Source organism: Acinetobacter sp. YH12064, from assembly GCF_013419735.1.
In the GTDB taxonomy this organism is placed as follows: Bacteria; Pseudomonadota; Gammaproteobacteria; order Pseudomonadales; family Moraxellaceae; genus Acinetobacter; species Acinetobacter amyesii.
In genome coordinates, this window is record NZ_VOZP01000003.1 from 170,734 (window position 1) to 286,076 (window position 115,343).

The 115,343-nt window shown below is 42.3% G+C and carries 106 protein-coding genes, 6 tRNA genes, 1 pseudogene and 1 riboswitch (2 of these 114 only partly in view); of the genes and pseudogenes, 53 read left to right on the top strand and 60 right to left on the bottom strand.

What is annotated here, in order from left to right:
* From FTU13_RS04140 to FTU13_RS04165, 6 genes are all read right to left on the bottom strand, one after another.
* Positions 1-279, bottom strand: partial view of a UDP-N-acetylmuramoyl-L-alanyl-D-glutamate--2,6-diaminopimelate ligase gene (locus FTU13_RS04140; protein WP_180126936.1) — the 5' portion only. It extends 1,218 nt beyond the left edge of the window; 279 of the gene's 1,497 nt are visible here — the first part of the coding sequence; it begins with the start codon at positions 277-279; its stop codon lies beyond the left edge, outside the window.
* Positions 280-289: 10 nt separating this feature from the next.
* Entirely contained in the window at positions 290-2,116 is a 1,827-nt protein-coding gene (ftsI, locus tag FTU13_RS04145; protein WP_180126938.1) for a penicillin-binding protein PBP3, read from the bottom strand.
* Positions 2,117-2,128: 12 nt separating this feature from the next.
* Entirely contained in the window at positions 2,129-2,461 is a 333-nt protein-coding gene (ftsL, locus tag FTU13_RS04150) for a cell division protein FtsL (protein WP_078189390.1), read from the bottom strand.
* Between the two features lie 10 nt (positions 2,462-2,471).
* The gene (gene rsmH, locus FTU13_RS04155; RefSeq protein WP_180126940.1) at positions 2,472-3,383 is read right to left on the bottom strand and encodes a 16S rRNA (cytosine(1402)-N(4))-methyltransferase RsmH; all 912 of its coding nucleotides are present in this window, start codon (positions 3,381-3,383) and stop codon (positions 2,472-2,474) included.
* A gap of 185 nt (positions 3,384-3,568) precedes the next feature.
* The gene (locus tag FTU13_RS04160; protein WP_078192855.1) at positions 3,569-4,585 is read right to left on the bottom strand and encodes a sulfate ABC transporter substrate-binding protein; all 1,017 of its coding nucleotides are present in this window, start codon (positions 4,583-4,585) and stop codon (positions 3,569-3,571) included.
* 248 nt (positions 4,586-4,833) lie between these two features.
* Positions 4,834-5,841: a sulfate ABC transporter substrate-binding protein gene (locus FTU13_RS04165; RefSeq protein ID WP_180126942.1), complete on the bottom strand. Its 1,008-nt coding sequence runs from the start codon at positions 5,839-5,841 to the stop codon at positions 4,834-4,836.
* Positions 5,842-6,222: 381 nt separating this feature from the next.
* On the opposite strand from FTU13_RS04165, the gene FTU13_RS04170 reads away from it, so the two are divergent.
* The 4 genes from FTU13_RS04170 (at position 6,223) to FTU13_RS04185 (ending at position 8,857) form a co-directional block, all read left to right on the top strand.
* The gene (locus FTU13_RS04170) at positions 6,223-6,516 is read left to right on the top strand and encodes a hypothetical protein (RefSeq protein WP_078192541.1); all 294 of its coding nucleotides are present in this window, start codon (positions 6,223-6,225) and stop codon (positions 6,514-6,516) included.
* 169 nt (positions 6,517-6,685) lie between these two features.
* On the top strand, positions 6,686-8,194 hold the full coding sequence (gene gltX, locus FTU13_RS04175) for a glutamate--tRNA ligase (protein ID WP_180126944.1): 1,509 nt from the start codon (positions 6,686-6,688) through the stop codon (positions 8,192-8,194).
* A gap of 91 nt (positions 8,195-8,285) precedes the next feature.
* Positions 8,286-8,361, top strand: a tRNA-Glu gene (locus tag FTU13_RS04180).
* Between the two features lie 154 nt (positions 8,362-8,515).
* On the top strand, positions 8,516-8,857 hold the full coding sequence (locus FTU13_RS04185) for a hypothetical protein (protein WP_078189395.1): 342 nt from the start codon (positions 8,516-8,518) through the stop codon (positions 8,855-8,857).
* A gap of 25 nt (positions 8,858-8,882) precedes the next feature.
* Here the strand turns inward: FTU13_RS04185 and FTU13_RS04190 are convergent, their stop codons facing one another.
* The gene (locus FTU13_RS04190; protein ID WP_078192543.1) at positions 8,883-9,854 is read right to left on the bottom strand and encodes a zinc transporter; all 972 of its coding nucleotides are present in this window, start codon (positions 9,852-9,854) and stop codon (positions 8,883-8,885) included.
* A gap of 354 nt (positions 9,855-10,208) precedes the next feature.
* Here FTU13_RS04190 and FTU13_RS04195 point away from each other — a divergent pair, with 354 nt between their 5' ends.
* Complete coding sequence (locus FTU13_RS04195; protein ID WP_180024277.1) at positions 10,209-10,619, top strand: SEL1-like repeat protein; 411 nt, start codon at positions 10,209-10,211, stop codon at positions 10,617-10,619.
* 63 nt (positions 10,620-10,682) lie between these two features.
* Here FTU13_RS04195 and ettA read toward each other — a convergent pair whose 3' ends face one another.
* Positions 10,683-12,344: an energy-dependent translational throttle protein EttA gene (gene ettA, locus FTU13_RS04200; RefSeq protein ID WP_078192544.1), complete on the bottom strand. Its 1,662-nt coding sequence runs from the start codon at positions 12,342-12,344 to the stop codon at positions 10,683-10,685.
* Between the two features lie 319 nt (positions 12,345-12,663).
* Here ettA and FTU13_RS04205 point away from each other — a divergent pair, with 319 nt between their 5' ends.
* From FTU13_RS04205 to FTU13_RS04260, 12 genes and pseudogenes are all read left to right on the top strand, one after another.
* Positions 12,664-13,941, top strand: a complete 1,278-nt coding sequence (locus FTU13_RS04205) for an O-acetylhomoserine aminocarboxypropyltransferase/cysteine synthase family protein (protein ID WP_111884128.1) — start codon at positions 12,664-12,666, stop codon at positions 13,939-13,941.
* Between the two features lie 402 nt (positions 13,942-14,343).
* Positions 14,344-15,231, top strand: coding sequence for an SDR family NAD(P)-dependent oxidoreductase (locus FTU13_RS04210; RefSeq protein ID WP_180024275.1), 888 nt, complete (start codon positions 14,344-14,346; stop codon positions 15,229-15,231).
* 102 nt (positions 15,232-15,333) lie between these two features.
* Positions 15,334-16,635 (top strand): annotated as a pseudogene (locus tag FTU13_RS04215) (FAD-dependent oxidoreductase).
* 96 nt (positions 16,636-16,731) lie between these two features.
* Entirely contained in the window at positions 16,732-17,514 is a 783-nt protein-coding gene (hisIE, locus tag FTU13_RS04220; RefSeq protein WP_078189402.1) for a bifunctional phosphoribosyl-AMP cyclohydrolase/phosphoribosyl-ATP diphosphatase HisIE, read from the top strand.
* Positions 17,515-17,523: 9 nt separating this feature from the next.
* Positions 17,524-19,026, top strand: a complete 1,503-nt coding sequence (locus FTU13_RS04225) for a UvrD-helicase domain-containing protein (RefSeq protein ID WP_111884125.1) — start codon at positions 17,524-17,526, stop codon at positions 19,024-19,026.
* 46 nt (positions 19,027-19,072) lie between these two features.
* Complete coding sequence (locus tag FTU13_RS04230) at positions 19,073-20,476, top strand: AAA family ATPase (RefSeq protein WP_180126947.1); 1,404 nt, start codon at positions 19,073-19,075, stop codon at positions 20,474-20,476.
* A gap of 343 nt (positions 20,477-20,819) precedes the next feature.
* On the top strand, positions 20,820-23,660 hold the full coding sequence (locus tag FTU13_RS04235) for a monovalent cation/H+ antiporter subunit A (protein ID WP_180127038.1): 2,841 nt from the start codon (positions 20,820-20,822) through the stop codon (positions 23,658-23,660).
* Position 23,661: 1 nt separating this feature from the next.
* Positions 23,662-24,027 carry a Na+/H+ antiporter subunit C gene (locus FTU13_RS04240; protein ID WP_078189407.1) on the top strand — a complete coding sequence of 122 codons (366 nt, stop codon included), beginning with the start codon at positions 23,662-23,664 and terminating at the stop codon, positions 24,025-24,027.
* Positions 24,027-25,835, top strand: a complete 1,809-nt coding sequence (locus FTU13_RS04245; RefSeq protein WP_180126949.1) for a monovalent cation/H+ antiporter subunit D — start codon at positions 24,027-24,029, stop codon at positions 25,833-25,835. The genes FTU13_RS04240 and FTU13_RS04245 overlap by 1 nt, the downstream gene beginning before the upstream one ends.
* Before the next feature lies 1 nt (position 25,836).
* Positions 25,837-26,358, top strand: a complete 522-nt coding sequence (locus FTU13_RS04250) for a Na+/H+ antiporter subunit E (RefSeq protein WP_078192552.1) — start codon at positions 25,837-25,839, stop codon at positions 26,356-26,358.
* Entirely contained in the window at positions 26,355-26,630 is a 276-nt protein-coding gene (locus tag FTU13_RS04255; protein WP_078192553.1) for a monovalent cation/H+ antiporter subunit F, read from the top strand. Before FTU13_RS04250 ends, FTU13_RS04255 begins: the two co-directional genes overlap by 4 nt.
* Positions 26,631-26,642: 12 nt before the next feature.
* Complete coding sequence (locus FTU13_RS04260) at positions 26,643-27,044, top strand: Na+/H+ antiporter subunit G (RefSeq protein ID WP_111884120.1); 402 nt, start codon at positions 26,643-26,645, stop codon at positions 27,042-27,044.
* A 2-nt stretch (positions 27,045-27,046) separates the two neighbouring features.
* Here the strand turns inward: FTU13_RS04260 and FTU13_RS04265 are convergent, their stop codons facing one another.
* From FTU13_RS04265 to tpiA, 14 genes are all read right to left on the bottom strand, one after another.
* Positions 27,047-27,445, bottom strand: a complete 399-nt coding sequence (locus FTU13_RS04265; protein ID WP_180126951.1) for a hypothetical protein — start codon at positions 27,443-27,445, stop codon at positions 27,047-27,049.
* Complete coding sequence (locus tag FTU13_RS04270; protein ID WP_180024267.1) at positions 27,439-27,660, bottom strand: hypothetical protein; 222 nt, start codon at positions 27,658-27,660, stop codon at positions 27,439-27,441. The genes FTU13_RS04265 and FTU13_RS04270 overlap by 7 nt, the downstream gene beginning before the upstream one ends.
* Positions 27,644-27,892: a hypothetical protein gene (locus FTU13_RS04275; protein ID WP_180024266.1), complete on the bottom strand. Its 249-nt coding sequence runs from the start codon at positions 27,890-27,892 to the stop codon at positions 27,644-27,646. The genes FTU13_RS04270 and FTU13_RS04275 overlap by 17 nt, the downstream gene beginning before the upstream one ends.
* A 170-nt stretch (positions 27,893-28,062) precedes the next feature.
* On the bottom strand, positions 28,063-28,470 hold the full coding sequence (locus FTU13_RS04280) for a ribosome-binding factor A (RefSeq protein WP_078189413.1): 408 nt from the start codon (positions 28,468-28,470) through the stop codon (positions 28,063-28,065).
* Positions 28,470-31,163 carry a translation initiation factor IF-2 gene (infB, locus tag FTU13_RS04285; protein ID WP_078192557.1) on the bottom strand — a complete coding sequence of 898 codons (2,694 nt, stop codon included), beginning with the start codon at positions 31,161-31,163 and terminating at the stop codon, positions 28,470-28,472. Before infB ends, FTU13_RS04280 begins: the two co-directional genes overlap by 1 nt.
* A 10-nt stretch (positions 31,164-31,173) precedes the next feature.
* On the bottom strand, positions 31,174-32,658 hold the full coding sequence (gene nusA, locus FTU13_RS04290; RefSeq protein ID WP_078192558.1) for a transcription termination factor NusA: 1,485 nt from the start codon (positions 32,656-32,658) through the stop codon (positions 31,174-31,176).
* Positions 32,659-32,693: 35 nt separating this feature from the next.
* On the bottom strand, positions 32,694-33,218 hold the full coding sequence (rimP, locus tag FTU13_RS04295; protein ID WP_180126953.1) for a ribosome maturation factor RimP: 525 nt from the start codon (positions 33,216-33,218) through the stop codon (positions 32,694-32,696).
* A 216-nt stretch (positions 33,219-33,434) separates the two neighbouring features.
* A tRNA-Met gene (locus FTU13_RS04300) sits at positions 33,435-33,511 on the bottom strand.
* A 90-nt stretch (positions 33,512-33,601) separates the two neighbouring features.
* Positions 33,602-33,678 (bottom strand) — tRNA-Met (locus FTU13_RS04305).
* A 58-nt stretch (positions 33,679-33,736) separates the two neighbouring features.
* A tRNA-Met gene (locus FTU13_RS04310) sits at positions 33,737-33,813 on the bottom strand.
* A gap of 73 nt (positions 33,814-33,886) precedes the next feature.
* Positions 33,887-33,963, bottom strand: a tRNA-Met gene (locus tag FTU13_RS04315).
* A gap of 48 nt (positions 33,964-34,011) precedes the next feature.
* Positions 34,012-34,096 (bottom strand) — tRNA-Leu (locus FTU13_RS04320).
* 52 nt (positions 34,097-34,148) lie between these two features.
* Positions 34,149-34,478 (bottom strand): preprotein translocase subunit SecG, encoded by a 330-nt coding sequence (gene secG / locus FTU13_RS04325; RefSeq protein WP_078192560.1) that lies wholly within the window; start codon positions 34,476-34,478, stop codon positions 34,149-34,151.
* 13 nt (positions 34,479-34,491) lie between these two features.
* Entirely contained in the window at positions 34,492-35,283 is a 792-nt protein-coding gene (tpiA, locus tag FTU13_RS04330) for a triose-phosphate isomerase (RefSeq protein ID WP_180084538.1), read from the bottom strand.
* A 275-nt stretch (positions 35,284-35,558) separates the two neighbouring features.
* Here tpiA and pilB point away from each other — a divergent pair, with 275 nt between their 5' ends.
* From pilB to coaE, 4 genes are read left to right on the top strand one after another with little or no spacing between them, the layout of a single operon-like run.
* Positions 35,559-37,268 (top strand): type IV-A pilus assembly ATPase PilB, encoded by a 1,710-nt coding sequence (gene pilB, locus FTU13_RS04335; protein ID WP_180102319.1) that lies wholly within the window; start codon positions 35,559-35,561, stop codon positions 37,266-37,268.
* Positions 37,269-37,300: 32 nt separating this feature from the next.
* The gene (locus FTU13_RS04340; RefSeq protein ID WP_078192563.1) at positions 37,301-38,527 is read left to right on the top strand and encodes a type II secretion system F family protein; all 1,227 of its coding nucleotides are present in this window, start codon (positions 37,301-37,303) and stop codon (positions 38,525-38,527) included.
* On the top strand, positions 38,527-39,387 hold the full coding sequence (locus tag FTU13_RS04345) for an A24 family peptidase (protein WP_180039972.1): 861 nt from the start codon (positions 38,527-38,529) through the stop codon (positions 39,385-39,387). Before FTU13_RS04340 ends, FTU13_RS04345 begins: the two co-directional genes overlap by 1 nt.
* 9 nt (positions 39,388-39,396) lie before the next feature.
* Positions 39,397-39,999, top strand: a complete 603-nt coding sequence (gene coaE, locus FTU13_RS04350; protein ID WP_180126955.1) for a dephospho-CoA kinase — start codon at positions 39,397-39,399, stop codon at positions 39,997-39,999.
* A gap of 14 nt (positions 40,000-40,013) precedes the next feature.
* Here coaE and FTU13_RS04355 read toward each other — a convergent pair whose 3' ends face one another.
* From FTU13_RS04355 to FTU13_RS04365, 3 genes are all read right to left on the bottom strand, one after another.
* Complete coding sequence (locus FTU13_RS04355) at positions 40,014-40,934, bottom strand: DMT family transporter (protein ID WP_372491165.1); 921 nt, start codon at positions 40,932-40,934, stop codon at positions 40,014-40,016.
* Between the two features lie 8 nt (positions 40,935-40,942).
* A complete protein-coding gene (gene rlmB / locus FTU13_RS04360) occupies positions 40,943-41,713 on the bottom strand; it encodes a 23S rRNA (guanosine(2251)-2'-O)-methyltransferase RlmB (protein ID WP_180126957.1) in 771 nt (256 codons plus the stop codon).
* 175 nt (positions 41,714-41,888) lie between these two features.
* Positions 41,889-42,212, bottom strand: a complete 324-nt coding sequence (locus FTU13_RS04365; protein ID WP_067763086.1) for a pyrimidine/purine nucleoside phosphorylase — start codon at positions 42,210-42,212, stop codon at positions 41,889-41,891.
* Between the two features lie 601 nt (positions 42,213-42,813).
* On the opposite strand from FTU13_RS04365, the gene recN reads away from it, so the two are divergent.
* The gene (gene recN, locus FTU13_RS04370) at positions 42,814-44,475 is read left to right on the top strand and encodes a DNA repair protein RecN (RefSeq protein ID WP_180093130.1); all 1,662 of its coding nucleotides are present in this window, start codon (positions 42,814-42,816) and stop codon (positions 44,473-44,475) included.
* 77 nt (positions 44,476-44,552) lie between these two features.
* Here the strand turns inward: recN and FTU13_RS04375 are convergent, their stop codons facing one another.
* Positions 44,553-45,278, bottom strand: a complete 726-nt coding sequence (locus FTU13_RS04375; RefSeq protein WP_180126959.1) for a hypothetical protein — start codon at positions 45,276-45,278, stop codon at positions 44,553-44,555.
* A gap of 307 nt (positions 45,279-45,585) precedes the next feature.
* On the opposite strand from FTU13_RS04375, the gene FTU13_RS04380 reads away from it, so the two are divergent.
* Together FTU13_RS04380 and ruvX are read left to right on the top strand one after the other, a co-directional pair.
* Positions 45,586-46,140 (top strand): YqgE/AlgH family protein, encoded by a 555-nt coding sequence (locus tag FTU13_RS04380; protein WP_078189425.1) that lies wholly within the window; start codon positions 45,586-45,588, stop codon positions 46,138-46,140.
* The gene (gene ruvX, locus FTU13_RS04385; protein WP_078192570.1) at positions 46,133-46,576 is read left to right on the top strand and encodes a Holliday junction resolvase RuvX; all 444 of its coding nucleotides are present in this window, start codon (positions 46,133-46,135) and stop codon (positions 46,574-46,576) included. Before FTU13_RS04380 ends, ruvX begins: the two co-directional genes overlap by 8 nt.
* A gap of 105 nt (positions 46,577-46,681) precedes the next feature.
* On the opposite strand, the gene FTU13_RS04390 is transcribed toward ruvX, so the two are convergent.
* The 3 genes from FTU13_RS04390 to FTU13_RS04400 are packed head-to-tail and all read right to left on the bottom strand — an operon-like array spanning position 46,682 to position 50,019.
* On the bottom strand, positions 46,682-47,686 hold the full coding sequence (locus FTU13_RS04390) for an HlyD family secretion protein (RefSeq protein WP_180126960.1): 1,005 nt from the start codon (positions 47,684-47,686) through the stop codon (positions 46,682-46,684).
* A gap of 34 nt (positions 47,687-47,720) precedes the next feature.
* Entirely contained in the window at positions 47,721-47,927 is a 207-nt protein-coding gene (locus FTU13_RS04395; protein ID WP_180024254.1) for a DUF1656 domain-containing protein, read from the bottom strand.
* Positions 47,920-50,019: an FUSC family protein gene (locus tag FTU13_RS04400; protein WP_180126962.1), complete on the bottom strand. Its 2,100-nt coding sequence runs from the start codon at positions 50,017-50,019 to the stop codon at positions 47,920-47,922. Before FTU13_RS04400 ends, FTU13_RS04395 begins: the two co-directional genes overlap by 8 nt.
* A gap of 463 nt (positions 50,020-50,482) precedes the next feature.
* Between FTU13_RS04400 and FTU13_RS04405 the strand changes: the two genes are divergently transcribed.
* Positions 50,483-51,259, top strand: coding sequence for an IclR family transcriptional regulator (locus FTU13_RS04405; protein WP_180126964.1), 777 nt, complete (start codon positions 50,483-50,485; stop codon positions 51,257-51,259).
* Between the two features lie 230 nt (positions 51,260-51,489).
* Here FTU13_RS04405 and FTU13_RS04410 read toward each other — a convergent pair whose 3' ends face one another.
* On the bottom strand, positions 51,490-52,116 hold the full coding sequence (locus FTU13_RS04410; protein WP_180110456.1) for an alpha-ketoglutarate-dependent dioxygenase AlkB: 627 nt from the start codon (positions 52,114-52,116) through the stop codon (positions 51,490-51,492).
* 172 nt (positions 52,117-52,288) lie between these two features.
* Between FTU13_RS04410 and FTU13_RS04415 the strand changes: the two genes are divergently transcribed.
* Positions 52,289-54,085 (top strand): ABC transporter ATP-binding protein, encoded by a 1,797-nt coding sequence (locus FTU13_RS04415; RefSeq protein WP_078189432.1) that lies wholly within the window; start codon positions 52,289-52,291, stop codon positions 54,083-54,085.
* 58 nt (positions 54,086-54,143) lie between these two features.
* Here the strand turns inward: FTU13_RS04415 and phoU are convergent, their stop codons facing one another.
* Positions 54,144-54,860, bottom strand: coding sequence for a phosphate signaling complex protein PhoU (phoU, locus tag FTU13_RS04420; RefSeq protein ID WP_078189433.1), 717 nt, complete (start codon positions 54,858-54,860; stop codon positions 54,144-54,146).
* Positions 54,861-54,943: 83 nt separating this feature from the next.
* Positions 54,944-56,299: a TolC family outer membrane protein gene (locus FTU13_RS04425; protein WP_180116046.1), complete on the bottom strand. Its 1,356-nt coding sequence runs from the start codon at positions 56,297-56,299 to the stop codon at positions 54,944-54,946.
* A 314-nt stretch (positions 56,300-56,613) separates the two neighbouring features.
* Between FTU13_RS04425 and FTU13_RS04430 the strand changes: the two genes are divergently transcribed.
* The 7 genes from FTU13_RS04430 (at position 56,614) to FTU13_RS04460 (ending at position 63,357) form a co-directional block, all read left to right on the top strand.
* A complete protein-coding gene (locus FTU13_RS04430) occupies positions 56,614-57,600 on the top strand; it encodes a hypothetical protein (protein WP_180127040.1) in 987 nt (328 codons plus the stop codon).
* A 102-nt stretch (positions 57,601-57,702) separates the two neighbouring features.
* Positions 57,703-57,829: riboswitch (TPP riboswitch) on the top strand.
* Positions 57,830-57,945: 116 nt separating this feature from the next.
* Positions 57,946-59,841 (top strand): phosphomethylpyrimidine synthase ThiC, encoded by a 1,896-nt coding sequence (gene thiC, locus FTU13_RS04435; protein WP_180126966.1) that lies wholly within the window; start codon positions 57,946-57,948, stop codon positions 59,839-59,841.
* Positions 59,842-59,917: 76 nt separating this feature from the next.
* Entirely contained in the window at positions 59,918-60,538 is a 621-nt protein-coding gene (locus FTU13_RS04440; RefSeq protein ID WP_180126968.1) for an NUDIX domain-containing protein, read from the top strand.
* Positions 60,539-60,548: 10 nt separating this feature from the next.
* The gene (gene cpdA / locus FTU13_RS04445; RefSeq protein WP_078192576.1) at positions 60,549-61,352 is read left to right on the top strand and encodes a 3',5'-cyclic-AMP phosphodiesterase; all 804 of its coding nucleotides are present in this window, start codon (positions 60,549-60,551) and stop codon (positions 61,350-61,352) included.
* Positions 61,353-61,561: 209 nt separating this feature from the next.
* Positions 61,562-62,089, top strand: coding sequence for an RNA polymerase-binding protein DksA (gene dksA, locus FTU13_RS04450; protein ID WP_078189438.1), 528 nt, complete (start codon positions 61,562-61,564; stop codon positions 62,087-62,089).
* 4 nt (positions 62,090-62,093) lie between these two features.
* A complete protein-coding gene (gene gluQRS, locus FTU13_RS04455) occupies positions 62,094-63,011 on the top strand; it encodes a tRNA glutamyl-Q(34) synthetase GluQRS (RefSeq protein ID WP_373423857.1) in 918 nt (305 codons plus the stop codon).
* 85 nt (positions 63,012-63,096) lie between these two features.
* Complete coding sequence (locus tag FTU13_RS04460) at positions 63,097-63,357, top strand: zinc-ribbon domain-containing protein (protein ID WP_078189439.1); 261 nt, start codon at positions 63,097-63,099, stop codon at positions 63,355-63,357.
* On the opposite strand, the gene ftsW is transcribed toward FTU13_RS04460, so the two are convergent.
* The 5 genes from ftsW to FTU13_RS04485 all read right to left on the bottom strand — a co-directional run bounded on the left by ftsW (position 63,346) and on the right by FTU13_RS04485 (position 68,483).
* Positions 63,346-64,542: a putative lipid II flippase FtsW gene (ftsW, locus tag FTU13_RS04465; RefSeq protein WP_180088855.1), complete on the bottom strand. Its 1,197-nt coding sequence runs from the start codon at positions 64,540-64,542 to the stop codon at positions 63,346-63,348. The two genes, FTU13_RS04460 and ftsW, sit on opposite strands and share 12 nt — an antisense overlap.
* 21 nt (positions 64,543-64,563) lie before the next feature.
* Positions 64,564-65,910, bottom strand: coding sequence for a UDP-N-acetylmuramoyl-L-alanine--D-glutamate ligase (gene murD / locus FTU13_RS04470; RefSeq protein WP_180126972.1), 1,347 nt, complete (start codon positions 65,908-65,910; stop codon positions 64,564-64,566).
* A gap of 159 nt (positions 65,911-66,069) precedes the next feature.
* Positions 66,070-66,321, bottom strand: a complete 252-nt coding sequence (locus FTU13_RS04475) for a DUF6587 family protein (protein WP_180126974.1) — start codon at positions 66,319-66,321, stop codon at positions 66,070-66,072.
* 39 nt (positions 66,322-66,360) lie between these two features.
* A complete protein-coding gene (feoB, locus tag FTU13_RS04480) occupies positions 66,361-68,223 on the bottom strand; it encodes a ferrous iron transport protein B (RefSeq protein ID WP_180093144.1) in 1,863 nt (620 codons plus the stop codon).
* Complete coding sequence (locus FTU13_RS04485) at positions 68,220-68,483, bottom strand: FeoA family protein (RefSeq protein WP_078189444.1); 264 nt, start codon at positions 68,481-68,483, stop codon at positions 68,220-68,222. Before FTU13_RS04485 ends, feoB begins: the two co-directional genes overlap by 4 nt.
* Before the next feature lie 172 nt (positions 68,484-68,655).
* On the opposite strand from FTU13_RS04485, the gene xerD reads away from it, so the two are divergent.
* The 4 genes from xerD (at position 68,656) to thrC (ending at position 73,119) form a co-directional block, all read left to right on the top strand.
* Positions 68,656-69,573, top strand: a complete 918-nt coding sequence (xerD, locus tag FTU13_RS04490) for a site-specific tyrosine recombinase XerD (protein WP_180084521.1) — start codon at positions 68,656-68,658, stop codon at positions 69,571-69,573.
* 96 nt (positions 69,574-69,669) lie between these two features.
* Positions 69,670-70,482, top strand: coding sequence for a DsbC family protein (locus FTU13_RS04495; protein ID WP_180126976.1), 813 nt, complete (start codon positions 69,670-69,672; stop codon positions 70,480-70,482).
* A 130-nt stretch (positions 70,483-70,612) separates the two neighbouring features.
* Positions 70,613-71,917 (top strand): homoserine dehydrogenase, encoded by a 1,305-nt coding sequence (locus FTU13_RS04500; RefSeq protein ID WP_078192857.1) that lies wholly within the window; start codon positions 70,613-70,615, stop codon positions 71,915-71,917.
* A gap of 62 nt (positions 71,918-71,979) precedes the next feature.
* Entirely contained in the window at positions 71,980-73,119 is a 1,140-nt protein-coding gene (gene thrC, locus FTU13_RS04505) for a threonine synthase (protein WP_078192584.1), read from the top strand.
* A 122-nt stretch (positions 73,120-73,241) separates the two neighbouring features.
* Here thrC and FTU13_RS04510 read toward each other — a convergent pair whose 3' ends face one another.
* A complete protein-coding gene (locus FTU13_RS04510) occupies positions 73,242-74,291 on the bottom strand; it encodes a serine hydrolase (protein ID WP_143221671.1) in 1,050 nt (349 codons plus the stop codon).
* A 212-nt stretch (positions 74,292-74,503) separates the two neighbouring features.
* Here FTU13_RS04510 and FTU13_RS04515 point away from each other — a divergent pair, with 212 nt between their 5' ends.
* From FTU13_RS04515 to FTU13_RS04525, 3 genes are read left to right on the top strand one after another with little or no spacing between them, the layout of a single operon-like run.
* On the top strand, positions 74,504-75,139 hold the full coding sequence (locus tag FTU13_RS04515; RefSeq protein WP_111884856.1) for a response regulator: 636 nt from the start codon (positions 74,504-74,506) through the stop codon (positions 75,137-75,139).
* A gap of 22 nt (positions 75,140-75,161) precedes the next feature.
* Positions 75,162-76,727, top strand: coding sequence for a PAS domain-containing sensor histidine kinase (locus tag FTU13_RS04520; protein ID WP_180126978.1), 1,566 nt, complete (start codon positions 75,162-75,164; stop codon positions 76,725-76,727).
* Positions 76,728-76,746: 19 nt separating this feature from the next.
* Entirely contained in the window at positions 76,747-78,174 is a 1,428-nt protein-coding gene (locus FTU13_RS04525) for a sigma-54 dependent transcriptional regulator (protein WP_180126980.1), read from the top strand.
* A 22-nt stretch (positions 78,175-78,196) separates the two neighbouring features.
* On the opposite strand, the gene FTU13_RS04530 is transcribed toward FTU13_RS04525, so the two are convergent.
* From FTU13_RS04530 to lptF, 4 genes are all read right to left on the bottom strand, one after another.
* The gene (locus tag FTU13_RS04530; RefSeq protein ID WP_180126981.1) at positions 78,197-79,372 is read right to left on the bottom strand and encodes a S41 family peptidase; all 1,176 of its coding nucleotides are present in this window, start codon (positions 79,370-79,372) and stop codon (positions 78,197-78,199) included.
* A 17-nt stretch (positions 79,373-79,389) separates the two neighbouring features.
* Entirely contained in the window at positions 79,390-80,937 is a 1,548-nt protein-coding gene (gpmI, locus tag FTU13_RS04535; RefSeq protein ID WP_180126983.1) for a 2,3-bisphosphoglycerate-independent phosphoglycerate mutase, read from the bottom strand.
* A gap of 122 nt (positions 80,938-81,059) precedes the next feature.
* Positions 81,060-82,130 (bottom strand): LPS export ABC transporter permease LptG, encoded by a 1,071-nt coding sequence (gene lptG, locus FTU13_RS04540; protein ID WP_180024238.1) that lies wholly within the window; start codon positions 82,128-82,130, stop codon positions 81,060-81,062.
* Between the two features lies 1 nt (position 82,131).
* Entirely contained in the window at positions 82,132-83,232 is a 1,101-nt protein-coding gene (gene lptF / locus FTU13_RS04545; protein WP_180126985.1) for an LPS export ABC transporter permease LptF, read from the bottom strand.
* A gap of 159 nt (positions 83,233-83,391) precedes the next feature.
* On the opposite strand from lptF, the gene FTU13_RS04550 reads away from it, so the two are divergent.
* The 4 genes from FTU13_RS04550 (at position 83,392) to FTU13_RS04565 (ending at position 86,279) form a co-directional block, all read left to right on the top strand.
* On the top strand, positions 83,392-84,840 hold the full coding sequence (locus FTU13_RS04550) for a leucyl aminopeptidase (RefSeq protein WP_180126987.1): 1,449 nt from the start codon (positions 83,392-83,394) through the stop codon (positions 84,838-84,840).
* Positions 84,833-85,240, top strand: coding sequence for a DNA polymerase III subunit chi (locus FTU13_RS04555; protein ID WP_078192594.1), 408 nt, complete (start codon positions 84,833-84,835; stop codon positions 85,238-85,240). The genes FTU13_RS04550 and FTU13_RS04555 overlap by 8 nt, the downstream gene beginning before the upstream one ends.
* Positions 85,241-85,279: 39 nt before the next feature.
* Entirely contained in the window at positions 85,280-85,918 is a 639-nt protein-coding gene (locus tag FTU13_RS04560) for a hypothetical protein (RefSeq protein ID WP_180126989.1), read from the top strand.
* 142 nt (positions 85,919-86,060) lie between these two features.
* On the top strand, positions 86,061-86,279 hold the full coding sequence (locus FTU13_RS04565) for a hypothetical protein (RefSeq protein ID WP_078192596.1): 219 nt from the start codon (positions 86,061-86,063) through the stop codon (positions 86,277-86,279).
* A 62-nt stretch (positions 86,280-86,341) separates the two neighbouring features.
* Here the strand turns inward: FTU13_RS04565 and FTU13_RS04570 are convergent, their stop codons facing one another.
* The 7 genes from FTU13_RS04570 to glnK form a co-directional block, all read right to left on the bottom strand.
* Positions 86,342-86,887: a VTT domain-containing protein gene (locus FTU13_RS04570; protein WP_078192597.1), complete on the bottom strand. Its 546-nt coding sequence runs from the start codon at positions 86,885-86,887 to the stop codon at positions 86,342-86,344.
* Positions 86,888-86,999: 112 nt separating this feature from the next.
* Positions 87,000-87,659 (bottom strand): riboflavin synthase, encoded by a 660-nt coding sequence (locus tag FTU13_RS04575; protein ID WP_078192598.1) that lies wholly within the window; start codon positions 87,657-87,659, stop codon positions 87,000-87,002.
* A gap of 33 nt (positions 87,660-87,692) precedes the next feature.
* Complete coding sequence (locus FTU13_RS04580) at positions 87,693-88,985, bottom strand: DNA adenine methylase (RefSeq protein WP_078189462.1); 1,293 nt, start codon at positions 88,983-88,985, stop codon at positions 87,693-87,695.
* Complete coding sequence (gene ribD / locus FTU13_RS04585) at positions 88,982-90,085, bottom strand: bifunctional diaminohydroxyphosphoribosylaminopyrimidine deaminase/5-amino-6-(5-phosphoribosylamino)uracil reductase RibD (RefSeq protein ID WP_180126991.1); 1,104 nt, start codon at positions 90,083-90,085, stop codon at positions 88,982-88,984. The genes FTU13_RS04580 and ribD overlap by 4 nt, the downstream gene beginning before the upstream one ends.
* A gap of 36 nt (positions 90,086-90,121) precedes the next feature.
* The gene (gene nrdR, locus FTU13_RS04590; protein ID WP_067763170.1) at positions 90,122-90,580 is read right to left on the bottom strand and encodes a transcriptional regulator NrdR; all 459 of its coding nucleotides are present in this window, start codon (positions 90,578-90,580) and stop codon (positions 90,122-90,124) included.
* 138 nt (positions 90,581-90,718) lie between these two features.
* On the bottom strand, positions 90,719-92,110 hold the full coding sequence (locus tag FTU13_RS04595; protein ID WP_078189464.1) for an ammonium transporter: 1,392 nt from the start codon (positions 92,108-92,110) through the stop codon (positions 90,719-90,721).
* 61 nt (positions 92,111-92,171) lie between these two features.
* Positions 92,172-92,510 carry a P-II family nitrogen regulator gene (glnK, locus tag FTU13_RS04600; RefSeq protein ID WP_067763174.1) on the bottom strand — a complete coding sequence of 113 codons (339 nt, stop codon included), beginning with the start codon at positions 92,508-92,510 and terminating at the stop codon, positions 92,172-92,174.
* Between the two features lie 278 nt (positions 92,511-92,788).
* Between glnK and FTU13_RS04605 the strand changes: the two genes are divergently transcribed.
* The gene (locus tag FTU13_RS04605) at positions 92,789-93,016 is read left to right on the top strand and encodes an accessory factor UbiK family protein (protein WP_078189551.1); all 228 of its coding nucleotides are present in this window, start codon (positions 92,789-92,791) and stop codon (positions 93,014-93,016) included.
* Between the two features lie 66 nt (positions 93,017-93,082).
* The gene (locus tag FTU13_RS04610; RefSeq protein WP_180161098.1) at positions 93,083-94,573 is read left to right on the top strand and encodes a YifB family Mg chelatase-like AAA ATPase; all 1,491 of its coding nucleotides are present in this window, start codon (positions 93,083-93,085) and stop codon (positions 94,571-94,573) included.
* Between the two features lie 43 nt (positions 94,574-94,616).
* On the opposite strand, the gene FTU13_RS04615 is transcribed toward FTU13_RS04610, so the two are convergent.
* Together FTU13_RS04615 and FTU13_RS04620 are read right to left on the bottom strand one after the other, a co-directional pair.
* Positions 94,617-95,348 (bottom strand): TorF family putative porin, encoded by a 732-nt coding sequence (locus FTU13_RS04615; RefSeq protein ID WP_180127000.1) that lies wholly within the window; start codon positions 95,346-95,348, stop codon positions 94,617-94,619.
* A gap of 396 nt (positions 95,349-95,744) precedes the next feature.
* Positions 95,745-96,521 (bottom strand): TorF family putative porin, encoded by a 777-nt coding sequence (locus FTU13_RS04620; RefSeq protein ID WP_180127002.1) that lies wholly within the window; start codon positions 96,519-96,521, stop codon positions 95,745-95,747.
* 715 nt (positions 96,522-97,236) lie between these two features.
* Between FTU13_RS04620 and FTU13_RS04625 the strand changes: the two genes are divergently transcribed.
* Positions 97,237-98,529, top strand: a complete 1,293-nt coding sequence (locus tag FTU13_RS04625) for an OprD family outer membrane porin (RefSeq protein WP_180102294.1) — start codon at positions 97,237-97,239, stop codon at positions 98,527-98,529.
* A gap of 103 nt (positions 98,530-98,632) precedes the next feature.
* Here FTU13_RS04625 and ppa read toward each other — a convergent pair whose 3' ends face one another.
* Both ppa and FTU13_RS04635 read right to left on the bottom strand, forming a co-directional pair.
* A complete protein-coding gene (ppa, locus tag FTU13_RS04630; protein WP_078189469.1) occupies positions 98,633-99,169 on the bottom strand; it encodes an inorganic diphosphatase in 537 nt (178 codons plus the stop codon).
* 115 nt (positions 99,170-99,284) lie between these two features.
* Positions 99,285-99,683: an MAPEG family protein gene (locus FTU13_RS04635; protein WP_078189470.1), complete on the bottom strand. Its 399-nt coding sequence runs from the start codon at positions 99,681-99,683 to the stop codon at positions 99,285-99,287.
* Positions 99,684-99,791: 108 nt separating this feature from the next.
* On the opposite strand from FTU13_RS04635, the gene FTU13_RS04640 reads away from it, so the two are divergent.
* Positions 99,792-100,181 (top strand): hypothetical protein, encoded by a 390-nt coding sequence (locus tag FTU13_RS04640; RefSeq protein WP_078189471.1) that lies wholly within the window; start codon positions 99,792-99,794, stop codon positions 100,179-100,181.
* A 58-nt stretch (positions 100,182-100,239) separates the two neighbouring features.
* Here the strand turns inward: FTU13_RS04640 and FTU13_RS04645 are convergent, their stop codons facing one another.
* From FTU13_RS04645 to FTU13_RS04670, 6 genes are all read right to left on the bottom strand, one after another.
* Complete coding sequence (locus FTU13_RS04645) at positions 100,240-101,919, bottom strand: long-chain-fatty-acid--CoA ligase (RefSeq protein ID WP_078189472.1); 1,680 nt, start codon at positions 101,917-101,919, stop codon at positions 100,240-100,242.
* Positions 101,920-102,068: 149 nt separating this feature from the next.
* On the bottom strand, positions 102,069-104,288 hold the full coding sequence (gene parC, locus FTU13_RS04650; RefSeq protein WP_180105627.1) for a DNA topoisomerase IV subunit A: 2,220 nt from the start codon (positions 104,286-104,288) through the stop codon (positions 102,069-102,071).
* Between the two features lie 163 nt (positions 104,289-104,451).
* A complete protein-coding gene (locus tag FTU13_RS04655) occupies positions 104,452-105,771 on the bottom strand; it encodes an MFS transporter (protein WP_168378243.1) in 1,320 nt (439 codons plus the stop codon).
* Between the two features lie 144 nt (positions 105,772-105,915).
* The gene (locus tag FTU13_RS04660; protein ID WP_078189475.1) at positions 105,916-106,560 is read right to left on the bottom strand and encodes a trimeric intracellular cation channel family protein; all 645 of its coding nucleotides are present in this window, start codon (positions 106,558-106,560) and stop codon (positions 105,916-105,918) included.
* Between the two features lie 59 nt (positions 106,561-106,619).
* Positions 106,620-107,087, bottom strand: coding sequence for a YchJ family protein (locus tag FTU13_RS04665; RefSeq protein WP_180127004.1), 468 nt, complete (start codon positions 107,085-107,087; stop codon positions 106,620-106,622).
* A 391-nt stretch (positions 107,088-107,478) separates the two neighbouring features.
* A complete protein-coding gene (locus tag FTU13_RS04670; RefSeq protein WP_180109415.1) occupies positions 107,479-109,050 on the bottom strand; it encodes a TerC family protein in 1,572 nt (523 codons plus the stop codon).
* Between the two features lie 320 nt (positions 109,051-109,370).
* On the opposite strand from FTU13_RS04670, the gene FTU13_RS04675 reads away from it, so the two are divergent.
* Complete coding sequence (locus FTU13_RS04675) at positions 109,371-109,991, top strand: TIGR00730 family Rossman fold protein (protein ID WP_078189478.1); 621 nt, start codon at positions 109,371-109,373, stop codon at positions 109,989-109,991.
* A gap of 84 nt (positions 109,992-110,075) precedes the next feature.
* On the opposite strand, the gene FTU13_RS04680 is transcribed toward FTU13_RS04675, so the two are convergent.
* Positions 110,076-111,041 carry a hypothetical protein gene (locus FTU13_RS04680; RefSeq protein ID WP_078189479.1) on the bottom strand — a complete coding sequence of 322 codons (966 nt, stop codon included), beginning with the start codon at positions 111,039-111,041 and terminating at the stop codon, positions 110,076-110,078.
* A 495-nt stretch (positions 111,042-111,536) separates the two neighbouring features.
* Between FTU13_RS04680 and mdtD the strand changes: the two genes are divergently transcribed.
* From mdtD to dinB, 4 genes are all read left to right on the top strand, one after another.
* Entirely contained in the window at positions 111,537-112,928 is a 1,392-nt protein-coding gene (mdtD, locus tag FTU13_RS04685) for a multidrug transporter subunit MdtD (protein ID WP_180127006.1), read from the top strand.
* 77 nt (positions 112,929-113,005) lie between these two features.
* Positions 113,006-113,791: a GH25 family lysozyme gene (locus tag FTU13_RS04690; protein ID WP_180127008.1), complete on the top strand. Its 786-nt coding sequence runs from the start codon at positions 113,006-113,008 to the stop codon at positions 113,789-113,791.
* Positions 113,792-113,923: 132 nt separating this feature from the next.
* Complete coding sequence (locus tag FTU13_RS04695) at positions 113,924-114,865, top strand: MBL fold metallo-hydrolase (RefSeq protein WP_257226713.1); 942 nt, start codon at positions 113,924-113,926, stop codon at positions 114,863-114,865.
* Between the two features lie 63 nt (positions 114,866-114,928).
* A protein-coding gene (dinB, locus tag FTU13_RS04700; protein WP_180127012.1) for a DNA polymerase IV crosses the window boundary here: on the top strand, positions 114,929-115,343 show its 5' portion. The gene runs 641 nt beyond the window's last position; 415 of the gene's 1,056 nt are visible here — the first part of the coding sequence; the start codon lies at positions 114,929-114,931; the stop codon falls past the right edge of the window.

Consider the following 115,343-nt stretch of genomic DNA (forward strand, 5'->3'; position numbering starts at 1 on the left):
ATATTGCTTTTGCCACTGCCCCATCAATTGACGCACATCCGCGATCACGACACTTTGATCCAAGCCCAAATCAGTTTCTGAAATGACAGCCAACGCGCCATTCTCTAACGCTGCACGTGCAAATTGTGCTGTTTTTTCAGGTTGCGAAAACGAAGTCAGGGCAATAAATATTTGCCCTGCTGTAACTTTGCGACTATCCAGATTGAAGCCCTGAAAGGATTGCGACATCCATTCAGCGGGCTGTTCAACGGTGTATAGATCTTGAAACGTAATTTTCATTCATCACCTATTACTGGATCTTAGGAGTGTCTAAAGGTTTATCTAATGGTACGTTCATTAAACGTAAAGATTCTTGCATTACACGAGCGAAAACTGGTGCAGCCACCAGACCACCGTAATACTGACCTGTCGGGTTTTCCACTACAACAATCATGGCCAAACGTGGATCACTCACTGGTGCAACACCGGCAAAGAGTGCTCGATATTCTGAAGTCGAATAGCCTTTACGGTCTGCACGTAATTTATGTGCTGTACCAGTTTTACCCGCCACGCGATAACCCGGAATATTGGCTTGACGTGCCGTACCACCCGGCAAGGTCACTGCTTCCATCATTAAAAGCACTTGATCAGCAATTTTAGGGTCAACCATCTGCTCACCTTTCGGCTTTTCCTCAAGCTTGTACAAGCTCAGTGGCATTTTGACGCCCTTATTGGCAATCATGGCATAAGCATCAGCCAGTTGAAGCACTGTAGCGTTCAAACCATAACCATAAGCCATGGTCGCTACTTCTGACACATTCCATTTACTCTTCGGCAAAATCAGACCAGCACTTTCGCCGGGGAATTTCACCGCTGAACGTTGACCAAAGCCAAGACGTTGATAGAACGTTGGTAATGTTTCATAAGGGAGAGATAAAGCGATTTTTGCCACACCGACGTTAGACGATTTTTGAATAATGCCGCCCAAAGTCAGAGGGCCATAGTTATGCGTATCTCGGATAGTATGATTCCCTACACGCATAGAACCGGGTGTGGTATTTACAACGGTATTTGCCGTGTATTTACCGCTTTCCAATGCCATTGCCACGGTCAATGGCTTCATGGTTGAACCTGGCTCAAAGGAGTCAATCGCACCACGGTTACGCATAGCATCTTTATTTAAGACACCTTTTTTATCATTCGGGTTGTACGACGGCCAAGACGTCATCGCTAAAATTTCACCTGTTTTGACATCCACGGCAATCGCGGTTGCAGAACGTGCGTTATTGGCTACGCCGGCTGCAGTCAACTCACGATACATAATGTATTGCAAACGTGAATCAATACTCAGCGTGATATTTTCACCCGACTCAACCTCTTTCACGATCTCAGGGTCTTTAACGCGGTTGCCTTTTTTATCTCGGACAATTTGCTGCGCACCATCTACGCCTGCAAGACGTTCATTCAATTGCATCTCTAAACCTTCGATGCCCATACCCTCACTATTGGTTAAACCAATAATTTGTGAGTTTGGCTGAGGCTGTGGATAGTAGCGCTTATAGTTTTTCTCGGTATATACCCCCTGAAAGTCACGTTTCATGATCAATTCAGCTTGTTGTGGTGGCACTTCTTTCTTTAAAACTAAATAACGTGAACGTGGACGCTCATTCATTTTGCGTCTCAATTCAGCACGATCCATCCCTACAGCATCAGCGAGTTCATCTAAATTCAGATTTTTATCTGGTAATTGACGTTTTAACTTACGATTGTTTGGATCTTTAGCCAATTCGGCCGTAATTTCTTCAAAGAGTTTTTTATTGTCAAAATAATCACGTGGATCGATCACGATTTTCATGATCGGAGTACTAATGGCTAAAGGAACACCGTGACGGTCATAGATTACACCGCGCATGGCTTTTAAGGTTTCAGTTCTTAAAATTTTGGCATTGGCTTTATTTTGTAAAAAGTCTTTGTTGATGATTTGTACATAAAAAGCCCGCCCGACCAATGCAATAAAGCACAGTAAAACCACTGCCCACATCAAGTGATAGCGCCACATCTCCACCGAAATGGCTGTACGACCAGTAACAGACTGCTGTTTTTTACGTGGAATTTGTTTGTTTCTCTTTTCAACCATGTGACCGGCAGCCTATTTTTTCTGTTCAGGAGTTTGTGGCAATGAAATAACAACGGTTTGTGCAATAGGAGGCGAATACATCCGTAATTGGGTAACTGCACGTGTCCCAATTTGGGCTGTTGCACCAAAAGTTTGTTGTTCGATCAGCAAACGTCCCCATTCTGCATTGAGGTCATCCCTTTCACGCATATAGGTACTCAATTGACGATAATCTTGGCGATATTCAAAGACTTGAAACACCACCATAATCGCACTCACAAAAACCAAGAGCAATAAAATGCCGTATGTAATGATTTTCTTCGACTGCGATTGATCAGAGTTTTTTTCGATTGCTTCGGTTTTCATTCTTTGCCTTTTAAGCTAAACGCTCTGCCACACGAAGCCAAGCACTACGAGATCGTGGATTGGCTTTAACTTCTTCTTCACTTGCTTTAATTCGTGACACTTTTTTTAAGCGGCGGGTATCTTCGCGTTTTTGTGGCAAACCCCAGCCTGTGTCTTCTGCAAGTGTAGATTCTTTTTGAATAAATTGTTTAATTAAACGATCCTCTAAAGAGTGGAAACTGATCACTGCCAGAGTGCCTTCAGGTTTCAGCATCTCCACCGCTTGAGGTAAGAAAATATCAATATCGTCGAGTTCTTTGTTAATAGCAATACGAATTGCTTGGAAAGTTCGTGTCGCTGCATGTTTATTTTTTTCCCATTTAGGGTGGGCAACTTTCACGATTTCGGCCAATTGAGCTGTGGTTTCAATATACCCTGCCGCTTTAATCGCTTTGGCAATACGGCGGCTATAACGCTCTTCACCATATTTAAAAATAATATTGGCCAAATCTTCTTCTTCAATATCAACCAACCACTCTGCGGCTGTTGGACCTTGTGAATTGTCCATACGCATATCGAGTGGACCATCTTTCATAAAGCTAAAGCCACGCTCTGCTTGATCTAGCTGCGGAGATGACACCCCTAAATCCGCCATAATACCGTCTACCAAGTCGACACCACGACTACGCAGTTCCTCTTTTAAATCGGCAAAACTAGCGTGAATGATTTTAAAACGCGCATCTTCTTGTTCTAATTCTGCTGCAACTGCCAACGCTTGCGGGTCTTTATCAAAGGCATAAACACGTGCGTTTTCATCTAATTTAGACAGTAATAAACGCGTATGACCACCACGCCCAAATGTGCCATCTACGAAAATTCCTGTATTGCGATCTGCCAGTAAAGCATCAACAGTTTCATGAAGTAATACAGAAATATGCGACATAAGGGTTCGTTCAACACAGCTAAAAATGTAACTGCACATTATTACCTTGTTTTAGCAAAGCTCCAAACGTCTTTTTGTACAGAAATATTACTTTCTATAGAGAAAACCGTTTTTATTTTTTGCCATCCATTAAAAAACCTCCCGAAGGAGGTCTTTGAACATCTCAAATCCTAGATTTCGATGTATTAGCGCTTGTTATTGTAGATCTGATCGAAGATCGCACCATTCACAAAATGTGTTTGTTGTGCTTTTGCCCAGCCACCAAAGACTTCATCAATAGTAAAAGTTTTTAAAGGTGGGAACTGAGTTTTATATTTTGCTAAAACTGCTGCATTACGTGGACGATAGAAATGACGAGCTGCCATCTCTTGACCTAATGGAGAATAAAGATAATTGATATAGCCTTGAGCTAACCATTTATTACCATTTTTATCGACAGTTTTGTCTACGATTGCCACTGAAGGCTCAGTCAAAATCGACATCGATGGATATACGATATCAAATTTGTTTTTACCCAAAGTTTTTTGCGTAACTAAAGCTTCGTTTTCCCAAGTCAATAACACATCACCGATGCCTCGTTCAGCAAAAGTAGTCATCGATGCACGTGCCGCAGAGTCCATCACTTTTACGTTATGGTACATCTTACCCACGAAATCTTTGGCTTTCGCTTCATTACCACCCGGCTGTTTCAAAGCATAACCCCAAGCTGACAAGTAAACCCAACGTGGGAGACCGCCAGTTTTCGGGTTCGGGGTAATAATTTGTACGCCCGGCTTGGTTAAATCAGACCAATCTTTAATATGTTTCGGGTTGCCCTTACGCACCATGAAGACAATCGTTGACGTATATGGCGCTGAGTTATGTGGAAACTCTTTTTGCCATCCCGGCTGAATCTGTCCAGACTTCACAATTTCTTCGATGTCATTGGCCAAGGCCAAAGTCACGACATCACCTTTTAAACCGTCAACCACAGAACGGGCTTGTTTACCTGAGCCACCGTGTGATTGTTTAAATGCGACCGTTTTACCCGTACGCTCTTTCCAATATGCACCAAATGACTTATTAAATTCGTCATAAAATTCACGCGTTGCATCATAAGAAACGTTTAAAAATTCACGATCAGCGGCCTGAGCAGACGCTGAGAAAGCAACACCAGTGGCAAGCAACGCAGCACTGAGCCACGCCTTAAATTGAGTTTTCATAACAGCCAGCATAAAGTTATATTCAATACTGCTAAATATATGAAATAAAGTCATAAATCGCAATTGCAGCAAGTTTAGACCCTTTACTAGATACAGCTAACGCAGCGAATTTAATTGTTTGTTTTTCATATTAAAATACACAAAAACAATCTACTTATTCCCTATATATAGATTTTTATGCATTACATATGCAAAAAACGGATAACCCCAATTATCCGTTTTTACACCAATCAACTTTATTTGCAGACTTACTCTTTATTCTTTTCACTATAGATTTGATCGAAAATCGCACCATTCACAAAATGTGTTTTTTGCGCTTTTGCCCAACCTCCAAACATTTTATCAATGGTAAAGGTTTGAACTTTCGGGAATTGAGCAGCGTACTTTGCAGTGGCTTTTGCATCGCGAGGGCGGAAGAAATATTTGCCTGCTAGCTCTTGGCCCTTAGGTGAATATAGATAGTTCAAATAACCCTTCGCTAAATTTCGATTACCATTTTTATCGACGGTTTTATCTACCACAGCCACCGAAGGTTCAGCTAAAATCGAAATAGAAGGATAAACAATGTCATATTTATCTTTGCCTAGGCCCTGAGTCGCTAATAGTGCCTCATTTTCCCAAGACAATAAGACATCTCCAATGCCGCGCTCAGCAAAGGTCGTGAGTGAACCACGTGCGCCTGAATCCAAAACTTTGACATTGCTATAGAGTTTTTTCACCAATTCTTTGGCTTTGGCATCATTGCCACCCGGTTGTTTTAAAGCATATCCCCAAGCTGATAAATAGATCCAACGCGGTGCCCCACCTGTTTTTGGATTTGGCGTAATAATTTCAACGCCCGGTTTGGTCAGGTCATTCCAATCTTTAATTTTTTTCGGGTTGCCCTTACGCACCAAAAATACGATGGTTGAGGTATACGGAGCAGAATTATGTGGAAATTGTTTTTGCCAATTTTTATTGATTTGTCCGGTCGCCACAATTTCATCAATATCGTTGGCCAATGCCAAAGTGACAACGTCTGCTTGCAAACCTGTTGCCACTGCACGAGCTTGTTTGCCAGAGCCACCGTGAGATTGTTTAAAATTAATCTCTTGTCCTGTACGCTTTTTCCAATATTGTCCAAATTCTTGGTTATATTCCTGATAAAACTCACGTGTTGGATCATATGAGACATTTAAGAAATCTTTTGCGGCATACACCTGTACCGCTACCCCACCCAACAATGCGAAAATGCCCGATGCTATTATTTTTTTCATCTGCTCAAACTCAAATTGATCTTGAGAGCACTATATAAATCAAAAATAACTTTAGCAATCAGCTATCTATAATATAAATTCAAATCTATTTCTGTTTTAAAGATATCTAAAAATAACGTATTTAAAGCTTTAATTCTGCTAATACAGCAACAATCAGAAGCGATCTCCATGCTATCTTCATAGTTGTTTGCTAAAACATCCGAAAATCTGGAGAAAACAGTCTATTTAGGTAATCCTAGTACAGACTTTTTTAGTTTTTTTGTAAAAATTGTGACGTAGTTCTACTTTTTAATTACGAAAGATGGTTAAATCGTAGTCTAAATATTAAAACTATTTTGCAAATAAAAAGTTCCATCACCAAAACTAGGGGGAGATTTGGACATGAAATTTTCATACGCATTATGCCTAGGCTTAAGTTTAAGTGTGACTGCACAGACTGGTTTTTGTGCTGCAACCAGCACCGCATCGAATAATAAACTTACGATGCCTGCTGAACGTACCTCATTGATCGAAAAAGCGATTAATCAGCAAAAATCTGAAGGTAAAGGCCGTACAGACGATAATTTAAAAGTACTTACGTCTATTAAAGCTGCACCGACTCAAAGTTTCTTTGCATCACAAAACCAAAGTTTTTCTCGTTTTGTTCAAGCCATTTTTTCTGGTAGCAACTCATAACGACATCAGCATACTGATGCTGTCCAAGCTATTGTTTTAGACGAGTTCCCCTACTGTCGTCTAAAAAATACTAAAAAACGCCTGATCATTCAATGTTGAATTAAGCATTAAGTGATCAGGCTTTTTCGTTATAATAGATCCCAATTTACATTCTGATTAAAAGCTGATTATGACTGTTCGTACTCGTATCGCACCTTCTCCTACTGGTTTCCCGCATGTTGGGACTGCTTATATTGCATTGTTTAACTTATGTTTTGCGAAGCAACATGGCGGTGAATTTATTCTTCGTATTGAAGATACAGACCAACTGCGCTCTACCCCAGAATCTGAGAAAATGATTTTAGATTCATTGCGTTGGTTAGGTTTGAACTGGTCAGAAGGTCCAGATGTGGGTGGCCCTCATGCGCCATACCGTCAATCTGAACGTATGGACATTTATAAACAATATGCTTTGGAACTGGTTGAAAAAGGCCATGCATTCTACTGCTTCGCAACAGCAGAAGAACTCGATCAAATGCGTGCGGAACAACAAGCGCGTGGTGAATCACCGCGTTATGACGGTCGTGGCTTAAAACACACTCCAGAAGAAGTGGCAGAGCGTTTGGCTGCTGGTGAACCGCATGTTATTCGAATGAAAGTGCCTGAAGAAGGGATTTGTAAATTTAACGACTTACTGCGTGGTGAAGTCGAAATTCCTTGGGCGCAAGTCGACATGCAAATTCTACTGAAAACCGATGGTTTACCGACGTATCACTTGGCAAACGTGGTTGATGACCATTTAATGGAAATCACTCACGTAATTCGTGGTGAAGAATGGATTCCATCTGCGCCTAAACACCAATTATTGTACAAATATTTTGGTTGGGACATGCCTGTACTTTGCCACATGCCGCTGTTACGTAACCCAGATAAATCAAAACTGTCTAAACGTAAAAACCCAACGTCAATTAACTACTACAAAGACATCGGCGTTTTACCTGAAGCATTATTGAACTATTTAGGCCGTATGGGCTGGTCAATGCCGGATGAAAGTGAAAAATTCACTTTGGCTGAAATGATTGAACACTTTGACATTCAACGTGTATCACTAGGCGGTCCAATCTTTGATGTTGAAAAGCTAAACTGGTTAAATGGTCAATGGATTAAAGGTTTAACACCAGGTCAATTGCTCGACACCCTGCTGGCTTGGAAATCAGATCGTAATACCTTGGAAGAAATTGCTGCTGCGATTCAACCGCGTATTAATTTATTATCTGAAGCAGTGAATTGGGCAGGTTTTTATTTCAACCAATTCCCAACACTCAGCAAAGAACAGTTTGAAAGCAAAAGATTGACTGAAGAACAAGTGCGTCAAAGCCTTCAATTTGCCATTTGGCGTCTAGAAAGCATATTCACTTGGAACAATGACACCGTCAGCCAAACGCTTATGGATTTGGCGAACCAAATGGACATTAAACTTCGTGACTTCATGCCAACCTTCTTTATTGCAATTGCTGGTTCGACATCTTCGACACCGGTTATGCAATCGATGGTAACCATTGGTCCTGATTTAACCTTTGCTCGCTTACGTCATGCACTTGAAATTGTGGGCGGCCCGAGTAAAAAAGAAACAAAAGCATGGGAAAAACTCAATGAAAGCCTAAAACTGCCGAAAAATGATGCAGTTGATGAAGCTTAATTGATTTTTTAGTTGACGGATGGGCGTTATCCCCCTAATATAGCGCCCATACCGAGAGATGGTGTCAACCAACTCTAAGTTGCCTCAAATTGTCCCTATCGTCTAGAGGCCTAGGACATCGCCCTTTCACGGCGGTAACCGGGGTTCGAATCCCCGTAGGGACGCCATATTCAAGGTGATGCAAATCATCTTATAAAAAGCCCAAGCATTATGACTTGGGTTTTTTATTGCCTAAATTTTATCTGATTTAAATTTACGGTATTTTTGCTTTCTGCGTCATTCTGATTAAAATAAACCATAGATTAAAATTATGGAGTTGCAATGCAATACCGTTGCCCAAAATGTCAAAGCCCTAAAATTATGCCCCTTGCGCAAGCAGGCCAGCCTGTTGCTCGTCCTGTCGTGCCTAAGAGCCTGATTATCCTCATCCCTGCGGTATTTATTCTTTTACTGTTGGTGATTATCAGCATCGCAATGTGGATTTTTGGTGACGGTGCAGGCACTACATTACAAACTGCGACTGTTGTTGTATTTATTGCTTGCTTGATTGCTGGCTTCATGTTCTATCGCGACCTGCCAGATTTCAAAATTTCAATGCAAGGTTTTATGCAATCACAGAAAAAATGGAAATGCCGCGAATGTAATCATGAGTGGGAAATCTAAGCCGGCCATTTAAATTACATCAGCGTTAGTGCTGATGTGATTCATCATGAGAATGCGCGTGATCATCTTGATGATGCCCATGTGCATGATCAGACTTTTGGGTATGTTGGTGTACCACACATTCATCTTCTTCGATTTGTAATGTCATCTCCGTGATTCCATGTTCATGTTGCAACATTTCAATCGCCTCAAAATATAAGGCATTACGATCGGCTTCAGGTGCAAAGAGATGAACTGTCAAATGCACATTCTTTGATGTTATTGCCCAGACCTTTAACTGGTGAATACTCTCTACCCCATTGAGTGCCAATAAATCATTGCGTAACTTTTCTATGTCAATTTCTTCAGGCACGCCTTCTAACAAAATATTGATACTTTGTTTGAGTAAAATCCAAGTCCTTGGTAAAACCCAAAAGCCAATGAGCACCGCAATTAGTGTATCGACCCACATCCAGCCCGTAAAATAAATAATCGCCGCACCAATAATTACACCAACCGAACCTAGGGCATCACTCAACACTTCTAGATACGCCCCCTTCACATTCAAGCTTTCTTGTGAACTGGAAAATAAAATACGCATCGAGATTAAGTTAATGATCAAACCAATAACGGCGACAATCATCATGCCCATACTTTGAATTTCCGGAGGCGTTGAAAAGCGCTGATAGGCCTCATACAAAATATATATTGCAACTACAAATAACATCAAGGCATTAAACAAGGCAGCCAAAATCTCAAAACGCTGATAGCCAAAGGTGCGTTTGTTGTCAGCAGGAAGCTTGCCAATTTTAATCGCGACCAATGCTATAGCAAGGGCTGCGGCATCGGTGAACATATGTGCCGCATCTGACAATAGCGCCAAACTTTGAGTCATAAATCCAGCAATGACTTCAATAATCAAAAACGTCGTGGTCAGTGCTAAGGCAAAACTTAATTTTTTGACATTCCCTTCCGTCACAACGGCATGGCTGTGGTCATGCCCATGATGCTCACTCATTATTTTCTGACCTTTATAAATTATATGTTCTTCAGTCTTGAGCTTAACAGGTGCAGTAAACGTAATAAAATTACATTATTCAACCAACAGCATGGCATTTTACTCTCAAACTTTAAAACTGCTTTTTTCAGCATCTACTTTCAATTTATTAAAAATAATTTTTCGCAATCTAGATGACTGAAATCACTTATAGATATTTTTCAAGAACTATTCACATATCATGACAAGCATACTAATTTTCATCTTAAGTGTGATCTGTTTAAAACAATTAAATCATTCATCGCAGCGCACGAATGACTGCAATTAATATTTTTATTAATCAAGTGGTTATATTTATCAACAGGGAGTTTAACAATGATGATACAAGCTCTGAAAAAAATCTATGCACTGTTGTCACAACAGATGAATCCAAAGTTGCAAGGAATGCACCTTTCGATTCCAGAAGCCGAGGGTGATTACGCCCAAGGGACTTATTTTGAAATTCTTGCGGCTCAACACCATCAAGACTTTCTCAGTCACCATACTATGGATTCAGCAGACCAATCCCCTACTGACTATCGCAATGCCATGTGGAATTTCTTAAGTGCCGCATTAAAAGGTCATAAAGATGCCCAATATCGTTTAGGTCTCGGTTATTTACGTGGAGAACTCGGCTTAGACCGCAATTATGAACTTGCAGAGCTTTGGCTCAGTAAAGCGGCTGCACAAGGCCATGAACAAGCAGACTACGTCTTACATCATGCCTATGAAGACATTGTTGTATAGTCATTGCTTCTCACGCAATAAAAAACCAGCCCGCAGGCTGGTTTTTTATTTTAAAACTGGAACTTAGTTACCAATTTTGCGGTATTTTTGACGCTTTGCAACAAGGTCATCACCATCACGTTTACGACGGTATTCTTCAAATTCATGGTAGTTACCCGTGAAGAATTCAGGGGTTTCACCTTCAAATGACAAGATGTGCGTTGCAATACGGTCGAGGAACCAACGGTCATGCGAGATCACCATGACTGTACCCGGGAATACCAGAATTGCATCTTCAAGCGCACGTAAAGTTTCGATATCCAAGTCGTTTGACGGTTCATCGAGTAAGATGACGTTTGCGCCCATTTGCAGGATTTTCGCAAGTTGTAAACGGTTACGTTCACCACCTGACAATTGACCTACGCGTTTTTGCTGATCTTGACCTTTGAAGTTAAAGCGACCGATATACGCACGAGATGCGATTTCGTATTCACCAATTTTCAAGATATCTAAACCGCCAGAAACTTCTTCCCAAACAGTTTTGTTGTCATCTAAGGTGTCACGAATCTGACCAACATAAGCCACTTTAACAGACTCACCCAGTGTAATTGTACCTGTATCTGGTTGTTGTTCGCCTGTCATCATACGGAATAATGTGGTTTTACCCGCACCGTTTTCGCCCACGATACCTACAATTGCAGCAGGTGGTACAACGAACGATAAATCTTTATAAAGTGTACGGTCACCAAAGGATTTACTAATACCTTCAACTTCTACAACTTTATTACCTAGACGTGGACCAGGTGGAATATAGATTTCAGACGTTTCGTTACGCTGTTGGAATTCGCGTGAGTTAAGCTCTTCAAAACGCTCCATACGCGCTTTGTTTTTCTTTTGCTGACCTTTAGCATTTGAACGAACCCATTCAAGTTCTTTTTTCAATGCTTTAGCAAAAGATTCTTCTTGCTTCTGTTCTTGCTCTAAACGGGCATTTTTCTGCTCTAACCAAGAAGAGTAGTTGCCTTGGTATGGAATACCCATGCCGCGGTCAAGCTCAAGAATCCACTCTGCCACGTTATCCAAGAAGTAACGGTCATGGGTAATCGCAACGATCGTACCTGGGAAGTCTTTCAAGAAACGTTCCAACCATGATACTGATGAAGCATCCAAATGGTTCGTTGGTTCATCTAGAAGCAACATGTCTGGTTTAGACAATAACAAACGGCAAAGTGCAACACGACGGCGCTCACCACCAGACAACTTAGATACGTCTGCATCCCAAGCTGGAAGGTTAAGCGCAGCTGCAGCTTGATCCATTTGGTTCACAATATTATGTGCATCCCATGAATGGATAATGGCTTCTAACTTCTCTTGTTCTTTTGCAAGTGCATCAAAGTCAGCATCTTCTGCTGCATATTCTGCAAACACTTCATCAAGACGCGCCAAAGCATCTAACGGCTCACGTAAACCGTCTTCAACGTTACCACGAACGTCTTTGCTTTCATCCAATGGCGGCTCTTGTTCAAGGTAACCAATTTTGATACCCGGTTGAGCACGTGCTTCACCTGAGAAATCTTTATCTACGCCCGCCATAATACGAAGCAAGGTAGATTTACCTGCACCGTTTAGACCAAGCACACCAATTTTTGCGCCTGGGAAAAATGATAAAGAGATGTCTTTCAGGATTTCGCGCTTAGGCGGAACCATCTTCGACACACGGTTCATCGTGTAAATATATTGGGCCACTTAGGACTCCTCAATAGTCAAAACATATACGGAACAACACAAAGTTGCCCCTGCTCAATTGAGCGAAAAAATAATCGGCTATTATACGCATAAAGTCGTGAAAAAATAAGGTTTCGCACACGCCTTCAATGCATTGTTACAAGTTTAATGGCGAACAAAATTTAAGCATGCGTTTTTAAGCATGATTTCGCTCATCTTTAGCTGAAAATTTTTCAACAATATGAATAATTATGATATTCATTTTATAAATAAAGCACTTTTATTCATATATATAAATGATAGACTATTTAAAAAATTAGCTCACTTAGATGATGTAATCATGACATATAAAGACGAAACTTTAGCAATTCACGCGGGGTATACCCCGGAAGCAACCACCAAAGCTGTTGCAGTTCCGATCTATCAAACAACATCATATTCGTTTGATAACACGCAGCATGGTGCTGATTTATTTGACTTAAAAGTTCAGGGTAATATTTATACCCGCATTATGAATCCAACCACGGCGGTACTTGAACAGCGTGTTGCAGCGCTCGAAGGCGGTATAGGCGCACTGGCGTTGGCATCAGGTATGGCTGCCATTACATATGCGATTCAAACCATTGCTGAAGCGGGCGACAATATCGCTTCTGTTTCGACCCTGTACGGCGGCACATATAACCTGTTTGCCCACACCCTGCCGAAACAAGGCATTGAAGTTCGCTTCTTTGATTATCAAAACCCTGAAGCGCTGCGTAGCCTCATCGATGACAAAACCAAGTTGGTCTTTGTCGAATCTATTGGTAACCCATTGGGCAATATTATTGACCTCGAAGCAATTTCGAAAATTGCGCATGAATTTGGCATACCTGTAGTCGTAGACAATACTGTGGCCACACCTGTTCTGCAAAAATCATTTGAATTTGGTGCCGACATCGTGGTGCACTCACTCACAAAATATATTGGCGGTCATGGTAATTCGATCGGTGGCATCATCGTCGATAGCGGCAAATTTCCTTGGGGCAAATACCCTGAACGCTTTAAATCACTCAACACCCCTGATCCAAGCTACCACGGGGTCAATTATGTCGAAGCCTTAGGTGACGCAGCCTATATTGCCCGTGCGCGCGTGGTCCCGCTGCGTAATACAGGCGCTGCGATCAGCCCGCATAATGTATTCTTAATCTTACAAGGTTTGGAAACCTTAAGCCTGCGCATGGAGCGTCATACTGAAAATGCGCAAAAAGTGGCGGAATATTTACAAGCGCATCCAAAAGTAAAATGGGTCAACTACGCTGGCCTAAAAGACCATCCTCAGCATGCTTTGGCGCAAAAATATGTCAAAGGCAAACCATCTGCGATTCTTTCCTTTGGGGTTCAAGACGGCCTTGCAGGTGGCACACGTTTCATCGATGCGTTGCAGTTATTTACTCGCCTTGTGAATATTGGTGATGCCAAAAGTTTAGCTTGCCATCCTGCGACCACGACACATCGTCAGCTCAATGAAGATGAACTCAAAGCAGCCGGAGTCAGCATTGATATGGTTCGTTTATCGATTGGGATCGAGCATGCAGATGACTTGATTGCCGACTTAGAGCAAGCCTTAGCTGCTGTTTAAACCACAAGTGCACAATCCACAGGTCTTATTTTTAAGGCCTGTTTTTATTTCCATTTCATTTAAATAACCACCCCCACATTATCCGCCTTTCAATTTTGCGCATCTATGGCCCTGCTTCTATATTTATTTACAATTTTATTTATCTTGAAAATCGACTTTTTTTAGGTTGCAACGATGTGGATAAAAGCACTTCTCTTTCACATATTTATGTGTTAAAAAATGAGTAAATAGGGATTTTAATTTAGAGTAAAAACTCTAAATATTATTTTATTATCAATTACTTATCATATGGCTTTTTTTAAATAAAACGCTATCATACCGCTGACTTAAAACAGCCCTGCACATAGCGTTGTCGGGCCGATAAATGAATACAATAAAACTGATTTAACAGGGAACCTCATCGTGAATTCAAGACTTGAGAAACGTTTCGTTGACCGTGTCAACGGCAAAACCATTTTAATCACGGGTGCATCAAGTGGTATCGGTTTAACCACAGCGCATCGCCTTGCCAACGCAGGCGCACATGTTCTATTGGTTGCACGTACCAAAGAAACTCTTGATGCCGTAAAAGCTGAAATTGAAGCCACTGGCGGTAAAGCTGATGTTTTCCCATGTGACCTCAATGATATGGAATCCATTGATGCTGTGGCACAACAAATCCTCGCTTCCGTCGATCATATTGATATCTTAATTAATAACGCTGGCCGTTCTATTCGTCGTGCCGTGCATGAATCAACCGATCGTTTCCATGATTTTGAGCGCACCATGCAGCTGAACTATTTTGGCGCGGTACGTTTGGTGATGAACCTGTTGCCTAAAATGATGATTCGTCGTGAAGGTCATATCATCAACATCAGTTCGATTGGTGTATTGGCCAATGCAACGCGCTTCTCTGCATATGTTGCGTCTAAAGCCGCATTAGATGCTTTCAGTCGTTGCCTAAGTGCTGAAGTTCACTCGCATAATATTGCCATCACGTCGGTATATATGCCATTGGTGCGCACACCAATGATCGCCCCAACCAAAATTTATAAATACGTACCAACCCTTTCTCCAGAACAAGCAACCGACCTGATTGCCTATGCCATCGTGAAACGTCCGAAGAAAGTGGCGACCAATTTGGGCCGTTTGGCTTCGATCACCTACTCCATTGCTCCTGACATTAACAATAAACTCATGTCGATTGGTTATAACCTGTTCCCAAGCTCTTCAGCGTCTATTGGTAAGCAAGAAAAACTCAATTGGGTACAAAAAGCATATGCTCGCCTATTCCCTGGTGAACATTGGTAAGACCTGATGCATCCCTAAAAAAGCCCTTATGAGGGCTTTTTTATTGGGTTTTATACGACAACTTTGCTACATTGGGGTGAGATAAAATCAACTTTTATAACAATGAAAACTCAAAATATTGCCATCATCGGTGCAGGTACAGCAGGATTAGCCGCTGCAGCAATGCTTGCTGCTCAAGGCCATCAGATCTGCTTATATGAAAAAGTCTCACAACTTGAACCTGTGGGTGCAGGATTATTATTACAACCTGCCGGACTAGCAGTTTTCGAACATTTAGGCATTTTGGAACATGCCTTAAGCCTAGGTGCTGTGGTAACAGGTCTGGAAGGTCAACTGGCTGGCGGCGACTTGCTGATAAACAGTCATTATCGACAAGCCGATGAACGTTCATATGGACTCGGCATTCACCGTGCCACGCTCTGTCATGTCCTCGCATCCAAAGTCCGTGAATATCCTCAACACGTTGAGTGGTGCATGGCGCATGAAGTGCATGAACTTCAAGAATCCAGTGAGGGTATAAACGTAATTGGGCAGTCCGTAGATCAATCCTTTCAACGTCAGTTTGATCTCGTGCTGATTGCCAATGGTGCACGCAGCCATTTACGTCCTAAAGCGTGGGAAAAGCTCAACCAAGCTTATCCTTGGGGGGCGAAGTGGATCATCGTGCCTGAATGCGAAGTACTCAATCCGCAGATCTTACATCAGTTCTATGACCGTTCCAATATCATGATGGGTGTGATGCCAACGGGAGCAATTCCAACGCAGCCTGAACAGCGCCTTTCGAGCATTTTCTGGAGTCTGCCTACAGAAGATTTAGAGGGATTCTTAAAAACCAAGAACGCACAGCAGCAATGGTTGCTTGAAGTTTCAAAACGCTGGCCGAGTGTTGCAGAATGGTTAGCGCATGTGATTCCACATCCAGATAATCCGCAGCAATGGCTATCTGCCAATTATCGTGATGTGGTGCTGAGCAAACTTGGTGAAGGTCGTATCGGCATATTAGGCGATGCTGCTCATGCCATGAGTCCACAGCTTGGACAAGGCGCCAATATGGCTTTGCTCGATGCATGGGCCATCAGTCAAGCTCTGCTTCAATATCAACAGGACTCCTCACTGCAAAACCTCTGGCAGGAGTATCATCAGCTACGGTTGTCCTCCGTGCGATTTTACCAATTTTTTAGTCGCTTGCTGACTCCTTTTTATCAATCACATCATCGCTGAACAGCACCGCTCCGTGATTTTTCATTTCGTGCTATGTATCAGCTGCCGTTTTTCCGCAAAGAAATGGCGATTACGATTTCCGGCTTAAAAACGGGTGCATTTGGGCAAATGAATTATGCTGACATTGCCCGAAAGCCTGCAGATGATTCTGCGGCTGAACTGCGCAATTTAAAATTTGATTAAGAATTAACTCCCCATCATTCTCTTGATGGCTTACACTATAGTGCTGCTCAAATGCTGCGGCATTTATTTTTTGATTTTTGAATTGGTGAAATCCTCATGAACAACCTGCAATGGCTCGATGAAGTAAAATTTAACGAACAAGGCTTAGTGCCTGCTATTGCACAGCATCATCAAAGCGGGCGCGTATTGATGGTGGCATGGATGAACCGTGAAGCGTTGGCGCAAACTGCAGAAAAAAATCAAGCGGTGTACTTTTCACGTTCACGCAATAAGCTATGGCATAAAGGTGAAGAATCTGGCCATTTCCAAACCGTACATGAAATCCGTTTGGACTGTGATGCTGACGTGATTGTGCTACAAATTGAACAGCATGGCGGCATTGCCTGCCATACCGGCCGTGAGTCATGCTTCTACCGCAAGCTTACTGCCAATGGCTGGGAAATTGTCGATGCGCAATTAAAAGATCCGGCTGCAATTTATGGTGCAAAATCAGCAAATCCGCATACCCTTGCGATGAATGCATCCAATGCGCAATCTGAGCAAGTCGAAGTACTCGACTACTTAGGTAAAATGATGGCTGAACGCAAACAAGCTGATCCTGAGTCCTCTTATGTGGCAAAGCTTTACCATAAAGGCCTGAATAAAATTTTAGAAAAAATCGGTGAAGAAAGTGTTGAAACCATCATTGCCGCTAAAGATTTCAAAATCGAAGCCAATGAAGACAACAAAAACGATTTGATTTACGAAGTAGCAGACCTTTGGTTCCATACCATTGTGATGTTGGGTTATTTCGATATTGATCCTCAATTGGTACTTAACGAACTCGCTCGTCGTCAAGGCCTTTCCGGTTTGGTTGAAAAAGCCAACCGTCAGCACTAAGACGCAACCGTGCCAGATCTTAAAAAACCGACCGCGACCTATGAGCAGGCCACTGCCATAGATAACGCACGTCTTGGTAAATCATTTAAAGTGATTGCCTATGCTGGCACAGGTAAAACAACCACACTGCAAATGATCAGTGATGCCATGCCTCAGCGGCGTGGCATGTACTTGGCCTTTAACAAAGCCATTGCCACCGAAGCACAGAATCGTTTTCATCAAAATGTCGACTGTCGAACCTTCCACTCATTGGCTTATCGTAGTGTTCCACGTGGAGTGACTGACAAACTGCGTCTACCACGTTTAAGTCCGAGCTTTATTGCTAAAGAATATCGACTAGAACCGATCACCTTACGTCGTATGATGGGCGGTCGTTATGAAAAATATGTACTCATGCCTTCGCGTTTGGCAAGTCTGGTGGCAAACGCTGTCAGTTATTTCTGTTCGACCAGTTCGCAATACCCTGCCCCACGACATCTACAAGCACCGAGTTGGCTGCATCCGGACGATATCGAAAGCTTACAAAAGCATTTGTATCCTGCCATTGAACGTCGTTGGTTAGAGTCGATTGATCCGAATCATGCAGCAGGGATTGGACACGATATTTATTTAAAACTTTGGGCTTTGTCTGAACCGAATATTCCTGCGGATTATGTGCTGTTCGATGAAGCTCAAGATGCTGACCCGCTAATGCTAGGGATTTTACTGAAACAGCGGAATACTCAAGTCATCTATGTTGGCGATGCGCATCAACAAATTTATGCATGGCGTGGCGCAGTCAATGCCATGCAGCAACTCCCTTTACCCGAATCCCGTTTAACCACGTCTTTCCGTTTTGGTGAAGAAATTGCCTTGAACGCCAATGCTCTACTGGGCGCATTGAACGAAACCGTGCCTTTATTGGGTAATCCGCAGCTCAACTCTAAAGTGGTCAATAAACCACATACCAAGATGCGCGATGCCATTTTATGTCGTACCAATGCACGTGCGATGGAACTGTTATTGGCGGGTTTGGTTAAGGGCGAAAAAGTTAGCCTGCAAGCAGATCATGCGCGACTCAATCGTTTTGTCGATGCTGCAGCCATGCTCAAGCAAGGCAAGCGCGTAGTCGATGTCCCAGAGCTTGCGTGGTTTAACTCATGGCATGATGTGCATGAATATTGTGAAACCAACGACGGCAGCGATATTAAACCGCTAGTGAAGTTGGTCGATGACCACGGTACTGACCCACTGAAAAAGGCGCTGGCGAAAATCACCCCGATTGATCAAGCCGATTACATCATCTCGACCGCCCATAAAGCCAAAGGTTTAGAATGGGATAGGGTACATATTGAAGATGATTACCAATTTAAGCTCAACGATAAAGATTATAAAATTAGTGACGAAGAGTTACGGTTACTTTACGTGGCTTGCACACGTGCTAAAGTAAGTTTAAATATCCATCATATTTATGACTTGATGCAACACTTAAAACGTCAAATGCCCAAATCTTTGGCACAAGCGGTCAGCTAGTATGATGAAAAAGGTGAATAAACAATAAATCAGTAAAAGGTGCACCATGAAATTACAATCGATCCAACTCAAGCACACCCTTCATTTTACTGATATCACCCTCAATTTTAATTACCACGATCTGCCGATCACCTTAATTTTGGGTGATCAAAGTTCTGGAAAAACCTCCCTACTACGCTTTAGTTATCAGGCCCTCACTTGGTTCGCTGCACGATATAAAGATTTACGCACCGCAGGCGTGGTAATGCTCGATCAAGACATCATGTTAAATCGCTTGCAATCGAAACTTGATATTCAAGTCAGTTTTCCCGAAGACATTGGCTCATTTCAGCTTTCAAGTGATCAACAAGACCAAGACCCACAATGTTGTTCATGGCAATTGTACAAAACCTTAAACAGTCAAGGCGTCGGCCTCAGTAAGGCCGAAACACAGCAATTAGAATCGATGGTTGCGCTGTATCAAAAAGCCCTCAAAGCCGATCCTTTACAAGGGTTGCCACTCATTGCCTATTACCCTGCTGAACGTTTCGTCAACGATGTGAATATTCTCAATAAAAATAATCCTGCTATTTTTCAGCCTTCGCATGCTTATGAAATATCGGCCATTCCCTTTACCACGTTTATTCGTTTTTTTGAGTGGTTTCGAGAAATATCCGACATTGAAAATGCACAAAGTGCCGAATTAATTCAAAATTTATTACATCCTAAAACCCAAGCCGATACATCCAACGCATCAGACACGCCAATTTTTGGGCAAAAACTAGCACAAGCTCAGGCCGATCTACACGCGCCGTCACTCAGATCATTAAAACAAGCTTTAGAGACCGTGTTGCCCGATGTGACCAATATTTATCTGCAATATCACCCTAAATTACAGTTAATGGTCTGCTATCAAGGCAAAGACATGTTATTTCAACAGCTGTCAAATAGTGTGCGCAACCTTGTGGCCTTAATTGGTGATATTGTGCGTCGCCTCTGTCTGCTCAATCCTCATAGCTTATATCCTTGCCAAGAAGGTGACGGTATTTTATTAATCGACGCCATAGACCACCAACTCGATCAAAACATGACTCAAGTGATTTTGACCCGTTTAAATCAAGCGTTTCCACGACTCCAAATCATTGCCAGCGGCAACCGTCCTGAACTGATGGAACAAGCTTCTCGCTTTCAGTGCTTACAATTACAGAATAAAAAGCTCAGTGAGATTCAGCCTGAAAAACTACAAGAAACCTATGATCAAATTTATCAGCAGTTGCAACTCGGATCTAAACCATCGCTTCCACCTAAAACTGAAGAGACTGAATTAAATGAGCCGCTGAACCATCCGGATACCATCCAGCACATGTTGCAATTAATTCAGACACAACTGACCGAGCAACAGCAACAAGAATTGGTTAGGGCTTTATCACAGCGAGGTGATCAGGACGTTACAATCCAACCCCTGAGTTAAAAATACTGAGGCTGATTGGCTGAGTATAATACACCGACTCGATGTTTAAATATTCAGCAACAAGGCCGCAATAGATGTCTAGACAGTTTCGTCAGGCGTATAATATGTAAGTGGTTCATAAAAAAGATTGATGTTGTTTTACGCATGTAATATGATCGGTTTTATTTGCAATTTTCATAGTAACATCGGAAATTGCTATCGCTTCACGAGTTGCGCAACACAGCTTGTTTTTAATTTTTTTTGACACACATGGCTTTCAAGATTGAATTTTTGGACTGCTCTTTGCTGTCCTGTAATCCTTGAAAGATGAAATACACCTAGGTTTCACCGCCTAATCATGACAATGGATACGAGTGTGCTACCGATTATTATATTGTTACCGTTAATACTAGGCACAACACTTGTCTCGTGGTTGAAGCAATTCTCTCGCGGGGTAACAGCTTTAGGGGCGATTGGCGTCAGCCTCAGCAGTTTAGTTTTATTATTGAGTCAGGCTCAAAATGTATTTAATGGCAAAACCGTCATTCAAACATGGCCATGGCTCACTCAAGTTGGCATTGATTTCAGTTTCCGCCTCGATGCACTGGGCTTATTGTTTTCCCTGCTCATTACCGGGATCGGCACCTTAATTTATATCTATGCCTACTATTATTTAAGTCCAAAGAATTCGCTCAGTAAACTATATGTTTTATTGATGCTGTTCATGGCTGCCATGCTCGGCATTTCATTGTCTAATAATTTAATTTTATTGCTTATTTTCTGGGAACTTACCAGCATTTCATCTTTCCTTTTGGTTGGTTATTGGAGTAATTACGACGCAGCTCAGCGTGGCTCTCGAATGGCTTTGACCATTACAGGTATGGGTGGTTTATGTATGCTGGGTGGTTTTGTTCTGTTGGCGCAAATCACGGGCACCTATCAGATTGATCAAATCCTAACCATGAGTAGTCAAATTCAGCAGCACTCGCTTTTTGTACCCACACTGCTATTAATATTAATGGGGGCTTTTACTAAAAGTGCGCAGTTCCCTTTCCATTTTTGGTTGCCAAATGCTATGGCGGCACCGACCCCCGTCTCGGCCTATTTACACTCTGCCACGATGGTGAAAGCCGGAATTTTCCTGCTTGCACGCTTATTACCGATTTTTGCAGGCGCTACGTTGTATCACAACTTGGTCACCTTTATTGGCTTATTTACCTTATGTATGGCAGCATTCTTTGCCATTTTCAAAGAAGATTTAAAAGGGCTTTTGGCCTATTCCACCATCAGCCATTTAGGTCTGATCGTTTGCTTACTGGGGATCGGTTCTCCCCTTGCAGTTGCGGCTGCCATTTTCCATATCATTAACCATGCGACCTTCAAAGCAGCCCTATTTATGATCGCGGGGATTATTGACCACGAATCAGGCACACGTGATTTACGAAAACTCTCTGGTTTATGGCAATTACTTCCGTTTACCGCAACGCTAACCATGATCACTGCGGCCTCTATGGCAGGTGTCCCATTAACCAATGGTTTCCTCTCTAAAGAGATGTTCTTTACTGAGCTTTTAGCCAATCTGACTGGGCCTGTGATGATCGTATCAGCCATCATTGCCACCTTTGCCGGTATCTTTGCTGTCGCGTATTCAGTACGTTTAGTTCACGGGGTGTTTTTTGATGGTCCACTGGGGAAAGAAATTCCCAATAAAGAAGCACATGAACCACCGTTTGGTATGCGCGCACCAGCAACATTACTGGCTGCTTTATGTATTTTAGTTGGATTATTCCCTGCCCTATTGGTTGAGCATATAGTCAACAGCACAGCACGTGCGAGTATTCAAAACCCTGCGTTTGAAGGTACACATTTAGCGATTTGGCATGGTTTAAATGCACCGCTTTTGATGAGTGTAATAGCACTATTGGGTGGTTTAATTTTCTACTTCGCATTGGCAAAGGGCGGCAAATTACGGCGGATCGACTTAGATCCATTTTTGGGTCGTTTGCAAGGTAAAGTGCTGTTCGACTTATTTTTAAAATATCTTTTACTCAGCTCAAGAAAATTTCGTCGCTTTACTGAAAATGGCAAATTACAAAGCTATTTATTGTGGATTTTAATCTTTAGTGTAGCCATCCTCATCGTTCCATTTTGGCTGCAAGGCATCGGCACAGGCAGTCGTGAACTGGTACATGCACCGGTCATCGCGATCGTTCTGTGGCTATTATTATTCTCTGCATGTTGGATGATGCTTTGGTTCCACCATGAACGGATTAAAGCCGTCCTCATCAGTGGTGCAGTCGGTCTAGTTGTGACCATGGTGTTTATCTGTTTCTCCGCTCCCGATTTGGCGTTAACGCAGATTACTGTTGACGTGGTGACCACCGTGCTCTTACTCATGAGCCTATCGTTATTACCACAGCTCACCCCTTATGAGTCGAGTGTGTCACGTCGTTGGCGAGATGCATTGATTGCGATTATTGCAGGTCTAGGGATTGCATGGATTTCATGGTTGATCATGACCCGTGATCACAATTCCATTTCATGGTTCTTCATGCAGCAGTCTATCCCACTTGGTGGTGGTACCAATGTGGTCAACGTGATCTTGGTGGACTTCCGTGGTTTCGATACCTTTGGTGAAATTACCGTACTGGGAATTGCTGCACTTGGTACGCTATGCATGATGGATGGTATGCGTGCTCATGGCACCACCATTACGCAAGGTCTGACCTATCGTTTTAATCCGTCGCCACTGATGTTCCGTATTACCTCATCTTGGATTTTGCCTTTGGCCTTGGTGGTCAGTCTGTATATTTTCCTACGGGGTCATAACTTACCTGGCGGTGGCTTTATTGCAGGTTTAATTACCTCTTTAGCCTTAGTGATTCAATATATCGCGCTCGGTCAAGACCGTGCTGAACAATTGATTGGTGCAAAATCAGGTCGACTATATGAAGTCTGGATTGGTATTGGTTTAACCATTGCAGGTCTGACAGGGATTGCTGCTTGGCTATGGGGCCGTCCATTCCTGACCAGTGCCCATATCTATGTCTCACCACCCATTTTAGGTGAAATGCACCTTGCCTCCGCTGCCCTCTTCGACACAGGTGTCTACATCACTGTTGTGGGTGCGACGATGTTAATGATTTCCGTCTTAGGCGACTCGCGTCACTCGAGTATGTCTGGTCCAGTTCCAAGAGGCGAATAAGATGATTAGTTTAGAATTTTTACTCGCTTCAGCCATTGGCTTACTGACCGCAACAGGGGTATACCTGATTTTGCGGGCACGTACCTTTCCTGTCGTGCTGGGTTTAGCCATGATTGGCTATGCTGTGAACTTATTTTTATTTGTCATGGGACGTATTCATGTCAACGCACCGGCTGTGTTAACGGAAACAACCAAAGCGACCGATCCTTTACCACAAGCCTTGGTCCTAACCGCCATTGTGATTGGCTTTGCGACCACTGCGTTTATCGTACAATTGGCTCTGCGTAGCCGCTATGAAACCGGAACAGATCATGTGGACTCCAAAGAAGAAATACCGCAAATTGACCCGCGGGAGGATGAGCCATAATGCATGATTTCATCCAATTTTGGACTACCCACAGCCCGATTTTCAGTATTTTAATTCCTGCAATTACTGCATTTATTTTAGTCCTGTTGGGCAACCCCGGCTCTGGCTCGTTGGCACATGACTGGCGACAACCTTGGCGTCGTGGAATCAGCTATGTTTCTGGTATCCTTGGGCTGATCACATCTATCAGTTATTTGATGATCGCCAGCTCTGGCCAAGTCTTGGTTTATAACCTGAGTGAATGGGCTGCACCGTTTGGTATTGTCTTAGTTCTAGATCGACTCTCAGCATTCATGTTGGTGCTGACTTATGGTCTTGCTGTGCCAGTGATGTGGTTTGCCAGCAAAGAATGGGATGAGCGTGGTCGTTATTTCCATGCCATGTGCCATTTCTTACTGATGGGTTTGTGTGGTGCGTTCCTAACAGGCGATTTATTTAACCTATTTGTCTTCTTTGAAATCCTGTTGATGGCATCGTACGTTTTGCTCTTACACGGCCAAGGCAAAGCACGTTTTCAATTGGGTATTCATTACGTCACCATTAACCTATTTGCCTCTGCCCTCTTCCTGATTGGACTCGGGATGATTTATGGCAGTGTAGGTAGCTTAAATATGGCAGATGTTGCACGACTTATGCCTTTGCTTGAAGCGGATCAACATCGTATTGCTGTAGCTGGTGCATTGTTACTGTTTACCGTCTTTGGCATCAAGGCAGCAATGCTGCCTGTAGGGTTCTGGTTACCAAAGACCTATGCTGTGGCAACCACTCCCGTTGCAGCCTTGTTCACCATTATGACCAAGGTCGGCATCTATGCCATTCTCCGTGTTAATGGCACTGTGTTTGACGATGGGATTAGCCGTGAAATCTTACAACAGTGGCTGTTACCGATTGGCTTAGTAACCTCGCTCTATGGTGCCTATGGTGCTATCGGAACGGATCGTTTACGTCGTTTTGTCGGTTTTATGATTTTGTCTTCTATCGGCACAATATTGGTTTCGATTTCACTCTTTAATACGGATGCATGGGCTGCAGGACTTTATTACCTGATTCACAGTACCATTATTGGTGCAGCTTTTTATATTCTATCGGGTTGGATTACCTCACAACGCGGCGAATTTAAAGATCATTTTAAAATTGCGCCCCGCATGAAACAGCATAATACCGTTGCTGTCTGCTATTTCATCATTGCGTTGATGATGGCTGGTCTACCACCCTTTAGCGGCTTTTTGGGTAAAGTATTTATCTTACAAGCCACGGCCAATTCACCTTACCAAATCATGATTATTTTAATTGTTTTGTTGGTGAGTTTACTCAGTATCATGGCATTTACCCGCGTTGGTTTTGTACTTTTCTGGCGTTCATCTCCTCCAGAAGATGATAGTGATACTGAAGAATATCAACGCTATCAGGCTTTGCCGAATAAGGCTCCGCTACGCAATGACAAGACCATTTATCTACTATTAACAGCGCTTGTGGGATATATGGTCTTTGCTGCACCAATCTATGACTATACCTACAAAACTGCGCAGCAAATTCAAGACAACCCATTATATGAATCGTTGCTATTGAAAAAGGATAAAGAAGGTCAAATTATCAGTGTTCAACCTTATGATCCTGAAAATTTACCTGAAACCAAATATGGTGGCGAATCAGCGGATCCAAATGCACACCTCATCCCTGCATTGATTGCGCCTGAAACCCTAAATGGCGAACATATTTCTGAATATAAGCAACGCCAAATTCAGGGACAGCAACAAGAAGAAAAATTGCCTGAAGAGACCCAGCTGAAACCAATGGAGGTGCCTTAACATGGCGACAATATCTTTATTTAATCGCTGGTTTCCGCATCCATTGGTATCAGTCATGGTTGGTCTGAGCTGGGTGATGTTAGCGCACAGTTTAGATGCGGCCACACTATGCATGGCCTTGGTTTTAGCCATTGTTATTCCGCGAATGGTTCGCCCTTTTATTGATCGAACACCGAATATCAACTGGCTGGCAGCATGTAAATTATTCTTTGTGGTGTTATGGGATATTATTGTCAGTAATATCCATGTTGCAAAACTCGTCCTTGGTCCGACACATAAATTGCATCCGAAATGGTTCCGTGTTCCTCTCGATACACAGCATGAAGAAGTCAATTCTCTGCTTGCGATGATCATCACCACGACACCCGGTACGGTGTCTGCCGGAATTGACCAAGACCGTGGTGATATTTTGGTTCATGCGCTGAGCACGGATGATCCTGAAGCAGAAATTCAAACCATTAAAGAGCGCTATGAGCGCCCTCTCATCCTTATTTTTGGCGCTGATACAGGAGAGTCTGCATGACAATTTTACCTTATGCGCTTGGCATTTGTTTAGTTGCAGTGACGATCTCAATGTTACTGTGCCTCATCCGCTTGGTGATGGGACCTTCAGTTGTGGACCGACTACTTGCTTTAGATACTTTGTTCTTAAATGCCACCTGCTTAATCGTCATTTTAGGTATTTATTGGGCAAGTACATCAATGTTTGAAGGGGCTTTATTGGTTGCCATGCTGGGGTTTGTATCTACAGCTGCTTTAGCACGCTATTTCACCACTGGACATGTCATCGACTAGGAGTCCTTTAATATGCAATTAGTCATGGAAATTTTGGTCTCGATTTTTTTGGTGATTGGTGCTTTCTTCATGTTGGTCGGGGGTATTGGTATGGTTCGCCTACCCGACTTATTTATGCGTCTACACGCACCGACTAAATCAAGCACCTTAGGTTTAGGAAGTTTTCTAATTGCTGCAATTATTTATGCAGCATTTCAAGGCCGTTTTGGATTTGCAGAAATCCTGATCACGCTTTTTGCTTTTATCACTGCACCGGTTTCTGCAAACCTCATGGCACAAGCGGCGTTACATTTACGACTGCGCTCGATGAGTGGTGATGCACCAGAAGCTCTGAATCGCCCTCTTCCTTGGCAGCGAACTCGGCGCCGTGCATTTCACTCTAAACGCCATTCAAAACCGGAGGATCTGGATTAAATCTAGATCCAGTTTTGATTATCCCTTATAGCCCAAAAGTCTTTAATTTTCATCCATAATTTCTCAATTACATTCCCTTGAGCCATATATTGCAAACGTTTTTGGTTATAAGGTGTTTTTTTTAAACCATACTGCCTAGCTAAATCAATCAGTAAGTTAGTCTCAAAACTACTTTGAAAATTGTTATACCAGCCAGGCTGATTCTGGCTCATCTCAAGATTCGCCAATTCATAAAACAGCTGTGCCATCACGGCATCCTGTCTTGAAACAAAATTCTTCCGCTCACTGATTTGTAAGCTGACCTGTTCTCGTATGGCATCGTATTCCGCTGTTGTGGGTTTCCGCTGATCCTTCCAATGTCCATCAGGAACATAGCCTGTTACATAATATACATTCAACAATAGATATTCATGAAAATATTTTGCTGTCGCACTTTTTCTTTGGCTGTTAAAATATTCAGATGAATCCATTCACTGCCAAGATGTATCGATGGATCACGCTTCATACCTTCTGCAATCCAATTTTTGGCCAGTTTAATATTGCCGATCAACTCATAAGCTGTGCCTAAATTCACTGCCGTCTTCGGTAAACTTGGATGCTCAATTTCCAATTGCACGTAAAACTTTAATGGCTAAATCGTAACGGCCTGCGTAGATCTGATGTACGGCATAATCATTTTCTGCCTGATAGTCTATTGGGCTAGGATGCCTTGATACAAAGTTATTCAATTTCTCGTCATGATGTTCTTCGCGTTGATTTTCTTTTTGTGAATCAGATGTATAAAAATCTTCTACATAGGTATTTAAACATGCCCAACTTGGCATAGTAATAAATAATGCGCTACTCAAAAGGATTATTTTTTTCAATTCATTATTTTACAGATTGGCGGATTAAATATCATGTTCGACCTGTCTTTCATTGGCATATTATAATTTTAAAGTGATTGAGTTTTTAAATTACCGTTATTCAAACATAAAAAAGCCACCCAAAGGTGGCTTTTTTCATTCAGCAAACTGAATTATTCATCATCTTTTTTTGCTTCGTCAGTAGGAGGTAAGTCCTTGACTGCTTCCGCAATTAGACCAAACATATAGTTGCCATAAGCATTTGTTTTGTCGTAATGGAAACGCAAACGTGGCGTAATACGTGTTTTGATACGACGGCTTAGTTCATGACGCAAGAAACCAGATGCTTTATTCAAGACATCTAAAGTCTCTTTATTTGCGGCTTCACTTTGCTCATCGCCTAGCTCACGACCCATTACAGTCACATAAACTTCGGCATATCCTAAGTCTGGGCTCACCTTCACGGCAGAGATGGTCACGAGACCACCTAAGCGTGGATCTTTCAGCTCCTGACGGATCAGTTCTGACAACTCACGTTGTACTGTATCCGCCATACGCTTCAGACGTTGACTACCCGCCATTAAAGACTCCGTTTAATTAATTGAACATCGTACACTTCAATCTTATCTTGTGCTTTGATGTCTTTATAGCCTTTCACCGCAAGACCACATTCCATACCGGCACGAACTTCTTCAACCACATCTTTGTAGCGACGAAGAGATTCAAGCTCGCCTTGGAATACCACCACGTCATCACGTAATACGCGAATCGGTTTATTACGGTGTAATGTACCTTCAAGTACCATACAACCTGCAGCAGCACCGAATTTACTTGAGTGGAACACTTCACGTACTTCAGCAACACCCAGAATTGTTTCACGGTGTTCAGGCGCCAATTTACCGCTCATCGCATCTTTCACATCATCAATTAATTGATAGATGATCGAGTAGTAACGAATGTCGATACCATCAGCATCAGCTTTTTGACGTGCAGTATTATCAGCACGTACGTTAAAGCCGAGAAGAACCGCTTCTGAAGATTCAGCAAGTGTTACGTCAGACTCAGTGATCGCACCAACACCTGAACCAATAATACGTACTTTTACTTCATCAGTTGCAAGTTCAGCAAGTGCAACGTGTAATGCTTCCAAAGTACCACGTACGTCTGTTTTCAATACCACGTTGACAATAGGCACATCTTTCTTGCCCATAGACGCCATGATATTTTCAAGACGCATCGCAGATTGACGCTCAAGACGTTTTTGACGTTCACGATCCATACGCGCATCAGCAACTTCACGTGCTTTTTTCTCGTCATTTACAACAAGAACTTCATCACCCGCCATTGGCGCTTCTGGTAGACCCAAGATTTCCACAGGAATCGAAGGACCAGCAGATTTAATACGTTGACCATTTTCATCTGTCATCGCACGTACACGACCGTATGACGAACCTGCAAGAACAAGGTCACCCACTTTCAATGTACCGTTTTGAACAAGAATCGATGTTACCGCACCACGCCCTTTGTCTACACGTGCTTCAATTACAACACCTTGTGCTGCACCCTCTTCAGATGCTTTAAGCTCAAGAAGTTCGGCTTGAATTGAGATCAAGTCAAGAAGTTCGTCGATACCTGCACCGGTGTGCGCAGAAACCATTGCCACTGGAACGTCACCGCCCCATTGCTCAGGTACAATTTCTTTCGTCGTCAACTCATTCAATACGCGATCTGGATCAGCAGACTCTTTATCCATTTTGTTGATAGCAACAATAATTGGCGTACCTGCTGCACGTGCATGGTCAATCGCTTCCGCAGTTTGTGGCATAACACCATCATCTGCTGCAACAACCAAAACTACGATATCTGTAGATTTCGCACCACGTGAACGCATTGCAGTAAATGCTGCGTGTCCCGGTGTATCTAAGAAAGTAATAATACCTTTTTCAGTTTTCACATGGTAAGCACCAATATGCTGTGTGATACCACCTGCTTCACCTGCAGCCACTTTAGAGCGACGAATACGGTCAAGAAGTGATGTTTTACCATGGTCAACGTGACCCATAATTGTCACAACTGGCGGACGAGTGGTTTGGACACCACGCGCTTCTTCAGCTGCTTCAAGTAAGTTGTCTTCTGCTTGTGTATCCGAAACAAGTACTGGATTGTGACCCATTTCTTCAACAACAAGTGCTGCAATTTCTTGATCAATCGCTTGGTTTTGAGTAACCAATTCGCCCATTTTCATGAGTGATTTGATAACTTCGCGAACTTTAACCGCCATTTTCGCAGCCAAGTCAGCAACAACAATTGTTTCACCAATTTCAACATCATAAACTTGTTTTTTAACTGGTTTTTCAAAGCCATGCTTGTTCGCTTGACTTGTTTTCAAACCACGTTTATGTGAGTTATCACGGAAAGATTGCTCTTCGCCACGACGACCACCTTTTTTAGGTGAACGTGAATTGTTGGTATTGGTACCACGTTTAATTTCACGGTCTTCTTTCGCAAATGAATCTTCATATGCCTGACCTACAAGGCCGGCAGCAAGCGGAGAATCATCTACAACACGAATGGTCGCAGTAGTGTCTTCGTTAGAATACTTAGACGCCATTTGACGCATTTGCTCAAGCGTACGTTGTTGCGCTTCTTCAGCAGCTTTACGACGCGCCGCTTCTTCTACAGCTTTCAATTGTGCTGCTTGAGCTTCACGTGCTTTTTTCTGTTCTAGAGTTTCAACAGGTTTTGTAATTGGCTTGTTGTTTGACTTACGTTTTACAACAACCGCAGCTTTCGGTGTTTCTTGCTTCGCATGTTCTTGCTTCGCAGCAGCGCGCATTGCTTCTAAAGCTTGTTTCGCTTTAGATACTGGTTGTTGCTTCGGTTCTTCAGCTTTCGCTTCAACCTTAGGTTCCTGTTTACGTGCTTGTTGGTCAGCTTGTGCTTTCGCTAATGCTTCAGCTTTAATTTGCTCAGGATCCGGTTTAACAAATGTATGTTTCTTACGAACTTCTACATTAATCGTTTTTGCCTTGCCCGATGTACTCGCCACTTTAGCAGTACTGGTAGTTTTACGTTTCAACGTGATTTGTCCTGCATTGCCCGCATCCTGACCATGAACTTTTTTCAAATGGTTAACGAGGGCATTTTGTTGTTCAGTGGAGATAATATCGTCAGGTTTAGTTTGTGGTAAACCCGCATCACGAACCTGTTCCAGTAGCTTCTCAACTGGACGACCCACGCTGAGAGCTAACTCCTTAATCGACTTGTCCGTCATATATTACCTCCTAGTTAAACCATGATTCGCGCGCTTTCATAATAAGTTGACCTGCTTTTTCAGCACCTAAACCTTCGATATCAGAGATATCGTCAGTGGCTTGATCTGCAAGATCATCTACAGTTACCACACCGCGAGCGGCAAGCGCATATGCGATTTCTTTAGTCACGCCTTCCATTGCAGCAAGCTCTTCGCTTGGCTCTTGGATGTTTTCTTGTTGCTTCAATGCATCAGCCAATGCGATTTCTTTTGCACGACCTTGTAGCATTTCAACAGTTTCAGCATCAAGTTCGATCTCATCGAATGTTTCCGCAGGAACATACGCGATTTCTTCTAATGATGTGAAACCCATTTCAACTAACGCCATCGCTAAGTCTTCATCAATATCTAGACGTGTAACAAACATATCTAAATATTGTTGCGCTTCGTTTTGTTGGCGTGCGTGATATTCTTCTTCAAGCATCATATTGAGCTTGTAACCAGTCAATTCAGATGCTAAGCGTACGTTTTGACCTTGAGAGCCAATTGCACGTGCTAACTGATCACTCGTTGCAAAAATAATATCTGCAGTACGTTCTTCTTCATCAATCACGATACCTGATACATCAGCAGGCTCTAGAGCACTTGCAATGTACTGTGCCGCGTCATCAGACCAAACGACTACATCAATACGCTCACCATTTAACTCTGATTGAACTGCTTGGATACGTGTACCACGCATACCAATACATGCACCTACAGGATCAATACGGTGATCGTTTGTTTTCACAGCGATTTTAGCACGAACGCCAGGTTGGCGTGCAGCAGCCTTAATCTCAATGATTTCTTCAGCAATTTCAGGAATTTCTTTCTTCATCAATGCAATAAGCATTTCTGGTTTAGAACGAGAAAGTAATAACTGAGCACCACGGCCTTCACGGTTTACGTTAAACAAAATCGCGTTTACACGTTGTTTAGGACGTAGAATTTCTTTAGCGATCATTTCTTCACGCGCAAGATATGCTTCTGCATTGTCACCTAAATCAATGATAAAGCCATCTTTGGTTTGTTTTTTCACTTCACCGTAGATGAGTTCACCAACTTTAGATTCGTAAGCATCTGCAATTAGCGCTCGCTCTGCTTCACGAATTTTTTGAACAATCACTTGTTTCGCAATTTGTGCCGCAATACGACCAAAATCAATCGATTCAACTTCAAGTTCACGGATATCCCCAATTGCCCATTTTGCAGGATCTACATCAGAGATCGCATCTTGGCATGCTGGCATTTCGTGATCTTCGTCGGCAACCACTTCCCATTGACGGAAAGTACGGTAATCACCAGTACGACGGTCGATTTCTACACGTAGACGAGCTTCTTCCGAGTGAGTTCCCTCGTAGAATTTCTTCTTAGTCGCTGCAACTAAAGCTTGTTCAAGCGCTTCAAAAATTGCATCACGACTTACACCTTTTTCGTTACTAACCGTTTCTACTACGGTAAGAATTTCACGAGCCATAAGTCACCTATTCGTTCAGATTCTTATTTATTAAATTAATCTTGGAAAACCAGATTTGCTTTATCAATATTGTGGCTGTCAATATCCAACACTTGTTGCTTTTCAACTTCAACCTGAATCATTTCGTTCTCAAGGTCTACGTTAACAAGTTTGGCTTGGAATTTACGACGATTATCTACAGCACTGATCAAACGCAAAGCGACTTGCTGACCAATGTATGCCGTCATTTGTTCCAATTTAAAGAACTGACGATCCCAACCTGGAGATGACACTTCCAATGCATATTCGCCTGAAATTGGATCATGTACATCCAACATCGCACCCACTTGCTGAGTGACACGAACACAGTCCTGCACGCCGATACCACGGCCTTGCTCAACTTCGCCATCTTCATTGATGACAGGTTCTGCATTTTCATCAACTTCACGGTCGATATAAATACGTAACAGTGAACGTTTTCCTTGAGGTTGGAAATCAACCCCCCAAAGTTCTACATCACATGCTTGCACCGCTGGGGCAATTAAGTCCTGAAGTGCTTGAGTTTTATTTGATAGCTTCATTTACTCTCGTCAAATTTGTGCGATTCGATGGTCGAAATGACCACTACAGACCAATACGAAACTATAGTAGTAGTGAAACATGACGGTTTGACCAAAATACTGTCGACACTACACGATAGCCAATAAAAAAGGGCGTAAATCGCCCCATTATTACACAGAAAACCATAGTCCACTGTGCAAAAAGGCCCACCTAGTTGTGAGCCTCTTTTAGAAACTTGGTAGCGGGAGCTGGATTTGAACCAACGACCTTCGGGTTATGAGCCCGACGAGCTACCAGACTGCTCCATCCCGCATCAACATGCAAAAATTATATACAATTTCTTGGTCATTTTCAATCTAAAACAACCTGAAGAATTGCCCTACTGAGTTGCATCTCAGAGGATTGGTAGCGGGAGCTGGATTTGAACCAACGACCTTCGGGTTATGAGCCCGACGAGCTACCAGACTGCTCCATCCCGCATCAACATCACAATGACTTTCAGATAAACTGCTTATATAGATTGTGTGCTATATAAGATTGGTAGCGGGGGCTGGATTTGAACCAACGACCTTCGGGTTATGAGCCCGACGAGCTACCAGACTGCTCCACCCCGCATCAATATGCAAATAGTTTTCTCAGCTTTAAAAGCTGTCCATTTAAAAGTTTGCATCTTAAAAATAGAATTGATTGGTAGCGGGAGCTGGATTTGAACCAACGACCTTCGGGTTATGAGCCCGACGAGCTACCAGACTGCTCCATCCCGCATCAACAGAGTTTTGCTGCATACACCAACTTATGTTCTGGATTATAAGTTGGTGCGGAAGGGGGGACTTGAACCCCCACGCCCGAAAGCACTACCACCTCAAGGTAGCGTGTCTACCAATTCCACCACCACCGCAGCTGTGACGCATTCTAGTCGCAACACGTCAAAAAAGAAAGTGCTAAATAAATTATTCAGCGCTTTTTGGTGCAGTTGGCGAAGTTTCAGCCGATTTTGCAGGCGCAGTCGGTACTGAAGAAATCGCATTCAGACTATAAGCATCTGTCGTTTGTTTCTTTGCAAACACAGCAAGTGTCAAGCTCGTAACGAAGAACAAAGCCGTTAAAATCGCAGTCAAACGGGTCATAAAGTTACCCGAACCCGATGCACCAAATACAGTTGCAGCACCGCCGCCACCAAAAGATGCACCCGCATCTGCGCCTTTGCCATGCTGAACTAAAATCAGCACGATCATTAAAATCGCTAAGATAATATGTACCACCAGCACAAACGTATGCATGCTGAACTCCTAATTATTTTGTATTTGCAAATGCTTGAGCAATTTTATAAAACGACTCTGCATTTAATGATGCACCACCGACCAGCGCACCATTGATATCCGGACAGGCTGCCAACTCTACTGCATTTTCAGGTTTTACACTACCACCATAAAGAATCGCAGTATGAAGTCCCATTGGGGTGATTTGGCTTAAACCTTCACGAATTTTAGCGTGCATCGCTTGCGCATCTTCAGGTGACGCTGTTTTACCTGTGCCAATAGCCCAAATTGGCTCATAAGCTACCACAATTTGTTTCCACTGCTCTGCTTGTACAACAGCAGCAATATCACATATTTGTTGTAACACAATCTGTTCTGCTTGGCCGCTTTCACGTTGTTCTAAGCTTTCACCCACACAATAAATCACAGTCAAACCTGCGTTTAATGCATTTTTTACTTTTTCATTAATGATATGCGGTTGATCAGCGAATATTTCACGGCGTTCCGAATGACCAATCAGTACAAACTCAACACCATAATCTTTTAATAGCTCTGCACTGAGCTCACCCGTATATGCGCCTGTACCTGCGACGCGAGAAACGTCTTGTGCAACGGTTATGATGTTACGGCTTGCTTGTGCTAATTCATTTTGCACCGTGGTCAAAGCAATAGCTGTTGGTGCAACCCCAATATGGCATGCCGCTTCAGCAATATTTTGTTCATCTAATAATTGCTTAAAATTCTTAAGAAGTGCGCCAGCATCGGCTTGCAATGGGTTCATTTTCCAGTTACCCACTACCCAAGGCGTAATCGTCGAACCCGACATATTTATCCCACATGACAAAGATGAAATCGGGCACATTCTACACGTAATTCATAATTTTGAAGATAAATTTCAACACATTTGCATCTTCGAAGCACACCAGTCATTCCAAGATCTTCACTTTTCTGTAAAAAAATTAAGCAGATTTAAGGACTGGTTCATGCTTTTTACCAATTCTTAGCTAGTGACAACACTTTAAGATATGGTATTTTTGTGCAACAAAAGTATAATTTTGCTATACCAATTATAAACAGACTGAAGCATAGGCAAGTAAAAGCATGACAGCAGTTCAAGGTTCTTCAAGATTTACGGGGTTTATTCGTCGCTTAGTTGACGAAGGGCATCTGTCTGCCGAAAAAATGCAAGCAGCGCTGCAAAATTCAAAAAAGGCTCATCAAGATATCGTGCCGCATTTGATTCAGGAATATCACCTTTCAGCACGCCTGATCGCAGAAACCATCTCGATAGAGTTCGGTGAACCGGTTTTTGATATTTCAACTTATGATACGTCTTTAATTATACGTGATGAATTTGAAGATAAACTCATTACCAAGCATCGCATTTTGCCTATTTTTAAACATGGCAATTTATTATTCGTTGCGATCAGTAATCCCACCAATATTGAAGCAGTGGATGCCATTCGATTTGGTAGTAAGCTGAATACTGAAACAATTATTGTTGAACATGACAAACTTGAAAAGTTAATTGAACAGAACTTTTCTGAAGAAAGTACTTTTGACTTTGATGATGACTTTGATCTTGATTTAGAACAGGAAACTATTGATCCAGCGAAAGAAGATGAAGATGAGGCAACGGGGGATGAAGCTCCGATTGTTAAATACATCAATAAGCTGCTAGTCGACGCAATTCGTATGGGTGCATCTGACTTACACTTCGAACCCTACGAAAAAACCTATCGCGTCCGCTACCGTGTCGATGGCGTGTTAAGAACAATTACAAATCCGCCCTTGCAGCTCGCTACTCGACTCGCTTCACGTTTAAAAGTCATGTCACAAATGGACATCTCGGAAAAGCGTATACCTCAAGACGGTCGTATCAAGTTAAAGCTTTCAAAGAACAAAGCTATCGACTTCCGTGTGAACTCTTTACCGACATTGTTTGGTGAAAAACTTGTTCTACGTATCCTTGATCCATCTAGTGCGATGCTAGGGATTGATGCGTTGGGTTATGAACCGGATCAAAAAGAACTGTTCATGCAGGCTTTAGAAAAACCACAAGGCATGCTACTCATTACCGGTCCAACGGGTTCCGGTAAAACCGTATCTCTATATACAGGTTTAAATATTCTCAACCGTGAAGATACCAATATTTCAACGGCCGAAGACCCTGTGGAAATTAACTTAGAAGGGATCAATCAGGTCAACGTAAATAATAAAGTCGGCCTCACCTTCTCTGCAGCCTTAAAATCATTCTTACGTCAAGACCCTGATATTGTGATGGTCGGTGAGATTCGAGATTTAGAAACGGCTGAAATTGCAATTAAAGCGGCTCAAACAGGTCACATGGTGATGTCTACACTGCACACCAATAGTGCACCTGAAACACTGACACGCTTACGCAATATGGGCGTGCCTTCATTTAACATCGCGACATCCGTAAACCTTGTCATTGCGCAGCGACTTGCACGACGCTTATGTTCACAATGTAAAGAAACAGTAGACGTACCAAAACAAAGTCTATTGGAGCTTGGTTTTACCGAAGATGATTTAAATACACCAGAATTCCAAATATACCAGCCTGTGGGTTGTGCCGAATGCCGTGAAGGCTATAAAGGTCGTGTGGGTATTTACGAAGTCATGAAAGTGACACCTGAAATTTCAAGAATTATTATGGAAGACGGCAATGCCTTACAAATTGCCGAAGCTTCAAATCAAGCAGGTTTTAACAATTTACGCCGTTCAGGCTTAATTAAGGTCATGCAGGGGGTGACTTCACTTCAAGAAGTCAATCGTGTGACCAGTGAGTAAGTGAATTAGTATTTAAAAATAAGGATAAATTCATGGCTGTAAAAAAAGCGCAGATGATGCCAACCTTCAGTTATGAAGGCGTGGATCGCAAAGGGGCGAAAATCAAAGGGGAAATGCCTTCGCGTAATATGGCTTTAGCCAAAGTTACTTTACGTAAGCAAGGCATCACCATTAAAACCATTCGAGAAAAACGCAAAAATATTCTCGAAGGCTTGATGAAAAAGAAAGTATCCACTTTGGATATCACGGTATTCACGCGCCAACTTGCAACCATGATGAAAGCTGGTGTACCGCTCGTTCAAGGATTCGAAATCGTAGCGGAAGGCTTAGAAAACCCAGCCATGCGTGAAGTAGTCTTGGGGATTAAAGGTGAAGTTGAAGGCGGTAATACCTTTGCCGGTGCGCTGCGAAAATATCCGCAGTATTTCGATAACCTATTTTGCTCCTTGGTTGAATCAGGTGAACAGTCGGGTGCACTTGAAACTATGCTAGACCGTGTTGCAATTTACAAAGAAAAAAGTGAATTGCTTAAGCAAAAAATCAAAAAAGCCATGAAATACCCAGCAGCGGTAATTGTTGTCGCTGTTATTGTGACAATCATTTTGATGGTAAAAGTAGTTCCCGTATTCCAAGACTTGTTTTCATCATTTGGTGCAGACCTACCTGCCTTTACCAAAATGGTAGTGAACATGTCGGAATGGATGCAAAAATATTGGTTCTTCCTCATCATTGGAATTGGCGCTGTGATTGCTGGTTTCATGGAAGCAAAAAAACGTAGCAAAGCTTTCAGAGACTTCTTAGACAAAGCTGCACTCAAAGCACCAATTTTTGGGGATTTGGTTTATAAAGCAATTATTGCCCGCTATAGCCGTACCTTGGCAACCACATTTGCCGCGGGTGTACCCTTAATCGATGCGCTCGAATCAACTGCAGGTGCAACCAACAACGTGGTCTATGAAACAGCAGTCATGAAAATTCGTGAAGATGTGGCGACTGGTCAACAGCTGCAGTTTGCGATGCGTGTCACCGATAAATTCCCATCTATGGCGATTCAAATGGTGGCTATTGGTGAAGAATCCGGTGCCTTGGATGCTATGCTAGACAAAGTGGCAACGCATTATGAAAATGAAGTGGATAATGCCGTAGATGGCTTAACCTCGATGATGGAACCCTTAATTATGGCGGTACTAGGTGTCCTCGTTGGTGGTCTTGTGATTGCAATGTATCTTCCAATCTTCCAAATGGGTTCTGTGGTTTAATGCAAGAATTAATAACATATTTAATTAATACCCCAATTGCGATGTATATCGCAGTTGGGATTTTTAGTCTTTGCATCGGTAGTTTTTTGAATGTGGTAATTTACCGCACACCAAAGATGATGGAACAAGAATGGCGTACGGATTGCCAACTGTTTTTACATCCGGATCAACCGATTATTGACGAAACAAAGATCACACTGAGCACACCTGCTTCAACCTGCCCAAAATGCAAAACGCCCATTCGTTGGTATCAAAACATTCCGGTTATCAGTTGGATCGTTTTACGCGGAAAATGTGGAAGTTGCCAAAATCCAATCAGTAGCCGTTATCCACTGATCGAATTACTCACCATGATCTGTGCGCTGATTGTTGTTGCAGTTTTTGGTCCAACCATCCAGATGCTGTTTGGTTTGGTGCTGACTTATGTATTGATTGCCTTAACATTTATTGACTTTGACACCCAACTTTTACCTGACCGCTATACCCTTCCTTTGGCTGCACTCGGGCTTGGCGTGAATAGCTATGCCATTTATACCTCTGCAACCTCAGCCATTTGGGGGTATATCATCGGGTTCTTATGCCTATGGATTGTTTACTATTTATTTAAAATCATCACTGGCAAAGAAGGTATGGGCTATGGTGACTTTAAGCTTTTAGCTGCCTTGGGTGCGTGGATGGGCCCTTTCCTGCTTCCACTGATTGTATTACTCTCTTCACTGGTGGGTGCAATCATTGGCATTATTTTGCTCAAAGTCCGTAAAGAAAACCAACCTTTTGCATTTGGTCCCTATATTGCCATCGCCGGATGGATCGCCTTTTTATGGGGTGATCAAATTATGAAAATTTATTTGGGTCAGTAAGGTCGTTGTATGACATTTGTCTTGGGTTTAACAGGTGGTATTGGTAGCGGTAAATCTGCTGCAAGCAATTGGTTTGAACTCCAAGGCATTCAAGTCGTCGATGCTGATATCGTTGCTCGCGAGGTTGTCGAACCGGGGCAACCCGCACTGATTCAGATTCAACAACAATTTGGTGATTGGGTTTTACTTGCGAATGGTGAGTTAAATCGGCGTGCATTACGTGAGCATATCTTTAAAGATCCCACAGCACGTCAAACACTTGAAGCCATTACCCATCCTGCAATACGCCAGTCCATTATCCAACAATTAAACGAAGCCACTAGCCCCTATGTCATCTTGGTTTCACCACTGTTATTTGAAACCAATCAACATGAATTGACCAATCACACCTTGCTGATTGATGCCACGGAACAATTGCAAATTCAGCGCGCATCACAGCGCGATGGTCAAAATATCGAACAAATCCAAAAAATTATTCAAGTACAAATGCCAAGACAGGAAAAGCAAAAAATTGCAGATGATGTCGTGCTGAATGATGGTCATTTAGATCATCTTTATGCACAGCTTCGGCCGTTGCATCTCAAGTACTTAGCGCACGCTGAAAAAAGCTAAATAAAAAAGCAGTCTTACTCAGACTGCTTTTTTTGTTGTTCGAGTTGCTGCTCTAGACTGTCCTTTCGTCCCAACCATTTCCACGGTTGAATCGCTCCAATCCCCATCCCGACCAATCCACACACAATTGCAAAACTTAAGGGTTCATTCAGCAGCGGTACCGCTAAAATTGCAGCAATAAAAGGTGCCAAAGTTACGATACTTCCGGCTTTAAATGCACCCAGGCGCTTGATCGCCTCTACATACGTTAAAGTCGCAATAATCACCACAAAAATACCGTGAAAGATAACTTGTCCAATGAGTTGCAATGGCTCTGGGTCAGACCAATGTTTAGGGAAAAATAGTAGATAAATAGGCACGAATACCACGGCAGACCAAACCGCAACCCCCGCCATGGCATGCCAAGCAGAGAGCCTCCATTGCTTAAGCAATACCGTAAATATCCCCCACCAAATGGCACTGATAAAAAATAGCAAATCACCTAAACCAAATGCCACACCAGTCTCGACGTACATTAAATAGCTCATTAAGCTAATGGCAGAGACCATAATCACCACACTGATCCACGTATGCTTATCGATCGGCTGTTTGAAGATCAGAAACGCGGCTATGGCCGTACATAAGGGAATACAACCATTGAGGAAAATTGCAGCATGGGCCGCAGGAGCATAATGAAATGCGCTATAGGCTGTTAAACAATAGGTCACCCCGCCGAGCATGGCGAGGATAAAAGGCTCTTTCTTCCATAAAAAAGCCGTATCTTTTTTATAAATCAAAATTGGCATTAAGATGCAAAATGCCAAAGCAAACCGAAGTGCCGTGATATCCCAAGCACTGATTCCCCAATTGGCGCTTAAACGCGCCGTTAAGGTGAATCCGCCCCAAATACACATGGTAATGAAAACATATAAATAACCTTGCTTTTGGGGAGACATCATCACTTCTATTTCAATTTCAATTTCAATTCATTGTTACGTTGACGACATGCTTCATACAATGCCATACCGGTTGCGACACTGACATTTAAGCTTTGCAAGTTACCAGCCATTGGAATGTAAACAGTTTGATCACATTGCGCCTGCGTAATAGGACGCAAACCTGTATCTTCAGCGCCCATCACCACACATACACCCGTACCAGTGAAGTCAAATTTTTGAATCGGCAACGCTTTTTCATCTAGCATGGTGCCGACCACACGCACGTTAAAATCTTCTTTGATTTGAGCCAATGTACGTGCCAAGTTGGTCACCTGAATAAACTTCACTTTTTCAGCACCACCAGCAGCAACTTTACGAGCTGTTGGGGTAAGTGTCGCTGAACGATCACGCGGTGCAATCACGGCTTCAACGCCCATAGCTGCCGCTGTACGGATACATGCACCAAGGTTATGTGGGTCTGTAATATGATCTAAAGCCAATAGCAACGCATTGGGATTGGCTTGTAATAAAGCCTCTAAATCTTTTTCGTTTAAGACTGGATGGGGGCGTACAGCCGCGACCACACCTTGATGGAACGGTTGTCCCGCAAGTTTTTCCAAACTATCACGGCTAGCTTTTTGAATGCTGACACCAAACGGTTCTGCCAACTCAAAAATACGTTTTAAACGCTGATCATCACGTCCTTTTAACGCAAATAAAGTTAATACGCGTTCTGGCTCAAGTTCCAGTAATGACTCCACTGAATGAACGCCATAATAATATTCCGGTTTCGCCATGAACGACCTCTAATTTGCAAACTTCGAAAACTTTTAAACAGGGTATGATCACCCAGCGCACAGCTTAGGTTATCAAAAAGAAAAATCCTGCAAAGCAAGCTTTACAGGATTTATGCTATGACACATAGTTTAACCGATTTGAGGTTAAAAAACTGTGCCTAAATTGATTGAATTATTAGCCTTCTAAGTGGCACACATAATCCAAGACTTCATCTGTTTCAATTTTAAATCGGCTATTACCTGGCACGTAGAACGATTGACCCGCACGGAATAGTTCGCTTTCTTCGCTATCAGCAATTTGAACACGACATTCACCTGAAATAATTTCCATACGTTCAGGTACATGAGTTTCAAAAGTCAGCGCTTGTTCAGTTGGAAGCAACACACCCAGTGTTTTCTTGGTTCCATCTTCAAATTGCACAGTATGGCTGATGCATAGACCGCCAAAATAAACATTTGATTTTTTGATGACTGATACATGATCAAACTGTGCTGACATGCGTTTTCTCCAGATAAAGCATATTTATAATATTTTGATCGAAGTAGTTTAATTGTGCTGCAAAAACTAATCAATCAGTGTTGAAAATTTTGAGATAGATAATTACAAAAATCTGAGAAGTGGATATGTCCCAATACCATCTCACTATCTTGACATTGAGAATCTAAAACAAACTGTACTTTTGTACAAAATACTTTTTTTATTTCATCCACTAAAGTCCTAGTTAGGGTCTATAGAAACGCTGCAAAATCATTTCACAGATATATACATGGATAATGAATTATATGGATGGATTTAAGAGACCAAATCATGACGTTTTAAGGCAATAACACGTTAGATTAAATACAAGAATACATACACAAACGTGTTTTGTGAGAACTTAGCAAAATGTTGGATGGTTTAAGCTCACGTTATGCAAGATCATTTACTCTTTGCATCACTACACTGCGTGCTTACGGCAGATACGAAACTAATTTCTTATTAAACTGAAATTTAGGATAGAATTATGAGGTTTTTCGTCATCTTAAAATAAAACTTATCTTGTGACTAAAACAAAACTTAATTATCTTTAACTAGAACTTTTCGCAGCTCGGATGCGTTTATGCTGACACATTTAACTCTGATCAATTTTGCATTAGCCGACCATTTAGCCATCGACATTGAACAAGGCTTTAACGTCCTGACGGGTGAAACAGGTGCAGGTAAATCTTTGCTGCTAGACGCACTATCAGCATGTTTAGGTGAACGAACAGACACCAACTATGTGCGCTATGGATCAGACAAAGCCGATGTGACAGCGACCTTTAGCTACCAAGAGCACAGTCCTGAAGCACTGTGGCTCAAAGAACACGAACTAGATGATGAGTCTGGAGAAATTCATTTACGTCGCGTGATTTTTGCAACAGGTCGCAGCAAAGCATGGATTAATGGACGTCCGAGCAGCTTATCTGAGTTAAAAGAAATTGGCCGCTTATTGGTACAACTCTATAGCCAACACAGCCAACAACAACTCTTAGAACCGCCCTATCCAAAACATTGGCTAGATCGCTATTACAATTTTTATCAGCCGGCTCAAGCCGTTCGTGATGCCTATAGCAAGTGGCAAAAGGATATTCGACAGCACCAAGCAGCACTCGATGCCCAAGCCACACGTAAGCAACGGATAGAAACGCTTGAACTTCAATTAGAAGAACTTGAAGACGTTGTGCAAACGGACTACAAAGAAATCGAGCAAGAATTTGACCGTCTCAGTCATCATGAACATATCATGCAGGATTGTAGCTATGGTCTAAATGCCCTCGATGATGCCGAGCAAAATATCAATCAAGAAATGGGCGCGATCATTCGTCGAATTGAATCGCATGCAGGACGTAGTGAACAACTTTCTGAAATTTATACGTCGCTACTGAACGCTCAAAGTGAAATTGAAGATGCCACCGCAAATTTACGTCAGTTTATTGATCGTCAAAGTTTCGATCCTGAACGTATGGACGAATTAAATACCAAACTGGAAGTTTTTCATCGCTTAGCGCGTAAATATCGTACTCAGCCTGAAGACTTAAAAAATGATTATGATGCGTGGCAACTTGAGCTTGAACAATTACATCAGCTTGAGGATCCTGAAACCTTAGCTGAACAAGTGGAAGTGTCTCATCAAGACTTTTTAACCAAAGCACAGCATTTGGATGATATTCGTCGTGAAGCATCTACCCCATTGGCGAAGCAGTTGACTGAACAAGTGAAGCAGCTCGCGCTCCCAGAGGCTCATTTTGAATTTAAATTTGAGCCTCTAGAACAAGCTTCAAGTGAAGGTTTAAGCTTTATTCAGCTGTTATTCACAGCCAACAAAGGGATTCCTGCTCAGCCTCTAGCACGCGTGGCATCGGGGGGTGAATTGTCACGTATCGCCTTAGTCATGCAAGTGATGAATGCTGAAAAAACCGAATCCGAAGTGTTAGTCTTTGATGAAATTGATGTCGGGATCAGTGGCGGAACGGCAGAAATTGTGGGGCGTTTGTTGGCTGATTTGGCGCAGCATGTTCAAATTCTATGTATCACGCATCAAGCGCAAGTTGCAGCACAATCCGATCAGCACTTGTTGGTGAAAAAACGTCAAACGGATCCTGCAAGCAGTACCATTATCGAATTAGAAGAAGATGATCGGATTCAAGAGCTGGCTCGAATGACTGGTGGTGTGGAGATTAGTCAAACGACCTTACAACACGCAAAACAATTACGACAATTAAAGTTTCAGCACAGCTAAATCACCGTAAATGTCTTAAATAAAAAAGCCTTAGTTCACTTTGACTAAGGCTTTTTTTATCACTTGTGATACAACTTCTATTTAATAATGCCTTGATAGACAAAGCCTTTTGAGCCCAAGCTATAGCGTAAATATTTATACTGCGGCTGATGTTGTTGATTGAGTAACATAACATCCACGTGTTTCGGACTGATTTTGAGATATTCATTACCGCTACGACGATCGGTTTCATAATGGCAGTCATAATCTACCGAGATTTGATCTAGTTTCTTTTGCTTAGTTTGAAATACATAAGATTTAAGTAACTGTTTTGGTCCAACTTCAACAGCTCTTAGATGATGTAGTCCGCTGCAATTATCACCTTTATAATAACTCTTCACCAAATATACGGTTTTATTTTGGATGTTGACCGGCAAAATTTGATTGATATAGCCTGAGTCAAATTGATCTAAATGTTGCGTTTTTCCCGTTGCATATTGCACATAGCTGCTCCACTCCCCCATGGTGCCTCCGCCAGACACATCAAAACTATAAAATTTAAGTTTTTTATCTGGTGAATATTGCACATGAACAAAACCTTGCTTTTCAAGTTGCGTAAATCCGTAGTGAAAACTGCTCGGATCTGCCGCAATGACATCCACAATTTCACGTTCTATCGCTTCATTGACCTCATAAAAATTTAAGTTTTTATATTTTTTAATCACCTGAGATTCATGTTTTTGTAAGTCAGCGCTTCCTGCAAAGCCTGAAATAGGTAGGCTTGCACAGAGTGCCATCCCTATTATTTTTGAATAATGTGTCATTGTTTTACCCTCAGTTTATCCTGCTATTTTAAGCAATCTCAGTCATCCATCACGTATATCTTCTCCTCACTTTTGTACTGCTGTTGTTCAAATCACCAATCATCGCTTCACAATTCACCACATTGCAGACCCGCCTGCACGATGAAGATTTTTAGCATGTCCCTCACTGGTCGAGCATGACAAATATTGAATTTGCAGAAAAACTCATTGTTGAAAACTTGTGAGTCTAGTATGTTGATAAATACAACGTTATTCGAATGCAATTCCCCCAAGAATGAAACTTACCCCAATAAGGAGAAGCCATTAGGTGACTAAACAATACCTCACACACCGCTGCCTGATTGCTCCACCCGAAATGAACGATGAATTCTTTGCCAATACGGTGATTTATTTAGCGCGACATGATGAAGATGGCGCTCAAGGCATCATTATTAATCGTCCTTCGGGCTTGCAGATCAAAGAACTATTGAATGATTTAGAAATTGAGGCAGATAATGTGCATCCTCATGAAGTGTTGCAAGGTGGTCCTTTGCGCCCAGAGGCAGGTTTTGTTCTTCATACCGGTCAACCGACATGGCATTCGTCTATTGCTGTAGGTGAAAATGTCTGCATTACCACGTCTAAAGATATTTTAGATGCGATTGCACACAATGAAGGTGTGGGTCGTTATCAGGTGGCTCTAGGCTATGCCAGTTGGGGTAAAAGCCAATTAGAAGAAGAAATTGCTCGGGGTGATTGGCTCATTTGTGACTCAGACATGGATTTAATATTTAACTTACCTTATGACGACCGCTGGGATGCTGCCTATAAAAAAATGGGCGTAGACCGCATGTGGTTATCATCTGAGATTGGACATGCCTGATTTACCACAATATCAAATGATTATGGCCTTTGACTTTGGCACACAAAAAACAGGAATGGCTGTGGGACAAGCCCTGATTGAAAGTGCAAATCCCCTGCCACTCTTTCCCATGAAAGATGGCATTCCCAATTGGGATAATCTACTCAAGATTGTGAAACAGTATCAGCCGGATTTGTTCATCGTGGGTCTACCGCTCAATATGGATGATAGCGAATCTGAACTCTCCACACGTGCGCGTAAATTTGCACGACGCCTTCGCCACCAAACCAATATTGAAACCTTGATGGTCGATGAACGCTTAACGACACGTGAAGCGCGTGATGAATTAGATCATTATCAAGCCCAAGGCCGTGCGAAGAATCTTTCTGCCGACAGCCTTGCTGCAGCATTGTTTATTGAAAGTTGGTATCGAAATCCAGTCGGGCTAAAACCTTAAGCGCTTTCAACAAACAGGCAAATAAAAAAGCATCCGAAAAAGGATGCTTTTTTATGCGCAAGATTGATCACTCGATGCTGCGCAAATGAAATGATTGGGGATAACTTAGTTTTTATCCACAATATGAATCGTGGTGGTTCGACCCGCGACAAAAGCCAACTGATCATGCGGTACTTCATCCAGTACAATTTTCACTGGTACACGCTGTGCCAAACGGACCCAACTAAAGGTTGGATTGACATTGGCCAGTAAGCCATCAGTCGAGGTACGTTCACGGTCTTCAATCCCTGTTGCAACGCCTTGTACATGGCCTTTATAAACTTCAGAACTTCCCATCAGTTGGATTGTTGCAGGTGCGCCAACATAGATTTTATCCAGTTTGGTTTCTTCAAAATATCCCACAACATACAATTGTTGACGGTCAATTAAGGCCGCTACGGCTTGGCCTACTTTGACGTAATTCCCTGCTTTGAGTTCAAAGTTAGACAATGTTCCATCAGTCGGTGCAACCACTTCCGAACGTTTTAAATTCAACTCAGCCAAATGCAAACTGCTATTGGCCGCTTCAATTAGGGCTTTTTGCTGCACCACACTGGCTTTGGCTTGTTCAATCGCGGCCTGAGCTTGCTCATGCTCTGCATGTGATTGATCACGTACTGCAAACATTTGATCTTGTTCTTGTTTTGAAATCGCACCGTCCATCAAACTTGCATAACGATTTGCATTTTTATTTGCAAGGTTGATATTGGCTTGTGACTTCACTAGATTTGCTTTGGCTTCAGCAAGCTGTGCTTCAGCCCCTGCGAGTCCTGCTTTGGCTTTCGCCAAGTCAGATTTGGCTTGCTCAAAATCCAAGGCTTGACGTGCCACATCTATACGAAACAGCACTTGGCCTTTTTTCACTTGTTGGTTGTCTTGAACCAAAACGTCTGTGACCAAACCTGAAACATCCGATGACACTTGAATCACGTCACCACGTACCCGCCCATCACGCGTCCAAGGTTCCGAATTGTAATATTCCCAAATATGTTTCAGCGCAAGTAATGCGCCACATAGCACAATTATTAGCAATACAGGCCGAATATATTTTCGGACATTCAAATTGGTCATACGATTACCTCAATCATTTCATTTTTTTAGGGGCTTAGAACTGGCAAAAAATAAAGATTTCATGCACCAGCCAAAGCAACATCACAAATACACCCAAATAAAAAATATTGGGCATCGGCACCCAATCTTGCGCCATCCATCGGTCAAGCAAACGCATGATGACCCGCAATAACAGATAGGCCAATACCGCTTGAATCAATAGAATAGGCACATAAATGCCATATACATTTAGCTCACCCATGTTGTGCCTCGACCTGTAAATGATTTGGAGTCTGCTGTGTTAGGACATGACACAAACTGCTTTGAATATTGTTCAGTGAATACTGAATTCGATGCATAACATCGTCGTTTTCCACACCCTGAACGGCCTGATTCAATCGTTGAACTCGCTCTACAATTTGCTGTTTCAAGCTCATATACACATTCTTTTGCCCTTGTTCCATGGCCCGAAAATAGTCATCTAAATCTTGTTGTAACTCTTCGAGTTCACCGACCAGTGCATCATTCGGATCGAGTTTATTCATCAGTTCTTGTAAGCGGGTCAAATCAATCACCGCACTGGCTTCCACCAAAGCCCACTCGATCTGTTGTTTCAAGTTCCCTGATTGCACCATTTTGCTATTTAGGATGCCGATTCGGTCCAACATACTGCGTAAATGCACCCGAAACGGTAAGCCGTACGGCAGATATAAAGCCTGACGCAGTGCCTTATAGTGCTGTGAAAGTATGCGTTGGGCCGTCATATCTGGGGACATCGCACGCACTAAATGAATAATAAATACCGAGATAATGGGTCCCAAAACCGTCCCAATCGATGCATCGAAGAAAAACACCTGATCGAGGCTAAAGCGGTTTTGAAAATTCAGTCCCATGATGGTGCCCATCAAAAGCGGCAAGCTGATCCCAATCAAAGGCGGATGTAAAAACAGCATCAGACAGAACATCACAAACGGTGCTAACACCACGATCAACTGCCAAAAAGCGGTCACATGCGGGAAAATGCCATAGGCGTAGATAAACACCATGAAAGCCGCATACATATTGGCGCGAATAAACATTTTCAATGCAGGAACAGGGTTATCCATTGCCGTTAAAATACAGGCACTGATCGCAGCCATTTCGGCCATCATAAATCCAGCTTTCCAACCACTGGCGATCCAAAAACCCGTAGAAATTAAAATAATCAAACATGCAGACACCCCGCCACGAATGGCAACCCCCGCATCTCGGTGCAAAGTCGGATAATGACTATTGCCCAAGGCAGTCAGTGTAGCTGGTAAAGTGGAGTCGCCTTGTTGTACCCGCTGCCAAAGCAGACGAATCGCACGAATATTCTGAATAAAATGGCGAATATCCATTTTTAGACTGCCCAAAATCACCTGCTGTGATGGCAATGCCTGTGCCTGAATCTGTTGAAAATCTTGCTCAAACTGTTCAGGCAATTGATTAAGTTTACTTTCCTCAATCTGATGTTGATCTAATAAAAACGCGGCAATATGTTCATGGGCTTGCTTGAGTGCCGTCCGATAATGTATGTCCAGACCGTCTAATTGTTTCATCCGTTCAGACATGGCCACCAAGTTACAGACCAACAAACTCAACTGATGCAAGATTTCCTGCAATGGACGTGTCATGCCTTTTAGGGTAGATTTTTCATAAGACAAATGCACCGCCATGACATGTATATCCGCGATATCTCGTGCAATATTGCCGAGATTTTTTGAATAATTTTCTAGTTCGGCAGGCTCTAATAAAATCTGATCAAAAATTTCTTTGGTATCGGCAAAGGTTTTGCTCACCCGTGTTTCGACTGCAGGACCAATATGCATTGGAAATAATGTCGTAGTCACGATGGCACTACATACCACACCCACCGTAATTTCGAGAAAACGCCCCAAGGCCATATCGAAGATCGAAGCGGTATCAATAAAATACACCACGTTAAAACAGATAATGACCGTGGTATAACCTGCCAACATGGAAACATAACTACGAGGCGTACGGTCTAGCAGTGACAAATACAAGCAAAACCCAACCCAAACAGCCAAAAAAACCGTAAACAGTACAGGCATATGAATAAGATGTGGCAGTGCCACCACTGACACAGCCGCCCCTAAGAACGTCCCTAATACACGATACAAACTTTTTGAAGACGTCATCCCTGAATATGGATTCGCGATCACGAAAACGGTGCCAATTGCCCAAATCGGATAAGCCAAATTCAGTACAAAGGCTACATACAATGCCAACATGCCCGCGATGAACGTTTTGGTCGCAAAAATCCAGTCCATTTTATTGGGCCGAAAAGCGAGTATTTGTTTCGTCAGCAGCATGATTGATCTCGTCGGTTTGCTTCTTTTTAGTGAAAACGGCCTCGTATCGAATGCTTAAACATTCGACAGCACAACCTGTATCACGGCACAGGAATAACTAGAAATTTCAATAAGTAAAGAAGCGATTCAAATCGTGTTTCAAACCATTTGAATACAAAAAGTAGTGTGCAACATTGCCTGCGCATCGAAAGAATGGGCAATATTTATTCAATATAGGATATTTTCACAATAATTTTGCTAAAAAAACAAATTAAAGTCAATATTAATATCTTATTTTGATAAATTACCTATATTTTAAATGCATATTTCAATTTTTTATTGTGCTTTTATCAGAATAACCCAAGAAACCCTGTGATATTTCAGATTTGTTTCATTTTCAATGTAGAAAAGCGCAACATCAGGCCGAGCAATTTGTTATAAAGTAACTTAACGATTCATTTTTATTGTGACCAAGCAGGTTCTTATGGCGCTTTCCAGTTTTGGTAAAATTCTCACCGTACTCGACTTATTTTCAGTTGCTCGTCCCATCATCAATGTCGACATTATTAGTGAAGAATTAGGCTTATCTAAACCAACGAGCTATCGCTATTTAAAAGAACTGGTTTCTGCTGAATTATTGCAGCGCCTCAGTGGGACTTCTGGCGATTACACACTGGGTTCAAAAATTGCTGTGCTTGATTTTATTTCTCGCACCACCGATCCATTGGTGCAAATTAGCATTCCCTTCATGAAAGAAATTGTGGAACGCACAGAGTCTTGTTGCTTATTGACGCATCTGAATATCGACTCATGTATTGATGTACATCATGAACTGTATAAGGACTATACTGCCTTGGCATATGGTCGAGGTAGCCCACGTCCAATGTACAAAGGCTCATCGTCTAAAGTGATTTTGTCGCAGTTACCTAAGCAACGGATTTTAGATTATTACCACCGTTTTGCGGACGAGTTATCTCAAGTTGGTTTTGCGCATAATGAAGAAGAATTTATGCTGCAAATGAAAAAGATTAAAAAGCAGGGTTATTATTTTTCCAATGGTGAAGTTGACCCGAATATGTCGAGCTTATCGATTCCGATTAAATTTTCCAGTAAAGAACCCCCGCTTGCTTTGACCCTATTGGCGTCTAAAAATCGTTTTGAATTTATGAATTTTCAAAAAGTCGTAGAAATGATGCAAGACTGTACAGCGCGTATTGAGAAAAAATACAGCAGTAAGATGGAAGAATCGGATGCCATTTAAATCTGATCAGTTTGCGCACAACTGATGCGATGTTGTAAAGATGATATTTAATTAATCTGATAAATTTATATCATTAATTGAATTTATTAATTATAAATATTAGATAAATTATCATAATATGATTATTGTTCTTTAGCAGTCATCTCAACCATGTGTTCCATGATTTCAGTTGATTGTCGCTATACTCTTCCTCAGAGAAAGAAAAAAGCTCATCTAGATATGGGCTTTTTTTACGGCTGTTGATCATAGAAATAACGAAAGGTTAAATTCACCCTCGGCTCGGTCACTTTCATCGACTTCATTAGGGCATGTTTCCAATACCGTTGGGTTTTCCCACGCATCACAATCAACTGTCCACTTTGCAGTAAAAGCTGTACTTTCTCTTGAGTGCTTTTATGTTTAAAGCAAAACTTACGGCTTGCCCCAAAACTCAAAGATGCGATCACCACCTGCTGTGTGGGTGAAAGCAAAGATGGCTCATCATCACTATGCCACCCCACCGCTTGCGTACCATTTTCGTATAAATTGGCCAAACAGGAATTAAACGTCTGACCCACCCGTTGTTCAATATGTTGCTTTAAGCGCAGTAAAGCTGGATTCCAGATCAATGCCTGCTTTTGCATGCCTGAATAGTGATACTCATAATGAGCATCTCCATACCAAACCACTTTTCGTTCCGTTTGAAAATACTGTCCATGCAAAATGACTTCATCATGCTGCCAAGCCAACTGCGTGAGGAAATAGCGTAAATATTTTTCACTTTCTTCAGCATTGAAGATCAATCCATAATCTTCAACTTCACCATCATAGGGCAACAGATTTGCATGCGGTTCAGGCGTAAATAATTCAAAATTCATCGGTTCAACTCAACACTGTTTGGCACAGCAGCGTGATGCTGATGTCGTGAGCACATTAAAAAAATATCTTAGCCGAAAAACTCTCGTCACAAATCAAAACATTGTCATTACTTGTCGCATAGAATTTTCAGTCTTAGACTAAAGCTCATATTCACAATAAAAATAATTGCTTATGAACCTGTGGCAGCTTTTCCAAAAATTACGTCCATTTGTACAGCCATACCGCTGGCTGGTGGTCGTGACGCTGATCTTGACCTTAATTGGCTCACTCACGGCACAGGTGAATGCCCTGACACTCAAATATGCTGTAGACAGCATCAATCAGCTTTTACAACAAGGCCTCGGTCTAGCGAATGGTTGGCATATATTAATCACCATCACCGTAGTCTTACTGGGAAAAGAAGTCATCAATGCCATCGTGCAATTTGGACAAAAATCGTTTGGTGAAAAATTACGTATTTTAATTTCTCAGGATTTGTCCCAAGGCATTATTGAAAAATTTATTACCTATCGATTGGCATTCTTCGATCAACAAGACAACCAAGCAGGTAAGCTCCAAACTCGAATTGATCGGGGTGTCAGCTCGCTCACACGACTGGTTCAAATCTTTTTTATTGATATTTTACCGCTATTTACCAGTGCTATTATTGCACTGGGCTTAATGTATTATGCCAATGTTTGGGTTGGCGTGGTGGCCACAATTATCGTGCCGATTTATTTTTGGCTAACTTTCAAACAATCACAAAAACTGGCAGGCAAACGCCGTGCCCTACGCGATAATTTTGAAAAGAAAAATCAGGGTATTCTGAGTATTATCAATTCGATAACGGTCATTAAATCTTTTAACAAAGAAGCCGTCGAATCGAAAAAGCAATTAAATCTGCAAAAGTCGCTGACTGAAAACCAAATGCAGACACGGCAAACCAGTTATATCTTTGACGGACTCAAAACCTTTATTGAACAGGTCGGTGTGGTACTGATCATCATTCTGACAGCCTATTTTGTTTTGGATGGGCAAATGAGTATCGGGATGATTATGTATCACGTGTTGTTATTTAATAATGTCTCTGCCCCGATTCGCTCGCTGCATCGTATCTATGATGAAATTAACTCTGCGATGATTTATTCAGAAAGCTTCTTTAACATCTTAGAAGCGGATCATGAAATTGAAACCAGTGGCACTGCCCAGCCTCCGATTCAAGGTCAATTTGAATTGAGCAATGTCGACTTTAGCTATCCCAATGGCTTTCAGGCATTGCACCGCATCAACATGACCATCCAACCGAACAAAATCACCGCCTTGGTTGGTTTATCTGGGGCTGGTAAATCGACATTAATTAGCTTACTGGATAAGTTTTATCATCCTCAAGCGGGCAATATCAAACTCGATGGCATCGATTTAGAACAGATTGATACGCAGTATTTACGTGAAAATATTGGTTTGGTTTTACAAAAAAATCATATTTTCCCAGGTTCAATTTTTGAAAATATTCGCTATGGCAAAAGTACAGCCACAGAGCAAGAAGTCTTTGATGCAGCACGGAAAGCCTCGATCCATGATCAGATCTTAAAACTGCCGCATGCCTATGAAGCCGATGCCTTACTGCTCTCAGGTGGACAGCAACAGCGTATTGCCTTGGCACGTATGTTCCTGAAAAATCCGCCGATTATTTTCTTAGATGAACCGACTGCAAGTTTAGATGCGATCGCTGCTGAACAAATTAAAAATAGTCTGGATCAAATTAAACAAGGGCGTACCGTCATCATGATTTCACATAGTTTGTCGCAAATTATCGATGCCGATTACACCTATGTGATGAAAGACGGACAAATCGTAGAACACGGGGAGCATCATGATTTGTACCATCAAGAAGGTGCTTATAAGCAAATCTTCGATGCGATGGCAAAAAGTTTGAATATTGACAAAATTGCCCGAACTTTTGAGGAAGACGAAGAAACACATAGTTAATTTTAGACAAAAAAAAGCCCATCGTGTGATGGGCTTCGTTAATATTGGTTTTTATCAATTAACGCTGAACTTTTTGCTCAATTTCTTCAACACTGGTGTGACGGACATCTAGACCTTTCACCATATAAATCACTTGTTCAGAGATATTTCGTGCATGGTCACCAATACGTTCCAGTGAACGCAGCACCCAAAGCACATTCATGACCCGAGTAATGTGCCGTGGATCTTCTATCATATACGTCATGAGGGTACGGGTTGCCGATTGGTACTCGCGGTCAATATCAGCATCGGCCAAAAGAACACGTAAAGCCTGATCTACATCCAAACGTGCAAAGGCATCGAGCGCATCATGAATCATCACGCGAACTTGGTTGCCAATATGACGTGTTTCCATATAACCACGCGGTGAACCACCCTCTTCACACAAGCTTTGTGCAATACGGGCAATTTTTGCCGCTTCATCACCAATCCGTTCTAAATCGGTGTTGGCTTTCGACATCGCAATCACCATGCGTAGATCAATCGCAGCAGGATGACGACGCGCCAAAATTAGGGTAAGCGCTTCATCAATTTCAGTTTCCATACGGTTCACCGTATTGTCTTGAAATTGAACATCGATCGCCATCGTTGCATCCGTATCCAATAAGGCATGAATGGCATTTGCAACCTGCTGCTCCACCAAACCGCCCATAGTCATAAATTTGGTATGCACATCCTGCAACTCTTCATTGAATTGCGAAGAAATGTGATGGTTTAAAACAGGATTATTAGGCAAAGCGAGTCTCCACTACAACGTGAATCGGCAGATTTTAGTGCCATATTAAAGCATATTGATTGTGAAACTTTTATGACCATGGATTATTTCTTTAGTAGGATCGATGGCTGATTTTTCTGATCGACCAACCATGCATTCATTTCCACTAAATCAGCTTCCGTTAATTTCCCAACGGAGGCTTTGAGTTGCAGTACATGTATTAAATAATCGTACTTGGAATTTAAATAATCTTGACGGGCTGAAAAGGCATTACGCTGTGCCAGTAGCACATCAACCATAGTTTTCAGACCTTCTTGGTACTGGGCTTGTGAGGCCAAAGACACTTGCGCGGAAGAATCCATCGCGGCTTTACGTGCCTGTAATTTACTTTGATCCGTTTCGACTTGCATATAAGATTTTTTTACATCGGTTTGTGCTTTTCGAATTGCTGCATCCACCTGTGCTTGGCTTTTTTCAACATTGATCGCCGCTTGCTTAATGGATTTCTGTGTCCGTCCACCATTAAACACATTCCAGTTCATTTCAATCCCCACCTGATCAAATTGACCATCTTGCGACATGATGGATTGTGGACTTTGCTTGTTATAACCATAGGTCCCTACCGCTTCAATCTGAGGATATAAGGCAGCTTTTTCGACGCGTTTGCCATCTTCCGCATAACGTTGTTGCATACGCGCTTGTAAAATGCCTAGGTTCTGCTCCTGAGCCAGTTCTTCCCACGCTTGTACATTGTTTGGAATCGGTTTTTCAAACTGAAAATCTTCACGTAACACCGCCAAATTTTCTCGATATGGCCCAATCAACTGTTGTAATTGTTCCTGCGCCAAAACCAATTGAACATTAGTCGCCATGCGGTTGGCCCGAGCATTTTGATATTGAGCATTGGCTTCGCTGACATCACTTTTTGCCACCAAACCTTCTTTTAATTTAGCATTCATCATGCGCAGCTGTTCCGATAGCGCCTGTTCTTCTTGTAAGTTGGCAACCGTCAATGCTTGCTGACGTAGGACATTAAAATAAGCTTCAGAGACATTTAAAATATGATCTTGTTTTTGAATCCGCAGATTGATTTCACTTAAATTAATCGAGGTCTTGACTTGCTTCAGCCCTTCCCATGCATCCCAACGAAAAATGGGCTGACGGGCAGTGAGCGCAATTTGTCTTGTTGTGGTGCTGTCTGGCATGATCAGCCCGGCTTGAGCGCCGCTTTGGTTGGAATTTTGATTTTTTCGGGTCACATTTCCGGAGATTGTTACCGTCGGGAGTAAGTTCCCATTGGCAATCCCCAAATTCAATTTATCCGCTTCATATTGTAGTTTATTGGCTTGCCAATTGGGGTCTTCTTGTTTTGCACGTTCATAAGCTTGCACAAGATCTAGCGCACACGCCCATTGACTCGTGAAAAGCAAACAAAGACCCACCACAACTTTTTTGTTCATTTTTTTTGTAAATTCCTAATATTCAAATGCCCGAGATTGAATATTCAAGCCTAAAACTAAGCAGATACTAATCATATCCTTGCAAATTTCCGTATGATTTTTATTAATTTTTTATATCAAATGCGACAAAACCGGATAATTTCAGTCGTTTTCGGACACTACTCACAACGCTATAACAAAGAACTGTACAATAGTACACATATTGCACGTGTTTCATCTATAAAATAGTCGACATTCCATCGGACAATACCACTTCTATAGCGCATCGAGTTCCTGTGTCAAAATTTTTTCAGCTGCCTGCAAAGTTTAGTGCAATGTTTTTATGTTTCAGTATGTTGAATGGATGCCAACAACAGCCTGAACCTCAACCTGCACCAGAGTTTCCCAACAATAAGACTGTTCAAAAAGAAGCAGTCGATTTGTCTTTGCTGTGCAAAAAACTTGAAAAAAACATGCTGGAAATAGACGATCAACGAACAACTTTCGCTTTAGAACAAATCAACCAAGATCTCAAAGTCTGCTTACCGCTGTTAAAAGCAGACGAACAAAAAAAATTACTGCGTTTGTCCAATCAAATGTATCGCAACTTTTTACATGTTGAACGTACAGCTCAACAGCAAATGGCGTTCGAACAATTTGCCTTTGATATGGCTCAGCATCCCACAATTCAACAAAATCATTATGAGCGGCTCACTGCCCGAGATCAATACTTACTGAAACATAAAGGCCAAGCTTATGTGGAGTTGTTCGATGCAGGTGAAGGACAATTACGCTATCGCCGCAGTCCTGAATATTTAGCCAAAATTTTTGCGCCTTATATGGAAGAATCTGAGCAAGTCTTTATTGAAAAACTGGCTGAACAAAATGCACAACCTGCCTTGCTGCAACAAAGTTTAGCCATTGAGCCACAAGAGATTGCGACACGTGCAATTTTTTGGGAAGACTATCTCAAACAATATCCAGATAGCCCCTACAAAAAAGATGCACAACAATTGCTATATCAATATAGCCAGTTGTTATTTATTGGTTCGGCACATAGTCCCGTTTCTAATGATTTTTCAGACCGCCTCAGTATTCAAGCCAGTTCTTTAGAAGAAATTGAACGCTTGGCTCAATTAAAAAACTCCAAATTGGCAGATCAGGCGCGTTTATTTTTAAAATTATTAGATCAAAATACTGCTGCATCTAATCAGCGATCAGAAGCGCAGCTGTTGAATTTAATTGGTGTCCGTAATCCTGATCCGCATTATAAGAAAGACTGTTTTAGTGACGCCATCTGTGTAAATCAGTCCTCTACTTAGCCAATGCAAGTTCAATTGCACACGGACCTAGCCAAAATTCTGCACTGCAAAATCGATGAAAAATAACACTGTTTTAAAACAGCCTTCATGCTAATATCCGCACAAAGCTTGACGGAGCGCAGGTAATTTCCTGCTGAGATCATCTAAATTTAGTTCGCTAAATTTAAGGATGAGTACCGTTGAACCTGATCAGGTTAATACCTGCGTAGGAATCAAGCCATCTAAAAACTTAAGCCCTTCTTATCTCTTGGTTTTACGCCTTTATTTTCAGGTAAACCCATCAGATAAACCGCCACGTTTTTGGTCGTGCTTGATTCGTTGATGTCATTCATAAGGATCATTGCAATGAACCAATTAACGAATCTCACCGCTTCAGATCGCGCTGCTCAACATGAACAAGATGCTAAAGATCTCACGCGTATTCTCCCCGCGTCAAAGAAAGTCTATATCCAAGGCTCACGTCCTGATATTCGCGTACCAATGCGTGAGATTAGCCTTACAGATACGCCTACAGGTCTGGGTGGAGAAAAAAATCAACCCATTATGGTCTATGACACCTCTGGTGCTTATACAGACCCCAATATTCAAATTGACCTGAATCAAGGTCTACCCAATGTCCGTGAATCTTGGATTGAGTCACGAAATGATACGGAAATACTCGATACCTTAACTTCAAAATTTGGGCAAGAGCGTCTTCGAGACATCCGTACTGCAGAGATTCGTTTTGCGCATATTTCAAAACCGCGTCGCGCTCGTCGTGGGCACAATGTCTCTCAAATGCACTATGCCAAACAAGGCATCATCACTCCTGAAATGGAATACATTGCGATTCGTGAAAATCAGCGCCAACATGAAGGTGTTGATATGCGCCAACATGCCGGTCAAAATTTTGGCGCACGCAATTTAACTGAAATCACCCCAGAATTTGTACGTCAAGAAGTGGCTGAAGGTCGTGCCATTATCCCTGCCAACATTAACCACCCTGAATGTGAACCGATGATTATTGGTCGTAACTTCTTGGTGAAAATCAATGCCAACATTGGTAACTCAGCACTTGGTTCAAGCATCGATGAAGAAGTGGCAAAAATGACTTGGGCAACTCGTTGGGGCGCTGACACCATCATGGATTTATCGACAGGTAAAAATATCCATGAAACCCGCGAATGGATTATTCGCAACTCCCCTGTACCGATTGGCACCGTGCCGATTTACCAAGCTTTAGAAAAAGTTGATGGTGTCGCAGAGGACTTAACCTGGGAAATTTTCAAAGACACACTGATTGAACAAGCCGAGCAAGGTGTCGATTACTTTACGATTCACGCAGGCGTGTTGCTTCGTTATGTTCCACTCACCGCCAACCGTTTAACTGGTATTGTGTCACGTGGCGGATCCATCATGGCGCAGTGGTGCTTAGCGCATCATGAAGAAAACTTCCTGTATACGCATTTTGATGAAATCTGCGAAATCATGAAAGCCTATGATGTGTCATTCAGTTTAGGTGATGGTTTACGTCCGGGATGTATTCAAGATGCCAACGATGAAGCCCAATTTAGTGAATTACGAACCTTAGGTGAATTGACTCACCGTGCATGGGAGCATGATGTACAAGTCATGATTGAAGGCCCTGGCCATGTCCCAATGCATATGATCAAAGAAAATATGGATCTACAACTCGAGGTTTGCAAAGAAGCACCTTTCTATACCCTTGGACCACTCACCACCGATATTGCCCCGGGCTATGACCACATTACCTCTGCCATTGGTGCGGCAATGATTGGTTGGTATGGCACCGCCATGCTGTGTTATGTGACCCCGAAAGAGCATCTTGGTCTACCAGATAAAAAAGACGTCAAAGATGGCATTATCACCTACAAAATTGCAGCCCATGCCGCAGACCTTGCCAAAGGTCATCCCGGTGCGCAGGCTCGTGATAATGCATTATCCAAAGCACGCTTTGAATTCCGCTGGGAAGACCAATTTAATCTGAGCTTAGACCCTGATACAGCGCGTAGCATGCATGATGAAACTATGCCGAAAGAAGCACATAAATCAGCCCATTTTTGTTCGATGTGTGGACCTAAATTTTGCTCGATGAAAATCACACAAAATGTGAGAGATTATGCAAAAAATCAGCAAGATATGCAGCTTTCTTCAGAATCTAATCCTGAAATTGAAACAGGTTTACAAAGCATGAAAGCGGCCTATCATGAACATGGTCAAAAGTTGTACCACAAAGTGTAAAGCTTAAAAAAAATCTTTTGTATTCAACAAAATCTCGGTTAGGATGAAATGGAAGATTTCATCCTAATTAGCGCTTATGAATATTATTAAACAGGCCACATATAACAAAAAAGATTACAGCATTGAAGGGCGTGAACATCTTTATAAAGGCTTTATTCAAGTTGAAAAAGTTCAGCTTCGACACCGCTTATTCCATCAAGACAGCATGATTCCAACCATTCAGCGTGAATTGATTCATCGTCCTGAAGCAGCAGGTGTGCTGATCTATAGTCATCAACAACAAAAATTTGCCTTAATTGAACAATTCCGCATTGGGGCGATTGATGATGAAACTTCGCCATGGCAACTAGAGATTATTGCCGGCGTGCTCGATGGTGATGAATCTGCTGAAAGCTGCATCCGCCGTGAAAGTTTGGAAGAATCAGGCTGTGAATTAGATGCACTACAGCATTTATTTAGTTTTTATCCCTCTGCGGGTGCCTGCGCGGAATTATTCCACCTTTATAGTGCTGAAGCTGAACTTCCTGAACTTGGCGGAGTCTTTGGCATGCCTGATGAAGGAGAAAATATTCAATTGCATATCTTAAACTATGCTGATATTCCTGAATTATTAACCAATGGTCGGCTAAAAAACGCACCTGTCATTATGGCCTTGCAATGGTTACAACAACAAATACATACTACAAGGAATGTCTAAGGGGAAGGACATGACTTTAAGGGATACACCACAATACGACTGGACACTGATCCAGATCTCGGACACACATTTAATGGATCAGGAAGATCTTGAATTTGTCCGCATGAATCCAGAGCAGAGTTTTCACGATGTGATTCAACAAATTCAGTTGAACCATCATCACATCGATACGCTTGTCCATACTGGCGATCTTGCACAAGTGCCGGTAGAGCGTACCTATGCGCGTTATCTCGAATATATGCAACAGCAGCCGTTTCCGTTTTATCAGATTCCGGGGAACCATGACGAAGCGTCTTGCTTCCCATTTCATCAACAGGAAGATCGTGCTCACTGCATCGCATTAGGCAATTGGTGTCTGATTTTACTGAACAGTGCGGTTAAAGGAAAAGTGGATGGTTGGGTATCACAACAGCAGTTGGAACAATTAGATCAGTTACTCACAGCACACCCACAGCAACACATCATTGTGGCATGCCACCACCACCCTTTTGCCATGCAATCGCATTGGATAGATCAGCATAAACTAAAGAACGCTGAACATCTCATAGATGTGCTTTCACGCCATGACAATGTCAAAATTGTACTATGCGGACACGTACATCAAGACTCGTCTAATCAATGGCGCAATATTCAGTTTTTATCGACGCCTTCGACCAGTGTTCAGTTCAAACCACATAGTGAAAATTTTGCCTTAGATGAGGCTTTACCAGGGTATCGTGCACTCTATCTGAATGATAATGGTGAATTTAAAACTGAAGTTGTTCGGGTCAAATTGAAACAACCTCAAATTAATGTTGAAATTTCAGGTTATTAACTTTTCAATTTGATTTTTTTGCTTTACTTTATGGCTTCTAAAGGAAAAGTGATAGTTAGAATCCAAACATCAAAGACTATCAATAAGCAGAAAAAGTCTATATGATGACGACCCCCACAGAAGGAAACTCTGTGTTGGGTGGATAAAAAACTTGCATATCACCATATTTTTTGCGTATAGATATATGCATATGATGAGGAATGCCCTACATGGCGAATGACAACCAAAATCAAGTCTTAGACGAACAAACTGATGTAGTAGACGAAAAGTCTACCAAACGCGTGCGCAAATCAAAGCCAAAGGCGACTGAAGGTGGTTCTACTGCAAGCTTATTTGGTATTGAACCTTATCAGCCTAAAAAGAATGAAGAATACATGTCTGAAGGGCAACTTGAGCATTTCCGTCACATCTTATTGGCGTGGAAAGCTGAGTTAATGTCTGAAGTAGACCGTACTTTGAATACCATGCAAGACGAAAATACTGCGCTTCCAGATGTGAACGACCGTGCAACGCAAGAAGAAGAATTTGCGATTGAACTTCGTACACGTGACCGTGAACGTAAACTGATCCGTAAAATTGAACAATCAATTGAAGCGATCAAAAATGATGACTACGGCTTCTGTGAAACGTGTGGTATCGAAATTGGCTTACGTCGCCTAGAAGCACGTCCAACAGCAACTTTATGTATCGACTGCAAAACACTTGCAGAGATCAAAGAGAAGCAAAATAACGGTTAATTCTGTGTTGAGTAATTCCTCTCTAGCCCTCCCTTTAGATAAGGGAGGGAAAGCTGCAGAGCATTACGTGGGTCGGTTTGCGCCATCGCCAACCGGCCCTTTGCATTTTGGCTCTTTAATTACAGCAGTCGCAAGCTACTGCGATGCCCGTGCCCATCAGGGGCAATGGGTGGTTCGTATCGAAGATACCGACATTCCACGTATATTTCCCGGCAGCGAAGAACATATCTTACGTTGTATTGATGCATTTCAATTCAAACCAGATGCCGAGATCATTTTCCAAAAAGACCGCTTAGAAATCTATGAGGAAGTCATTGCACATTTGTATTCCCAAGACTTGATCTATGCTTGTCAATGCACCCGAAAAATGCTCGGTTCGAATCATATCTATCAAGGTACATGTCGTAATCTTGGCCTTCCTCTTCAGGATCAGGCCATTCGAATCAAAGTCGATGCACAGAACATTTGTTTTACCGACCGCTTACAAGGGATGCATTGCTCCAATCTGCAACAGGATTTGGGTGACTTTGTCTTAAAACGCCGTGATGGCATTATCAATTATCAACTTGCTGTCGTGGTTGATGACTACCTACAAGGGATGACCCATGTTGTGCGTGGGGCTGATCTTTTGGACAATACCGAACGTCAAATTTGGCTCGGACAGGTTTTGGGTTATCCGCGCCTTGAATACATGCACTTGCCATTGGCAATGAATGATCAGGGACAAAAACTGTCAAAACAGAATATGGCTCAAGCTCTTGATTTAAACCAAGCAGCACCTTTATTGCAACAAGCATTGCAAGCCCTACACCAACCGCCAGTCGACTTGGATACGCCACGTATTATGCTACAACAGGCGATTGCGCAGTGGGATATTCAACAAATTCCCCATGGCACAGCATTGCCTCAAATCTATCAATAAACCCACATCCCTATCTGAGCCAATCACTCGATATTCAATTGAATTATGCTTTAATAAAGTGATCAATCGACCATTGGAGAGCCTAATGTTTTTTATTTTTGGAGTTGGTCCGAAAACCAAAGTCATTGAAAAGAGCCAATTTACTTGCCCTGTCTGCCGCAGCAGAACTCAGTATGAGTTGAAACAGCAACGTAATTATTTTTCTTTATTTTTTATTCCATTGATTCCACTATCTAAAGCCAAGGCGAGCTTGGTCAAATGTCTCCATTGTGGAACGGAGATGCCGGCGAGTGTACTGCACCATGCATCTCCCGATCCGCAACGAGATACGAATTTAGAAGCTTGATTCTTCTTTACTTGGGTTCACTTCTTTGGTCGTCGCATCGATCTTTAAGATCAGACTCACCATAACCGCACAGATAATCAAAGAAGACCCCCCATAACTAATAAACGGTAAGGTCAAACCCTTGGTTGGAAGCATGCCCATGTTCATGCCTGCATTCACCAAAATTTGCAGCAAGAAGATAATACTAATGCCATAAGCCAAGTAGCCTGCACGTAAATACTGATGACGCAAGGCACGATGACCAATGCGAATACAGCAGACCAACATCACAAATGATAGCGTCAATACGGTCAAAATTCCAAAGAAGCCAAATTCTTCACCCAAAACCGCCAACATGAAGTCGGTATGTGCCTCAGGTAAATACGACATTTTTTGAATACTATGACCTAAGCCGACACCAAACCATTCACCGCGACCAAAAGCCATTAATGCATTCGACAACTGGTAGCCTGCGCCTAATGGATCATTCCATGGATTTGAGAAGGACATCAAACGCTCTAAACGATAAGGTTCAAATAAAATCAAGAACACAAAGGCCATGATGATCGCACCAAAGGCAATTGCGAACTGAATCAACGGTGCACCTGCGAGGAAGAATACCCCTAGCATAGTTAAGGCAATCACCACCGTCGCCCCTAAATCTGGCTCTGCCATGACTAAACCGACAGTTGCAGCCATAATCACTGCCAATCGTACCAAGCCCTTGATGTTATTGCGGACTTCTTCAGCACGTCGTACCACATAGTCCGCGGTAAATATCGCCATCATGACTTTGGCGACTTCCGAAGCCTGTAAGGTGAAACCAGCGATCCGAATCCAACGTTTAGAACCATTGACCTCTGTCCCGACAGCCAATACAGCAGCCAGTAAGATAATCGTGATAATCCATAAAAAGAAGGTGTTGTTAAACCAAACATTCAACGGCACTTTATAGGCGATATAGGCGGCGGCGGCGGCAGCGGCAATCGAAATACCGTGTCGTGAAATGTAATGAAAGGCATTTTCATGCATGCGTTCTGCATAAGGCATCGATGCAGATGCCACCATGATCGAACCAATACACAACAATGCCAAAACACAGAACACCAGAACATTGCGCACGTTGACCTCGGCAGGTAACCGAGGAATCCAACGCTCTACAACTTCATTTATTCTATTTATGGTCGCCTGAGCTAACCCAGCCATACAACTTTCCTTATCATTCTTTTAAACGAGTGCATTCACACAATCAACAAATTGGTGTCCACGCTCACTGTAGCCTTTAAACATATCAAAACTTGCGCACGCTGGAGACAATAACACCACATCATTGGCTACCGCATTTTGTTGGCACAGCTCAACCGCTTGTTTCAAACTTTCAGCATGAATCAGCGTGGTTGTCCCTTCAATCGCTTTTTCAATAATTGGACGATCTTCACCAATCAATACCGCAACTTTGGCATATTTTGAAAGTGAATCACGCAGCGCAGTAAAGTCCTGCCCTTTGCCTTGACCACCTAAAATAATCGCCACTTTACCGCCTTTGGCTTCAATCGCAGCACCTAGACCATCAATCGCAGCTAAAGTCGCACCAATATTGGTGCCTTTAGAGTCATTATAATAACGAACACCATGCACTTCTTTGACAAATTCACAGCGGTGCTCTAAACCTTTAAATGTTTTCAAAGTTTCCAACATGCCCTCTAGTGGCAAACCAATCGCTTCACCCAAAGCCAAACATGCCAAGGCGTTTGCCACATTATGAGTCCCTTGAATATACATATCTGCACTTTTCAGTAAACGCTCACGACCACGTGCCAACCAAATTGTGCCATCAGTATCGCGTAAAATACCAAACTGATTCATATCCGGTGCATTTAAGCCAAAGCTTTGCATTGGAGTAGCATCTGGAACCAATGGACGTGTTAATGAGTCATCACGGTTATACACCACTTTTTTCACCGCTTGGAAAATACGATGCTTCGCAGTGTGATAGCCCATCATATCGCCATGACGGTCCAAATGGTCTTCACTCATGTTCAACACCACAGCCACTTCTGCTGCCAAGTTCGACGTGGTTTCTAATTGAAAACTTGAAAGCTCTAAAACATAAAGCTCTGGATCATCTTTGGTGAGATCCAAAGCTGGACGGCCCAAGTTTCCACCCACTGCCACTTTTTTGCCTGCATCTGCTGCCATAAGACCAAATAAAGTCGTTACGGTACTTTTCGCATTCGAACCTGTAATCGCGACAATTGGCTTATCCGTCGCACGACGTAAAATTTGAATTTCTGAAACCACAGGAATGTTGGCTGCAATGGCCGCCTGAATTTGCGGTAATTTTGGATCTAGCCCCGGGCTGATAATAATTTCTTCTGCTTGGAGTAATAAATCTTGATCCAACTGACCGAAACTAGTTTGTACATCATTTGGAATTTGATCATGACCCGGTGGGACTGCTCGTGAATCGGTGACTGCAACGCGGTAGCCATGGCTATGTAAGAAATTCACTGCGGAAACACCAGAAATCCCTAATCCGGCAACAACCTTCAATCCACCACGCTGTATTAACATTTTCGCCCCATTTTTTGGTCGGTTTTTAAATCTGACAAAATGTTAGCACTTTGCTGTTTTGAATGCTTTTTATGTTTTCACTTTCTCGCAGTTTTTTTGTGTCCGCTCGTAAAAAAACCGCCCATCTTGGGCGGTTTTTTTACGCAACGGGCGGTGAGCTTATTTCCACTTCACCGCTTGTACTTCAGCTTTTTTTGCAGATGAATTATCCGAAGCTGAACATCCACAACCGCCTGCACAGCCTGCGGCCATTTTTGGCTTTAACCATTTGGCTAAACTGTTCCAACCACGGTTTGCACAGTGCCCAGATAAAGTTGTGAAGACTAAGTTCGATGTTTTTGGAAATACCTTCTTAAACACCACGACAGCACTCCAAATCACCAATACCGCAATAATTATTGATTCAAGCATGTCTCTCTCCTTTGTTCAGCTTTTGCCATTCAAGATTCACTATCCAAAATAGCGTGTTGCAATTTGATACGTGATGAATGCCATTAGATAAGCCAAACCAAATAAATAGATAGTCATGAAACTCACCGTTTTCAAGGAGCCAGTTTCACGTTTAACTGTCGCCAGTGTCGCCAAGCAATGTGGCGCATAAATAAACCACACCAATAATGATAGACCGGTTGCCAATGACCAACCCAATGACCCATCGCTACTAATTAAATTTGCCAGACCTTGAGACATGGCATCCTCATCTGTTGCAGACAAGGCATACACCGTACCCAATGCCGCTACAACAACTTCACGTGCCGCCATCGCTGGAATTAAGGCAATACAGATCTGCCAATTAAAACCTAATGGTGCAAAGATCGGTTGTAATACATGCCCAAGCATACCTGCCAATGAATAATCAATATCCGGCAAAGTTGCGCCTTCTGGCGGTTGCGGGAAAGTACACAAGAACCATAATAAAATTGATAAAGCGAAGATGATGCCACCAACACGCTTCAAGAAGATCTTGGCACGGTCCAGTAAACCAATCCAAACACTCTTAATATCTGGGAAACGGTAGCTTGGAAGTTCCATCAATAAGGCATGCTGTGATTTATCTTTTTGGAAGAATTTCAGCACTGTTGCCACAATTAAGGCACTCACAATCCCTGCTGCATATAATGCAAATAACACCAAGCCTTGTAAGTTAAAGACGCCCCAGACCATTTGCTGTGGAATAAATGCTGAGATCAGCAAGGCATAAACCGGTAAACGTGCCGAACAGGTCATCAATGGCGCAACTAAAATCGTTACCAGACGATCTCGGGGGTCTTGAATACTCCGAGTTGCCATAATGCCCGGTACAGCACAGGCAAAGCTCGACAGTAAAGGAATAAAAGCACGTCCACTCAAACCTGCTTTAAACATCAGCTTATCTAGTAAGAATGCTGCACGTGGTAAATAACCCGATTCTTCTAAAACCAAAATAAAGAAGAATAAAATTAAAATCTGCGGCAAGAACACCACTACACCGCCTGCACCCGCAATGATCCCATCAACCACCAAGCTGTTCAGGAGTGGATGTGAAATGTGTTCACCGACTAATTCACCGAACCAACCGAAGAAGGTTTCAATACCATCCATAAACGGCGCAGCCCACGCAAACACCGCTTGGAAGATAATAAACATCATCACCGCTAAGGTAATTAAACCAAAGACTGGATGTAGAAAAATTTTATCGAGAAAGTCTGAGCGTTTATCTTCATGATCAACAAACACCACCACGTCTTTTAAAATTTGTTCAATTTTTTCGTGGTTAGTCCCAGAAAGATTGGTATCACTTAATGACGCATCTGGTTTTCTGAAGCCTTCGGCATCCAAAGCGCCCATTAAGTTTTCAATACCTGCATTACGTACAGCAACGGTTTCTACAACAGGAACGCCCAAACGCTGAGACAGCTTTTGGGTATTGATTTGCATGCCACGACGACGCGCTTCATCCATCATGTTGAGGACAAGTAAAATTGGACGACCCAAATCGATCATTTCCATGACTAAACCGAGGTGCAATTTTAAGTTTGTCGCATCAACTACACATAAAAAGACATCTTGATGCCCTTCTTCTGCAATTTTACCTTGCACGACATCACGCGTAATGGCTTCATCAGGACTCGTCGCTTCTAAGCTATACGTCCCCGGCAAATCCAAAACTCGAACAGATTTACCCGATGGCAACGTAAATTGACCAACCTTGCGCTCAACCGTTACCCCAGCATAGTTCGCAACTTTCTGACGTGTACCCGTTAAATGATTGAATAATGAAGTTTTACCACAGTTTGGATTACCAACGAGGGCAATACGTAACGCATCACTCATGCTGATGCCCCTTCCATTGCTATTTCCACTTTTTCAGCTTCTACTTTTCGCAGTGCGAAACGAGTAAACCCAACTTGAATTAAAATCGGGTCACCACCAAAAATACCTTTGGTAATCACCTGTACTTTTGTTCCGGGAACAAAACCCAAAGTCTCTAAACGGCTAGCGACTAAATCAGCCGGAGCATTGTTGCCATTCTGGTTACGATGTACCTTATGAATGACTGCGCTTTGTTTCACTTTCAAATCAGATAATCGCACGCAACTAACCCTAAAAAATTTTGAACATTATACAAACAAATGAGAATAATTAACAAATCGGATTCGATTTCAATTCTCATTTAACAATCTAGCATCGACACGACTATTTTTTTAAATTACATTGCATTAAACCATTGTGATTTCTTGGTTTAATTTCGAAAATGAGCGGCACATGTTAAATAAAAAACCACGTATTCCAACCCCAGTCCAAATTCCAGAATCACTCAGTTTTTTACACGGATATCGTGATCATTTAATAGCTCAAACCGTCAGTCCACACACTCGAAATGCATATTTATCTGATTTAATTCAATGCAGTGAGTGTCATACGCATGTCATGACTGATTGGAGCAGTGACGACATTTCAGATGTCTTGCTTAGCCTGACTAAACAAGGAAAAAGTCCACGCTCGATCGCCCGCTCACTTTCTGCACTGCGTTCATTTTTCAAGTTCTTACGCGAACAAAAAATACGCAGCGACAATCCTGTTGCAATCCACAAAACACCCAAATTGGGTCGTGCCCTACCAAAGGATTTATCTGAAGCAGATGTTGAAGCCCTGATTAATGCCCCAGACCTCAACACCGCATTGGGTCTACGTGATCGTGCCATGCTCGAAGTGCTGTATGCCTGTGGTTTACGTGTCTCTGAGTTATTAAATTTAAGATTAGAGCTGATCAATCTTAAACAAGGCTATTTACGAATTACCGGTAAAGGCAATAAAGAACGCTTAGTTCCTTTAGGTCAAATGGCGGTGGAATGGATCGAGAAATATTTAGCCGAAGCGCGCCCCGTCTTATACAAAAGCGCAACCGATGCTTTATTTCTCACTCAACTCGGTGGAATGATGAGTCGCCAAAACTTTTGGTACGCGATTAAACGCTATGCGCTCATTGCAGGCATTCAAGCCGAATTATCACCACATACCTTACGCCACGCCTTTGCCACGCATTTGCTCAACCACGGTGCCGACTTACGTGTCGTGCAGATGCTGCTCGGCCACAGTGACTTGTCTACCACGCAAATTTATACCCATGTCGCGCAGATTCGTATGCAAAAATTACATGCAGACTATCATCCGAGAGCTTAACGGCAGGAAATATCAGACCAAGAAGTTCTATCGTGCCCGATATTTTTTGCTATGCTTACTCACCTGTTTGATAAAGCTAAAAGAAAAGGGTTGTTTATGTTATTTACCCGTTCAAAAATTTTTCTCGCATCGACACTTGTTGCCAGTATGGCGTTAGTGGCTTGTTCTAATTCAAATAATGACGAAAAGAAAGATGCGACATTAACGGCAAGTACGCCTGCAACTGGTGAAGCTTCGAATTTATCTGAACGTAATGCTAAGCAGCGTTTAATTGATACTTTGCAATCCAATCTGCAAAAAGCCAATATCAATGCCAAAGTCACTGGGGTGAAAGCGACTGAAGTTCCTAATTTGTTTTGGGTAAGCTTTGAAGGCATGCCTGCGGTCTATGCTACAGCTGATGGTAAATACATTTTCCAAGGCGACGTGGTTCGTTTAGGTGAAAAACAACTCTTTAATGTAGGCGATACACTACAAGCAGAGGCCAACAAAAAATTATTTGATCAATTAAAAACTGAAGACCTACTGATTTATAAAGCCAAAGGTAAAACCAAACACGTGGTTTATGTGTTTACCGATGTTAGCTGTCCTTATTGCCATAAATTACATGAACAAATGGATGATATTAATGCCCGTGGCATTGAAGTCCGTTATATCGCTTGGCCACGTGGTGAACAACACATGCCAATGATGGAAACTATCTGGTGTAGCAAAGACCGTCGTGCCGCATTTGATAAAGCCATTGCCGGTGAGCAAATCGAGCCTGCATCATGTAAAAACCCAGTGCGCAGCATGTATGAAATGGGTCTAAATATTGGTGTGAATGGTACGCCAGCGATCTATAACGCAGAAGGCAAACACATCGGTGCTTACATGTCGGCTTCCGAACTTGAAAGTGCGCTTAAATAACTAATTTTTATAGGCTAAATGAATGTTTTTTATGGGTGGGAATAAAGTGATTTCTACCCTAGAGTCCGAACGTTTTTTTAGCTATGATCTAAACTCACTTAAAGCAATGATGAAATAAATGGAGTGTGACGTGAAACCAGTTCGTCTGGCAATCCTCGGTCTTGGTACTGTGGGTGGTGGTGCCCTTAAACTACTAAAAGAAAATGCTGCTGAGATTAAACGTCGCACCGGTCGTGAAATTGAAATTACCCATGTGGGTACGCGTCGCCCTCGTCCTGATTTAGAACTGCCTGCTTCAGTGAAGCAAAGTGCTGATTTATTGGATATCGTCCGTCAACCCGATGTAGACGTTGTGGTTGAAGTTATGGGCGGCATTCACCCTGCGTATGAAGTGATTCGTGAAGCAATCGTTCATGGCAAACAAGTGGTCACAGCCAACAAAGCTTTATTAGCTGAACACGGTAATGAATTATTTAAATTGGCCGATGATCATCACGTTCAGATTGCTTATGAAGCAGCTGTCGCAGGTGGTATCCCAATTATTAAAGTCCTCCGTGAGGGTTTGGCAGCCAATAAAATTGACTGGCTTGCAGGTATCATTAACGGTACTGGTAACTTTATCCTGACTGAAATGCGTGAAAAAGGTCGTGCCTTTGCAGACGTTCTCAAAGAAGCGCAAGAACTCGGTTATGCAGAAGCAGATCCAACATTCGACGTCGAAGGGATCGATGCGGCGCACAAGTTAACATTGCTGGCTTCTATTGCTTTTGGTATCCCACTCCAGTTTGACAAAGTCTTCACGGAAGGCATCAGCAAAGTTACTGCACAAGATGTCAAATATGCTGAAGACCTTGGTTTCCGTATTAAACATTTAGGTATTGCACGTCGTGCTGCAACTGGCATTGAGCTTCGTGTTCATCCAACGCTGATCCCTGAAGACCAACTGATTGCCAATGTAAATGGCGTTAAAAATGCCGTATTGGTTCAAGCCAATGCCGTTGGTCCAACGCTTTACTATGGCGCAGGTGCAGGTGCAGGCCCGACAGCATCAGCAGTGGTTGCCGACGTTGTCGATATTGTCCGTGACATCTCATATACCGAAGATGGCGCAGGTACAATTCCACAGCTTGCTTTTGAAGCACTGACCGATTTACCAATTCTTCCACGTGAAGAAATGACCACTGGATATTACATCCGTATTAATGCCGAAGATCAAACTGGCGTTCTTGCTGATGTCACTACGATTTTAAGCCGTGCAGGAATCAGCATCGATGCGATCATGCAACAGCCGCGCTTAAAAGATCTTATTCCTATCGTGATTCTGACTGATCCAGTTAAAGAATCTAAAATGGATGAAGCCCTTCAACAAATTCAAGCATTGCCTGTCATTCATGGCGAAATTGTACGAATTCGTTTAGAATCGCTTGATAATTAATCGGGTCGAGGGGAATATTTCAGTTCCTCTCGCCAAGCTCTACACACAATTGGAACATCATCATGTCTAATGCCAATCGTTATACTGGTTTAGTTGACCGCTATCGCGACCGTTTACCCGTATCTGCAACTACTCGCGCAATTTCTTTGGGCGAAGGTAATACACCACTGATTAAGCTTGAGAATATTCCACGCATTATTGGCAAAAATGTTGAAATTTATGTGAAGTACGAGGGCTTAAACCCGACTGGTTCATTTAAAGACCGTGGTATGACCATGGCTGTAACAAAAGCAGTTGAAGAAGGCTCTAAAGCAATTATCTGTGCCTCTACAGGTAATACATCTGCTGCAGCGGCTGCTTATGCTGCACGTGCAGGCATTAAAGCATTTGTGCTCATCCCAGAAGGCAAAATTGCCATGGGTAAAATGGCACAAGCGATGATGTATGGCGCGGTAACGATGCAAATTCACGGTAACTTCGATGACGGTATGCGTCTTGTAAAAGAAGTTGCAGATCAAGCACCAGTTACGATTGTAAACTCAATCAACCCATACCGTCTGCAAGGTCAAAAAACCATTGCTTACGAAATCGTTGACGAATTAGGTCGTGCGCCAGATTACCACTGCCTACCTGTAGGTAATGCGGGTAACATCACAGCACACTGGATGGGTTATACCGAAGCTGTGGCGAATCAGCCTAAAGAAGAATTTGTACAAGTCGTTTATGATCCTGAAACTGATCAATTCACAGGTCCAAAACCTGCGGGTCTACCAACAATGGTGGGTTACCAAGCTGCTGGCGCGGCACCATTCCTACGCGGTGCACCTGTAGAAAACCCTGAAACAGTAGCAACTGCAATCCGTATCGGTAACCCACAAAGCTGGAACCATGCTAAAGCAGTAGTCCGCGATTCAGAAGGCTGGTTCGATGAACTCCAAGATGCTGAAATCTTAGAAGCACAGCGTCTACTGTCTATGTACGAAGGTGTATTCGTAGAACCTGCTTCTGCAGCGTCTATCGGTGGTGCGATTCGTGACATTAAAGCAGGTAAAATTGCTGAAGGTTCTGTGATCGTATGTACTGTGACAGGTAACGGTTTAAAAGATCCTGACACTGCCATCAAGCAATGCCAAGATGCAGTAATGTTGTCGATTGATGCAACTATGGATCAAGTTCGCGATTCAATTCTGTCAAATATGTAATTCATATGCTGACTAAATAAAAAAGCCCTGCTCTTGCAGGGCTTTTTATATCTTGCATTCACTTCAGCATTTAAACGTTGAGTAAATCCAAATACTGAAAGAATGAAAAATCTGAAATCTTATTAAATACGTTTTGGTAACTGGCTCGCCCAATTCATTAAACGTGTCGCATCATTGGTTCGTGCAACTGAAGAATCCGCACCCAATAACACCACTACCGCTGGACGGTTATTCAATGTGGTATGCATCACTACACAGCGCCCTGCTTCATTAATAAATCCAGTTTTTGAAATATTAATATTCCAACCACCATTACGCACTAAAGCATTAGTATTGTTTGATTTCAACACGCGGTAGCCCAAATTAAAGTCATAACTTGGTGTGGTTGAAAATTGACGAATCAAACCATACTGCGAAGCGGTATTCACCAAAATACCTAAGTCACGTGCCGAAGCGACATTGCCTGGGTGCAAGCCAGTCGATTCTACATAATGAGTCGAGTTCATCCCTAATGAGCGTGCTTTCGCATTCATCGCTGCAATAAATGCAGAACGACCACCTGGATAAGTACGTGCTAATGCCGAAGCCGCTGGGTTTTCAGATTTCATCAAAGCAAACAGCAATGCTTCTGCACGATTCATACTGTCGCCAGCACGCAGCGTTGAACTTGAGCTTTTACAACCTGAACATGAGAAATCAGACTGTTGTAAGGTAATCTTTTCAGACATGTTTAATCGGGCATCTGAAATCACTACTGCTGTCATGAGTTTGGTAATTGATGCAATCGGTAAAGCGGTATTGCTATTTTTGCTATATAGCACTTCACCAGTTTGACCATCCATAACCAGTGCTGCACGCGCATTTACAGAGGGCTGTCCTGCGTATTGATTGGTATCAATAATACGGACCGTTTTCGATGGTGCTGTCTGTACCACGCCGCCTGTACTACGTACAGAAGTAGTCACTTTCGTTGACCCTTGAGGAGATGGCTCTTCAGCGCTATAAGACACGTCACCGTTGAGTAACTGGTTTGCATCTTCAGATGACCAGCTAATATTTGACTGCTGATTTGCAGCACTATTCATCACAATTTCAGCAGAACTGAAACTGCTCATACTGAATAAAATTGACATGCCCAAAACGTGCATGAAGGATTTATTTAATTTTTTCACCATTGCTCACTCAACTCAGGATACTAAACATTTGCGCAAGACCAGCAATATGCCGTACATTGGTCACAACTACGAACATTTTTTGCTCACACATTGTGTATGAAGTTTTTCATTTCATATAAGAATAGGATTGCTAATTTTGTCGTTTCATTGCAAGCTTATTTTGCTTTATGTAACAAAAAAAACAGATTTTGATTTGAGGGAGAGTGTAGGTGATCACAGTTTTGGTGGTAGATGACCATGAATTAGTCCGTACTGGTATTTGCCGTATGCTCGAAGACCATGCAGATATCCAAGTCATTGGACAAGCCGAATCTGGTGAAGATGCGATTACACTTGTTCGCCAACACCATCCAAATGTTGTTTTATTAGATGTCAATATGCCGGGGATCGGGGGGGTAGAAACCACACGTCGCCTACTTCAAACAGCGCCAGATACAAAAGTCCTCGCCGTCAGTGGACTAGCTGAAGAACCCTACCCGTCTTTATTGTTAAAAGCAGGTGCCAAAGGCTATATCACCAAAGGTGCACCAGTTAATGAAATGGTCCGTGCGATTAATAAAGTGATGCAAGGCGGCAAATATTTCAGTGCAGACATTGCAGAACAACTGGCCAGCTCATATTTGTCTGATACACAACAATCACCTTTTGACGCCCTGTCTGAGCGTGAAATGCAAGTTGCCATGATGGTGGTCAATTGTATTAGTGCACAAGAAATTTCCGATAAATTATTCGTTAGTGTTAAAACAGTGAATACCTACCGTTACCGCATTTTTGAAAAACTGAATATTGATAGTGATGTCAAACTAACTCACTTGGCGATTCGCTACGGGTTAATCAAACCTTAACACAACGTACATCCAGTTACTTATGACACAGCGTTCAATTCATAGTGAATTGAACCAGTATCATTTAGGCCTTTGGTACAGTGCTTATCGCTTTATCATCAGTGCCTGTCTGTTACTGGTCTTTTTACTGACCTACACTCAATTCACTTCAGATTATGAATACCCACGTCTTTACCTATATGTATTGACGATTTATTTGCTGTTTACCAGCATTCAATTCATGTCACTTGGACGTTTCAAAGTCCGGATCCCAAACCAGTTACTACTGTTATTCATTGTAGATGTCATTTCGCTGAGCTTACTGACCTTAGCCATCGATGGGCCTAATTTACATTTGAGTTTGCTGTTTGTGATTACGATTTTTGCAGCATCCCTGTTATTAGATGCCCAAAAAGCTTTGGTCATCACCCTCATCGCTGTGATTTGCGTGGTGTATCAACTGTTTTTAGGTTCAATTCTTGAATTTACCTCACTCAAAAATTTAACCAACAGTGCGATTTTGGCTTTTTTATTTTGTGTGGTGTATGGCAGTGCACAAATTGCCGTGAAACGTTTCCAGTTATTGGAAAATCTGAATTTTTCGCAATCCTTAGAGCTCCATCGGCTACAAAACATTAATCGCTATATTTTAGAACAGATTGACACGGGCTATTTAGTATTGGATGAAAACTGTCATGTGGTGCTGAGTAATCCTGCTGCTTGCCATTTACTCGGTATGCCAAATTCTTATCATCATGACCAATATCCACTGTATACCACGCAGCCAGACTTATTTGAATTACTCAAATTTGAAGATTTAAAAAGCGGTGAAAAATTCCAATTTGAATCACAACAAAGCCAATACCACATTCAGGTACTCGTACAAAAACTCGTTGTGCCGCATCAAATGCTGACCTTGCTGATTTTACAAGATGCACAAAAACTCAATCAGCAAGTGCAACAATTAAAATTAGCTGCTTTAGGGCAACTCTCCGCCAGTATTGCCCACGAAATTCGCAATCCTTTAGCGGCAATTGTGCATGCCAATGATTTATATCCGCAAAGTGATACCGAACAACAGCACATGTTGAATCATATGATTTCACGTCAAGCGGTGCGGATTGACCGGATTATTCAAGACACCCTAAATATGGTGCGCAATAAGGAAACCCATCCGACTCGTCTGAATCTAGAGCAATTTTTACCGCTGTTCCTACAAGAAGATCTGGCAGACATTCAACAGAACATTCGGCTCAATGTACAGGCCAAAACCTTGATCGATTTTGATGAGGCACAGTTCAGACAAATTTTAATCAACCTGATTCGTAATGCGATTCGCCATAACAATCCGGACATGTCGTATATCGAAGTGGTGGCGCGTACGGATCAGAAAAAAGTCCAGATCGATGTCCGAGATTTCGGTCATGGGGTTGCTTTACAAAACCGCGCACAGTTATTTCAACCATTTTTTAGTACCGAAATTACTGGAACTGGTTTAGGATTATATCTTGCTCATAGCTTCTGTGAAGCGAATCAAGCACAGCTTTCCTATGTAGAACAAAAACAGGGAGCTTGCTTTAGGCTTGAGTGCTTACAAGCTGTTATTTAATTGTTTTTAGGGGAAAACTGTGGATTCACAACCACTGGTATTGTTAGTTGATGACGAAGAAGACTTATGTATGCTGATGCAAATGTCTTTATCAAGGATGGGGGTTAAAACGCATGTTGCACATCGCCTCGATGAAGCTAAAAAAGCCTTGTCTACCTATAGCTACGATGCCTGCCTAACAGATCTCAACTTACCCGATGGTAATGGTCTACAGCTCTTAGATTGGATGAATGAACACTGTCCTGCCCTGCCTGTTGCTGTGCTAACAGCCTATGGCAACATGGATATTGCCATTGCCGCATTAAAGGCGGGAGCATTCGATTTTGTCAGCAAACCGATCAATCCGAAACATCTTGAACAACTGCTACAAAAAGCCCTGAATAAGCCTTTGGACGAAGACATTACTTCGCAAGATGCTTTAGAACATAAAATGTTGATTGGTGAATCGCTTCCAATCCAGCAATTGCGTCGAACATTAAAGAAAATTGCACGTTCACAAGCACCAGTTTTTATTACGGGTGAATCTGGTACGGGTAAAGAGGTCGTGGCCAATCTGGTTCACCGTTTAAGCAACCGTAATGAAGGGCCTTTTATTGCCATTAACTGCGGGGCAATTCCCACAGAGTTAATGGAAAGTGAACTTTTTGGCCATAAAAAAGGCAGCTTTAGTGGTGCCACCCAAGACAAGCAAGGTCTGATTCAATCTGCACATGGTGGTAGCTTATTTCTGGATGAAATTGCCGAATTACCTTTAGCCATGCAAGTTAAACTGCTACGTGCGGTACAGGAAAAACGTATTCGCCCCGTAGGTTCAGACTGTGAAATTGATGTTGATTTCCGTGTGATCAGTGCCAGTCATCAGGACTTAGAAGCGCTCGTCCAACAAGGTCGATTCCGCCAAGATTTATTCTTCCGTATCCATGTGATGGATTTAGTGTTGCCTGCCTTACGTGAACGTGGCGACGACATCCTCTTATTGGCACAACATTTTATTCAAAAAATTAGCCATGAATGGGAAATTGCCACTAAGCCTCTGACTGAACGAGCGAAAAACTTCCTACTCAACCAATATTATCCGGGTAATGTCCGTGAACTCCGTAATATTATCGAACGTGCCATGACCCTCTGCGATGATGAGCAAATTGATCTTCAACATCTGCAAAGTGCGCCATTAAGACAACCGAGTGCTCAGTTCAATTCCGCTCCAACAACGAATGATTCTGCACAGCTTGCTGCAAACAGCAACGAACAGAGTGTGGTTCCTCGTAAACTACCTGAAGAAGGTTTAGAACTCTTTTTAGAAAATATCGAAAAAGAAGTGCTTATGAATGCGTTGAATTTGACTCACTGGAACAGAACACTTGCCGCAAAAAAATTAGGTATGTCATTCCGTTCATTACGCTATCGTTTGAAAAAATTCGGTTTAGATACCGAAGACGAAGAGTAAAAGTTTTCCAGCGTATTGCTGTTTATTTTTGATTCAGCAATAACTCTGCAACATGATCGACATAGTGATCTTCACGTGCATCATGTTGCAGCGGATAGTTATAGTCTGGCTGCACTCCAATTCCTTCAATCATTTTGCCATTCGGTGTCAGATATTGCGACACAGTCATTTGTAAAGCCGCACCATTACTCAATGGAAATAGTTTTTGAACCACACCTTTACCATAACTTTTCTCACCCGCTACCCATGCACGTTTATGCTCTTTTAATGCTGCGGTAAAGACCTCTGCGGCAGAAGCAGAACGATTGTTGATTAAAATACCAACTTTCATATTTTGAAATTCAAAACTCGGTAAAGCCTGAAACTGTTGGTCACCCTCAGATCGACTTCGAGTCGACACAATAATGCCCTGATTCAAAAATAAATCGGCAGACTCTACTGCTGCGGACAATAACCCGCCGGGGTTATTTCTTAAATCAAACAATACGGCTTTGACACGTGAACCATGACTTTCAATTAAACGCTTAATTTCATTGGCTGTATCTTGTTGAAAAACTTTAACGTGTAAAACTAAAACCTGATTATTTAATAATTTAGATTCTATATCTGTTTCAACTTTAGTGTTTCTGACCAAATTGACCGGTTGACTTGCAGTTATCAGCTGTAGATTCAGCGTCGAGCCTATACTGCCGGTAAGCAGGTGTCGCACTTGATCTTGATTGAGTTTTTTGAGTTCTTGATCATCAATTTTAAACACCGCCGCGCCATTTTTCAGACCTAGCTTTGCTGAGTCGGCATCAGGCTTTAAATTGGTGATGACCCATTGCTGTAGACCTGCATCAAAGCGCAAATTGAAATCGACACTCGCAATATCCCCTTCAGTGTATTGCAAAAGCTGCTTATAGTCTTCAGGTGAAAGATATCGTGAATAGCGGTCTAAACCACTGACCATGCCTTTGATGGCTTGTTGGAATAATGCATCGTCATTTTTTTCAACTACATAATTTTCTTTGACAATGCCATAGATTTGAACAAATTGTTGGATCGATTCGACAGGTACTTCGGCATAACTTTGTTCATAGCTGCCATCAAATTCATCGAAAGCCGACTTTGCTTTGTCGGCTCCCCATGTCGAATGACTAAAACACAGCAGCAAGGCTGTAAGGCTTACAACTGACGTCCAGTGTGCTTTAGTCATTCATGCTTCCTTACATTTTAAGCTTCAAGAGTAATCAAGTTACGACCTTGCATTTCTGTTGGTACAGGAATGTGCATAAGCGTTAACATTGTCGGCGCTACGTCAGCCAAAACACCACCTTCTGCAATTGTTGCATTGGTCGGACCAACATAGATAAACGGCACAAGTTCAGTGGTATGTTGAGTATGCACCTGACCACTTTGGTAATCCTGCATTTGCTCTACGTTACCATGATCGGCGGTCACGAGCATGTGACCTTTATTTGCCATCACAGCTTCATATACACGACCTAGGCACGTGTCTACGGCTTCAACTGCTTTCACTGCTGCATCAAACACACCAGTATGGCCAACCATATCACCATTGGCATAGTTCACCACGAGTAAGTCGTACTCACCTGAGTTAATTGCGGCAACCAACTCATCAGTGACTTCATAAGCACTCATTTCTGGTTTTAAGTCATAAGTCGCAACGTTTGGTGATGGAATTAAAATACGTTTTTCACCCGGATATTCATCTTCACGACCACCACTGAAGAAGAAAGTAACGTGTGCATATTTTTCAGTTTCAGCAATACGCAGTTGTGTTTTACCCAAATTAGACAGGTATTCACCAATCGAGTTATGCAACGCTTCTGGCATATAAGCCACAGGTGCATCAATTGTTGCTTGGTAACGTGTCAACATGACAAATTTTGATAAAGCGGGAACCACTTTACGTTCAAAACTTGCAAAATCTTTTTCCACAAAAGCTTTGGTAATTTCACGCGCACGGTCAGCACGGAAGTTCATAAAGACAACGCTATCACCATCTTGGATCGGTGCTAAATCACCAATACGCGTCGCTTTCACAAATTCATCTGATTCTTCAGCAGCGTAAGCCTGCTCTAGACCTTCAACAGCAGTCGCTGCAGTGCGCACTGCTTCACCTTCAGTTAATAGGCGATAGGCTTGCTCAACACGATCCCAACGGTTGTCACGATCCATTGCAAAGTAACGACCAATCATGGTGGCAATACGACCTTGACCCGGATACTGAGCAAACAGTGCATCTAATTTTTCAAGCGAAGGTTGTGCGCTTTTTGGTGGCGTATCACGACCATCAAGGAATGCATGAAGATACACTTTTGCACCGCGTTTTAATGCCAATTCAGCCATCGCCACAATATGATCTTCATGTGAATGCACACCACCTTCAGACAACAAGCCCATGATATGTACAGCACGATTTGCAGCTTTAGCTTTTTCAACCGCATCGACTAAAACGTCATGTTCAAAGAACGCACCGGTACGAATATCTTTGGTAATACGAGTAAAGTCTTGATACAGCACACGTCCTGCACCAAGGTTCATGTGGCCCACTTCAGAATTACCCATTTGACCATCAGGTAAACCAACGTCTTCGCCAGAGCCTGAAATCAATCCATGCGGATGCTTTTCCTGCATTGCAGTCAAGTTTGGTCGTTTTGCTGCTAAAAAGGCATTGTCCTCGACCGCTTCGCGATGACCCACACCATCCATAATTACCAATACGTGTGGGATTTTGCCAGCAGTTGCATCCGTCATAATGAACACTCTTTCGTTTATAAATTAATCATACTATCTTACCGAATTTTCGGTGAAGACTCTATGTGACAACCATGGTTTATCTAGGTCATCAACATTGTTTTACTCAATCTTGCATGCACTTAACGTGCGCGGTGCAGCAGATAGCCACCCGCTACAAACATCAAAATAATCGGTATAAAGACGAACCATGCAGGCGATGGCGCGTACACCAAACTTGCATAACCCAAGAAATCTTGTAAGTAGTAAAAACCCAGTCCAGCAAATAAGGCAATCACCAAGCGGAAACCCATCGACTGTTGACGTAAAGGTCCAAAAATAAATGAACACGCAATTACCACCAAGGCAATTAAAGCAAAGGGCGAACCAAACTTTTGCCAAAACGCCAATTGGTAAGTTTTCGGGACTTGGCTATATTCATGCATATAGCTCATAAAGCTCACCAATTGACTCGGTGATAAATCTTCAGGGTCAATGGTAACCATATGCACATATTTAGGTTGCAACGCCAATGAAAGCGGCTGTTCAGCATTTTGCTTCGCTACAGCATCACCCGTCGCTAATAGATCCACTTGGGTTGAATTTTGTAGCGACCAAGAGCCATTTTGGACAAAATTCCCTTGCTCCGCATCCAAAGTGCCTCGCAAACGATATTTCTCATCAAAATCAATAACCTGAACATCTTTAATTTGACCTTGCGAATTGGCATAGTCAATATAAATAAAGCGCTGACCTTCACGCGACCAATAGCCTTTGACTTCACCCAACTCAGCCGCAGTGCGGTGACTTTTGACGCTTTTGGCTTGTTCATTGGTATAGGGAATGACCCATTCGCTTAATGCAAAGGATAAAACCACCAAAATGAGTGCCGAACGAATCACCCAGCCCACAATCCGCCAAAGGCTGATGCCGACCGAACGCATGACAATCAATTCACTGTTTGAAGCTAGAGTCCCTAAACCCAGTACCGCGCCAATCAAGGCTGAAATCGGTAAAATTTCATATAAATAATTCGGTGAACTCCATAACACATACTGCAAAGCATTCCATGCGTTATAGCCTTCTTTCAGCGAGCCCAATTCACCTAAATAAGTAAAAAGCACTTGTAAGCCAGCCAATACTGCTGTCGCACCAAGCATGGCTAAAGCAGTAGTTTTGGTCACATGTTTTGCAACTATACGACGTGCCAACATTTTAAGACCTCACTCGCTGAATTTGTTTCTTAATTTTGGGCGCTAATTTTTGTTTACGCGAGAACAATGCTGCTGCAATGCCGTAAATCACTAAGACCAGTGGATAAGCCCAAATCCCCATTTCATCTTTACTGATCCGCGTTTTGATCGCCATTAAGGCTACGATTAAACTGGCAAAAATAAGTAAAGCTGGGAACAGTTTCAGGTAACGCCCTTGACGAGGACTCACTTCAGACAAAGCGGTAGCGAGTAATAACGCCACCAAAATAGCGAACGGCACAAATATCCGCCAACCGAGTTCACTGGCAACCACAGGATCATGACGGTTATCCCATAACTTCGAGGTTGGTAAAGCTTCTACTTCGGTACTTTCAAATTTTGCTTCTTTATCATTTTCTAAACGTAAACGATAACTTTGGAATTCAGCTTGAGAATAACGCGGTTGCCCCGGATAGATTTCGTAACGGCGGCCTTCAACCAAATCCACCACATTGGCATTATCATCGGGCACTTCGACGCGGGTCGCTTCCTTCGCCAAAATAATGACATCAGGCTTACCCTCTTTTTCTGCACGCTGATAGAAGAAAATATCTTTTAAGTTTTTACGGTCTTCTGACAAGTCGCCTGCATAAATGGTATAGGGCCCAGAGGAAATAAACTCTTTCGGTCGAACCAAGTCAAAGCCTGTTCGTACCGCTTGCGAAGTCGTTAATGCTTCAAACTGACGGATGCCCCAAGGCGATGCCCACAGCATCAAAAATGCTTGAACAGCCATAATGACCACGGTCATTGGCACCAATAAACGTGACAATTGATTTCGACTGACACCACTACCATTGAGCACAGCCATTTCATGATCGACATACAGACGACCAAAGACCAACATCAGACCAATAAAGAAACCGAGCGGAAGAATTAAGGTTAAAAACTCAGGCAAACGGTAGCCAATGATGCTAAATAAAATACTTGCATCTAAACGACCCTGCGCCGCCACACCAAAGTACTTGATCAACCGACCACCCATCATGATCAAGGTCAATAAGGCAATCACAACCAGTGATGTCGACACCACTTGCTTGACCAGATAACGCCGAATAATCAAATTAATTCTTCCAAAAATAGGGCCAATAAAAACTAGCGTTAGTTTACCCGAATGTAGAAAATATAAAACCTATACCCTTGTTGCTCATTGAAACTCTATTCATATAAATGTTTCAATGGTTTAATGGTTTATAAATTTAAAAAGGCATAAATACCGCACATGAAACTTTCTATTAATACGTCATTCCAAGCGAATGCGTCCAGCCAATATTTGTTGATATTAGTAGATTCTGAGCACGTTACAAATGCAGCTACTTCATATCAAATCAATGATTTAGATAATTTAATTGAAGCAACTCAATTTAAAGCAGCACTCAATGAAAGCCTGCCTTTGGTGGCGAACATTGCCGCTTGTCGCAATAGCGCTCTTTTAGGCCTCGGCAAAGTTGCTGAATTACAAGTCAATAAATTTGCAAAAATTGCACAAACTATTATTAAAGCGTCACAAAAAAAATTCAAACAGATCAGTGTCGATATCTCTGCCCTACCACAAGAACAACATTATTTATTTGCACTTAGCCTGACGCAAGCGGCTTATGCATTTGATGAATACAAGTCTAAGAAAAATGAATTTGTTTTGGAGCAGATCCATTTAATCGCTGCTGAAAGTCCATTAACCACTGCACAGCTTGAATTAATTTCTGCAGTGCAATCAGGTCAAAGTTTTACTCGTGACTTAGGTAACCGTCCGGGCAATATCTGTTTTCCTGAATATTTAGCCGAACAAGCTCAAGCACTTGCAGCTGAATTCCCAGATCAACTCAAAGTGACTGTACTCGATGAACAGCAAATGGCTGATCTCGGTATGGGTGCTTTCCTTGCTGTGAGTAAAGGTTCTGACCGTCCAGGCCGTATTATTACCATCGAATACCTTTCAAATCGTGAAGAAGCCCCTGTAGTGCTTGTTGGTAAAGGCGTGACTTTTGATACTGGTGGTATCTCACTTAAACCAGGTGCGGGCATGGACGAAATGAAATTCGACATGTGCGGTTCTGCATCAGTTTTGGGTACCATCCGTGCGCTGTGTGAAGCGAAATTACCAATTCATGTTGTAGGCGCAATTGCTGCTGCAGAAAACATGCCGTCTGGTCATGCCACTCGCCCGGGTGACATCGTGACAACCATGAGCGGTCAAACCGTTGAAATTTTAAATACCGATGCCGAAGGTCGTTTGGTTCTGTGCGATACCTTGACCTATGTAAAACGCTTTAATCCTGCACTGGTGATTGATATTGCAACCCTCACTGGTGCATGTGTTGTGGCATTAGGTTCAGTCCTTACTGGTATGTTCACTCCGGATGATGAACTTGCGGCTGAATTGACTGCTGCGGGTCAACACAGCTTTGACCGCGTATGGCGTATGCCAGTGATTGAAGATTATCAAGAACAACTTGATTCTCCATTTGCAGATATTGCCAACATTGGCGGTCCAAAAGCAGGTTCTGTAACAGCCGCATGTTTCCTTCAACGCTTTACGCGTGAATACCGTTGGGCGCATTTAGACATTGCGGGTACTGCATGGAACTCAGGTGCAAATAAAGGCGCAACAGGTCGTCCTGTGCCATTATTAATGCAATTCTTAGCGAATCGTGCTCAAGCGAATGGCTAAAGTTAGCTTTTATTTATTTGAAAAAAGTCCTGAACGACAAGTCGAAAGCACTTGTCGTTTATGCCGTAAGATCCTGCGTCAGCCTGTACGTATTTGGCTACATTGTGCTGACCCAGACTTACAGCAACAACTTGATGAACGCCTGTGGAGTTTCGATCACACAGGTTTCATTCCCCATGGTATCGATCAACCCGAGGCAACGGTCTGTATTTCTGCCCAATTGCCTGAGCAAGCCGACTGGATTGTGTTTAATTTTAACGATCAAGCACTTGAACAGTTCGCAAGTTTTAGTCACATTATCGAAATTATTGAAAATAACGAACCCGCTAAAATTATCGGGCGTGAAAAATATAAACAATATCGACGTTTGGGCGTTCAACCACAGACCCATAAACTTTAACGTGATATTGGTTTTACCCTATTTACAAGGAGATGCACCATGGCATTGAATGTCGGTCCAGACTTTAAACAGCGCTGGTTAAAAGTACCTGAAGCTATTCGTCAGACCTTTATTGATGACCTTGGTCGCGTTTGCGATGTACTCAATCCCAGTACAGACATTCAACAATGGCTGGTCAATGACCAACAGCAACAGCAAGTGTCTTTTGACAAAATTGAGTCTGCCTATGCAGATTTAAAAACACAGTTGATAGAAGATGCTCGTATTCGTAAACAATTGGCTTTAGAAAAAGCCTTAGAAGAAAAACGTGAAGCTGAACAGGCCTATGCAGAACAACTGAAACGTGACGAAGAGTTACGCTTTGCTGCACAAACTCAAGCGCTCACCATGATGCAGCATAATCTTAATCGTGAAGTACAACACTATGCCGCTCGCTATCATAAAAATCCTGAAACGGGTTTAGCGGGATTAAGCCAAAGCTTATCGGTCAGCGAAGGACAAATGTTGTCAGAACTTGAAAGTGTACGCGTGCGCTTGGAACTTGAAGCAGAAACGCAAATCGAAATGGCCGTCAGTGATTTCCGTGCAAAATTGAAAGCAGCCGCACAAGAAGAAATTGACTATATCTTAGAAAACTCTAATTTTTCGACAGAATCTACATCGTCCCAAGCATCTTAAGCCGTGCATCGAAATCTGGTCACTGTCATTAAACTGACATGTATTTGCAACATGATGTTCATATGACTGAAGCATTGTTCCTCAAAATACAATGCTTCAGGCATCCTAAAAATATAATCATGCATCCAGATGGGAATTCAATATGGACATCATTCACCAGATTACCCAGAAAATATCCTCTCTATCTGCTGGAGAACAATGGGACATTCGTGCCAAAGATCTTTGGCTGAGTCATTCAGACTTTCACAGTATTTCGGTGTATCTCAGCCGTGAATCAGAAAAAGGTGGTTTTAGCATTCAACAACCGCCCCACAGCTCGATTTTTCAAACCCTTGATGTAGTGACCGTTACAAAACACTAAGTGGTCATCTACTCCATAAAAAAAGCCCACAACTGTGGGCTTTTTTTATGTCTAAGTTTGGCTTAGACCAAATCTGCAACTGCAGAAACGGTATGTCCTAGGAAATAACCGATACCGAGTAATAATCCAATCCAGATGAAACCACCTAGCACGTTATAGAACATAAATGTGCCAAGGTTCATGCGTGCAGACCCAGCAGCAAAAGGCGCAAAAGAACGTACAAAGGGTACAAAGCGTGCGACTAAAATCGTTTTACCACCATGCTTCATAAAATATTTATTGGTTTTGACCATATATTCGGGCTTAAAGTAACGTGTGTGCTTATTAAAGTACTTAATGCCTAGCACGCTGCCCGTGTAGTAATTGACGCAGTAGCCCAAGACCGATGCGACAAATAACAGCAGCCCCATAGTGTGTAAATGCACCACTTCCGTCGTTGAGCATAATGCGCCGATGGCAAGCAACAGGCTGTCTCCTGGCAGGAAAAACATAAATACTGAACCCGTTTCTGAAAATATCACCAGAAATAAAATGGCATAAATCCACACACCATAATTTTCCAATAACATGGGTAACCACTGTTCCAGATTCAGTAAGAAATCAATCATTATCACCTGTCTGATTATTCATCATATATGTCATTCCGCGACGCATTATCACCAAAAATAAAAAAACAGTCTAATTTTTCAATCAGACTGTTTGGTTTTCTTCGGTATCAACTTATTTCAAGAAGCCATTTTCAGCGAGAAAATCTAAGCTAATTTTAGATTGCGCTGTGGTCTCAGCGGCTTTATCGCCGAGCAATAAACGCTCAATATAACGTGCTAAAACATCCACTTCCAAGTTCACTTTCGCCCCAGCTTTCCACGTACCGATATTGGTTCGTTCAGCCGTGTGCGGAATTAAATTTAAGCTCAGCACATTGCCACGTAAATGGTTAATTGTCAGGCTAATACCATCCACGGTCACAGAGCCTTTTTCCGCTAAATAGCGTGCAATTTCTTTCGGTGCTGTAACTTCAAAATAAATTGAACGTGCATCTGAACGAACTTGAGTGATTTCACCCACTGCATCGACATGACCACTGACAATATGTCCACCAAAACGCGTGGTCGGCAACATGGCTTTTTCCACATTTACTGCCTGCCCTGCTTTCCAGTGTTCCAAAGTGGTCCGATTTAAACTTTCACGTGAAACATCGGCTGCATACCAATTGCTACCAAAGTCAATCACGGTTAAGCAAATGCCATTGGTGGCAATCGAGTCCCCCAAATGCACATCCGACATGTCTAAATCTGTCTGGATACGCAAGCGGACATCGCCACCCACGTTTTGAATGCTTTCAACTTTACCTAGACTTTCAATAATGCCTGTAAACATGTTCAATCCCTGAAAAATATGGGGCGATGATTTTTACCACAAATCAAGTTGCGTGCTCACGCCAGAGGTATCGACACCACCTAATTCTGCAAAATGGTGCAATTGACTCAACAACTGACGGATTGGTGGACCTGATTTGGCATGCGTATCCGTGATGACAATAAACTCTAGTACGCGTGCACGTTCAGACTGACGCTGCTTACTCACGCGGTAACGTGGTACATCTTGCGTCAATAAGCTTACTCGGCCACGTTTTAAATTGGCTTGTAACAAATCTGTGGCGCTGATATTACCATCGGTTGAATAGCTCGTCAGGATGTAACGTGCATTGATGGTTTCTAATAATTTTTCATAAGCTTCTTTCGCATGCTTCGAAGAATTATACGGACTTGGACGTTCTTTACGCCATGCACGGTCGATTCCGCTCTTAAAGCCTTTGGTGTCTGGTGTTGGTAAATCCACCTGATCCCATAACGTTAAGGCATTCAACACATGGTAGTTACTGCTGTAAGCGTGCTGGTTATATGGTGGATCGAGATAAGCCACATCCACTTCAAAGCCACTCATTTGATTAGCCAAATGCTGTGCGTCGACACACCACATTTCAGCGGCGGGTTTTTTCGGATCACCAATTTCACAAAAACGACTTGGGGTCAGCCATAACAAAGAACCGATACGATCCAAGGCCGCTTGGGTTTTACCGCCCCAACCATGATGGAAGCTTTTAAATACACCGCTGGTATTACTGACAAAACTTGCTGAATACAATAACGGCGCTAACAAAGCACTCATTTCCACATCATCAATCGCGCCTTGAGCTTGCCAAGTTGCAATTTGCTGACGAATCGCATCTATACGCATACCGTTACGACGTTTAAAGAATAAACGGTCACGTGCAGGATCGTAGATTTCATCATTACGTGGACACAAGTTATGGGTCACCCAACCTTTCACTTCTGGCAAACGGTTCAGATAATCAATCGCTTTCTGATAGCCACCCAACTCTTTAAACGCTGGTGCTTCAACACAAGAGAGAATCGCGCTGTTCAAGGCATGGCTGTAGGGTTCCCAATCATTGGCAATAACTCGATAGCCGTTTTGACGTGCCAACCGTGACACCACACCCGAACCTGCAAAAAAATCTGCAAATATCGGCGCACGACCATCTTCGCGTTTTAAGGTTCCCGTTTGCTCAAGTGCTTCTAAAATCAGATGTAATAGACGGCGTTTGTTTCCCAAATAAGGAACCAACTGATGGAAAAGATATTCGTCTGTGGTACGAGCCGCATGACGACGTTTGTGATAAACCGTAGACTCTGAATTCATAGCGTCTCTTGAGAAGGGATTAACCTTAAGCGGATGTCATCACCCAATTGAGTGACATCTTTCAGCTTAAATCGAAGCTGCTCTGCCATGCGGTCAAATTCCGCATTAAACATCGCACGTGCTGACTGACCCAACAAGGTCGGTGCAACATAACTGATCATTTCATCGATCAAATGTTCTTGTAAGAAAGCGGTCGAAAGTGTCGCACCCGCTTCCACAAGTACATCATAAATTTGAAACTGTTGAACGCATGCTGCTAACAGATCGGCCAAAGGCTGAATTTCAAATTGTATCACGCCCAAGTCAGCAAGTTCCTGACGATATGGCCCCATGACCATCACGGTTTCAGGTTGCTGCAATATTTTTGCGCTTAATGGCAAGCGGCCTTGACGATCTAGCACGATACGTTTCGGCTGAACCACGTTACGCATGTCAACAGCGTCATCGAGCTGACGTACGTTGAGTAAGCAATCATCGGCTAATACTGTTTCAATCCCAGTAATCACAGCACCTGATATCGCACGCCAATGCTGTACATCTTGTCGCGCCATTGCACCCGTAATCCACTTAGACTCACCTGAAGCCATGGCTGTTCGCCCATCAAGGCTCGATGCGACTTTGAGGCGGACATAAGGCATGCCCCTCGCCATGGCTTTTAAAAAACCCAAGTTCAATTGATGCGCTTCTGCTTCACAAATACCCGTAATCACTTCAATGCCAGCATCACGTAGGATTTGTACACCTTTACCCGCAACCAATGGATTGGGATCGGGACAGGCCACAATGACTTGAGCAACACCTGCTTCTACCAAGCCTTTGGCACAAGGTGGCGTACGTCCATAGTGTGCGCATGGCTCTAAAGTCACATAAGCGGTTGCGCCACGTGCGGCCTCACCTGCATCACGCATTGCAAAGACTTCTGCATGCGGCTGACCCGCTTTTGGATGAAAGCCTTCACCAACCAATTGACCGTCTTTGACAATCACACAGCCTACATTGGGGTTAGGACGCGTGCTGTATTGCCCCTGCTGTGCCAATGCAATTGCACGCCGCATCCACTGTTGATGCTGCTGCAACGTCACTTGATCTAACTCAGACATGTAATCACTCATGATAAAAATGGAAGCAGATGTGCATTAGTGCTCACGCTGCTGCATTTGTTCAATTTGACGACGAAAAGCTTCTACATCTTGGAAGTCTTGATACACAGAAGCAAAACGCACATAAGCCACATGATCTAAAGCAAACAAAGACTGCATAACAATTTCACCAATGGTGCGTGATTTCACGTCACGTTCACCCAAACGGCGAATTTGCAATTGAATATCACTGAGTACCGTTTCAATTTGCTCTTGCGTTACTGGACGCTTTTGCAAGGCATGCATCAGCGAGCGGCGGAGCTTGGCCTCATCAAAAGGTTCGCTCTTTGAATCAGACTTGATGACACGCGGCATCACCACTTCATAGCTTTCAAAAGTTGTAAAACGTTCACCGCAACTAATACATTCACGGCGGCGGCGTATCTGACAGCCTTCAGCAGCAAGACGTGAGTCAATCACTTTACTGTCTTCAGCGTTGCAAAATGGACAATGCATAGCGGTTAAATTGAACAAATCCGAATGGATTTAGAGTGTAGCAAAATTTTTGAAATTTGTAGAGCTTTACGCTAGATATGGAAAAAAAACAGCCCTTTTGGGCTGTTTTACACAATATATTGATTTACTGAAATCTTATTATTCTACACGTTCACCATGTTGACTTAAGTCTAGACCCATACGTTCGTCATCAGCTTCAACACGGATGCCAATCACCAGATCAATCACTTTCAAGATAATGAACGTCATCACTGCAGAGTAAGCGATGGTCGCTAGTACGCCTTCGACTTGAACCCATAATTGATGCATTAAGTTGCTTGGTGCTTTATCACCCATGATGAATTCACTGGCAAAGAATGCTGTAAGGATCGCACCCACGATACCACCGACACCATGTAAACCAAACGCATCCAAAGAATCATCCGCTTTCAACGCACGTTTCAGCGCAGTAATACCCCAGAAGCAAACCACACCACCAATCAGACCCATCGCTAGAGCGCCGCCAACTGTTACGAAACCTGCCGCAGGTGTAATCACCACAAGACCAGCTACCGCACCAGAAGCACCGCCCAAGACAGACGCTTTACCACGAACCACTTTTTCAGTAATTAACCATGCCACTGCTGCTGCCGCTGCTGCAACTTGTGTTACCACCAATGCATAACCAGCTGAACCATTTGCACCCAGTGCAGAACCACCGTTGAAACCGAACCAACCTACCCATACAAGGCTTGCACCGATGACAGTTAGCGTTAGGTTATGTGGCGCCATAGATTCACGGCCAAGCCCCATACGTTTACCAAGCATGTACGCTGCAACGAGACCCGCAACACCCGAGTTGATGTGAACAACCGTACCACCCGCAAAATCAAGCGCACCGTCGTTACCTAACCAACCACCGCCCCATACCCAGTGGGTAATTGGTGCATAAACCACGACACTCCAAATTGCGATGAAGGCAACGAAAGCACCGAATTTCATACGTTCTGCAATTGAACCGCTAATAATGGCAACGGTAATGATGGCAAATGTCATTTGGAAAATAACAAAAAGAATCTCTGGAATCGTACCGGACAAGGCTTCTGTGGTGATGCCCGATAACATAAATTTGTCTAAGCTACCGATAAAGGCATTACCTTCACCAAATGCTAAGGTATAACCCACAATCACCCACGTTAAGCTCACGACACCTGCCGCAACGAAACTGTGTGCCATGGTGCTGAGTACATTTTTCTTACGGACCATACCGCCGTAAAATAATGCTAAACCGGGAATTGTCATGAGTAAAACAAGTGCAGTGGACACTAAAATCCATGCTGTATCACCTGTATCGAGCTTAGGCTCTTCTTCTGCAGGTGCTGGCGCTGCTTCAACTGGAACTGCAGCTTCTGTTGTATTTAGCGTTGTTGTATTTGCAGTATCAACTACTGTGACTTCTTCTGTAGGTGCTGTTGCGCTTTCTTCAGCCCACGCAACAGAACCACCTAAAAGTGCACTGGACAAGCCGAGTGCAATTAGCATCTTTTTCATTCGTATCCCCCGACCTGATTTTCTGAGTTATTAGCTACTCAGCAAACTTCATGCCAATTTTTTAAACGGCATCTGCACCTGTTTCACCAGTACGGATACGGATGACTTGTTCCAGATTGCTTACAAAAATTTTACCGTCGCCAATTTTTCCTGTGCTTGCAACACGAGTAATTGATTCAATTACGGTATCGACCATTTCATCACTGATTGCGATTTCGATTTTTACTTTTGGTAAGAAATCAACCACATATTCAGCACCACGATAAAGTTCAGTGTGACCTTTCTGGCGACCGAAGCCTTTAACTTCAGTGACAGTGATCCCTTGAACACCATTTTCAGAGAGTGCTTCACGCACGTCATCTAATTTAAAAGGTTTTACAATTGCAGTTACGAGCTTCATGTTTTGTTTTCCTTCGGCTTATTTCACCTGTAAGGTTTTATGTTCAATTTTCATGCCAATATGACTACAGTCGGGGGAAAATAGTCAGCCCAGCATGAGATTTCTTTATAACCTATTTTATACGGATAATCTTGCGTATGCTTATAAAAATAGACGTTTTTACTAGAAGAATTACGATTTAACTGATCGATTAAACGCATATTTAAATGAAAGCACTATGGTCATGAATGTGGCGATGTTAAACTGCTGCAACCAATTCACTGAGGATGGTTACAACAATGATTGAAACCTTATTACAAGCGATATTAGAACAAATCGATCAGCCGAAAAAAGACGTCGAACACAATCTTCGCAGCTTACTCAATGAAGCTGTGAGCAAAATGGATCTCGTATCTAAAGAAGAAATCGAACGCCAACGTACTGCACTGAATAATGCCAATTTACGTTTAAATGAATTGTTGAAACACGTCGAAGAACTCGAACAAAAAATTCAGAACAAAAAATAAGCACCTTTTTAGTGCAACAAAAGACGCATAACGATTAAAAATAATGCACCATAACGGAACAATAATATGTCTTTTGCCAAAATCTATACTCGGGGTTTGCTCGGCTTAAATGCACCCCAAATTGAAGTTGAAGTTCATGTCAGCCAAGGTCTGCCTTCATTGACCATTGTTGGCCTACCTGAGGCCGCCGTCCGTGAAAGTAAAGACCGTGTCCGCTCTGCGATTATTAATAGCGGCTTTCAATTCCCGACCAAACGTCTGACCATTAATCTTGCACCCGCAGATTTACCCAAAGATGGTTCACGTTTAGATCTCGCCATTGCTTTAGGGATTCTGATCGCGTCGGGACAACTTCCTGAAAATGCAGCAGATGGCTTTGAATTTATTGGAGAATTGGCACTTGATGGTTATTTACGACCTGTCAGTGGCATCTTAAGCATAGCCATTGCCTGTCAGCATATCGGGCATCATCTGATTCTACCGGCACTCAATGCCGATGAAGCGGCGCAACTGCCGGAGTTCCAAGTTTTTCCTGCACAGCATCTTAAGGATGTATGTGAACATTTGAGTCGTTCGGCCTTAATCAGTAGCCATCCTTCAACATCGTCAGCCAATCAACACAGTTACCCTTTTGATTTATCTGATGTGAAAGGTCAACTCAGACCACGTCGTGCTTTAGAAATTGCAGCGGCTGGCGGTCATTCTCTACTATTTCGGGGTCCACCGGGCACAGGCAAAACGCTACTCGCCTCGCGTTTACCCAGTATTCTGCCCCCCTTAGATATGCAAGAAAATTTGCAAGTCGCGAGTATTTATTCTATTGCAGGTGCAAATCATCATTTTGGGCAGCGTCCATTTCGTGCGCCACACCATACCGCATCTGCGATTGCCCTCGTCGGTGGAGGATCAAATCCTAAACCGGGTGAAATCACCTTGGCACATTTAGGAGTTTTATTTTTAGATGAGCTACCTGAATTTGATCGAAAGGTTTTGGAGGTGTTACGGCAACCACTCGAATCCAAAGAAATTGTGATTTCACGGGCTTCTCGTCAAATCACCTTCCCTGCAAATTTTCAACTAATTGCGGCGATGAATCCTTGCCCATGTGGCTATGCCTTCAACCAAGACAGCCGCTGTCAATGTAGTGCTGAAAGTATTAAACGCTATCAAAACCGTATTTCAGGTCCATTATTAGATCGTATTGATTTACATATAGATGTCCCGCCACTGGCAGCGCATGAATTACAAAGTTCGCAAGAGGTTGAAAGCTCAAGTACGGTTAGGCATCGTGTCATTCGTGCCTATGAGTTACAAATAGAACGTCAGCAAAAATCCAATATGGCACTGACGCCGACGCAATTGGAGCAACAAGCGGTTTTGGATGCTACTGCGCAGAATATTTTACAGTTAGCCCAGCAGCGAATGAATTTATCTGCTCGTGCTTATCATCGGGTGTTACGTGTTGCAAGAACCATTGCCGACTTAGCTCAAAGTGAACACATTCAAGCTCAACACATTTCTGAAGCGCTGTCCTATCGAAGCCAACTCAATGCTTAAAAAAATGGCGACCCTAGGTCGCCATTTTTAATGCTTTTTAAAATTAGAATTCGTATTTCAAGCCAAATACGACTTTATTCTTTTGTTTTTCATCCAGACGGTCATAACCACCCACGATATAATCCATATTTACGCTCGCACCAGTGTCACCCAATGGATGGCTTAAACCTGCTGTAAAATGACGGAAGCCAAAGTCTTCAGTGGTTTCTACAAATTCGTCATCATCACCATATGCATATAGGCCCAATGAAGTATTTAGGGTGAAATCTTTTGGCAATGCATAACTGTAGCTACCTAAGATATACGTATCGCCCTTGTTACCCCAAGTCGTATTTTGAGTTAAGGTTTGCGCAGTTACGCTAAAGTCTTTGTAGTTCAATCCTAAGAGAGTTTCGAAACCATCGGAATCAACATCCGATTCATAGTAGTAATAATACGTACCACCGACGGTATAACCTAAATCTTCAGTAATTTTGCCGTTATAACCTGCATAAAAGTCATGTTCAAAAGAATCACGCCCTTCTTCACCAAGTGCATAATCTAAGGTTGAACCCCAGTAACCTGCATAGAAGCCTGACGCATGGCTATAGTCCAAACCACCTTGAATAGTTGCGCCGCTATTTTCAGGCACATTGGTAATACCACGTAAATTATAGCTAGACAGTACGCCGATATTTCCGGATACAGAATGCTCAGAAGCAGGTGCTTCAGCAAAAGTAAACATCGATGCTGTTCCTAGTACAGCGATTGATAAAGCTTTAAGTGCAAATTTCATGGTTTGTTCCCCCACATCGTGCGACGACGTATTTTTTGGTTATTTCATTGAACTCAATGAGGTATTAGCAAGCGCTGTGCCATGTTTAAAAATAAGCGCATATTTTTTTTATAAAAGTCACCATTTTGGTTTATAAAAAACCAATATATTACTGTTTTTATTTATTATTTTTTAATTATCCTATTTGGCCTTTTTTCTCTTTAATTTATTTTAGAATGCAGATTTTCATCTATTTAGATTATTTAAATCTTCAGGTTGATAGTTGTAACAGGATTTTAAAAATGCGCTTTTTTGAGTAAATTTTTTCAACACCGATCTCAAAAATGCATAAAAAAAGTGCACAATCACCATTATGCACTTTCAAGAATATGACCAAATACAGTCAACTCGTTAATGTTAGAAAGAATAGGTCAATCCAACTACAACGTTATCGTCTAATTGCTCGCCTTCACGATCTTTACCGCCCCATACATAGTCAGCAGCAATTTCAAATCCAGTATCTGCAATCGGTTTACTCAAGCCCAAACGTGCTTCAGTGAACACCACATCTTCTGTGGTTGTTAATAGGCTGTCATCACGACTGTCATTAAAAACAGAAACACCAAGCGATGAATTTAATGAAACATCATAAGGTAATGCATAGCTATAAGCAGCATTCAGATATACATCGCCTGCGTTGCCATAATTAACATCAGACAACAATACAGCCATGCTTGCAGTTAAATCTTTATAACTTATGTCCTGAATAAATTCGACGCCTGTCGTGCGACGCTTTTCAGATCGGTCGTCGTTATAAACAGAACCTCCACCTTGATAGACATAAGCCATCACTTGTGACTTATAGCTCCAATCTTCATTCAGTTCACGTCCATATCCGACATAGAAATCATGTTCAAAACCATGCGACTGACTGTCGTCCGTAGGATCATAGTTGAGTGTAGAACCCCAATAGCCCGCGAACAGCCCACTGTTGTGTGCATATTCCAGTCCGGCTTGTAATGCAGCTTGATCATTTTCTTCACTCGCACGGTACACATATTTGTTTACCACGCCCAAACTTCCAGACCAATTCCCTTGTGCTGTTGTGACTTGTTCAGTTTGTTCTGCAAATGCAGGGGCTGTACCTAGGGTCACTAAAATACTTAAAATTGCTTTTTTATAAAATTGAATCATGTTTAGTCCCCACATCGGATCGATCGTGGATTGGGTTGAGTAAAATTTAGCGCCGATTTTAATCGATTTTACCGCACTGTATAGCACCTTTTTTCTTATTTTGATCAATTAAATCATTTAAAAACAAAGCTAAGATTATATAAAACAGTAAAAACTAAGCTTTTGATTCATAAAATATCTTTTATAGCGTTCAAGTCTTTAACAATGATTTAATGCTTTCATTAATATGTATTTATCAAGATTATTATCATCTTTTATTGAGCTAGATTTTAAGGAAAACATTTCTGACGACTTCGCTAAAAGTCATTCTCTATTTACAAAAAACACGCCAACAGTGCTTACTTTGCCTGAACATAGATGCCATGCACCTCAACCATTGATATACTTTTTGATCAAAATACGAATTTAAATTCAGTACAATTTGTCGCAAAGAGTAATGATAAATCAGCAAGTTAAATGAAAGTTTTTACCATTTTTTATATTTTTTTATGATAAGCAATGAATAAACTTCTCTTTAGATTAATATATATTCAATTTAAATAAACTATTTGTTAAACAACAATAACATACGAAACATTTGCTTATTACAGATTGACCAATGATCTGGCCATTTTCTAACTTTAGTGTAATAAGCGCATTAAAAATAGTGATTTTTTTAAGAAAAAATATACAATCGCACTACATATTAACCAAATTTGCATGAGGCTCTCTCCCAATGCTTAAAGCTCAACAACTAACACTTGCAGTCTTAGTAAACGCTGCTCTTATTTCTACTGCTTTTGCTAGCGAACAAAGTGAATCTAAAGGCTTTGTGGAAGATGCCGAAGGCTCTGTATTGTTCCGTACAGGTTACATTAAGCGCGATAAGAAAAATGGTGTAGATGACACTAGCTCACTGGCACAAACTGCGATTGTGAAATTAGATTCAGGCTTCACTCAAGGTGTTGTTGGCTTTGGTGTAGGTGTTGTTGGTGATGGTTCATTTAAAATCGGTGACAACAACAATGCCGGCAACAACATGATTCCTCGTGAAACGTTGAATGGCAAAGAAAACTCTGGTGATACTTATGATCATTGGGCTCGTGGTGGCGCGAACGTAAAAGCACGTATTTCAAATACAACTGTGACTTATGGTACTCAAGTTCTAGATCTACCTGTACTTGCAAGTAACACAGCTCGTTTGGTTCCTGAATATTTTGAAGGTGTGTTAGCAACAAGCCGTGAAATTAATGGCTTAGAACTGACAGCTGGTAAATTCACTAAAAACCAATACTCAGATCAAATTGATACTGATGGTCGTAAATTAGACCGCGCAATTGTTTGGGGTGCTAAATACAAATTTAATGATCAGCTTAATGCGTCATACTACGGTTTAGACAGCAAAGAAGCGCTTGAGCGCCATTATGCAAATGTGAACTATACCTATCCATTAGCAAACAAAGATACATTAACTTTTGACTTTAGTGGTTACCATACTGAATGGGACAAAGAAGGTAGTACTTATTCACAAATCCTTGCAGATGACTCAGATCGTCAAAACTCGATTTGGGCGGTTTCAGGTACGTATAACACGGGTAACCATAACGTAATGTTGGCTTACCAACAAAACAGTGGCAACACTGGTTATGACTATGGCGAAAATGCTGATGGCGGTCAAAGTATCTACCTACCAAACTCTTATCTATCTGACTTCATCGGTAATGATGAAAAATCTGCTCAGGTTCAATACACATATAACTTTGCGGGTATGAATGTTCCTGGTTTAACTTGGACAACTGCATTTGTATATGGCTGGGACATCAAAGTTGCTGGCTTAACTGACGATGCACAAGAACGCGAATTCTTTAACCAAGTGAAATATACTGTTCAATCTGGTTTTGCCAAAGATGCAAGCTTACGTGTTCGTCACTCATACTACCGTGCTAGCGATGATTACCAAACAAATGCTTATATCGGCGATACAAACGAATGGCGTTTATTCTTAGACATCCCTGTGAAATTATTTTAATTTCACAGCTCCTCTAAGATAGCGAAAAAAAAACCTGCACACTGTGCAGGTTTTTTTATGAGCATCGTTTTTATATAAAAACGATGCTCAGCTTAAAACAATATTATTTGTTCGCAGCTTTGTAAGCTTCAATTGAGCTAAGTACTTCTTGTTTAGCAACATCAGCACCTTCCCAACCACTTAACTTAACCCATTTACCAGGCTCTAAGTCTTTGTAGTGTTGGAAGAAATGTTCAATTTGATTGATCAATAACGCAGGAAGATCTGTATATTCTTGAACATCTTTATAAAGCGGAGTCAATTTGTCGTGTGGAACCGCAACGAGTTTTGCGTCAACACCACCGTCATCTTCCATGTTCAATTTACCAACAGGACGGCAACGAATTACAGAACCTGGTTCTACTGGATGTGGAGTTACCACAAGTACGTCTAGTGGGTCACCATCCAAAGATAATGTATTTGGAACATAACCATAGTTCGCTGGGTAGAACATTGCAGTACCCATGAAACGGTCTACAAATAACGCATCAGAATCTTTATCGATTTCGTATTTGATTGGTGCTGCATTTGCAGGAATTTCAATAATGACATAGATGTCGTTTGGTGCATCTTTACCCGCTGGGATATTGCTGTAGCTCATAGCATCACTCTTTAAACAAAGTTAAATCTTTTAATCCGGCACAATTATAACGGTTTTATCGCTTTTTTTGTGATTTTAGCGATCATGCTGATAATTTAATCATCAAGCAGAACATTTAGCTTAATTTAATAACCAATAACATCAGGCAAATCGGGCATAACATCGACAAGGTCCAAATGATTGAACGTAAAGTTGCCCAATTGGCTAAATAACATAGCCCATAAATGACGCGTAAAACGAGATAGGCAATCCCAAAGGTCATGATGTATTGTTGATGAATCACCATATATTCAGCCATTAATATAGCCGCAATAAATAAAGGTAAACTTTCAAAACTATTTTGCTGCACTGCATGTGCGCGGCTCGCCAACCCTGTAGAGCGCGCTAAAACTTCACGTGGATTTTGATTATCACTCGACTTAAAACCTGCAGCTCGCTTCGCAATAAATGTAAATACATATGGCAGTAAACAAGCGGCCAAAATGAGATAGATGATCCCACTGATGCTGTGCATGTGTTTTTTCTCAGGAAGATTTTTATGGCTGCTATAATACCATGGCATTTCGTGAATAATTTTTGTTAAATATAGTGTTTTTATAATCGGCAGATGAAAGGATCCTCTATGAGTACTTCTGATCAAGATCAATTATTTGAAGTTCTTGAAGAGCAAAAACGCCATCAGCTTCGCGTCGATCGTGTTTTAAAAATTGTCATTCCTGTGACTGCATTTTTACTTGCTGTGATCTGTGCCAACTTAAATGTATGGTCGACTGTTTTCAGCTTTGTCATAATGTGGATTGCATTCTATGCAGTTTCCATCAAGCAACTTCCCCTTTGGCATTGGGTCATTGTCATTGCACTATATTGTTTAGTCGACAATATTTTAACCTATGGCAGCTATAACCAATCTGGCTTTAGTCGTCAGTTCGGCGCGATGTTTATCTTCTTAGGTGTTTTTGGAGTAGGACGTCGCTACTTTGATCGCTGGTCGATGAATAAAGGCAAGCTTTAATGATCTAAATTAAGAGCGATAAAAAAAGCGCCCGAAGGCGCTTTTTTTATGCATTATATTATGCTGTTTTACGCAAATCTTTACGTAGAATCTTACCAACATTCGATTTTGGTAATTCATCCATAAATTCAACATAACGTGGGCGTTTATAGCCAGTTAAGTTTTCTTTTGCGAATGCCAAAACTTCTTCAGTCGTTAAAGATGGATCTTTTTTCACAACGAATAATTTAGGTACTTCACCTGATTTTTCATCAGGAACACCAATCGCAGCAACTTCTAGCACTTTTGGATGTTTTGCAACAACTTCTTCAATTTCAGAAGGATAAACGTTGAAACCCGATACCAAAATCATGTCTTTTTTACGGTCTACAATCTTCACATAACCACGTGGATCCATGACACCAATGTCACCTGTACGGAAGAAACCGTCCGCCGTCATTACTTTGGCAGTTTCATCTGGACGGTTCCAATAGCCTTTCATGACTTGAGGACCACGAATCGAAATTTCACCTTGCTCACCTTGAGCAACTTCATTGCCATCATCATCTAAAATAGCAACTTCAGTCAGTGGCAATGGAATACCAATTGTACCGCTGAATTCCATAGACGCTGGAGGGTTTGCGGTTGCAACAGGTGAAGTTTCTGATAAACCATAACCTTCGATGATATTGGTACCGGTAACTTTCTTCCACGCTTCTGCAGTCGAAGGAAGTACTGCCATACCACCACCCATCGCCATTTTTAGCTTGCTGTGATCAAGTTGCTTGAACTCTTCATTGTTCACCAAAGCGTTGAATAATGTATTCACTGCTGGGAAGAATGAAGGTTGGTATTTACGTAATTCTTTCATTACCGCAGGTAGATCACGCGGGTTAGGAATCAATACGTTTGCCTGACCTTTGTACATACCGTAAAGTGCACACACCATAAATGCAAAGATGTGATACAGCGGTAATGCACAGAAGATACGATCATCTGGCTGACCATCTTGCTGACCAAATTTACTTTGGAAAATACCATCACACTGCAACATGTTTGACACAAGGTTACGATGTGTCAATTCTGCGCCTTTAGATACGCCAGTTGTACCACCAGTATACTGAAGTACTGCAGTATCACTTAAAGTTAGGTTTGGACGTTTGTAATTGTTTGCACTCACTTTAGACATTGCTGCATTAAAGCGAATATGACCTGGGATGTTCCAAGCTGGAATTTGTTTACGCACTGAACGTAATACAAAGTTAACCAATGTACCTTTCAGTGTACCGAGCATGTCACCCACAGATGCCACGATCACATGTTTTACTGGGGTTTTACCAATAATCGCTTGGTAAACAGATGCAAAGTTTTCAATGATAACCAATGCCTCTGAACCAGAGTCATTCAATTGATGCTCAAGTTCACGAGAGGTATACAGTGGATTCACGTTGACCAATACCAGGCCAGCGCGGAATACACCCAATGCGACAACAGGATATTGAAGAACGTTCGGCATCATAACTGCAACGCGTGAACCTTGTGCCAAACCTAAGCTTTGCAAATAAGTTGCAAATTTACGGCTAGCTTCATCAAGTTCTTTAAAAGTTAAGACTTTATCCATGAAGATAAAGGCATCTCTTGAGCCAAACTTCTGAAAATTACGCTCAAAAATATCGACCAATGAGGTATTTTCTGCGGGTAATTCTACAGTTTCTGGAATCCCTGTCTTTTGGTATTCAGCGAACCAAATCTTTTCCATAACGCCCAATTCTCCTGTCGTAATCCTTAATAATCCAACTGTTTTTTTTCAATATTAAGCGGTCATTATTTAACTTGTTTGTGCTTAATATTGCATCCATTTCACGAATAACAGCATATATAACGTATTTCGTTCCATGGATGCTAGTATTATCTTTGAATGAACAGTTTATTTGCTTTTTGATATCCACGTGGTAACAACACGCCTTTCGATGCACGCTTACCCACATATTTTTGCAGATCGTCGCCTTTAAGCTTTAATTGTTGATTTCCTGCAAGCACTTGAATTATTTCATCTAAATTCAAAGTTGTCATGGATACTATTTGATCTTTTGCTTCAAGTTGTATCAATTTATTACCTTTACCCTTATTCAATACTGGTAATTCATCAAGTTCAACCAACAGCAAACGCCCTGCAGAACTGAGGAGTGCAAGATGTGTTGCATTCTCAATCGCCGTTAAATTCATGACCGCCGCGCCTTCAGATAAGGTAAGGAAGGCTTTACCTGCTTTTGCATTGGTATCGAGGTTTTTGGCTTGGGTTTTAAAGCCATAGCCTTTACTACTCATCGCCAAGACTTCTGTTTCATCTTCAGCAATAAATACTTGTTTAAAGCCGACACCACTTGCAGGTGCAAGTTTAGAACTCAGAGGCTCACCTAAACCACGCGCGGATGGTAAAGTATTGATGCCCAAAGCATAGCTACGACCGGCATCATCTAAGACATAAACGCGTTGATTTGATTTACCTTGCGCATGGCTGAGATATTGGTCACCTGCACGGAAATTTAAGTTCTCAGCATCGACTTCATGACCTTTCGCCGAGCGAATCCAACCCGCTTCAGACAACACCACAGTCACAGGATCTGCAGGAAGCATATCTTGTTCATTAATCGCATGGGCTTCTGCACGTTTCACAATTGGAGAACGGCGGTCATCACCAAATTTCTTCGCATCTTCTTTAAGTTCATTAATGATCAATGCTTTTAATGATTCAGGGTTCGCCAATTGTTCACGAATAATGGCTGCTTTGGCTTCCAATTCTTCTTGTTCACGGCGCATTTCCATTTCTTCAAGTTTTGCCAAATGACGTAACTTAAGTTCTAAAATCGCTTCGGCTTGAATTTCATCGATATTAAAATGCGTCATCAACACCGGTTTAGGCTGATCTTCTTCTCGAATAATACGAATCACTTCATCAATATTCAGATAAGCAATGATCAAGCCTGCAAGTATATGTAATCGTTTTTCAATTTTATTCAGATGATAAGTCAAACGACGTGTTACGGTATTTTTACGGATTTCAATCCATTCCAACAAAATACGGCGTATCGATTTCACTTGCGGACGACCGTCTGCGCCAATCATGTTCATATTGACACGATAGCTCGACTCTAAGTCGGTGGTTGCAAATAGATGGCTCATCACCGATTCAGCATCAATACGGTTTGAGCGCAGGACAATCACTAAACGTGTTGGGTTTTTATGATCTGACTCATCACGTAAGTCCGTGACCAATGGCAACTTCTTCGCCTGCATTTGATCTGCAATCTGCGTGATCACTTTTGAGCCTGAAACCTGATACGGCAGCTCCGTAATCACGATTTCATTTTTCTCAATACTGTACACCGCACGAGTTCGATAACTACCGCGACCTGTGGTTTGTATTTTGAGTAATTCTTCTGGAGAGGTAATAATTTCCGCACGTGTCGGCAAATCAGGTGCAGGAATATATTCTGCGACTTTCTCATCGGTTAAGTTTGGATTGCGAATTAAGGCGATGGTGCCCTTCACCACTTCACGTAAGTTATGCGGTGGAATATCCGTTGCCATACCCACAGCAATACCCGTTGTACCGTTGAGTAAAATATTTGGAACACGTGCCGGTAAATTCACTGGCTCTTTCATCGAACCATCAAAGTTATCCTGCCAATCACAGGTTCCTTGTCCTAACTCAGACAATAATAAATCACTATAAGCAGACAGTTTTGCTTCGGTATAACGCATCGCTGCAAAGGATTTCGGATCATCTGGTGAGCCCCAGTTTCCCTGACCTTCAATAAATGGATAGCGATAACTAAACGGCTGCGCCATGAGGACCATGGCTTCATAACAAGCTAAGTCACCGTGAGGATGGTATTTACCCAGTACATCACCAACCGTACGTGCAGATTTTTTTGGCTTACCCGTTGGCTTTAACCCGAGCTCGCTCATCGCATAGACGATACGACGCTGAACGGGTTTTAGACCATCACTGATATGTGGCAATGCACGATCCATAATCACGTACATGGCGTAGTTGAGATATGCTTGTTCGGTAAATTCTGCTACGGAACGGTTTTCTGTCGCATGATGCGCAAGGCTTGTCATAACAACCTGTAATCCTAAATTGTTCGTTCTTTATTGGGTTCTTATGCTATGTCGCAGGTGTCCCCTATACAAGGGGATGATCTAACACTCTGCGACAAATTGTGTCTTATGGCGTAAAAATATCCATTTTATTCACCATGATCAACTAAAAATTCAACAGTCTTTATAGACCGATGGATTCTAAAGTTTTGCCCTTAGTTTCTTCACCTAAAACCAAAATCACCACGGCAACTGCAATTAAGACTGCTGTAAACATCATAAAGACATAGCTAAAACCATGATCCATATCCATCATATGTGTCACGGCAAAAGGTGCTGCAATGCCCCCAATCCGACCAATGGCACCCGCCCAGCCCGAACCAAAGGCACGAATATTGGCCGGATATTGTTCTGGTGTATAGGTATAAAGTACGCCCCAAGCACCGAGATTAAAGAAAGACATTAAACAGCCCCAAATCACAATCTCTGTCACACTGCCAGACTGACCGAAGAAATATGCCGAAATGGCACACATCCCAATGAAGCCCGCCAAAGTAGCTTTACGACCCAATTTTTCGACCAACCATGCCGCTGCAATATAACCCGGCAATTGTGCCAAAATCATGACCAAGACATATTCAAAGGATTGAACAATGGTGTAGCCTTCTTTGACCAATAAACTTGGTAACCACGTAAAAATACCGTAGTAAGAAAAAACGATACCGAACCAAATGAGCCAAAGCATTAAAGTACGACGTGCAAAAATGCCTGACCAAAGCTGTGAAAAACTGATGTTGTGCTTTTCTGCAACCGGTTTGACCTCAAAAATTTCAACAACTTGCACACCACATTTGGCTTCAATCTTTTTCACCAATGCGTGTGCTTCATCAAAACGTCCACGGTTAATTAAATAAGGCACCGATTCGGGCACCATTTTCCAAATCACAATCGCATATAACGCAGGAATACCGCCAATCAGGAACGCTGCATGCCAACCAAAATCAGGAATAATAAAGCGTGAGACCAATGCAGCAACCAACCAGCCCAGTCCCCAAAAACTTTCCAGTAAGACAATAAAACGTCCACGTACATGCGCTGGAATATATTCACTGACCAAAGTCACCGCGACTGGGAGTTGTCCACCTAAACCTAGGCCGACAATAAAACGAAATACCAACAACCAAGTCAGATTAGGTGCAAATGCACATGCAGCGGTGGCTAAGCTATAAATCACCAATGTCCATGCAAAGACTGTTTTTCGGCCGAAGCGATCGGCCAATCCACCAGAAAACACCGCACCAATCGCCATCCCAACAAAACCAATCGAGACCACCCAACTTTTATCATTTGGCGTCATGGCCCAATCTTCAGCCATTTTCGCTAAGATGAAGGAAATGAGTCCCGTATCCATGGCATCAAACATCCAGCCAAGGCCAATAACCCAAAGTAAAGTGTAGTGAAACTTACCGATGGGTAAGCGTTGTATACGTGAGACTAAGTCCATAACAAGATCTCTGAACTGGTGGAAGGATGAACACTGCTTTCCCAACAGGATGTATGATTTTGCGTTTTTTAGTATAGATCCATGCAAAAGACCGACCATTGATCCGTCTTTTTAGCATTTTAATGTGATGTTATAGCAACGCGGCTATGACAAATCTTTTGAAGATACTGACTGATCATCATCATCTTTATAAATAAATTTAGGCATTTCTAAGCCAAAGTAAATGGCGATCAGACGTAAGGTGAAACCGAAAATGAGCGTCGCAATGACGGTCAATTCTAGCGATAAGCCAATCTCAATGCAGAGCCAATAACAAATCACGGACACAAAAGAAATACTGGCATAAAGTTCACGACGGAACACCAGTGGGACATCGTTACACAGGATGTCTCGTAAAATACCGCCAGAGACGCCCGTTAGTACCCCTGCTACCGCAGAAACCACAAAACCATGTCCCATTTCTAAAGCGATTTGACAGCCAATGATGGTAAAACCAATAAGACCTAGGGCATCGAGAACCAAGAAGATATTACGCAGATGACGCATCCACTTTGCAATCAGGATGGTGACGAATGCAGCAAAGCAGGTCAGCATGAGATATTCGGGATGCTTAACCCACGTCAGTGGATAGTGCCCAAGAAGCACATCACGAACCGAACCGCCCCCCAGTGCCGTGACACAGGCAATCAATGTTACCCCAAACCAGTCCATACTCCGCCGACCCGCAGACAATGCACCTGTCATTGCTTCTGCCGTGATTGCGATAATATAAATAACGGTAAGTAACATCGCCCTTCTTCCACTGAGGGTTGAGATGCGCGCTATTCTAAGCTAAATCTGCTCAAATGTTATAAAAATTGCGCACAACATTGTTTAAATTTTCGTCCAGAACCACAAATACACGGCTGCTTCATGGTGATTTGCATCTCTGTGGTCGGATCAAGGAAATACCAGCGTTGCTCGAACTTCACAAAGTGTGAAATTTCATGATGTACCTGCGCTTGCTGCCCATCGTGATAATGGGCTTTAAATTCAACTTGAGCATGGTTTTTATCGAGCTTTTCTTGAGCCTGTACCACCTCAAGCTTTAACCACTGATTGGCCTGACTCCACGCTGCAATGGCACTGACATCTAAGGCTTGCTGCTGTCCAATTGCAGTTGTTTGTACAATATAATCAATCTCATGTTGTGCAAATGCACTATAACGTGATCGCATCAATTGCTCTGCAGTTTGTGCATTTTCACGCCCCGCATGTAAGGGCTGACAACAGCTACCATATTCACCTTTGCCACACGGACACTGGACTTGTGACATATTTGTTTCCATAAAAAAATAGCCTGACAATGCAGGCTATTTTAACGGATCTTTCCACACAATTTTCATCAGTAGATCCGTATCGATTCAAATAAAAGAATGATACACGGTAAGGTCATCCGCAAGTGTTTGAGACAGGACCACTTCTAATCAAAAATGTTTTTGCAATGCTTTGAATAATTTGACGGTAGTGAACGAGTTTTGCGGATGACAATGGTTTTGGGTACTTTTGCCGAAACAAAAGTACCTCCAGCCGAAGGCTAATCCCTTTATTTAAACCCTAGATGTAAGACTCCGTCGAATAGACTTAAAAATCATTTTAAAAATGCGTAATTACTTTTACGTGCGTAACATCAGTGATCTATATAGATTACCCCCCCCGATACGCAACTTAATCTTCAGTTGGCATGGGAATGACATGCACTTTTTCAATCTTATGACCATCCATCGTAACCACTTCAAAAATGTGTTCATCCGCTTTGAATTTTTCACCATTGGCTGGTAAACGGCCCAAATGAAATAAGATATATCCGGACAATGTCGAATACTGTTCAGCATCATCCACCAAGTCACGACCCAACAATAAAGACACATGACGAATGTCAGTTGAGCCATCGAGTAACAATGAACCATCATCGAGACTTTCTGCTGCTGTCTCCGGTTCATCTTCATCGGGAAACTCACCAGCAATCGCTTCTAAGACATCAATTGGTGTTGCAATCCCTTCAATTGAACCGTATTCGTTCAACACCAAGGCCATTTGCAACGGCGCTTGACGCAGTTGTTCCATCACCATCAAGACTTGTGCATTTTCATGCACCACTACAGGCTCACGGAGATGTTTTTCGAAATCGAGTACGCCCGTTTCAATATAGTCATTCATGACTTTATGAGTCAGTACCGCACCCGCGATATTGTCTAACTCGCCGTGTGCCACAATCAAACGTGAATGCGTGGTACTGAGTAATTGAGCACGAATCGCCTCAGGCGCTTCATCCAAGTCAATCCATTCTAGTTCAGGACGAGGTGTCATCACTGACTTCACTGGACGTTCAGATAAACCCAGTACCCCTTGTACCATGACACTGTGGTAAACCCCGTTGTCTTCATCAAAGACTTCATCGGCAAAGGCACGTGTTGCAAGCACATCTTCATTTTCATTTTGATTGTCTGCAACATTTTTCCCACCGAGCATACGCATCACCGCTGAGGCTGTGCGATAACGTAAGTCTGTGGTTGTCACCATTTTTTCCTGATTATGACGCATGGTTTGGTTCAAGAACTCAATCATGACAGAGAAACCAATGGCCGCGTATAAGTAACCTTTTGGAATATGGAAACCAAAGCCTTCGACTAAGAGCGAGAAACCGATCATCATCAAGAAACACAGACACAGAATCACCACCGTTGGGTGACGGTTCACGAAGTTCATCAGTGGTTTAGATGCCCACAGCATAATGCCGACAGCAATAATGACCGCAATCATCATGACAGAAAGGTGTTTCACCATCCCGACAGCGGTAATCACGCTGTCGAGCGAGAACACGGCATCAAGCACCACAATCTGCACAATCACCATCCAAAACGTCGCATGCACAGGATTTTCTTCCTTTAGCATGGGCTTGTTTTCAAGACGTTCACGCAGTTCCATGGTGCCTTTAAACAGTAAGAACACCCCACCAAACAGTAAAATTAGATCTCGACCGGAAAATGGATGGTCAAAAATATGGAACAGTGGATTGGTTAGAGTCACCACCCATGCAATCGAGGCCAGTAAGACCAATCGCATACACAATGCAAGCAATAAGCCGACAATCCGTGCAGTATTACGCTGTTCTGGCGGTAATTTTTCCGCAAGAATCGCAATAAATACCAGGTTATCGATACCTAAAACAATCTCAAGCACCACCAGTGTCAATAAACCCACCCATGCAGATGGGTCGGACATCCATTCAAAGATCATAATTGTATCTCCTGAATGTTATTCACACGTAGATCATGCTGATTTGAAGATGAAATGCATTGGACATGCGCAAACGCTTTTAATGGCGTTCTTTCTAATATTTTGATGTGTGCTGAGTGACAACAACCACTACCCATGACGGTTCTTTAGCTTGAAATGAAGTTTTAAGTATAGCAAGTTAAGGTAAAAATTCACCCTTTTTTACCAAAGTACAATCTCAGTATGGAAGAATTTAAACCCAGTGATGACATTAAATTGTCATATTTAGCTGCCAATGTAGTGTCATAAAAAATAACATGCTAAGGTAAAATTAAAACGTAATGAATAGCGGATTAAAAATGACAGAAAAACGTGGTAATCCTTCTCCTGCTACAACACAACCTTTAATCGCACTGTATTGCGGCTCCCGCTCTGGTAACAATCCAATTTATCAAGAAAAAGCCATCGCATTAGCGCAAGGCTTGGCTGAACATGGTTTTGGTCTGGTCTATGGTGGCGCCAGTATTGGCCTGATGGGTCAAGTTGCTGACGCTGTGGTCGAACATGGCGGCGAAGCCGTGGGTGTGATTCCTGAGTTTATGTTGGATTATGAAATTGCACATAATCATTTGACTGAACTACACGTCGTGCGCAGTATGCATGAGCGTAAAGCCATGATGGCAGAACGTGCAAGTGCCTTTGTTGCTCTGCCCGGTGGTCTCGGTACATTCGAAGAAATTCTAGAAATCGCTACTTGGGGACAGTTGAATCAACACCAAAAACCGATGATGCTTTATAACGTCAATGGCTTCTATGATGCACTAATTGCACAATTAGACCATGCGGTCGCTGAAGGTTTCTTGCCGCCGCAGCATCGTGCCAAATTGATCGTATGTAATTCTTCGAAGCAGATCTTTAGTGCACTAAAAAATTTAGATTGCCCAAAAAATTTCGTGGTCTAACTGTATTTTAGATGTCAAAAAGGGGAATAAATTATTCCCCTTTTTATTACTCGATATCCTACTTCAAATCGAGATCGTGCCGACTTAACCGGACACCACACGATAGAACCATGGCAAGGTTGTCGCTAAGAAAATACTCATCAGTAAACCAAGCATCAACTTCATCGCATCTTTGCTGACATTTCGTGAAGTTCGATATTTATTCACTTCATGTAAATGCATGGACATAGCAAATTCACGTCCTGCGAGTAAGCCCAAGAACACCCAAGTGGTACTCATTGGAATATTACTCCACTCTTTGAACACCAATAAAATCAAGGCATACATAAAGTCGATAATGGTTGCCGAGCGGATATCAGCCACACCCGTTTTGGTGTCGATAATGCCCTGAATCGCCCCACCACGTTGGTACAAAATGATCCCAAGTAGTACGATAAACACCACAATTGCAAAAATCAGGAACTCCAGCGGCACCTGACGAGGGACGTAGACAAAAATATTGGCCAAATCCTGAATCAGCCACTGACTCCATAAAAATGCCGTCGAAACCCACTGTAGTCCCACCCAAATATTCGAGGGTGTTTCATCACGTGTTTTACTGAAATAAACCGAGATGCCTTTAATCACAAAACGATAAACAATAATTGCGACAACAAAAGCTACCGCATAACCCATCATGGACTTGGTTAACATCGACCCGAGACTACTCGGAGAGAAAATCGTTAACACTAAGAATGTGGTGCTGACCGGGATTCCGTAGCGAGTCAAAATGATCAGTAAGATCGGTGGCACAATATAGAGCCACGTGACCCCTTCTGCGGGAAATGGAATCGTTTCTAAACGACCATAAGATGCATCCCCCACGCCAGAACTGTACCAACCATAAACCAATACAATGGCTAGAATACTGCTGACATAGATCCACAACAGCCACCAAGGGCGATGCGCATTGGATGAAATAAAGGTTCCCAATGTCTGTGGCACATCATTACCGACAATAGAATAGGCCGCGAGACAGAAGCCTATGACCATCAGAATTTCGATTGTCATGAAAATAAAACACCTTTGCCATAAAGAAAAAGCCCTCCAATAAATGAAGGACTTGAACGCATTATGACAGTTTATCTGGCGTTCATACAATTTCGTGCCATGCTTTTCTCGACACTAAAATAAAAACCTCAAATAAAACAAATGCTTTAAACTTTAATTATTTCAATTTAATCTGATAAACCGCCGTGCTACCGCTCACTTCATTTCCAACCACCAACAAAGGTTAAGCATTGGGCAAATCTTTGGCGGCAATAAAAATCAGATCTTCAGGTCCCACATCGCCTTGTTTAATCACATCAGCGCCGAAATTTGTAGTTTCATGTTTTCATTCGTCTTTTATTAAAATATGACCAATTTATAAACATTAGGTTGCATAGAGATGAAACTTTCATTGCATTTTTCTTGCAATTTTTTGGCTCAATTATGCAAAGCTTTTACTACATCTGAATGGCAATATTCATTTAAACTGTTTAAAAATCTCAGCTTTATTGACTTATGAATAGCACGCCAACACATCAGGCTTTACAACCCGAATTTAGACTTCTTGTGCTATTGGTCTCTATTGGCTTTTTTATGCAAGGGCTGGATACGACCATCGTCAATACAGCAATCCCTGCTATGGCGAGAAGTCTAGGTGAAGACCCACTTCAAATGCATAGTGTGGTCGTGGCCTATGTCTTGTCCGTTGCGGCGTGTATTCCCTTAAGTGGTTGGTTGGCCGATCGTTTTGGCGTACGAAATACTTATTTCACAGCCATTATTATTTTTACGTTAGCATCGCTAGGCTGCGGCATGGCCAATAGCCTGAATGAGCTGCTGGTTTATCGGGTAATTCAGGGCATAGGTGGCGCATTACTGCTACCTGTTGGGCGTTTGGCAATGCTCAAAGTGATTCCTCGGACACAGTTTTTATCGGCCATGAGTCTGATGAGCCTTGCCGGTTTGATTGGCCCCTTAATTGGCCCTACCCTTGGCGGTTGGATGGTGGAAGTCGCAACATGGCATTGGATCTTTTTAATTAACATTCCAATGGGACTGCTAGGGGTACTCATTACCTTTAAAGCCATGCCCAATGTGACCGAACCGAGCGTACAACGCTTCGACTTTATGGGTTTTGTCTTATTGGTCGTCGCCATGGTGGGGTTATCGTTAGGCATTGAAAACTTTGCCAGCCCGCATCTGCCGCTATGGTGGAGCCTGCTTTTAGTCGCTGCGGGGATCATCGCCAGTTTGATCTATGCCTTTCATGCACATACCCACGCCAATGCGCTGTTTCGCAGTAAATTATTTCAAAATCGGATCTATGCCATCGGTATTATCGGCAACTTCTTTGCCCGCCTTGGCGGCAATGCCATGCCATTTTTGATTCCCTTAATGCTACAAGTGGCTTTTGGCTTTGAGCCATTTATCACAGGTTTATTGATGATACCGACGGTACTCGGTTCATTGGCATCCAAACCGATTATTCGTCAAATTATTCAACGCTTTGGCTATCGTAAAGTGTTATTGGTAAATACCTGCTTGGTCGGCGCTTGTATTTGCAGTTTTGCGCTCTCTACGGCTGAAACCCCCACATGGTTACGTGCCTTACACTTTTTTATTTTTGGTATTTTAAACTCGCTGCAATTCGTTTCGATGAATACCTTAACCCTCAAAGATTTACCCCAACAAGATGCCAGCAGTGGCAACAGTTTCTTGTCGATGATTATGATGGTGTCGATGAGTATCGGTGTGGCTTTGGCAGGGACTTTAGTCAACGTGTTTACGGCCTATTATGGTCCTGCACAAATCGAAACGGCATTCCATAGCACCTTGATTTTACTCGGCTGCATTAACCTGATTACCGCAGCGATTTTTTGGCAAATTCCTAAACATGTGGATGTCTAAACCTGTGTCATCGGGCAAATCTATGACAGTTCAGCCCTTAAAGGGTTATGATAAAAAGGACACTTGGATACATTTTCATGCCTAAAAAAGCCAAATCACGTACCTCTAAAAGTTCATTCAAAAAATACACCCCAATTATTGCACTCAGCGCTATCAGCGGCGTCATGGTGGTGGCTGGATTGGGTTATTTAGCTGTGATGCCACATCGCCCTGCATCTGCAGAAGAATATCCCGTCAAAGGCTTTGATGTTTCTCATCATCAAAAAGATATTCAATGGTCAAAAATTTCACCTAAAAAATACCAATTCGTTTATCTCAAAGCTACGGAAGGTGGTGATTTTAAAGATCGAAAATTTCAAGATAACTGGTTACAAGCGCGGGAAAACGGCTTTTTAGTTGGGGCCTATCATTTTTATCGTCTGTGCCGTGATGGCAAGATTCAGGCAGAAAATTTTATTGCTTCCGTGCCGAAAAAAGCCGATGCCCTTCCTCCCGTGATTGATTTGGAATATGACACCAACTGCATTAACACCTACAGCAAAGAGCAGTTACTCAAAGAAATCACTTATATGCATGATCGCTTGCACCGCCATTATGGCAAACAACCGATTTTTTATACCTCGAAGTCTTTTTATAATATTGTTTTAGCTGGCGAGTTTAAACAGACGCCGCTGTGGGTCCGCGAATATAAAGGCCCACCCGATCTAAAAAACAATCCGAAATGGCTGATTTGGCAACATACTAATCAAGGAAAAATTCAAGGCATCTCGACCACCGTCGATTTAAATGTATTTTCAGGTGATGCCAATGCATGGACTGATTTTTTAGACAAAAATGGCGTTTCCCCGATCAAACCCCGTTGATTTATTCACCGACTCAGGACAACATCGAAGCAAATAATCTATGAAAACTGAGTCGCAGGATGCGTATTTTAAAAATTTTTCTTATTATATTTTCAGTCTTTATAGTCCTCGCCATCGGCGATGTTGGCTTATATGGTCCAACCTTCGGGGACCTTGGCAGCGTTTAAAACGTGGCATTATCAACATCCCACACAAAGCACTACAGATACTCACTCAGCGACACCCTATCACGTCAAATTCTTTGGCGTTTCGACCTTACTGTTTGACGATGGCCAAGAGCAAATCCTCATCGATGGCTTCTTTACTCGTCCATCGCTTAGTCAGACCATATTCACTCAGATTCAAAGTGATCAGCCTTTATTAAAAAGCTATATCGACCAATACGACTTAAAACTCACACGTGTTATTTTCGTGACTCATTCACATTATGATCATGCGCTCGATATTCCAATGTTGGCCCACCAGCTCCCCAAGGCCATGATTGTCGGCTCTAAAAGCACCTTAAATATCGCACGGGCAATGCCAATCAATGAATCACAACTACACGAAGTTCAAGCTTGGCAACCGATGCAAATCGGTAAATTCACCATTACTGCCATCCCCTCGCAACATACTCCGCCAACGGCCGTTAATGATGATTTGGGGGAAGAAATTTCGCAGCCACTGCAACTCCCTGCACATTTTAGTCAGTTTAAAGAAGGTGGATCATATGACTATCTCATCCAACATGGGCCACATTACAGTTTAGTCAAAGCCAGTACAGGTGCTGTGCCCAAACAGTTGCAAAAACTAAAAGTCGATACCTTATTTTTAGGCATCGCTCAGCTTTCCAAGCAAACGACAGTGTTTCAACAGCAATATTTCAAAGAAACCTTAGCGACTCTTCAACCCAGCACCGTGATTCCAATTCATTGGGATAATTTTATCAAACCACTGAATCCAGAGCTCGAATTTTTACCCCGCTTTGCCGATGACACCCCTCAAAGTCTAAATCTATTGATACAGTCGGCAGCAGCTCAAAACACCAAGGTGGTTTTACTCAGTCAACCTGTGTCGTTCGAGTTAAAAAATTGAGGAAAGCGTTGGATTGACTGTGCGATACTGACATTCAATTTTTAGGCACTGATCTAACTAGGCATGAGGAAAATCATACATATCGACATGGATGCATTCTTTGCATCAGTAGAGCTGCGGGAACGTCCAGAACTCAAGCAGCTTCCTGTTGTTGTGTCTTCACATCACCCTCGTGCAGTCATCTGTGCCGCATCCTATCCTGCACGTGAATTTGGTTTACGTTCTGCAATGTCGATGGCACAGGCCCGTAAACTCTGCCCACAGGTCGTGGTGATCGAACCTAATTTTGAAAAATATCGTGCTGTTTCGGCGCAAATTCATGCCATTTTTCAACGCTATACGTCGCTGATTGAGCCACTATCTTTAGACGAAGCTTATTTGGACGTCACAGAAAATTTACAACACATTCCGAGCGCTACCGAAGTCGCTATGCGAATTCAGGCAGAGATTTTACAAAGCACTGGTTTAACTGCCTCCG

What these genes read in the sequence shown, in the direction of transcription:
- ftsI (WP_180126938.1), bottom strand. Translation starts at nt 2,116, where the DNA reads ATGGTTGAAAAGAGAAACAAACAAATTCCACGTAAAAAACAGCAGTCT.
- ftsL (WP_078189390.1), bottom strand. Translation starts at nt 2,461, where the DNA reads ATGAAAACCGAAGCAATCGAAAAAAACTCTGATCAATCGCAGTCGAAG.
- rsmH (WP_180126940.1), bottom strand. Translation starts at nt 3,383, where the DNA reads ATGTCGCATATTTCTGTATTACTTCATGAAACTGTTGATGCTTTACTG.
- FTU13_RS04160 (WP_078192855.1), bottom strand. Translation starts at nt 4,585, where the DNA reads ATGAAAACTCAATTTAAGGCGTGGCTCAGTGCTGCGTTGCTTGCCACT.
- FTU13_RS04165 (WP_180126942.1), bottom strand. Translation starts at nt 5,841, where the DNA reads ATGAAAAAAATAATAGCATCGGGCATTTTCGCATTGTTGGGTGGGGTA.
- FTU13_RS04170 (WP_078192541.1), top strand. Translation starts at nt 6,223, where the DNA reads ATGAAATTTTCATACGCATTATGCCTAGGCTTAAGTTTAAGTGTGACT.
- gltX (WP_180126944.1), top strand. Translation starts at nt 6,686, where the DNA reads ATGACTGTTCGTACTCGTATCGCACCTTCTCCTACTGGTTTCCCGCAT.
- FTU13_RS04185 (WP_078189395.1), top strand. Translation starts at nt 8,516, where the DNA reads ATGCAATACCGTTGCCCAAAATGTCAAAGCCCTAAAATTATGCCCCTT.
- FTU13_RS04190 (WP_078192543.1), bottom strand. Translation starts at nt 9,854, where the DNA reads ATGAGTGAGCATCATGGGCATGACCACAGCCATGCCGTTGTGACGGAA.
- FTU13_RS04195 (WP_180024277.1), top strand. Translation starts at nt 10,209, where the DNA reads ATGATGATACAAGCTCTGAAAAAAATCTATGCACTGTTGTCACAACAG.
- FTU13_RS04205 (WP_111884128.1), top strand. Translation starts at nt 12,664, where the DNA reads ATGACATATAAAGACGAAACTTTAGCAATTCACGCGGGGTATACCCCG.
- hisIE (WP_078189402.1), top strand. Translation starts at nt 16,732, where the DNA reads ATGAACAACCTGCAATGGCTCGATGAAGTAAAATTTAACGAACAAGGC.
- FTU13_RS04230 (WP_180126947.1), top strand. Translation starts at nt 19,073, where the DNA reads ATGAAATTACAATCGATCCAACTCAAGCACACCCTTCATTTTACTGAT.
- FTU13_RS04235 (WP_180127038.1), top strand. Translation starts at nt 20,820, where the DNA reads ATGGATACGAGTGTGCTACCGATTATTATATTGTTACCGTTAATACTA.
- FTU13_RS04240 (WP_078189407.1), top strand. Translation starts at nt 23,662, where the DNA reads ATGATTAGTTTAGAATTTTTACTCGCTTCAGCCATTGGCTTACTGACC.
- FTU13_RS04245 (WP_180126949.1), top strand. Translation starts at nt 24,027, where the DNA reads ATGCATGATTTCATCCAATTTTGGACTACCCACAGCCCGATTTTCAGT.
- FTU13_RS04250 (WP_078192552.1), top strand. Translation starts at nt 25,837, where the DNA reads ATGGCGACAATATCTTTATTTAATCGCTGGTTTCCGCATCCATTGGTA.
- FTU13_RS04255 (WP_078192553.1), top strand. Translation starts at nt 26,355, where the DNA reads ATGACAATTTTACCTTATGCGCTTGGCATTTGTTTAGTTGCAGTGACG.
- FTU13_RS04260 (WP_111884120.1), top strand. Translation starts at nt 26,643, where the DNA reads ATGCAATTAGTCATGGAAATTTTGGTCTCGATTTTTTTGGTGATTGGT.
- FTU13_RS04280 (WP_078189413.1), bottom strand. Translation starts at nt 28,470, where the DNA reads ATGGCGGGTAGTCAACGTCTGAAGCGTATGGCGGATACAGTACAACGT.
- infB (WP_078192557.1), bottom strand. Translation starts at nt 31,163, where the DNA reads ATGACGGACAAGTCGATTAAGGAGTTAGCTCTCAGCGTGGGTCGTCCA.
- nusA (WP_078192558.1), bottom strand. Translation starts at nt 32,658, where the DNA reads ATGGCTCGTGAAATTCTTACCGTAGTAGAAACGGTTAGTAACGAAAAA.
- rimP (WP_180126953.1), bottom strand. Translation starts at nt 33,218, where the DNA reads ATGAAGCTATCAAATAAAACTCAAGCACTTCAGGACTTAATTGCCCCA.
- secG (WP_078192560.1), bottom strand. Translation starts at nt 34,478, where the DNA reads ATGCATACGTTTGTGCTGGTGGTACATATTATCTTAGCGATTTTAATG.
- tpiA (WP_180084538.1), bottom strand. Translation starts at nt 35,283, where the DNA reads ATGTCGGGTTCGACGATTACGCCTTGGGTAGTGGGTAACTGGAAAATG.
- pilB (WP_180102319.1), top strand. Translation starts at nt 35,559, where the DNA reads ATGACAGCAGTTCAAGGTTCTTCAAGATTTACGGGGTTTATTCGTCGC.
- FTU13_RS04340 (WP_078192563.1), top strand. Translation starts at nt 37,301, where the DNA reads ATGGCTGTAAAAAAAGCGCAGATGATGCCAACCTTCAGTTATGAAGGC.
- FTU13_RS04345 (WP_180039972.1), top strand. Translation starts at nt 38,527, where the DNA reads ATGCAAGAATTAATAACATATTTAATTAATACCCCAATTGCGATGTAT.
- coaE (WP_180126955.1), top strand. Translation starts at nt 39,397, where the DNA reads ATGACATTTGTCTTGGGTTTAACAGGTGGTATTGGTAGCGGTAAATCT.
- FTU13_RS04355 (WP_372491165.1), bottom strand. Translation starts at nt 40,934, where the DNA reads ATGTCTCCCCAAAAGCAAGGTTATTTATATGTTTTCATTACCATGTGT.
- rlmB (WP_180126957.1), bottom strand. Translation starts at nt 41,713, where the DNA reads ATGGCGAAACCGGAATATTATTATGGCGTTCATTCAGTGGAGTCATTA.
- FTU13_RS04365 (WP_067763086.1), bottom strand. Translation starts at nt 42,212, where the DNA reads ATGTCAGCACAGTTTGATCATGTATCAGTCATCAAAAAATCAAATGTT.
- recN (WP_180093130.1), top strand. Translation starts at nt 42,814, where the DNA reads ATGCTGACACATTTAACTCTGATCAATTTTGCATTAGCCGACCATTTA.
- FTU13_RS04375 (WP_180126959.1), bottom strand. Translation starts at nt 45,278, where the DNA reads ATGACACATTATTCAAAAATAATAGGGATGGCACTCTGTGCAAGCCTA.
- ruvX (WP_078192570.1), top strand. Translation starts at nt 46,133, where the DNA reads ATGCCTGATTTACCACAATATCAAATGATTATGGCCTTTGACTTTGGC.
- FTU13_RS04390 (WP_180126960.1), bottom strand. Translation starts at nt 47,686, where the DNA reads ATGACCAATTTGAATGTCCGAAAATATATTCGGCCTGTATTGCTAATA.
- FTU13_RS04395 (WP_180024254.1), bottom strand. Translation starts at nt 47,927, where the DNA reads ATGGGTGAGCTAAATGTATATGGCATTTATGTGCCTATTCTATTGATT.
- FTU13_RS04400 (WP_180126962.1), bottom strand. Translation starts at nt 50,019, where the DNA reads ATGCTGCTGACGAAACAAATACTCGCTTTTCGGCCCAATAAAATGGAC.
- FTU13_RS04405 (WP_180126964.1), top strand. Translation starts at nt 50,483, where the DNA reads ATGGCGCTTTCCAGTTTTGGTAAAATTCTCACCGTACTCGACTTATTT.
- FTU13_RS04410 (WP_180110456.1), bottom strand. Translation starts at nt 52,116, where the DNA reads ATGAATTTTGAATTATTTACGCCTGAACCGCATGCAAATCTGTTGCCC.
- FTU13_RS04415 (WP_078189432.1), top strand. Translation starts at nt 52,289, where the DNA reads ATGAACCTGTGGCAGCTTTTCCAAAAATTACGTCCATTTGTACAGCCA.
- FTU13_RS04425 (WP_180116046.1), bottom strand. Translation starts at nt 56,299, where the DNA reads ATGAACAAAAAAGTTGTGGTGGGTCTTTGTTTGCTTTTCACGAGTCAA.
- FTU13_RS04430 (WP_180127040.1), top strand. Translation starts at nt 56,614, where the DNA reads ATGTTTTTATGTTTCAGTATGTTGAATGGATGCCAACAACAGCCTGAA.
- thiC (WP_180126966.1), top strand. Translation starts at nt 57,946, where the DNA reads ATGAACCAATTAACGAATCTCACCGCTTCAGATCGCGCTGCTCAACAT.
- FTU13_RS04440 (WP_180126968.1), top strand. Translation starts at nt 59,918, where the DNA reads ATGAATATTATTAAACAGGCCACATATAACAAAAAAGATTACAGCATT.
- cpdA (WP_078192576.1), top strand. Translation starts at nt 60,549, where the DNA reads ATGACTTTAAGGGATACACCACAATACGACTGGACACTGATCCAGATC.
- dksA (WP_078189438.1), top strand. Translation starts at nt 61,562, where the DNA reads ATGGCGAATGACAACCAAAATCAAGTCTTAGACGAACAAACTGATGTA.
- FTU13_RS04460 (WP_078189439.1), top strand. Translation starts at nt 63,097, where the DNA reads ATGTTTTTTATTTTTGGAGTTGGTCCGAAAACCAAAGTCATTGAAAAG.
- ftsW (WP_180088855.1), bottom strand. Translation starts at nt 64,542, where the DNA reads ATGGCTGGGTTAGCTCAGGCGACCATAAATAGAATAAATGAAGTTGTA.
- murD (WP_180126972.1), bottom strand. Translation starts at nt 65,910, where the DNA reads ATGTTAATACAGCGTGGTGGATTGAAGGTTGTTGCCGGATTAGGGATT.
- FTU13_RS04475 (WP_180126974.1), bottom strand. Translation starts at nt 66,321, where the DNA reads ATGCTTGAATCAATAATTATTGCGGTATTGGTGATTTGGAGTGCTGTC.
- feoB (WP_180093144.1), bottom strand. Translation starts at nt 68,223, where the DNA reads ATGAGTGATGCGTTACGTATTGCCCTCGTTGGTAATCCAAACTGTGGT.
- xerD (WP_180084521.1), top strand. Translation starts at nt 68,656, where the DNA reads ATGTTAAATAAAAAACCACGTATTCCAACCCCAGTCCAAATTCCAGAA.
- FTU13_RS04495 (WP_180126976.1), top strand. Translation starts at nt 69,670, where the DNA reads ATGTTATTTACCCGTTCAAAAATTTTTCTCGCATCGACACTTGTTGCC.
- thrC (WP_078192584.1), top strand. Translation starts at nt 71,980, where the DNA reads ATGTCTAATGCCAATCGTTATACTGGTTTAGTTGACCGCTATCGCGAC.
- FTU13_RS04520 (WP_180126978.1), top strand. Translation starts at nt 75,162, where the DNA reads ATGACACAGCGTTCAATTCATAGTGAATTGAACCAGTATCATTTAGGC.
- FTU13_RS04530 (WP_180126981.1), bottom strand. Translation starts at nt 79,372, where the DNA reads ATGACTAAAGCACACTGGACGTCAGTTGTAAGCCTTACAGCCTTGCTG.
- gpmI (WP_180126983.1), bottom strand. Translation starts at nt 80,937, where the DNA reads ATGACGGATGCAACTGCTGGCAAAATCCCACACGTATTGGTAATTATG.
- lptG (WP_180024238.1), bottom strand. Translation starts at nt 82,130, where the DNA reads ATGTTGGCACGTCGTATAGTTGCAAAACATGTGACCAAAACTACTGCT.
- FTU13_RS04550 (WP_180126987.1), top strand. Translation starts at nt 83,392, where the DNA reads ATGAAACTTTCTATTAATACGTCATTCCAAGCGAATGCGTCCAGCCAA.
- FTU13_RS04555 (WP_078192594.1), top strand. Translation starts at nt 84,833, where the DNA reads ATGGCTAAAGTTAGCTTTTATTTATTTGAAAAAAGTCCTGAACGACAA.
- FTU13_RS04560 (WP_180126989.1), top strand. Translation starts at nt 85,280, where the DNA reads ATGGCATTGAATGTCGGTCCAGACTTTAAACAGCGCTGGTTAAAAGTA.
- FTU13_RS04565 (WP_078192596.1), top strand. Translation starts at nt 86,061, where the DNA reads ATGGACATCATTCACCAGATTACCCAGAAAATATCCTCTCTATCTGCT.
- FTU13_RS04570 (WP_078192597.1), bottom strand. Translation starts at nt 86,887, where the DNA reads ATGATTGATTTCTTACTGAATCTGGAACAGTGGTTACCCATGTTATTG.
- FTU13_RS04575 (WP_078192598.1), bottom strand. Translation starts at nt 87,659, where the DNA reads ATGTTTACAGGCATTATTGAAAGTCTAGGTAAAGTTGAAAGCATTCAA.
- FTU13_RS04580 (WP_078189462.1), bottom strand. Translation starts at nt 88,985, where the DNA reads ATGAATTCAGAGTCTACGGTTTATCACAAACGTCGTCATGCGGCTCGT.
- ribD (WP_180126991.1), bottom strand. Translation starts at nt 90,085, where the DNA reads ATGTCTGAGTTAGATCAAGTGACGTTGCAGCAGCATCAACAGTGGATG.
- nrdR (WP_067763170.1), bottom strand. Translation starts at nt 90,580, where the DNA reads ATGCATTGTCCATTTTGCAACGCTGAAGACAGTAAAGTGATTGACTCA.
- FTU13_RS04595 (WP_078189464.1), bottom strand. Translation starts at nt 92,110, where the DNA reads ATGAAAAAGATGCTAATTGCACTCGGCTTGTCCAGTGCACTTTTAGGT.
- glnK (WP_067763174.1), bottom strand. Translation starts at nt 92,510, where the DNA reads ATGAAGCTCGTAACTGCAATTGTAAAACCTTTTAAATTAGATGACGTG.
- FTU13_RS04605 (WP_078189551.1), top strand. Translation starts at nt 92,789, where the DNA reads ATGATTGAAACCTTATTACAAGCGATATTAGAACAAATCGATCAGCCG.
- FTU13_RS04610 (WP_180161098.1), top strand. Translation starts at nt 93,083, where the DNA reads ATGTCTTTTGCCAAAATCTATACTCGGGGTTTGCTCGGCTTAAATGCA.
- FTU13_RS04615 (WP_180127000.1), bottom strand. Translation starts at nt 95,348, where the DNA reads ATGAAATTTGCACTTAAAGCTTTATCAATCGCTGTACTAGGAACAGCA.
- FTU13_RS04620 (WP_180127002.1), bottom strand. Translation starts at nt 96,521, where the DNA reads ATGATTCAATTTTATAAAAAAGCAATTTTAAGTATTTTAGTGACCCTA.
- FTU13_RS04625 (WP_180102294.1), top strand. Translation starts at nt 97,237, where the DNA reads ATGCTTAAAGCTCAACAACTAACACTTGCAGTCTTAGTAAACGCTGCT.
- ppa (WP_078189469.1), bottom strand. Translation starts at nt 99,169, where the DNA reads ATGAGCTACAGCAATATCCCAGCGGGTAAAGATGCACCAAACGACATC.
- FTU13_RS04635 (WP_078189470.1), bottom strand. Translation starts at nt 99,683, where the DNA reads ATGCACAGCATCAGTGGGATCATCTATCTCATTTTGGCCGCTTGTTTA.
- FTU13_RS04640 (WP_078189471.1), top strand. Translation starts at nt 99,792, where the DNA reads ATGAGTACTTCTGATCAAGATCAATTATTTGAAGTTCTTGAAGAGCAA.
- FTU13_RS04645 (WP_078189472.1), bottom strand. Translation starts at nt 101,919, where the DNA reads ATGGAAAAGATTTGGTTCGCTGAATACCAAAAGACAGGGATTCCAGAA.
- parC (WP_180105627.1), bottom strand. Translation starts at nt 104,288, where the DNA reads ATGACAAGCCTTGCGCATCATGCGACAGAAAACCGTTCCGTAGCAGAA.
- FTU13_RS04655 (WP_168378243.1), bottom strand. Translation starts at nt 105,771, where the DNA reads ATGGACTTAGTCTCACGTATACAACGCTTACCCATCGGTAAGTTTCAC.
- FTU13_RS04660 (WP_078189475.1), bottom strand. Translation starts at nt 106,560, where the DNA reads ATGTTACTTACCGTTATTTATATTATCGCAATCACGGCAGAAGCAATG.
- FTU13_RS04665 (WP_180127004.1), bottom strand. Translation starts at nt 107,087, where the DNA reads ATGTCACAAGTCCAGTGTCCGTGTGGCAAAGGTGAATATGGTAGCTGT.
- FTU13_RS04670 (WP_180109415.1), bottom strand. Translation starts at nt 109,050, where the DNA reads ATGATCTTTGAATGGATGTCCGACCCATCTGCATGGGTGGGTTTATTG.
- FTU13_RS04675 (WP_078189478.1), top strand. Translation starts at nt 109,371, where the DNA reads ATGAATAGCGGATTAAAAATGACAGAAAAACGTGGTAATCCTTCTCCT.
- FTU13_RS04680 (WP_078189479.1), bottom strand. Translation starts at nt 111,041, where the DNA reads ATGACAATCGAAATTCTGATGGTCATAGGCTTCTGTCTCGCGGCCTAT.
- mdtD (WP_180127006.1), top strand. Translation starts at nt 111,537, where the DNA reads ATGAATAGCACGCCAACACATCAGGCTTTACAACCCGAATTTAGACTT.
- FTU13_RS04690 (WP_180127008.1), top strand. Translation starts at nt 113,006, where the DNA reads ATGCCTAAAAAAGCCAAATCACGTACCTCTAAAAGTTCATTCAAAAAA.
- FTU13_RS04695 (WP_257226713.1), top strand. Translation starts at nt 113,924, where the DNA reads ATGGTCCAACCTTCGGGGACCTTGGCAGCGTTTAAAACGTGGCATTAT.